Genomic DNA, 111,541 nt, shown 5'->3' with positions numbered 1-111,541 from the left:
AGGCTGCCGGCGCGCGCGTGGTGGCGCTGGTCAACGTCGAGGATTCGCCGCTGGCCCTGCTGGCCGAAACCGTGATTCCGCTGGGCGCCGGTGCCGAGCGCAGCGTTGCCGCGACCAAGAGCTATCTGGCCTCGCTGGCGGCCATCCTGCAGCTGGGGGCCTACTGGAAGAATGATGCGACCCTGATCGCCGCCCTGGACGCATTGCCGGCGGCGATGAGCAAGGCCTGGGAGTGCGACTGGAGCGCAGTCACCAACGGCCTGGTCGATGCCCACAACCTGTTCGTGCTCGGCCGTGGCCCGGGCCTGGCGGCAGCGCAGGAAGCGGCGCTGAAGTTCAAGGAAACCTGCGGCCTGCATGCCGAAGGCTACAGCTCGGCCGAAGTGAAGCATGGCCCGATGGCGCTGGTGGGCAAGGACTTCCCGGTGCTGGCCTTTGCCCAGCCTGATGAAACCGGCGCCGGCACCCGTGCCGTGGCCGAGGAGTTCGCCGCGCGCGGCGCGCAGGTGTGGCTGACCGGCGAGGGTGGCAACCTGCCGACCGCCGAGGCACCGCACCCGCTGTGCGCGCCGCTGCTGACCATCCAGAGCTTCTACCGCGCGATCAACGCGCTGGCGCTGCGCCGTGGCAACAACCCGGACCTGCCGCCGCACCTCAACAAGGTGACGGAAACGGTCTGATGAAAACCGCGCTGCGCAATGGCCGGGTACTTGCCGGCGAGAACTTCCGTGACGATGTCGCGGTATTGATCGAGGACGGCCGCATCACTGCGGTCGTCGCCAGTGATGACCCGGCGGTTGCCGCGGCCGAGGCGCAGGTGGACCTGGGCGGCGGTTGGCTGCTGCCCGGCTTCATCGATGCCCAGGTCAACGGTGGCGGCGGCGCGCTGTTCAACAACCAGACCGATGTCGATGCCCTGCGCACGATGGTGGCCGGGCATCGCCGCTACGGCACCACCGGCATGCTGCCGACCCTGATCAGCGACGATGCCGAGGTGATGGCGCGTGCGGTGCGGGCTACCCGTGAGGCGATCGCCGCCAAGGTGCCGGGCGTGCTCGGCATCCACCTGGAAGGCCCGTATATCGCCCCCGCCCGCAAGGGCACCCACGATGCCGGCAAGTTCCGCGTGCCCGATGCCGACGAAGTACGCATGGCCGCCGCGCTGGACAACGGCGTCACCCTGATCACCCTGGCACCGGAGCGCGTGCCGCAGGAAACCATCCAGCAGATGGTCGCCAATGGCGCGATCGTGGCTGCGGGTCACACCGCGGGTACCTACGACGAGATTCGTGTGGGTCTGGATGCGGGCATCACCGGTTTCACCCATCTGTACAACGCGATGTCGCCGTTGCAGGGACGTGATCCCGGCGCGGTGGGTGCGGCGCTGGAAGATGCCGACAGCTGGTGCGGCGTGATTGTCGATGGCGTGCACGTGCATCCGGCCAGCCTGCGCGTGGCGCTGGCGGCCAAGCCGCGCGGCAAAGTGTTCCTGGTCACCGATGCGATGCCGATGGTCGGTTCGGACAACCCGGCGTTCGAGCTGTATGGCGAAACCATCACCGCCGTTGATGGCGTGGTCCGTAACGCCGCGGGTGCCTTGGCGGGTTCGGCACTGGACATGATCACCGCCGTGCGCAACACGGTTGGCCTGTTGGGTCTCTCGTTGGCCGAAGCCTCGCGCATGGCATCGACGTATCCGGCGCAGTTCCTCGGCCTGGATGATCGTTACGGGCAGATCGCAGTCGGCTACCAGGCTGACTTCGTCCTGCTGGACAGCGACCTGCAGGTGCAGGCCACCTGGATCGCCGGGCAGCGCGACTGAGTTCCAAGGTATGAACAGAACCATCCGTTATGCCTCGGTGGATGCCCTGCGTGGCATCACCGTGGCGGCCATGCTGCTGGTCAACAATCCCGGCAGCTGGAGCCACGTGTACGCACCGCTGTTGCATTCGGAGTGGCATGGCTGCACACCGACCGATCTGGTGTTCCCGTTCTTCCTGGTGATCGTTGGCGTGTCCATCGCGCTGGGCGTGGTGCCGCGGGTGGAGCAGGGCGCTGACCGTCGTGCGTTGACACGCACGGTATTGATCCGCGCCGTACGCATTCTGGGTCTGGGGCTGCTGCTGCACTTCCTGGCCTGGTGGTGGCTGGATCTGCCGCACTATCGGCCCTGGGGCGTGTTGCAACGCATTGGGCTGTGTTTTGCGTTTGCCGGCATGGCTGCCATCTGGTTGAAGCCGAAGGCGCAGACCTTGTGCCTTGGCGTGCTGGTGGTGGGCTATGTGGCACTACTGGCTGCTGGCGGTTCGATCGAGCCCTGGCTCAATGTCGCCAGCCGCGTGGATACCCAACTGTTTGGCGCGCTGCTCTACCAATACGATCCGGCAACCGGCCATGGCCATGATCCGGAAGGCTTGATGTCCACCTTGGGCGCACTGGCCTCGACCTTGCTGGGTCTGCGTGCAGGTTCGCTGTTGCGGCAACGGCCGTGGCGATTGCTGCCGATGGCGGTGCTGTTGCTGCTGGCGGGTGGCATCTGGGCGCAGTGGCTGCCCTTGAACAAGAACCTGTGGACGCCATCCTATGTGCTGTGGACCGGCGGCTGGGCATTTGCCGGGCTTTGGATGGCACACATCCTGATCGATTGCCGGCAGTGGCCGGCGCTGGGCCGTCGCTTTGGTGTCAACGCGATCACTGCCTATGCCGGCTCCTCGGCGATGGTGCTGGCAATGATGGCCACCGGCAGTTGGGGCTGGCTGTGGGAACACCTGTTCAATCGTTGGCTGAGCCCGCTGGCGGGCGCACAGTTCGCCTCGCTGGTGATGGCGCTGAGCTTCGTTGCGCTGTGGTGGTTGCCGATGGCGTGGATGGACCGCCGCAAGATCTACCTCAAGATCTGAGGCGACCAGTCGCAGGCTTGTGGGAGCGGCGTAAGCCGCGAAACCGACAGTGCCGAGATCATCGGCAGATTGTGCAATTGCATGCGGCGGGTGTAGCTGTTGCATTACCAGCTTCGCGGCTTACGCCGCTCCCACAACATTCAACGGCTGCAACAGCGGCAGGCAATCAGCGCGCGGCGCTGATTGCCTTGATGCGAGCCTTCTTCAAGGCCTCGCCAATGGCCGGGCCTTGCAGGCCTTCGGTGGCGATATCGCGGGCATTGATCGCCAGCGCAGCCGCATGCAGGCGCAGCAGGGTGCTCCGCTGCGGGTAGTCACTGTCCTCGAAGCCCAGGCGACCGCGCTTGTCGCATTCGCAGACCAGGGCCAGCTGCGCAATGCGTTCGGGGCGGCGGAAGCCATCGCAGCGCTGGATCAGTTCCAATACGGTGGCATCGCGCAGCTCATCGATGCGGTGCACGTTGAGGTGCTCGCGGCAGACCGCTTCGGCCAGCAGGCGGTGATCGAGCGGAATCTTCAAGCGTTCGCAGAGCGTGGCCAGCGGCTTCAGGCCGCGCTGCTCATGCATGATGTGGCGGGGCAGTTCAGCGGCCGGTGTCAGTGCCTTGCCAAGATCGTGGGTGAGGGCAGCGAAGCCGATCAGGTCATCGCCCGGCGCCAGTTGTGCGGCCATGTCGCTGACCATTTCCTGGTGCACGCCGGTATCCACTTCCGGGTGGAACTCGGCGCGTTGCGGTATGCCATAGAGCGCGTCGACTTCCGGCAGGATCACCGCCAGTGCGCCGGTATCGTGCAGGCAACGCAGGAACGCCGAGGGCTTTTTCATCGTCAGACTGCGCCGCAGTTCCTGCCAGATGCGCTCGGGTACCAGTGCATCCAGTTCGCCGCTGGCGGCCATTTCGTGCATCAGCGCTGCCGTTTCTGGCGCCAGGGTAAAACCCAGGGGTGCGAAGCGCGCCATGAAGCGCGCCGCGCGCAGCACCCGCAACGGGTCTTCGACAAAGGCCGGGCCGACATGGCGCAGAACGCGTTGTTCGATATCGCGAACGCCGCCCCAGGGATCGACCAGCTCACCGGTTTCCTCATCGCGGGCGATGGCATTGATGGTGAAGTCGCGGCGCTGCAGGTCTTCTTCCAGGCTTACCGAAGGGTCGGCATCGACCACGAAGCCGCGGTAGCCACGGCCGGATTTGCGCTCGGTGCGCGCCAGTGCGTGTTCCTCACCGGTATGCGGATGCAGGAACACCGGGAAATCCTTGCCCACGGCCTTGAAGCCGTCCGCTTCCATCTGTGCTTGCGTGGCACCGACTACCACCCAGTCGCGGTCACCGGGTTGCAGGCCAAGCAGGGAATCGCGGACAGCGCCGCCGACGAGATAGGTTTTCATGCAGGCATGATAAGTCGGATGGGGTAGGGCACATGTAGTGCCGAGCCATGCTCGGCAAGGGGCTTTACAGGCAAAGGCTCAAAGCACCCCTCCCCAACCCTCCCCTTCGCTGCGCGAAAGGGCGGGAGCAGAAGCGGTAGTGCTGAGCCATGCTCGGCAAGGGGCTTTACAGGCAACCGCGCAAAGCACCCCTCCCCAGCCCTCCCCTTCGCTGCGCGAAAGGGCGGGAGCAGAAGCGGTAGTGCCGAGCCATGCTCGGCAGGGGCTTTACAGGCAAAGGCTCAAAGCACCCCTCCCCAACCCTCCCCTTCGCTGCGCGAAAGGGAGGGAGCAGAAGCGGTAGTGCCGAGCCATGCTCGGCAGGGGCTTTACAGGCAAAGGCCCAGAACCACCCCTCCCCAACCCTCCCCTTCGCTGCGCGAAAGGGAGGGAGCAGAAGCGGTATGGCTCGGCTCTACGGGTGCTATTGCGTTTGTTGGCAGACGAAGGGCTTGCGGGCGCCTTCGGTCCTGCCAACCATGCGGTCGCTCAGGGTCAGGGCGTTGCCGTTGAGGCGCCAGTCATAGATCACGCTGAAGGCCAGCACACGCGCCACGTACTCGCGGGTCTCCTTGTAGCTGATGGTCTCGATCCAGAAATCCGGATCGTAGTTCGGACGCTGCGTCTGCCAGCGGGCAGTCGGCGTCGGGCCGGCGTTGTAGGCGGCGATGGTGACGTAGGGCAGGCCGTTGTACTTGTCCATCAACTGGCGCAGGTAGGCGGTGCCAATGGCGATATTGGTATCCGAGTCGTACAGGCTGGACGCACCGCCATAACCGCTCAGGCCGATGCTCTTGGCCACGCTGGCGCCGGTGGCGGGCAATACCTGCATCAGGCCCATCGCATTGGCCGGTGAGCGTGCGTCGGGATTGAAGATGCTTTCGGCGCGTATCTCGGCCGCGATCCAGGCCGGGTCCAGCGCGTTGCGTGCGGCTTCACGTCGTATCGTGTCGTCGTGATGCAGCGGGAAACGCAAGGTGTACAGGCGCATCTCCTGTGGGCCCTTCAATGCGAAGACCGCGCGATCAAACCAGCCGTTGTTGCTGGCGACTTCCACGGCAAGGCGGCGTTGGCTGTCGTCGAAACGGGATAACAGCTCCGCCCATTCGCGGGCCGCCCAGCTTGGGCGTTGGATCTTGAACAGTTCGATCGCGCGCACCAGTGCCGGATCTCGTGCCACGCTGGCTTTTGCCGTTGCACTGTCCCCCGGATTCCATGGGCACAAGGTATAGGCCTGCTTGAGCTTGTCGGCGGCCAGGAAGCCATGGAAGGTGGGTTCGGTGGCAGCAGCGCGGTACAGCGCCGTGGCTTCGGCGGGCTTGCCGGTCTTTTCCAGCAAACGCCCCTCGAACCAGCGCCAGCGCGAATCATTGCGCTGGCTGGCCGGCATCTTGCGGATGGCGGCCAGTGCTGCCGGCCAATCGCCGCGTGCCATCGCTTCGCGGGTGCGCCATTCGTGCAGGCGTTCGTCATAGGCAGACTCGGGCACGGCGGCCAGGCGTCGTGCCGAATCCGGCAGGTAGGAGGCCACCGTCCACAGTGCGATTTCGTACAACACCTTGCCTTGCTGCTCGGCGTTGAGGGCGAGTGCCTGGGCGTATTGCGGCAGCTGCAGCTCGGCCGCGCCAGGGTCGGCCTTGGCCAGCTTCTGCAGACCATCAACGGCGATGCGACGGCTGCGTTCGTTCTTGGGCCAGTTCAGGGCGCGTGCGTCGGGCTTGTCGACGAAGGCGGCGTAGTCATTGGCCTGGGCAAGCTCGGCGGCTGGCAGACCACGTGCGGCGGCACGCATCACCGCCGGTTGCTGTGCGTCGGCGGCAGCGTCGATGCGCTCCCAACGCAGCGCCGGGGTCAGGCCGCCGCGGCTGGCGAGGACTGCAAACACCGGGTCACAGCCATCGGGCAATGACTTGCCGGCGCTGCGCCACAGGGCCTGTGCGTCGCTGGTCCATTGCGCATCGGCCTTGCCGGTGGCCTGTCGTGCATTGAGTTCGGCACAGCGCAGGCCCGGATCGCTGCTGGTCTTCCAGTTGGCCAGCAGGGTCGGCCAATCCTGGCGGCGGGCGAGGGCGGGCAACCAGGCCGAACGGAAACTCTCGGCCACGGCCTGGCCCTGATAGCGCTTCAGGAAATCCTGTGCCTGCGCATTCGGCAACGTGTCGATGTTGCGGCGCAGGGCACTGAACTCCAGCCAGCCGTACAGCGGGTGATTGCGTAGCGGCGCGGTCGCGTTGGCATCGAACTGCCCGCGCTCGGCATTGTCGATGGCGGTGCGCAGCGCCGTGCGTTGTGCGTCCAGGTTCTGGGCCTGGACGCAGGCGCTGAGCAGCGCGGCGAGGGTAGCCAGGGGCAGCAGGAGGATTCTATTCATGACGGAAGGATAACGGCCGCAGCGTCAACGGCAGAGCAGCAGCCCGACCCGCACATGAACAAACGTGTCGCTGCTGCGCAAACAGAAGCTGAATGGAATCCGCCACATGGCTGGAAACGCCTGGAAGCAGGCGTAGCTTCGGTGGCGAGGCAGCCGGCCTCGCCCTGGGGGAACTGGAATGGCATTCAGTGCAGCAGGCAATACCGGACGTCCACTGGCTGATATCAACGTGACCCCGCTGGTCGACGTGATGCTGGTGTTGTTGATCATCTTCATCGTGACTGCACCGATGGTGGCGGTGCCGATCCCGGTTGATCTGCCACAACGAACCGAGAAGATAGTGCAACGTGTCGAACCTCCGCCGCCAATCGAACTGCGGGTGGATGCTGCCGATCAGCTGTACTGGAACGGCGAAGTGCTGGCGATCGGCGACTTGCAGGCCCGCCTGCAGGCACAGGCTGATCTGCATGTCGGCAATCTGCCGGAGCTGCGCATCGATGCCTCCCCCGATGCGCAGTACCAGGTGATGGCCAAGGTGCTGGCGGCGGCCAACAACACGCATATGCAGCGTATCGCCTTCATCCAGTAGCGTGCCGCGCGTGGCAGGCATCAACCAGCCAGTGGGATGGTTGATGCCTGTCCAGCGGCGATTGTGACCGCACTGCCACGCAGGTCCGGCGGCATCATCGGATCTGGCACCCACGGCCATTTCGCCCAAGCGTTTGCAGCAGCGGCCGAATACACTAGCGGCATGCAAAGTTCCCGATTCGCATCGCTGTTGCCGGTGCTGGCGGTGCTCGGCTCGGTGACCTCGTTGTCGATCGGCACGTCCTACGCCAAGAACCTGTTCCCCCTCATTGGTGCGCAAGGCACCAGTGCGTTGCGCGTGGGCTTTTCGGCGCTGTTCCTGTTGCTGCTGTGGCGGCCATGGCGCTGGCATACCAGTCGCGCCGATGGTGCCGCAATCCTGCGCTATGGACTGACGCTGGGGTTGATGAACCTGTTGTTCTACATGGCGCTGCGCACGATCCCGTTCGGTATTGCCGTTGCCATCGAGTTCACCGGTCCGCTGGCGGTGGCGATGTTCTCCTCGCGGCGGCCGATCGATTTCGTATGGGTCGGTTGCGCGCTGATGGGGCTGGTGCTGCTGTTGCCGCTCGATGGCGGCCAGGCGCTGGATCCGGTCGGGGTCATGTATGCGCTGGGTGCGGCGTTGTGCTGGGCGCTCTACATCATCTACGGCAAGCGTACCGGGCATCTGCATGCCGGCCACAGCGTGTCCCTGGGCTTGCTGGCAGCGTCGCTGGTGGTGGTGCCGGTCGGGGTGGTACACGCGGGCATGGCGCTGCTGGAGCCGAAGATCCTGTTGGCTGGCTTCGTGGTGGCGGTGGTGTCCAGCGCCATCCCGATGTCGCTGGAAATGATGGCGCTCAAGCGCCTGCCCAAGGAAACCTTCGGCATCCTGATCAGCATGGAGCCGGCGGTAGCGGCACTATGGGCGTTGCTGTTGCTGCACGAACACCTCAGCGGCCTGCAGTGGCTGGCGATCGGCTGCACGGTGCTGGCATCGGCGGGTAGCACCCTGACCGCGCGGCGGCGCCCGCCGCCGGCGGTAGCCGCGGACTGAGGCGAGGCTCAGCGCAGGCTGTTGGCGGGGACGTCGACTTCCATTTCCACTGCCAGATGGTCCGAATACGCGGCGGCAACGGCGCGCGTGTCGAGCATCTTCATGGTGTCGGAAATCAGGATGTGATCGATGGCGCGGTCCGGTCCCCAACTGGGGAAGGTCGGTACCAGGCAGCTCGGCGGCTGCAGCCGGGTCTTGTGGTACAGCACGCGCATTTCCGGGCGGTCAGCCTTGCAGTTGAAGTCGCCCATCAAGACGGCGTTGGGGTAGTCGGCCAACACGTCGGAGATGAAATCCAGCTGTGACAGGCGCGAGCCGGTGCCCAGCGACAGATGTGCCACCGCCACGGTCAGGCCCTCGGGACCATCGCCATAACGGGCGACCAGCAGGCCGCGGCCACCGATGCGGCCGGGCAGGGCGTGGTCCTGCACTTCCACCGGCTCCAGCCGGCTCAGCAGGCCGTTGGCGCTGGAGGCCACGCCGCCCATGCGGCGGTTGGGCTGGTGCGCCCAATAGTTGAAACCGGCCCGTTCGGCCAGGTAGTGGGTCTGGTTGGTGAAGCCAGAGCGCAGGCTGCCCGGATCGGCCTCCTGCAGCCCGACGATGTCGCGGCCGCTGGCCAGTTTGGCGATCGCGTCCAGGCTGGAGCGCTTCTGCCCGGCAGGCAGCGCATGCGACCAGCTACGGGTCACGTAATCACTGTAGCGGCGGGTGCTGGAGCCGGCCTGGATGTTGGCGGTCAGCAATCGCAGTGTCTGGGTGGGGGATTTCACGGCGGGTCGAACTCAAGGGCCTCGTTACCGAGGCCCTTGATACCTCACTTGGCGTTTGCGGCGCGTTCGCGCGCGATCAGGTGGTCGGCAATGCGGAGCATGTCCTCATAGCCCTTGCCCTTGACCAGGTACTTGCCGTTGACGATCAGCGACGGAGTGCCGGCAATCTTGCTGCGCTGGGCGAACTGCTTGCCACGGTTGACCTTGGCGGCAATGCCGAAGCTGCCCATGGTATCGGCGAAGGTCTTGGGATCGACGCCGTACTTGCCGTAGAAGTTGGCGATGTCCTGCACCGAATCGGTGCCGCGCTCGCCCTTCAGGGTCTGCTCGATGTGGATGGCGGTGTACAGCGCGTCGTGGGTCTTTTCCTGCACGCCCAGGGTTTCAGCGGCATAGAAGGCACGTGCGTAGTTGTCCCAGGTACCGCCGAAGGCGGCCGGCACGTAGACGAAGCTCACGTCCGAGGGCAGGCCGGCCTTCCACGAGCTGATCAGGGGCTGGAAGCGGGCGCAGGCCGGGCAGACATAGCCGAAGATCTCCGCCACTTCGATCTTGCCGGTTGCCGGCTGGAACGGCTGGCCACCTTCGATGGCGACATAGTCGGTGCCGGCGACCGGCTCCGGGCCGACCAGGCGTGCCTGTGCCGGGACCGGCGGGGCGACAGCGGTATCGCTGGCAGCCGCAGCGGGGGCGGTGGCTGCAGCATCAGCGGCCGGGGCCGGGGCCGGGTTTGCGGCCGGGGCGGCTTCGGTAGCGGCCGGGGTGCTTGCCGGAGCGGCGGTATCGGCAGTGCCATCCTGGGCTTTGCAGGCAACCATCAGCGGCAGCAGGGCGGTCAGGGCCAGGGCGAAGCGGATCTTCATCGGGTGTGATCTCCAGCAGGGTTTTGTTGGGGTGCCGGGCAATGCAGCCGCGGCCATCGCGCGCAGGGACGCATTATGGGCGTTGTCGGCTGAACCGGTAACCCGGTTCAGCCAGTGGATCAGCGGCGGCCGGCGCCGCGTTCGCGGGCAACCAGCGCGCTGGCGATGCGCAGGGTGTCATCAAAGGTCTTGCCCTTGACCAGATATTTGCCATTGACGATCAGCATCGGGGTGCCAGTGACCTTGACCCGCATGGCAAAGGCGCGGGCGTTCTTGACCTTGTCGTCCACCTGCGGGCTGCGCAGGGCCTCGACAAAGCGCTGCGGCTGCACGCCGTACTGCGAATAGAAGGTAGCCAGCTCATCCGGCGAAACATTCTGTACCGGCAGGCTGCCCTGCACATGCAGGGCCTTGAACACGTCGGCGTGGCTGCGCTGGCGTACGCCGACCTGCTCGGCCGCATAGAAGGCGCGCGCGTAGGAATCCCAGTAACCGCCGAACGCCGCCGGCACCGGGGTGAAGCGCACGTCGGCTGGCTGTTTGGCCACCCAGGCTTCCAGCTGCGGTTCGAAATGGGCGCAATGCGGGCAGGTGTAGCCGAATACCTCGACCACCTCGATCTTGCCGGCCAGCGGCGCAAAGGGGCCCGGTTCGGCGATGAGCTCATAGTCCTGGCCCTCCACCGGTGCGGCGGGGGGGGCGGCCCAGGCCAGGAGCGGGGCGGTTGCCAGCAGCATCAGCAACAGTCGGGGGAACAGCGTCATCGTGGGGAGTCTCCGTTGGAAAAACAGACGCCGACCTTGCGGCCGGCGTGTCTGCGTGGGGCAGTGCCGGGTCGCCGGGGCGACCGGCGGGATCAGGGTTGCGCGGCGGCGGTGGCAACCGTGGCGTCGTTGGCCCGATCATGCAGGCCCTGGATGTAACTGGCCAGCGCCTGGATCTCCTGGCTGGTCAGTGCGTGGCTGATCTGGGCCATGATCTTGAACTGGGTGGCATCCGTCTCGCCGGTCTGGCCTGCCTGGTAGCGCTGCAGACGTTGGGCGACATAGCCGGCATGTTGGCCGCCGATATGCGGATAGGCCGGGCCGGGGTTGCCCGCGCCGGTGGGGCCGTGACAGGCGATGCAGGCCGGAATGTTGCGGCTGGCGTCGCCGCCGCGGTAGAGCTTCTGGCCGACTTCGAAGAACTTCATGCCTTCATAGGGGCCCTCGCTGACCAGCGCGTCATCGGCCACGCCGGCGCCGGACTTCTGGGTAGCGAAGAAGGCGCCGATATCGCGCATGTCCTGCGGGGTAAGCCCCTGCACGAACGGCAGCATCGCCGCGACTGCGCCTTCGTTGCGCTGGCCATTGGCGATCAGGGCCATTTCCTTGGCGATATAGCGTTCGCTCTGGCCCGCCAGGCGCGGGTAGATCTCCACCGCCGAATTGCCGTCGGCACCGTGGCAGGCGGCGCAGGTGGACGCCTTGGCCTCGCCGGCCTTGGCATCACCGGGTTTGGTCTTGCTGAAGTCGATCTCCAGCGAAGCGGTCTGTACTGGCGCATTGTCCGGCACGGGAGTGACCGAGCTCTGCGCAAAGGCGACGGCGGCGATTACGGGGACTACCAGTGCTGCAACGGCAAGAACACGAGCATGGCGCATGCTGAAGCTCCGTGTGGACCGGGCCGGGCGGGGCTTTCCGCCGGCATCGCCCGGATTATCAACGGCGTTTTGCGGCACGGTCAACGAAGCAGTGCAGCAAAATCGATCCGGTCGGTGGTCCCGGGACAGCGGCCAGGCCGACGCGCGGCGCCGCAACATGCGATCCTATGCACATGTCATTGCTCATCGAACGCGCCCGTTACCACCTTTCCGCCCACAATGCCCGGCAGTTGCCGCCGGATCTGGGGGCCGAAGTGGCATTTGCCGGCCGCTCCAACGCCGGCAAGTCCAGCGCGCTCAACGCGCTGACCCGCCAGAACTCCCTGGCCCGTGTCTCCAAGACCCCGGGCCGCACCCAGCAGCTCGTATTCTTCGAGGTGACGCCAGACGCGCACCTGGTCGATCTGCCCGGTTATGGCTACGCCAAGGTGCCGCTGGACCTGCAGGCCCATTGGCAGGCCTTCATCGACCAGTACTTCCGCACCCGCAATGCCCTCAAGGGCCTGGTGGTGGTGATGGATATCCGTCATCCGCTGAAGGACTACGACCGGCAGATGCTTGGCTATGCGGTGCAGCGTGGTCTGCCGGCGCATGCCTTGCTGACCAAGGCCGACAAACTGGGCCGTGGCCAGCAGATGCAGACCCTGCAGAAGGTGCGCAAGGAGCTGCACTCGATCTTTGGCGACACGGTCAGCGTGCAGACCTTCTCAGGCGAATCGCGCCAGGGCGTGGACGAAGCACGCGGCATCATCGGCGGCTGGCTGGGCTTGAATCCGCCGGCAGCGGACGGTGCAGGTGAAGCAGCAGCTGTGTGAGTTGTGGGAGCGGCGTAAGCCGCGAAGCTGGTGGTCTGCCAGACCTGGGTACATGCAAAACGCCGCCTCGATCAAGGCGGCGTTTTTGTTTTTGTGCTTTCCAGGTTGTTGTGCGATTCGAGGCCAAAGCCAAAGCCAAAGCCAAAGCTGCCCTCACCCCTACCCCTCTCCCGTAAACGGGAGAGGGGACAGCAACGGCAGCAGCAACAGCAACAGCTACAGCCAAAGCCAAAGCAACAGCTACAGCCAAAGCCAAAGCAACGGCAGCAACAGCAACAGCATCACTTCAACGGCGAAAACTCGTTCGGCACCCACGCAAACGCTTCGCCTTCGCGACGCACATGCCCCAGCCCCGGGAACGGCAGGTGCGCACCGGCCACCCACCAGCCTTTGTCGGATGCTTCGGCCATCAGCTGGTGGCGGCTGGCAATCGCAGCGCCGCGGTCGCTGTCGGCTTCGAATGCGGCGTCCGGGCGGGCGAACTGCACGGCATGGAAATGCACGATGTCGCCCCATACCAGCAGCTGTTGGCCGCTGCCACCCTCAAGCAGATACGAGACATGGCCGGGGGTATGGCCGTGGCTGTCCAGCGCGGTGATCCCTGCCGGCAGGGGCTCACCCGGACCGAACCGGTGCAACTTGCCGGCGGCCACATAAGGCGCCACCGCCTTGCGGGCCAGGCCAAACGCGAACCGCAGTGGCTGCGGGGCGGTGGTTTCGCTGGTCGGATCGAGCCAATAGGCGGCATCGGCCTGCGACAGCCATACCGTGGCTTTCGGGAAAGCCGGCTTGCCCTGTGCATCCAGCAGGCCGCACATATGGTCCGGATGGGCGTGGGTCAGCAGCACGTCATCGACCTCGGCCGGGTCGTAGCCGGCGGCACGCAGGTTGCCCAGCACCTGGCCCAGGCCGATATCAGCGCCGAAGCATTGCGCGGTGCCGGTATCGATCAAACTCAGGTGATCGCCGCGGCGTACCAGATAGGCGTTGACCGCGGTCTGCAGGCCTTTGCCATCTTCCGGTACATAGCCATGTTCAAGCAGGCGGGTGACCGCGCCGGGATCAATCCCGACCAGCTGCTGGCGTCCCAATGCCACCACGCCGTCAAACAGGGCGGTGACCTGCAGCTCGTCGATCTGCTGGTGATGGACGCCGGCAACCTGCTGTTGCACGGCATGCGTGCTGCGTGCCTGCGCAACGCAACTGACGGCGAGGATCATCAAGGCCGCGAGAGGGAAATGGGGGCGGATATACATCGGGGGTTCCTGCGAGTACGGCAGTGCCGCGGGACCCTCATGCTGCGCCGACGTGCCGCCGCGTTTCGCTCACAATGGCGCGCGAAACGCTCGCTTCGCGCTCAGCTGTTGCCGATTGCCGCCGGCTCCAACCCGTAACGCGCGGCAAACCGTTTGCTGAAGCTGGCCAGTGAACGGTAACCGGCGCGTGCTGCCACGGTCTTCAGTGGCAGGCGGGTGGTATAGAGCAGCTGCATGGCATGGGCCAGTCGTGCATCAACCAACAGTTCACGGATGCTGAGATGTTCGCTCGCCAGCCGTCGCCGCAGGGTGGCGCCGCTGATGCCAAGCTGCGATTCAAAGTCCCGCGATTGCCAGTCGCGTTCCGGCTGCGCGGCAACCAGGTCGCGGATGCGGTCGCCCAGACCGGGTTCGGGCGCAAGCAGCAGGCTGCCATGGCCGCGCCGGCAGAACGCCAGCACCAGCGCGGCCAGGGCCAGCCTTGCTTCCGTGTACTGGCCGTGCTGCAAGGCCTGCCGCCATTGCAGCAGGGCGGCACCATGGGCGGCCAGCGGCAGGCGTGCCAGCGCGGGGCCGGCATCGGGCAGGGCGTCGGTCCACAAGGCACGGGCCGCAGCCAGTACTTCCGGGCAGAGCGGTACGATCGCGCTCAGGTACAGGCCGCTGTGCGGGTCCGGAATATTGACCACATCGATGCGGCTGCGGCGGGTGATCAGGAACAGATCGCCGGGGCCGAATTCAAGTGACTGCTGTGCAGTGCGGGCCTGTTTGCGCCCCTGCAGCAGGATGGCGAGCTGGGGCTGCGGGATGTCCACCGAACTGGCGCCGTGTTCGCGGCGCGCGGTGATGCAGGCATACCCTTCGGCGCGCTGGCAGTCGACCAAGGAAGACAGCTGGGCCAGCAAAGCGGGCGTGGCGTCGCTCTCTGCGTTCATCGCTTACACCGTGATCTGGAACAGGTGGCCGATGGCTGCGGCCGCAGCCATCGCCAATGCGCCCCAGAACACCACCCGCAAGGCGCCACGCACCACGGGTGCTCCGCCAGCCTTCGCCGCCAACGCGCCGGTGATGCAGAGCCCAACCAGGGTCGCCGCGGTGGTTATTTCCGCCACGCGTGCCGGGGCAGCCAGCAATGCAGTCAGTACCGGCAGGGCGGCGCCGACGACGAATGCGCTGGCCGATGCGGCGGCGGCCTGCAGCGGTCGGGCACGCAGTTCCTCGGTGATGCCCAGCTCGTCACGCGCATGGGCGGCGAGGGCATCGTGTGCGGTCAGCTGCTCGGCCACCTGCTGCGCCAGCTCGGGGCTGAGTCCGCGGCGGCGATAGATGCCGGCAAGTTCCTGCAGTTCGCTATGCGGGTCTTCATGCAGTTCGCGGCGTTCCATGGCCAGGTCGGCGTGTTCGGCATCGGCCTGGGACATCACCGAGACATATTCGCCGGCCGCCATCGACATGGCGCCGGCCACCGTGCCGGCCACCCCGGTGGCGAGGATGGCCGAGGGGCTGGCGCCGCTGGCGGCCACGCCGACCACCAGGCCGGCGACCGAGACAATGCCGTCGTTCGCCCCCAGTACGGCGGCACGCAGCCAGCCTACACGCTCCGAACGGTGGGTTTCACGATGGTGGCTGCGGCTCATGCGCACAGTGTAGGGCCAGTGCAACGGCCATCGCGGAATGACTCGCAGGCGCAGTAGCCGGGCCGGTCAAGTCTGCTTTTATAGGATGCTGAAAACCGCTGCCGTGACACGATGGCAATGTGCGCCGCGATATAGTGCGCCCTTGCGATGGCGGGGGTTGGCCCCCACCTTCCCGCCCTGCCCAGAATTCTGTGAGCCTGCCCTTGTCGAGCCCGAGCCACGTCGCTGATACCCCCATCACCCACCGCGACCAGTTGGTCCAGAGCATTGCCTCGGGTGAAAAGCCCAGGTCGCAATGGCGGATCGGCACCGAGCACGAGAAGTTCGGGTTTCGCCTGGATGACCTGCGTCCACCCACCTTTGAAGGCGAGCGCGGCATCAATGCGCTGCTCAACGGCCTGACCCGCTTCGGCTGGGAGCCGGTGCAGGAGAACGGCAATACCATCGCCCTGCTGCGCGACGGCGCCTCTGTGACGCTGGAGCCGGCCGGGCAGCTGGAGTTGTCTGGCGCCGCGCTGGAAACCCTGCACCAGACCTGCGTGGAAACCGGCAGCCACCTCAATGAAGTGGCGCAGGTGGCCGGCGAGCTGCAGCTGGGTTTCCTGGGCATGGGCTTCCAGCCCAAGTGGACCCGTGCCGACATGCCGTGGATGCCCAAGGGCCGCTACCAGATCATGAAGAGTTACATGCCCAAGGTCGGTTCGCTCGGCCTGGACATGATGACCCGCACCTGCACGGTGCAGGTCAACCTGGATTACGCCAGCGAAGCGGACATGGTGAAGAAGTTCCGCGTGTCCTTGGCCCTGCAGCCGATTGCCACCGCGCTGTTCGCCGACTCGCCGTTCACCGAAGGCAAGCCCAACGGCTACCTGAGCTACCGCTCGCATATCTGGACCGACACCGATCCGGACCGCACCGGTATGCTCGATTTCGTGTTCGAGGATGGTTTCGGCTACGAGCGCTACGTCGACTATCTGTTGGACGTGCCGATGTATTTCTCCTACCGCGATGGCATCTACCACGACGCCAGCGGACAGAGCTTCCGCGATTTCCTGCAGGGCAAGTTGCCGGTGTTGCCGGGCGCGTTGCCGACCCTGCGTGACTGGTCGGACCACACCACCACCGCCTTCCCGGAAGTGCGGTTGAAGAAGTATCTGGAAATGCGCGGTGCCGACAGTGGCCCGTGGAGCCGCATCTGCGCGCTGCCGGCATTCTGGGTGGGCCTGCTGTATGACGAAACGGCGTTGAACGCGGCCTGGGATCTGGTCAAGGACTTCAGCCTGGCCGAGCGCAACGTGCTGCGCGACGGCGTGCCGAAGCAGGCGATGAACCTGCCGTTCCGCAACGGCACGGTGCGCGACCTGGCGCGTGAGGCGCTGGCGATTTCGCGTGATGGCCTGCGCCGTCGTGCCGCGCTCAATGCCGATGGCCAGGACGAGACGCGCTTCCTGGATGTGCTGCAGGAGATCGTGGACTCCGGCAAGACCGCGGCCGAGCGCAAGCTTGAACTGTTCCATGGCCGCTGGAATGGCAGCGTGGATCCCCTGTTCGGCGAATTTGCGTATTGATTGAAGCGGGCGATCAAGCCGAGGGTCTATTCTTCGGGGTCGGCCTTGCTCCGCTGTCATTCCCGCCAATGCGGGAATGACAGTGCCGGCGTAATTGCTAGACTGCGGCCTCATCCCCTGGAGTCAGGCGCATGGGCAGCACGACAGAAGAAATCGTCTTCTATACCAACCCGATGTCGCGCGGCCGCATCGTGCGTTGGATGCTTGAGGAATTGGGCCAGCCGTATCGCACCGAGGTGCTGGAGTACGGCCAGAGCATGAAAGGCCCGGAGTTCCTCGCCATCAACCCGATGGGCAAGGTGCCGACCCTCGTCCACCGTGGCGTGGTGGTGACCGAAGCTGCGGCGATCTGTGCCTATCTTGCCGATGCGTTTCCCGCTGCGGGACTGGCGCCCGCCTTGGATGATCCGCTGCGCGGCAGTTACCTGCGCTGGTTGTTCTTCGCCGCCGGACCGGTGGAAGCCGCTGTCAGCGCCAAGGCCCTGGGCCTGCTTGCCCCGCTGGAGAAGGCCGGCACCGTGGGCTACGGCAGCTTCGAGCAGACCATCGATACCCTGGAGCAGCTGGCCGCATCGGCGTCGCCGTGGCTGCTTGGCGAGCGCTTCAGTGCGGCCGATGTCTATGTCGGCAGCCAGATCCTGTGGGGACAGATGTTCAAGAGCATGCCTGCGCGCGACGCATTTGCAGCTTATGGCGAACGCCTGCGCGGCCGCCCGGCCTGGCAGCGGGCAAGCGCACTGGATGATGCGCTGATCCCGCCGCGCGACTGATGCGCAGGTCCTTGCCCTGGCTGGTCCTGCTGGTCGGTGTAGCCAGTACCGTGACCGCCGCTGCGGCGGAACTGGCGTCGCTGGATTGGTTGCTGGGCAACTGGCAACGCACCGGCATGGCAGCAGGTACCAGCGGCGCTGAGCAATGGCGTCGCCAGGCGGATGTCCTGGAAGGCGAGGGCCGCAGCTATCGGCAAGGCGAACTGCGGTTCCAGGAGCGCCTGCGCATCATCGATGAAGGCGGGCAGCTCTACTACGTCGCCGATGTTGCAGGGAATCCCGCGCCGGTCAGGTTCGCGCTGGTGGAGCAGGGCGCGCAGTCGGTGGTGTTCGAGAATCTCCAACATGACTTCCCGCAGCGGATCGCCTACCAACGCAACGGCCGGCAGCTGACGGCTACCGTCTCCGCCGGTGAGCGTGTGCAGGTATTCCGGTTCGAGCAGGCCGCGCAGCCGACTGACTGAGCGGCGGCCGAGGTCACCGCCCCCACGCTAGAATCCGGGTTCCGTGATGAAGGGACGCCCGGTGTCGCCATTCAACCTGTTCCAGCGCCTGTCGCAGGCGCCAACCAACCCGAAGGCCGAGCCGGTGTCGCGGACCTTCGATGTGGCCGAACTGTATGAAGGACCGGTGCAGTTGACCGGCGGCGCCGATGCCGCGCCACTGGCGCTGGACGAGAAGCTGCGGCAGGCCTACTTCTGGATCGTCAACAACGCCATCATCAGCCCGCATTACGACATCGAGTACCACGCCGGTCCATCGGCCAGCTTCAATGTGGGCGATACCCGCCGCCAGCTGACCTTGCCCTCGGCGCAGAGCTATTCCAGTTACGTGCTGCTGCCGCTGCTGACCTTCGCCACCCGCCGCAAATGCCTGTTCGTCGGCGGCCCCGGCCGTGGCAAGACCGCCAGCGCGATCCTGATGGGCGTACTTGCCGGTTACCCGGTGCGCGAGGTGCGCCGTGCCATGCAGCATGGTCACCCGCAGATGACCATCGCCGACCTGCTCGGCAATCCGTTGCCGGCCGACCTGGTCGCCGCACAGGACATGTCGCAGATCCGCATCGCCTGGCGCAGTTGGTTGGGCATGCGGGTCAAGATCATCGACGAGTACAACCGCATCCCCACCCGCACCCAGAGCGCGCTGCTGACGGTGATGGGGGACAACTACGCCGAAGTGCTCAACCAGGTCTACGAATGCCCGGAATCGGCGTGGTACCTCACCGCCAACGACGACCGTGGCGGCGGCACCTACCAGGTGATCGAAGCCCTGCGCGACCGCATCGACGTGGTGGTGCAGGCATTGGCCTTCAATCCGCGTTTCCTGGAAGAGATGCTGCTGCGCATCGAGCAGAACATCCGTCCGGAAGAAGTGGTGCCGCGCGAGATCATCTTCAGCGAGGAGGAAGGCGAGCAGATGCTGCAGCAGATCCGCGCGGTGGAAGTGCCGCAGGATGTGCGCAGGCGCATCGAGTTCTTCAGCAGCCAGTTCGAGTTGATGGAGACCGCGGGTGCGCAGTTCGAATACCTGACCAAGGACACCGTGCGCCTGGCCGGCGTTGACTGGGCCCAGGCCATTGCCGCCGATTCCGGCCGTGATCGCATGAAGGACCTGGGTTGCCAGACCCGCAATGGCTTGTCGGTACGCAACCTGATGACCTTGCTGATGTTCGCCAAGGCACTGGCGTGGTTCCGTGGCAATGCCGCGGTCGCCCTGGATGATGTGCGCCAGGTATTGCCGTTCGTGCTGAACGACAAGCTGCAGCCCGATCTGGATGCGCCGTTCTTCGCCCTGCCGGAGAATGCCGCTTACCGCAGCGACCGGCTCAGCTGGCTGCGCTGGCTGCTGGACAGCTCCAATGCCGAGTACGATCGCCTGGACCTGGACCGCAAGGATCCGGTCGGCGAGCTGTCGGCGCAGTTCGCACGCGGGCTGGATGGCGTCAGCGAACGCGAGACGCGTGCGCGCCTGACCCGCATCGAGCGCCTGGTGGAGGAACGGGTGAAGGGCCGCAAGCTCTACGGTCATCTCTACGACGATCTGCTCAAGCTCAAGTACCTGCACCAGCGCTACACCAATTACCTGCATTGGCAGCAGGCGCGCTGAGGTGCTGTCACCCGCACTGACCAGCCTGCTGGCATCGCGCCGCAGCCTGCTCAACCAGCAGGTTGCCGAAGCAAGGCAACGTTGGCCCACCCTGGATACCGCAGCGTTCTCGGGCTTCGTCGAGCAGACGCTGGACCCGTTGTGCGTGGCGCTTGCTGCAGCGGACGAAGCGGCAATGCCGGCGGCCACCGAAGTCGCGTTCGAGCTGGGCCTGGAATTGGTGGCGCAGGGACTCGCAGGACCGGCAGCTCGCCTGCCGTGGATCGATGCGGCGTGGCAGCAGCTGGCAGTGCCGGCAGCGCCGTTGATTGCGCTTGCCCCTCTGGAAACGCTGGGTGCACTCAGCAATGCGGTCGTGCGCATGCACGAGGTGCCGGGCGTGCGCGTCGACGCATGGTTGCAGCGCATGGTGGCATTGGCACCGCGTTGCGACAGCACGGTGGCCTTGCGCAGCGTCGGCGCGCTGTGTGCATGGCAAGCCGGCATGGCGCATCTGCGCGAGGCGGCGTTGGCGCAGGCCGATGGTCTGCCTGCCGACTTGGCGGCGGACGCATTGGGCGTCGACCAAGCGCAGTGGCCGTCGCTGCGCAGCCAACTCGGCAGCGAGCGCTGGTGGCACCCGCAGGGTGCAGCGGCGAGCGCGCAGGGGCAGACGGTGGGCGGATTCACCGGGCTTGGCGGCCCTTTCGCCGCGCCGCCGGAGCTGCGCGCCAGCGTGGAAGGTTTCATTGCCCGTAGCGGCGACCGCCATTACCTGCTGATCGCCGATGCCTTCGGTGGCGTGGTGTTGCCCGCCAGTGCAGCAGAGTTTGCTGCGGCGCGGACCACGCCTGCCACGCAGCTTTCATTCGACAGCCAGGGCGCGCGCATAGGCACGACTGCCATCGCTTACGCCGCACCCGCTGATGGCCTTGTGGCGGTGACTGGACCGGCCGGCATCGCCCTGTATTCGCCATGGTCGCACCACGTGCGCCTGCTACCGGGCGCGGCATGAGCAGCACCGAACAGGAAAGCCTGCTGGCCAGTTGGCGCGCCGCCTGGCCGCTGGCGCTGGCTGACTGGAGCCGTTTCACCCGGCTGCAGGATCCACGGCTGTGCGCCAGCAGCGTCGAGGCGGCGAAGGAAGGCCTGAGCGGCAGCTTCGCGATGATCCGCCTGGCTGACCAGCGGGTGGTGATCGATCTGCCGCAGGTGCAGCGGCTGGGGTTGCAGGACCACGCCCGCGAAATCCTCGCCCACGAGATCGGCCATCACGTGCTGGCACCTGCGACTGCAACGGATCACGCGCGGCTGCTGGCGCGTATCCGTCGCGCGCTGCCGACGCTGGAAGCGCACGCGCCGATGGTCGCCAACCTCTACACCGACCTGTTGATCAATGACCGCCTGCAACGCCAATGCGGCCTGCGCATGGCCGCGATCTACCAGCGCCTTGCGGCAGGTGCCAACGGCAGTTCACCGTTGTGGCAACTGTACATGGGCATCTATGAGCAGTTGTGGCAGCAGCCGGCCGGCAGCCTCGGTGGACCAGCGCTGGAGGATGCCGGCCTGCGCGGCGATGCCTGGTTGGGCGCGCGGGTGATCCGCACCTATGCCGGCGAGTGGATGGAGGGCGCCAGCCGTTTCAGCGCCTTGCTGTTGCCGCACTTGCTGGAGACGATCAGTGACGCGCGCGTCGACGCGCTGATGGATACCCGCCATGCCGGGCATGGCAGCCAGCCGGTGGGACTGGACCGGCTGGAAGAAGACGAACTCGCACCGGTGCTGCATCCGGCGCTCGATCCGCGGATCACCGGTGAGGAAGATGCTGACGCGGTAGACGTGGTGGCGGAGGACGCATTGCTGACCAGCACGCCCGGCCACGGCCAGACCCGTGAGCCGTTCGAATACGGCGAAATCCTGCGTGCGGCCGGACTGGACATGGACCCGCAGCAATTCGCGGTGCGCTATTACCGCGAGCGCGCCTTGCCGCACCTGATCCGTTTCCCGGTCAGCCCGCAGCCGCAGGCGCAGGAGCTCGAACTTGAAGGGCTGGAGCCCTGGGAGCCCGGCGATCCGCTGGATGCGGTGGATTGGCTGCAGACCGTGATGCAGTCGCCCACCGTGGTGCCGGGCGTGACCACGGTGCAGCGGGTGATGGGGCCGGCGCCGGGCAACGAGCCTGCCAATGAACCGATTGATCTGGACCTGTACGTGGACAGCTCAGGCTCCATGCCCGATCCGCAGCAGGTCACCTCCTGGCTGACCCTGGCCGGGGCGGTGATCGCGTTGTCGGCATTGCGTGCGGGTGCGCGCGTGCAGGCCACCTTGTGGAGCGGCAAACAGCAATGCCTGCACACCGATGGCTTCGTGCGCAGCGAGGACGACATCCTCAAGGTGCTGGTGGGGTATTTCGGCGGGGCGACCGCCTTTCCCATCCATCGCCTGCGCAGCACCTACGCACAGCGGCCGGCGGCTGCGCGAGCCGTGCATATCCTGCATATCTCAGATGACGGCATCACCACCATGTTCGAGCAGGACGAGCGTGGCAACAGCGGTTGGGATGTCGCCGCGCAGGCGCTGCGTGTGGGCCGGGCTGGCGGCACCATGGCGCTGAATCTCTACAGCCCCTTGCCGGCAAGCCTGGCCGATGCCAAAGGCTGGACCGCCGACCTGCTGCGCGCACGCGAGCAGGGCTGGGATATCCACGTCGTGCGCGACATGACCGACCTGCTGGCCTTCGCACGCGAATTCAGCCAACGCCATTACCAGCCACCGGGCGTGGCCGGCCGATGAAGACCACCTTACGGAACCACCCATGAGCAACAGCGCCCCGCTGGACGCCCTGCTGCGTCGCCTGATCGATACACCACCGGACTTCCTCGATCCGCCACGGCGCGGCCGCGAAGGGCAGCTGCACGCCGCCGCCGTGGTCAATGACGTGCTGGCGCTGCACGGCGTCGCCTTGCCTGCTGTGCTGCAGGCAAGCCTGTCCGGCAACCTGGCTGCGGTTACCGCCAACCAGCTGAGTCTGTCCGCGGTGATGGCCTGGCTGCTCGCTGATGAGGGCTGGCAGGCGCTGCGCTTCCCGCGTGAGGCGCTGCTGCCGGTATTTGCCGAGGCAGTGCCCGCGTTGGCAGCGGAGGCCGCAGTGAACCGCTATCTGCACGACCCGGATCGGCGCGAGGAACTGGTGCGTACAGCCATCGCGCGGCTGGGCCTGCTGCCTGCGGGTGAAACCGCTGCCCAGGCAGCTGATCGCCTGGCCAGCGTCAGCAGCGTCGAGCGCCGTCGCCTGCTGGAAGCCAGCCGCGCCGCTGAAGCGCGCGCACGTGCCATCCGCGAGGCGCTGGCACGCAAGGCCGCCGAGGAGTCGGCGGACAAGTGGACGCGCGAGTGAACGCGCTGGTGGACGTGCAAGTGAACCGGGACCCCCACGACGGCGAGCGCTATCCCACCCTGAGCGAAGCGGGCAGGGCGATGCTGCAGCGGATGCGCGAGCATCCGGCGGCACCGCGTTACCGCAACCAGAGTGGCAATCGACTGCTCGCCGCCGAAGTGCAGCAACTGCGCGCGTACGAGCACGACATCCTCGGCGCGGGTTTCCAGTGGCAGCCGGGTTCACCGCCACCGTGGCTGCAGGGCTTTGTCGAGGATGTGGAGGCACAGGTGCCGTATTTCCGCGCGCGCGGGCATGCTGCATGCTTCGAGGACATCGCCACCACCCATCGCGGTGACCTGGCTGCCGACATCGCCCAGTTCGTTCCCGATCCGCTGCCGTTGCAGCGGATGATGAACTTCCGCACCACCGGCACCACAGGGCATCCGCTGGTGCTGCCCTCGCATCCGGTGGTGGCCGCACGCTATCTGGCCTATCACAAGCGCGCACTGGCCCGGTTTGGTGTGCAGCTGCGCAATGGCCAGGGGCAGATGGGGGTGATGCTGCTGGGCATGCAGCAACGTTGTTTCACCTATGTGTCGGTGACGCCTAGCATGGGCGAATCGGGGCTGGCCAAGATCAACCTGCATCCGGATGAGTGGCGTCATCCGGATGACCGCGCGCGCTATATCGATGCGCTGCAGCCGGAGGTGATTGCCGGTGATCCGATCTCCTTCGCCACCTTGTTGGAGTTGGGACTGAGCCATCGGCCCCGCGCGTTGCTGTCGGTGTCGATGGCCTTGTCGCCGGGCCTGCGGCAGGCCTTGCAACAACGATTCGACTGCCCCGTACTGGACATTTACTCGATGAACGAAGCCGGTCCACTCGCGGTGCATGATGCCGCCGCCGGTGGCCACGTGCTGCTGCAGCCGGGCATGTATGTGGAAGTGCTGGACGATGCCGGTCGTGCAGTTGCCGATGGACAGGTCGGTGAGATCACCTTGACCGGTGGTTTCAACTTCTGCCTGCCGCTGCTGCGTTACCGCACCGGCGACCGTGGCGCGCTGGCGATGTGCGGCGATGTGCCGATGATTGTCGACCTGCAGGGCAGGCGACCGGTACGCTACCGCACCCGCAGCGGTCGCTGGATCAACAACATCGACCTGACCCACGCCTTGGCGGCGCTGCCGCTGTCGCGCTTTCGCGTGCATCAAGGCGGCGATGGCAGCGTGAGCCTGCATCTGCCGGTCGCCGAGGCCGGTTACGCACAGCAGGCGCAAGCAGCCCTGCAACACACCCTGGACGACCTGCCGGTGCAGGTCGTGCTGATGCACGCGGAGGACAAAGTGCTGCAATACACCACCGATCTCAACCAAGGCCTGGGCGCATGACCGCACTGGAAATCGCCGCCAACGCCTTCGCCACCGCATCCATCCTGTTTGCGGCACGCAACAGCGTGCACACCTGGTGGACCGGCATCATCGGTTGCTCGCTGTTCGGCCTGCTGTTCTGGCATACCCAGCTGTATGCTGATGTGCTGCTGCAGGTGTTCTTCGTCGTGGCCAGTATGTTCGGCTGGTGGAACTGGCATGCCAGTGTCAGCCATGCGGCACTGCCGATCAAGCGCACGCCGTTGCGCAGTTTTGCGCTGATGGGCGCAGGTGCGCTGCTGGCCGGTGCTGCTTACGGACTGGTGCTGCATCGCTTCACCGACGCCTACGCGCCGTTCGCCGATTCTTCGGTGCTGTGCCTGTCGGTGCTGGCGCAGCTGCTGCTGATGCGCAGGCGCATCGAGACCTGGCCGGTGTGGGTGCTGGTCAACACCATCGCGGTCCCGCTGTACGCCTCGCGCGGGCTCACCCTGACGTCCGTGTTGTATGCGGCGTATTGGATCAACGCCTGGTTGGCCTGGCGGCATTGGCGCCGGCTGTGGCGCGAGCAGGGCGCGGCTGCGTGAGCACGCTGCGGGTCGGTCTGGTAGTGGGCAAGTTCTGCCCGCTGCATCGCGGCCACCAATTCCTGTTGGATCATGCACAGGCCGCTTGCGAGCGCCTGATCGTGGTCAGTTATACCAAGCCCGAGTTCCCTGGCATGGGGCCTGCGCGACGCGAGGCCTGGCTGCGAGCGCTGTATCCGAATGTGGAGCACTGGGTGCTCGATGACAGCCGCCTTGCCGCACATTGCCAAGGTCTGGGGCTGGCTGCGCGGTGCCTGCCGCACAACGATGCGGATGACGAGGTGCATCGTTTGTTCATGGCCTGGCTGCTGCGCGAGGTGATCCAGAGCGAGGTGGATCTGGTGTTCACCAGCGAGGACTACGGGACCGGTTTCGCTGCAGTGCTGTCGCAGCAACAGCAACTGCATGGCGGCCGCGCGGTGGCGCACGTTGAGGTCGATCCGGCACGGCGCGGCGTGCCGGTATCGGGCACTGCAGTGCGCGCGGACCTGCATGCGCAGCGGCAGCAGCTGGCACCGCAGGTGTATCGCGATTTCGTCAGGCGGGTGGTGTTGCTGGGCGGTGAATCCACCGGGAAGTCAACGCTGGCGCGGACGCTGGCCACGCGCTGCGACAGTGTCTACGCGGCCGAATATGGTCGCGAGCTATGGGAGGCGCAGGATGGGCAGTTGCAGGAGTCGGATCTGTTGCATATCGCCCAGACCCAGGTGGCGCGGGAGGAAGATCTGCTGGGTGCCGCCACCGGCTGGCTGGTCTGCGACAGCTCGCCGTTGACCACCTTGTTGTACGCCGAGGCGATGTTTGGTCGCGCCGATCCGTGCTTGCTGGAATTGTCGCAGCGTCGCTATGACCTGGTGTTGCTGTGCGACCCTGATGTTCCATTCGTGCAGGACGGCACCCGCCGCGACGAGGCGTTCCGGCGCTGGCAGCATGCCTGGTATCTGCGTGAGCTTGGCAGCCGGCAGATTCCTTTCCGCCAGTTGGGCGGCGATTGGCAGCAGCGTGAGACGGCGGCGCTGGCGGCGATGGCCGAGCTGCAGCCGGATGGGGATGCAGCCACATCGCGGCCAGCGCTGTTGGTTCAATAACGCGCGGCTACCAGTGGCGCGTCCGCCCATTGCCAGGCTGCTGCTTGTTGGCGTTTGCTTTCGGCCGCTGCATTGGCTTGGCCCAACATCTGTTGTGCCTGTGCCAGTCCGAACAGCGACCAGCCATTGGCCGGATAGGTCTTCAGGTCCTGACTGAAGGCTTCGGCTGCGGATTCCGCATCACCTGCGTCCAGCAGCGCGGCGCCCAGGTAGGGGCGCACCGGCAGCGGCCAGTCGGCGGGCTCGTTGTAGGCCAGGGCATCTTCGGCGGCTGCGGCCTCCCGCAATGCAGTGATGGCAGCGCCGTGCTTGCCTTGTGCGCGTAGCAGCTCGCCACGCAGGAGCGCATCGGCCACACGCAGCACGCCGTCGGCATGATTGATGTCGAAGAAGCTTACCTGCGCCATTGCCGTATCCGCGGCGATGGCATGCAGGGCGTCGGCGTCGCGTGTTGCTTCGGCCAGTGCGCCCTTGCGGGCATGCGCCATGCCGCGGGCGAAGTGGCGGATCGCGGCAGGATAGGGAAGTTCGGCTGCGGTGCTGGTGTCAGCGAGGATGCCATCCCAATCACCGAAGCGGACTTGGGTAAGCAGCGGTGCCACCACGAACTGCTGCATGAACTGCATCGGCGCCTCGCCCATGGCCGCGCGGTCCGCCCGATCGGCCGTCTGTCTGGCGGCCTGCATGGACAGCGTGCGCGAGCCGGTCAGTCCCGTGGTCATCGTCGCGAAATGCCAGTTGTGTGGCACGTAGCCCAGCGGATAGACGCCGTTGCTGCCACGGCAGACTGCAAGGAAATCCTTGTCGGCGGTAGTGGCGGAAAGATTGGTCATCGTCGCATCGTGGTAGCGGCCCACACGGATGTAGATATGCGCAGGCATGTGCACCAGGTGGCCGGATCCCGGTGCCAGCGCAGCCAGCGCATCTGCGTAGGGCTCGGCACGCTTGGGCTCGGGCGAGGATTCCATGGCGTGGATGTAGTAATGCATCGCGCCGATATGGCGCGGGTTGCGCGCCAGCACGCGCTCCAGCTCGCCGACCAATGCCTGGGTGAACTCGGCGGGCTTGCCATCCTGCCAATAAGCCCATGGTGAGAGATCCATCAAGGCCTCCGCGTACATCGTTGCGGCATCATCGTCTTCAGGGAACTTAGCGACCACCCCAGCCATCGCATCGGCGTAGTTGCGATCCAACTGCTTGCGGTCCTCCGGTGCAGGGTCGGCGTAACGCTTCTGTAGCGCCTGGATCAGCGCTTGATCGACGGGTCGCGCGCCAGTGGCAAGGGAGGCAGCACGCGCGGCCAATGCCGTGGCATCTTTGGCGGCTGCCGGGTCCATTGGCAGATTGATGTTTGGCCCAAGCACCAAGGCCTGGCCCCAGATGCATATTGCACATGCCGGGTCCAAGCGCGCGGCTTCGGCGAATGCACGTCCGGCAGCTTCATGGTTGAAGCCATAGGCCAGACGCAGGCCTTGGTCGAAGTAGCGCTGTGCCAGTGGCACCTTGCTGCCTATGTCGCGGTGCAGGTCGCCGAAGGTGTCGAACAACGGGAGTTCATTGGCATCTGCTGCCGGGGCCTTATTGGCAACGGCGGTTGCCTTGTCGGGAGCGTCGCAGCCCGACAGCGCTGCAACCACAAACAGGGATGGAAGCAGCAGGGACAAGGATCGACGGATCATTGTGGCTTCTCGGGGTGGATGGACGCGAAGATACTGCTGGCCGCGGCTGGAGGGTGATACGCCGCGATGAAAACCCCGTAAAAATTGCAGGCCGGAGAATCGCAATTACGGTGCGTTGCGGACGCCGGCCGTTTATTGCCGGATGGCGAGGTGCCGGCACGTATCGTGCCGGCCTGCCCGCAGATAGGCGAAGGCCAAGAAAAACTCATGCGTCGACCCAGTTCTACGCATTTGTCGCAAGTTCCTCCACGACGCACAGTTGCTGCACTTATTGGACAAGGCGCAGAGATGATGCAGAAGAAGGCAATTCGCAGGAGATTGCAGGTGGCGGCGATGGTGCTTGCCGGAGCGGCGTCGGCGGCGGCGTGGGCTGGACCGCCCGCGGACTGGACGACACCGATCAAGCCATTTCATATCGTCGACAACATCTATTACGTAGGCAGCGAGGGACTGGCGGCCTACCTGATCGTGTCGGAGCAGGGGGCGATCCTGCTGGATGCTCCGCTTGCTGCCAATGCGGATCAGATCGAGCGCAACATCGAAAGCCTGGGTGTGCCGCTGCATGATGTGCGGCTGTTGCTCAGCAGCCATGCCCATGCGGATCATGTCGGTGCGATGGCAGCACTCAAGCGCGACACCGGTGCACGTTATGCTGCCAGCGCTGGCGACCGTTGGGCGCTTGAGAACGGCAGGAACCAGGGCGACAACAACTACGGCATCCAGCCCTTCGATCCGATCAAGCTGGATGAGGTCGTCAGCGATGGGCAGAAGCTCCGGCTTGGTGACGTCGAGCTGACGGCGCATCTTACGCCCGGGCACACCGCCGGTTGCACCAGCTGGAGCATGACCGTGAACGACCGCGGCACGCCGCGCGAGGTGTTGTTCCTGTGCAGTATTACCGTCGCCGGCAATACGCTGGTTGGGAATCGCAGCTACCCGACTATCGCCGAGGATTTCCGCGCGACGTTTGCAAAGCTTGGCGCGATGCAGGCGGACATCGTCCTGAGCGGTCATCCCGACACCACCGGCATCCTGGAGCGGCAGGCGCAACGTGCCGATGGCGACGAGGATGCATTTGTGGACCCTGACCTGCTCGCCCGGCTGGTGGACGAGCACAAGGAGAGTTTTGAGGATGCCTTGAGCAAGGCGCGTTCCACTCCCCAGCGCCCTTGAGCAGGCGCCGCAGATTCCATCGGCAGACGAACCGCCTGAGATCTTCAGCGTAACCACGTAGTCCGGGTAAGCGCAGCGCACCCGGGGAATCGTTGAGTCAGATAGGGCGTTGATGTGCTTATTGCAATGCTTGTATGGGCACGCGACTTCGCTCCGCTCTGCGAGTTCCCGGGTGCGCTGCGCTTACCCGGGCTACGGCGTCTGCTCACTTCCATGCGACGGTTGGTTCACTCAAGCGCGAGTGCCTGCCGCAGGCCGGCCACATGGGCACGCCCGACCGGCAGCTCCCCGCCGCCATTGAGCACCAGCCAGTACCGACTGCCGCTACCGGAATGCAAGGTGCTGACATGGCGCAGGTTGACCAGGTAGGAGCGGTGACAACGGACGAAGTCCGGCGGCAATACCGCGCTCAGGCCCGCCAGTGACTTGTCGTGCAGCTCACTGCGGCCGTCGCGCATGCGCAGCTCGCTGTAGTCGCCGTCGGCACGGATCCACTGCACATCGGCCAGTTCGACCAGGGCCGTGCCCTGCGCGCGCCAGATGCCCAGGTAACGTGCGCGGCCTGAGCTGTAGCGGCCTACATCCAGCAGGCGCTCCAGTGCCTGGCCCAGGCGCTCACGCGAGAACGGCTTGGGCACGAAATCCAGCACGCCGTGCTCGAAGGCCTGCAGGGCGCGCTCGCGATGGGCCGATACGACCACGCAGTGATAACGGCCGGCGACGGCGCGGCGCAGCAGGTCAAAGCCATCTTCGCCGCCGAGGTTGAGGTCGAGCAGCAGACCGTCGTAGACGCTGCGCTGCAACCGGTCACCGGCGGTATCCAGATCGGCGACCGCATCGAAGCGCGCACGCGTGCCCGCGATTTCCGCACACAGCCGCAGCAGGCGCTGGCGGACCAGCGGCTCATCCTCGACGATCAATATGCGCATGTGAGCTCGATACGGCTGCACCAGTCGGCGCCGTCGGCGCCTTGGCTGTAGTGCCAGCGGTTGGGATGGGAGGCGGCCAGACTGGCCTCGATATAACGGGTGCCGGTGCCTTGGCCACGATGCGGTGCGGAGCCACGTGCGCTACGCAGTTCCAGAATCCAATGCTGCTTGTCGCGTTGCACGCGCAGGCGGAACGGTCGTTGCGCGCAGGCGACCGCGCCGGCATGGGTCAGCGCGTTCTCCACCTGCGCATGCAGCACGCCGGGCGGCAGCGACAGTTGCAGGTCGTCGGCGTCCACCTCCAGCGTCATCGGTTGGTCCAGGGCCTGGCCAACGATGTCCAGATGGTTGCGGCACAGGGCCAGCTCTTCACTCAATGGAACGCTCTGGCGACTGCTGCTCTCGCGCAAACGGTCGAACTGTTCGGCCAGTGACTCGACCAGGCGGCTGGCCTTGGTCGGGGCTTGTTCGATCAGTTCCTGCAGGCAGGTGAGGGTATTCATCAGCCAATGTGGTTGGATGCCACGCTGCAGCAACTGCAGCGACAGGCTTGCACGCTCTTCGCGCAGGCGGGCGTTGTGCAGGTCCAAGGCCCGCACCTGCTCCGCATGGCAGAGCAGCAGGAAGCCCACCAGCACCGCGAGCAGCAGGAAGTAGGGACCATCGAGGAAGGCCCCGGGGGCAAACAACAAGGCCAGTACGCCGGCGACCAGCAGGGCCAGGATCGGCCAGCGTTCTTCGCGTTCACCTTTGGCCCGCAGCAGCAGCGCAGACGAGGCCAGCAGGCTCAGCAGGAGTGCTACCGCCGAGCGGATATCGAAGCTGGGCAGCAGCACGGCGGCCAACACCAGCGCGGTCGCGTAAGCGATGCCCAGGCCCTTGGGAACGGTAACGCCATAACGTCGGGCAAGATAGGCAGGCAGCAGCATGGCCGCTGCCACGTGCAAGGCCAACAGTGCATAGAGGCGCAGGCCGTGCCATGGATAGACGTAGCCGAGCAACGGCCGCCAGCCTTCGACCACCGGCAATGCAATTCCAACCGCGCACAGCGCGAGCAACAGTCGTCCGCCAGGCATCTGCGGCCGGCCGTGCTGTAGCGCAAGGAAGTACAGACAGGCTGCTGCGAGTGCGCCGGTGGCGAGGGCAGCGATCAACCAAGGCAGGACCATGCGCTGGTACAACACCACGGCCGGTGCCACTGCTACCAGGGCATCGGCGCTGTACAGGCCGAACTGCTGGTGGTGGCTGGACGCGAGCACCAGCAGTTCGTCGCTGCCCGTGGGCGAGGAAGGCGGCAGTACGCGGGTAATGTCGACCAGGCCGGGCTGCTCCTGCTCGGCGCTGATGCCGACGACGCCGTTGCCCAGCATCGGTTGGCCGTTCCAGTACAGCTGGATGGCGCCACGTAGTGACAGGCGCAGGGCGCGGCCAGCATCGTCCGGCTGGGTGGACGCGGGCGATTGCCAGCGCAGCCAGTACGGGCCGCGCCAGCTGGCCAGCGTTTGTTGATCGATGGGCTGCCAATGGATGTCGGCGGGCGGCGAGGTCGGCAAGCTACCCGCGGCGGTCACGCTGGCGGGTGCCATCTCTCCGCTCAGTACTTGCACGCTGTTGACGTCGCGCAGCAGCACAGCCAGCCACGCGGCGACCGCGAAGACCAGCACGGCCAGTACGCTCAGGATTCGTAGGATCGGCATGGGCCTATCGTATCGGCTGCGCGGAGACGCTGGGCGGTGAGTTGGAGCCGTTCGGCGGACGCGCGCCCCGCAGGCACCGTTGGGGGAGGGATGCTGGCTCCGTGGCAAAGGCGACGGGAGCTTTCTCCGGGTTGCAGAGGCCACGGCAACACCTACCTTCCCTCCCGATAGGAGCCCGCCATGTCCATCAACTCTTCATCTGTTTCCACTGCCCGTCATCCTTGCCTGCAGTTCTCGGCGGCTTCTTCCACTGCATCGCTTGTCGCTGCGCATCAACCCGGCGTTGGTGGGGCGGTTGCGACAGGCAAGGGCAAGCCGGGACGTGCCGCTCGCTTGTTGGTGCTCTGCCTGGCCCTGGCCAGCGCTTCGCCGGTGCTGGCCAAGGACTCGGTTGCGCCGCTGGTGTTTGCGCCCTATGCGATGCAGACCAAGAGCAACGGCACCATCGCCACCGAAGAGGCCTTCCTCGAGGTTCCACGTCGCCACAGTGAGCCGAACGGGCCGCGTATCCGCCTGCGCGTCGTGCGCTTGCCGGCGACCGGTGGCGATGGTCGCAGTGCACCGTTGGTCTATCTGGCTGGTGGCCCGGGCGGGTCGGGCTTCGGCACCGCGCTGGGCCCGCGCTGGCCGGTGTTCGACCGGGTCCGCCGTGAGACCGATGTGTTGCTGCTCGATCAGCGTGGCACCGATTTCTCCGAGATGCCCCCAGAGTGCCCACACGAGCACAAGTTCGATGACGCCCAACCGCTGCAGCGCGACGCGGCGCTGGTAGCGGTGAAGGCATCGCTGGTCAGCTGCCTTGCCTTCTGGAAGGACGCAGGAGTTGATCTGGGCGCCTATACCACCGCCGAGAGCGCCGACGATATCGAGTACCTGCGCAAGGCGATGGCGCTGCCCAAGCTGAGCCTGTGGGGCATGAGCTATGGCACGCATCTGGCCCTGGCCACCGTGCGCCGCCACCCGGACAGCCTGGAACGCGTGGTGCTGATGGGCAGCGAAGGCCCGGACGACACGCTCAAGCTGCCGCTGGCCGGTGATGCCTTGCTGGCTGACCTGGCGGTCATCGCCAGGAAGGACGGCTTCGAAAATCTGCAGGGATCGGCGCAGCGGGTGCTGGCCAAGCTGCGGCAGCAGCCGGGGCAGGGCAGCAGCCCGATGCATGATGGCCGGAAGGTGACGATTGGTGAGTTCGACGCACAGATGGCGATAGCGATCGCGCTTGGTCGCCGCTCCACCCAGCGCATGCTGCCATTGGCGCTACGTGAGGCCGAGGCCGGCAACTACGACCTGCTCGGTGCGATCGCCCTGATGGTGCGCGAGGGCCTGGGCGGCTGGCGCGCCATGCCAACGGCAATGGATGTGGCTTCCGGGCAGAGTCCACAGCGGCGCGCACTGGCGGCGGCGCAGGCACGGCAGAGTCTGCTCGGCGACGCCTTGAACTTCCCGTTCCCGGAAGTTGCCGATGGGCTGGGCATGCTGGATCTGGGAGACGCCTTCCGTGCGCCACTGCGCAGTGACGTGCCGGTGTTGTTCATCAGCGGCACGCTCGATGGCCGCACCCCGCATGCCAACGCCCAGGCGCTGCTTCCCGCCTTCAGCCAAGGCAAGGAGCTGCTGGTGCGCGGTGCGAGCCACGACAATGAGATGTGGCTGGGCAATCCCGCCATCGCCGACAACATCGCCGGTTTCCTGGCGGGGCGGGGACTGAGTGCGGACGTGCTGGATGTACCGCTGCCGGTGTTCGTTACTGACCGTTCGGCACTGTAAGCAGGACCTGAGTCGGCGTCAGAGTCGGGCTTTCCTGAAGTCTGGCTCTGGCCGCGGTCATGCAACTACTTGAACGCCGGTGGCGCAACGTTGCGTCCATAGACGATATCCACGATCGTGCGCAGGAATTCGTTGGTAGGAATGCGCTCGCCGTTGGTGGCGTACGCGATCGCCACGCCATCCGCCGGGTTGTAAATGACGCGCGCGTGCGAGCCCAGCACGTCACCACCATGACCAAAAAAATGATTCTCGTCGTACGTGAACTCAGCCAGTCCTCGCCCCCAGCCGCTGCCACCCGGTCGCGGCTGCATCTGGTCTACAGTCTCCGTGCGCAGCAGCTTGTGCTCGAACAGCGCGGTGATCAGTACATTCAGGTCGTGTGTGGTGGCTGCGATGTCACCCACGCCGATCACGTTGGTGTACTCGATCTCCTTGATCTGCCGCCATTGCCCGGCGAATGCATAGGACTTGAAGGTGTTGCCGGGGTGGGAACGCGTGGAAGCGAAGTTGCGCAGGCCAAGAGGCGCTGCGATTTCCTGCGCGACGATATCGTGGTAGTCGCGCCCATCTATCCGCTCGATGATCATCCGCAGCAGGAAGTAGGCGGAGTTGGAGTAGGCAACGCGTTCACCAGGTTCGAATGCAGCACCCTGGGTTCGTATTTCCTGCAGGATGTCATCCTGGCTTAGCGGATCAACTACCCATACCTGGCCATTCCTGATCGCGAAGTTGCCAAGACCGCTGGTGTGCTCCAGCAGGTTGCCGATGCTTATCCGATGTGAGGAAGGCATGTCCGGGAAAAAGCTGGACAGTCTGTCATCCAGCCTCAGACGGCCGTCTTCGATCAGCTTGAAGGCCAGGATCGCTGTGACCATCTTGGTTACGGATGCGATTTGATACTTGCTGCTCTCGTCGTAAGCAACACCAGGCAGGTTCGGTTGCCCGAAGCTTCTGGCATAGACCTCGCGGCCGTCCTTGAAGATGGACAGGCTGCCAATGCCGCCGTTGTTGTCCTCGACATGGTTGATGAAGTCATCGAGCTTCTCTGCATGCACTTCTGTATGCACTGCTTGTGTCGATCGCGGTTGCGCCTGCGCCAATAGCGGAAGCGCCAACGCCGGAAGAAGCATCAACAAGGCAGCCAGTCTCTTCATTTCGCTCGCGTCCGTTCAATCATTCAAGGCGGTGGCGGCACGGCACTACGATCAGTGCCCGCTGCGTGACGGTGATGGTGAGGTGTTGCCAGGGCTTCACGTTGTGCCGGCTGCCGTCCCAAGGAGCAGGCAGTTCAACGCCTGCCTGCAATGTCCCTGATCGCATCGGCAACCGCTGCCGGGTTCTCGCGGTGGATGTTGTGGCCGGTGACGAAGTAGCGCTGGAAGCCACGGTCGAAGGCGCTGAACAATGCGGCGTGCTGCGCCTTCCACAGCGCTTTGCCGGCAGCTGTTTCCTCGAAAACGAAGGGTTCGGCGGCGACCTGCGTGGCGGTGAGCAGCGCGACCGGAAGGTCCGGCATGGCGCTCGGCGTGCGCGCGCCAGGCGCATCCAGCTGGGTGATCAATGCCCGATAGTCGGCGGCCATGGGCGGCGGCAGCATGTCCAGCAGAGCGGCATCATCGGCCAGTACGCGTGCTGCATCGGCCTGCTTGAACGCGTGTCGCTGGCCCAGGGTGGCCGGGTCGACGAGGACCAGCGCCTGCAGTTGTTGCGGATGGCGGCGTGCGAACTCGGTGGCCAGCAGTCCACCATACGAGTGGCCGACCAGCACGACCTTCTGTCCACCGGCGAGGTCACTGATCACGGCACCGAGGTCAACGAGGTGAGCGTCGATGTCCTTGGGCTTGCCATCGCTGCCCGAGTTGCCAAGCCCCGCGCGTGAATAGCTGATGCTGCGGTAGTCGGGGCCGAGCGCAGCGATCACGTCCTTCCATGTGTCCTTGGCCTGGCCGAAGCCCGACTCGAAGACCACCGTGACCGGTCCGGCTCCGGACTGCTCGGCGCTCAGCCTGTAGGCGCCGCGGTCCACCAATATCTCGCCGGCGTGGGCGATGTTGGAGGCAGCCATCAGCAAGGCTGCCATGGCCCACACCTTGATGCTGTTTGTACTCATTTGCTCCCCTTGGACGCTGGTGCAGATGCTTGCAGGAACACGCGGACGGCGCTGCGACGACCTGCGAACCGCTCCGCTCAGTGTGTTGATACTATAGTTGGGTATAACACTATGCATCCCTGCCGGAAGTCATGTGCCCGTGGGCGTCGAAGTTCAGCCGTCTGTTCCTTGTTTCCTCGATCCTTTCGACAGGGTTGGTGGTTCAGGACGGGGGGCTGTCGACCGGCGCGGGTTATCTGCATCAGCGGTGGCGTCCGGGAGCCAATGCAGCGATGCAGCACAGCAGTGCGGCCATCGAAAGCACCGCTGTGGCCCAGAGGTTTCCTGCAGGGCCAAGCTGGTCCAACAATCGGCCGCCTGCCCATGCGCCCACTGCGATGGCGACATTGAATGCGCCCACATACAGGGCGCTGTTTGCTTCTATCGCATTCGGCGCGGCCTGCATCATCCAGGTCATGAGTCCAACCGATACCCCGCCGTAGGCCAGACCCCAGAGCAGGAGCAGGATGCTTCCGTTGAGCGGGGCATGGCCGATGCAAAGAAACAGCAGTGCCGTGGCCAGGAGGCCGGCTGCAATGGCTATCACGGTGGCGGTGACATGGCGGGGGGCGACCAGCCCGACCAGGAAATTGCCGGCTATGCCGGCGGTTCCATAGCCCAGCAGCAGCCCGCCGATCCAGGAAGCCCCCACGCCGGAGACCGACTCCAGCAGTGGCCGGATGAACGTGAATGCCGCGAAATGTCCTGTTACCAGCAGCAGCGTCACGCCGAGCCCGAGCTGTACGCGGCGGCTGCCCAGTTGTTCGGCGAAGTGGCGCAGCTGCACCGATGCCACCGCGGGTAGCGAGGGAATCACCGCAAGGTGGAGCAACAAGACAAGCGCGCTCAGCAATGCCATGCCGGCGAATGCCTGACGCCATCCGAACAGTTCGCCAGTCCATGCAGCCAGCGGCAAGCCCAACACCGAGGCGGCCGCGACGCCGCCGAAGATGATGGCGGTGGCGAGTCCCACGCGCTGTGGGAGGACCAGGCGTGTCGCCAGTCCGCCTGCAATCGCCCAGATCCCGCCCATGCAGACACCAACCAGCAGCCTGGCAGCGAGCATCCAGTGCATGTTCGGCGCCAGCGCCGATGCCGTGTTGGCTGCTACAAGCAGGATCAGCAAGCCGCACAGGATCCTGCGCCGGTTGATGCCGCCAGCGGCGATAACCACCAGCGGCGCAAACACTGCCGCCAGCAGTGCTGGCACGGAAATCAGCAGTCCGGCGCTGCCGCTGGATATGCCAAGGTCGTGGGCGATGGGGGTAAGCAGGCCGACCGGCAGCATTTCGGTGGTTACCACGGAGAAGGTCGCCAGCGCGACGGCCAGCACTGCCAGCCACGAATGATTCGCGGCGGCTGCCGGGGAGGATGGTGTTTGCACGGTCTGTTCCGGTCCGGGAGAGTATTGGGTGTCAGCAGGCGTTGCTGGGTTGCAACAGGCGGGGACGCAGGCGGCGGGCAGCGCAGATCGACAACAGCAGCACCGCGGCCCCGGCAACCGCACTCACGGCGAAGCCCGCACCGGCACCGGCCGCGTCCACCCGCTGTCCGGTGGCTGCGGCGCCGAGTGCCACGCCAACGTTCAATCCGGCCAGCAGCCAGGTGATGCCTTCGGTCAGCTGCCGTGGCGGCACGCTGCGCTCGATCAACGACATGACCACGATCATCGTGGGGGCGAAGAAGGTGCCGGCCAGCAGCACGCTTGCTGCAAGCGCAGGCAGGTTGGTCACCAGCAGCAACGGCAGCGTGCACAGTGCCGTCGCGGTGCCGCACCACAGCAGCAGGCGTTGCAGCGGTGTGGTCAGTTTCAGCACGCCAAACACCAGGCCTGCCGCGCAGGAGCCCACGGCGTAGGCCGACAGCACGATGCTGGCGGCAAAAGGCTGGCCGTGCTGTTCGGCAAAGGCGACGCTGGTGATGTCGATGCTGCCGACGATCACGCCCATTGCCACCATCAGCACTGCAAGCAGTCGCACATCCGCCGCCGCGATCACCGATCGGCCAGCGCTGTTTGTGGCCTGCGGATCGGGCTGTGGTTGGGTTGCCCGCTGCAGCGCAAGCATGCCGGTACCCAAGGCCAGCAGCAGCGCGGCACACAGCAGGCCGGCCTGTGGAAACAAGGCAACGGATAGCCCCACGGCCAAGGGCGGGCCGGCGATGAAACCGAGCTCGTCGAAGACGGTTTCCAGCGAGTAAGCCGTCTGCAGCGGTGCCTGCCCGCGGTAGATGACGGTCCAGCGCGCCCTGAGCATTGCCGACATGCTCGGCATACAGCCGGCCAGCGCGGCACCGGTGAAAAGCAGCCAGTCCGTTGCCTGCCAGTGGCTGGCAAGGAGCAGCAGCAACATGCCCGCGACGCTGGCGGTGGCCGCCAACGGCAAAACCCTTGCCTGGCCATGGCGGTCCACCCAACGCGAGATCCGCGGCGATGCCAGCGCATAGCTCAGGACGAAGGTGGCCGATACCGCGCCCGCCAGGGCATAGCTGCCGCGCAGCTGCGCCAGCAGGGTGATGATGCCAATGCCGGTCATGGGTAGCGGCAATCGCGCCAACAGGCCGGCCAGGGTGAAGGCGGTGGCGCCGGGAACGGAGAAGAGTGTGCGGTAGGCGCTGAGCATGCGGGTTTCCAGGAACTGCGGCTTGCCAGCGAAGGGGCGCACCGCAACAATACATACGAAGTGTATGTAAGAGGCTATATACATACGCTGTGAATGTAAATAAACATACGCATCGTATGAAAGGAGATCACTTTGGTCCGTCGCACCCGCGTTGAAATGGAGGCCACCCGTGCCTCGCTGTTGGCTACTGCCCGTCGCATGTTTGCCGACAGCGGGTATGCGAATACCTCGATGGATGAGCTGACTGCCCAGGCAGGCCTGACCCGCGGCGCGCTGTATCACCACTTTGGTGACAAGCAGGGCTTGCTGGCGGCGGTGGTCGAGCAGATCGATGCAGAGACCGACGCGCGGCTGCAGGCCATCAGTGATGCCGCCAGCGATCCCTGGCAGGGCTTCCAGCAACGCTGCCGGGCCTATCTGGACATGGCGCTGGAACCGGAGGTCCAGCGCATCGTCCTGCGCGACGCACGTGCGGTGCTCGGTGGCGCCACCCTGGATTCGCAGCGGCAATGCGTGGATTCGATGCAGCGCGTGATCGAGGAACTTGCTCGCCAGGGATTGATTGCAGAGGTGGATGCCCAGGCCCTGGCGTCAATGATCTATGGCAGCCTGGCCGAGGCTGCTTTCTGGATAGCCGAAGGCGCTGATGGTGATGCGCGCCTGCGCAAGTCCACCGCTGCCCTGGATCTGCTGCTGCGTGGACTGACGCGGGGCTAGCGGCAAGCGCTGGCCGCAGCCGGTTGCAGGGCTTTTCCCGAGTCTGCAAGTTGGGCGATGGCAATCCGCCGGCTCCGTAAATATACTATCCCCCAGTACAGGATATTGGGGCCGCCATGCCGCACTCGCCGGAAGAAAAAAAGAAGGTCCTGGCCCGGGTCAAGCGGATCCGCGGCCAGTGCGATGCGCTGGAGCGCGCATTGGAGGCCGGTGCGGACTGCAACCCGGTGCTGCAGCAGATCGCGGCCATCCGTGGGGCGGTCAACGGGCTGATGTCCGAGGTGATGGAAGCCCACCTGCGCGAGGAGTTTGGCCAGCCGGCACGCTCGGATGCGCAGCGGGCCGCGCGTGTTGCCGAGATGTCCAGCCTGATCCGTTCCTATCTCAAATAATCCCGGGCGGCGCACTGCGCTGTCCTTCGCCATTCCCGCAGGAGAACAACCATGAAATCACGTGCCGCCGTTGCCTTTGGTCCGGGCCAGCCCTTGCAGATCGTCGAGATCGACGTCGCACCGCCGAAGGCCGGCGAGGTGCTGGTCAAGATCACCCATACCGGTGTCTGCCATACCGATGCCTTCACCCTGTCCGGTGATGACCCGGAAGGCCTGTTCCCCTGCGTGCTCGGCCATGAAGGCGCCGGCATCGTGGTCGAGGTGGGCGAGGGCGTTACCTCGGTGAAGCCGGGCGATCACGTCATTCCGCTATATACCGCCGAGTGCGGCGAGTGCCTGTTCTGCAAGAGCGGCAAGACCAATCTGTGCACCTCGGTGCGCGCCACCCAGGGCAAGGGCGTGATGCCGGACGGCACCAGCCGCTTCTCCTACAACGGCGAGCCGATCTACCACTACATGGGTTGCTCCACGTTCTCCGAGTACACCGTGGTGGCCGAAGTGTCGCTGGCCAAGGTCAACCCGGAAGCCAACCCGGAGCATGTCTGCCTGCTGGGCTGCGGCGTCACCACCGGCATCGGCGCGGTGCACAACACCGCCAAGGTGGCCGAAGGCGACAGCGTGGCCGTGTTCGGACTGGGTGGTATTGGCCTGGCGGTGATCCAGGGCGCGCGCCAAGCCAAGGCCGGCCGCATCATCGCCATCGACACCAACCCGTCCAAGTTCGAACTGGCCAAGCAGTTTGGTGCCACCGACTGCGTCAATCCGAAGGATCACGACAAGCCGATCCAGCAGGTCGTCGTCGAAATGACCGGTTGGGGTGTTGACCACAGCTTCGAGTGCATCGGCAACACCCATGTGATGCGTGCGGCGCTGGAATGCGCACACCGTGGTTGGGGCCAGAGCGTGATCATCGGTGTCGCCGGTGCCGGCCAGGAAATCTCCACCCGTCCGTTCCAGCTGGTGACCGGCCGCAAGTGGATGGGTACCGCATTCGGCGGCGTGAAGGGCCGCAGCCAGCTGCCGGGCATGGTCGAAGACGCGATGAAGGGTGACATCGAACTGGCGCCGTTCGTCACCCACACGATGGAACTGGACAAGATCAACGAAGCCTTCGAGCTGATGCATGAAGGCAAGTCGATCCGCTCGGTCATCCACTACTGAGGCTGGTTTGTGGGAGCGGTGTAAGCCGCGAAGCTCGCACTCCATCAGTCGCACTAGATCCAGCAACCCAGCAACCCAGCAACCAAGGATTCCAAACCATGCAACGACTAGAACACCGCGCCTGCTTCGGCGGCTGGCAGGACGTGTACCGGCACGAATCCAAAGTGTTGGGGTGTGAAATGACGGTAGGCGTATACCTGCCGCCGCAGGCCGCGCACGGTCCGTGCCCGGTGCTGTACTGGCTGAGCGGGCTCACCTGCACCGAGCAGAACTTCATCACCAAGGCCGGGGCGCAGCGTTATGCGGCCGAGCACGGCATCATCCTGGTGGCGCCGGACACCAGCCCGCGCGGTGACAGCGTCGCCGATGCCGAGGGATACGATCTGGGCAAGGGGGCGGGCTTCTATCTCAATGCCACCCGCGCACCGTGGGCTGCGCATTACCGCATGTATGACTACATCGTCGATGAGTTGCCGAGGTGGGTGGAAGCCAACGTGGCCGCCAGCGACGTGCGCGCCATCAGCGGGCATTCGATGGGCGGGCATGGCGCGCTGACCATCGTGCTGAAGAATCCGGGCCGCTATCGCAGTGTGTCGGCGTTCTCGCCGATCGTGGCACCGTCGCAGGTGCCGTGGGGGCAGAAGGCCTTCGCCGCCTATCTGGGCGAAGACCGCGACGCCTGGAAAGCCCATGACGCCAGTGAGCTGGTGGCGCGGGCGCAGGAAAAGCTGCCCTTGCTGGTTGACCAGGGCGGTGCGGATGAATTCCTGGAGAACCAGCTGCGGCCGCAGCTGCTGCAGGCGGCGTGTGACGCCGCAGGGCATCCGTTGCAGCTGCGCATGCAGCCGGGGTATGACCACAGCTACTACTTCATCAGCAGCTTCATCGGCGAACATATCGCCCATCACGCCAAAGCGATGCGCTGAGCCGTTTCTGGTAGAGCCGAGCCATGCTCGGCTGAGGTTCTGCCGGTAACGCCGCTGCCGAGCATGGCTCGGCACTACGGCGTGCTCCCTTCCTTTCGCGCAGCGAAGGGGCTGGTAAGGCCCCTGCCGAGCATGGCTCGGCACTACGGACGGGTTGCGTAGGCTTGGGGCGGTGATGCCGTGGCGGGGTCTGGGTCACGTTGCCGGCGTCGTGGCCGGGTTATCGTGCAGGCAATGACCTGTTCGACGGGGGATGCATGCCGCTGCTGCTGGTCCTGCTGTTCCTGGTCTGTCATGGACTGGTACTCGCTGCAGGGGCAGGTACCGCCGGCACGGGCTCTTTCGGCTTTTTGATCGCGGCGCCGTTGCTGGCCGTCGGCTGCTGCCTGTGGCGTGCCCGGCGGGATGCCGCCGCCTTGGGGTGGTGCGCGATCGCAGTGGCGATGCTGCTGTGGGCGGGTGGCATGGCCTTGAACCTGGTCGATGCGCTGGCAGCGGGCCGTACCGACCTCACGCCGCGTGCCAGCATGTTGTTGTACGTGCTGTATGCCGTGCCATTGGTGTTCGTTCTTGCCCGCGCGCGCTCCGAGCGCCCAAGCATCAGTCTGATCGACGCGATCATGGCGGGATTGCTGGGCGTATTGTTTTTCGTGCATACAGGATTCTTTGCCGACCGTGTCGACATCGACGATGCCGCGCTGGACAACATGCGTTACATGTTCGACATCCAGAACCTGTGCATCGCCGGCTTTGCCATCGTGCGTTGGCTGGCCGCGGACACGACGGAGTGGCGCGGCCTGTTCCGGGCTTTGGCCCTGTATGCCGTGGGCTACCTGCTGGCGGCCGGCTACATCAATCATTTTTCTTCGGAGGATTCGTTCGGCGCATACAACGACCTGCTGATCGATCTGCCCTTTCTGCTATTGGCGTGGCTGGCGGTAAAGCCGGTGCGGGCATCGAGCTTTGCGCCCAGCCCTCGCTTGTCACGCCTTGTGCAGGCGGGCGGGCCGATGATCCTGCCCTTGTTGCTGCTGGTGATTGGCACCCTGGTGGTCGACCATGCCCGCGCGCTGGCAGTGGCCGGCTTCGTGGTGGCCACGCTGGGGTTTGGTCTGCGCAGCATGCTGTTGCAGATCGGTCTGCTGGAGCGCCAGGCGGCCTTGGACCAGTTGGCAAGGCAGGACGGGCTGACCGGCGTGGCCAACCGCCGGCAGTTCGATGCGGTGTTGCAGAGCGAGTGGAGCCGGGCGTGCCGCAGTGGCGGTGGACTGGGTCTGTTGCTGGTGGATATCGACCATTTCAAGGCGTTCAATGATGCCCATGGCCACCCCGCCGGCGACCGCTGCCTGCAGGCCGTGGCGGCCCGCCTGCAGGCGAATGTACGGCGCGCGGGTGATTGCCTGGCGCGCTATGGCGGCGAGGAGTTCGCGGTGATCGTGCCCGAGGCTGCGCTGGGCGATGCAGCGGCCCTTGCCGAAACCCTGCGATTGGCGGTGGCCGGTTTGGCACTGCCGGAGGGGCCGATCAGCATCAGCATCGGAGTGGCCTTCGTGCAGCCGTCCAGCATGCGGGACATGCGACAGCTGCTGGCCGAGGCCGATACTGCGTTGTATGCGGCCAAACATGCTGGCCGTAATCGCGTCTGCATGGGAACCGTGCAGACGCCGCAACCGGCCCATATACCCCCTCCGATAGGTGCGGCGTAAGCAGCGAGGCATCGCGGCAGCGTGGCCTCTGCATACGCAGCACCTGCCTGCGGTTGAGGCTGCGCTGGCCCTGCGGCTTACGCCGCCACTGCCGGGGTGATGAAATCGGTATAGGCGTAGCGATTCTCGCGCAGCACGGTCTGGCCTTGCTGCAGGCACAATGGGGTACGGAACATCGGCCCGGCGCTGACGCAGGTGTGGAATTCGCCGTTCTCGCCGCAAGGGTCGACATCGGCGGGTAGGGCGTCCAGCAGGCCGTGGTCAAAGGCATGGCCGGCGAAACCTGCATCCAGTTGCTGGCTGTCCACGCAGCACAGCTGTGCCTGCAGTCCTGCATCGACCATCTGTCGGGCCAACGTTGCGGTATCGCGGCCGAACAGGGGGAACAGGGTCTGCCAACCAAGCGCGGCGTACTGCTGTTCGCGCCATTGGCGGATATCGGCCAGCAGCAGGTCGCCGAAGGCAATGCTGGCAATGCCGGGCCAGCGTTGTTGGGCCCGCTGCAGGGCATCGCGCATCGCGGCCATGTACAGCGCGTTGTCGCAGTCCTGGGGGATCCAGGCCTCCAGCAACGGCAAGCCGGCCGCCTCGGCCTGGGCCTGCAGCACGGCATGGCGCACGCCCTGCATGGATGAGCGCGCATGGCCTTCGGTCAGGGTGGTAAGCAGTGCCACCACCTGTACGTCATCGCGCTGATGCAGGGCATGCAGTGCCCAGGCGGCATCCTTGCCGCCGCTCCAGGAAAGCAGAACCGGGGTACTCACGGCTCAGCGGACATCGCGCAGTTCCCAGTGGTTGCCGGCCAGCCAGCGCATGCGCTGCTTGAACAGATCACCGGACAAGGTGGTGCTGGCGACCAGGTTGATGCGCAGGTCGGCCTGCTGGCCGGTCACCGTGGCCTGCGGATCGGTGGCGCCCAGGCCCGGGTCGACGTCATCGGGTTCGTCCTGGGTAGCCTTCCAGCGCTCGAACAGCTCTGGCGTGCGCAGGGCTGCCTGCAACTGCTCGGCAAAGGCTTCGGCACCGCTGGCGGTGAACGACAGGCGTGGGTCGGCGCCACGCGCCTTGGCCGGGTCGGGTAGCGAAATGGAGTAGTGCACGGACATGGGGACCTCCTTGATGAAGTGTCAGACTAGCGCGCCTGCCGTGGCGATGGTGTACAGATCGCGTGCAAGTCTCAGTTGCCGAAGGTATGGGGTTCATCGGCGAAGCCGATGGTGACCGCGCCCTTGCCGACATTGACCATGCCGGTCAGGCTCATCACCGCTTCCAGCAGCGTCACGCCGTGCTGGTCGCAGTTGTCGCGCAGCTGCCGGTAGCCGGGCAGCGCACGCAGCTCGTCCAGGGGGCCACCGTAGCTGATGCATACCACCGGGGTCATCAGGCCATGCGCCACACGTTTGCCGACGAAATCGAACAACGCCTGCACCGCGCTGTCGAAGCCCTTGATCTTGGCGACCGGTTCGGTGTTGCCGCGGTAGCCGTGCAGGATCGGCTTGATGTCCAGCGCGCTGCCGAGCGCGACGCTCAGCAGGCCAACACTGCGGTCGCCCTTGTGGCGGGCGCGGGCACGCAGGTAGTACAGGTCGCGGGTGACCATATAGCCGTGCACGTTGCTGGCGACCAGCTCCAGCCGTTCGCGCATCTGCGGCACAGTGGCACCACTGTCGCGCAGGCGCACCGCTTCCACCGCGCTCACGGCCTGGGCGGCGAACAGATTCTGGGTGTCGATGACGCGCAGGCTGAACGGCGAGTTGTAGCCGGCGGCCTGGCGGATCGGCTTGTACTCGTTGAGGATGCTGTAGCCGGCCTGCACCGCGTTGTCATGGAGCGGACTGCGGGTACGGGTGATGGTCATGCAGAACACCTGGTCGAAATCGGTGACCAGGCGGCTCAGGAACAGCTCGCGGATCTGTTCGGCGCTGTAGGGGATGGTCTCGGCTTCGGCGCTGCGCTCACTCAGCGGCCCTTGCAGGAACGCCAAGGTGGATTCCTCATCCCGGTGGTCGGGAAGCAGGGTGTCGCCGATGCGTACGGTGATGGGGAGCAACACGATATTGTTGCGCTGCAAGTAACCTGCGGGCAGGTCACAGGCCGAGTCGACCACGATTCCAATACGCATGTGCTTGTGTCCCCCTGGTCGTAACAGTTTCGAAAGATCAGAACCCTATCGCAATTTCCGGCAGGCAGAGATGGTTTCTGCGGCCATCTTCGCAATAAATGGCATCTTTTTTCACCATTTCCTCATTTCCTCGCGCGGGGCTGGCCATTAAGCTACACCCCAGCAACTGCGGCGAGCTCCCCGGGTGCGACGGCATGGGTGGGGAGTGTCACCGCCTGACGGTAGGTGGTGAGCCAGGGGTCAGTAATGGAAACGGCAAGTTCGGTGGTTGAATTCTGGCGCGCGGCAGGTCCGCAGCGTTGGTTTGAGCGTAACGAGGCGTTTGATGCGCAGTTCCGGGAGCGATTCCTCGACCTGCACTATCAAGCGGCCCGACGCGCCTGCGAGGATTGGCTGGAAAACGCCGAAGGCGCGCTTGCGCTGCAGATCCTGCTGGACCAGTTTCCGCGCAACTGCTTCCGCGGTACCGCACATTCCTACGCTACCGATGGGTTGGCCCGGCATTACGCCATGCGCACCATCGAGGAAGGCCTGGACCGTGAGCTGCCGCTCAAACTGCGTGCCTTCATCTATCTGCCGTTCGAGCATTCCGAGGACCCGCAGGACCAGGAGCGGGCGGTGGCGATGTTCGAGGTGCTCGGTGATCTGGAGTACCTGAAGTATGCGGAAGTGCACCGGGACGTGATCCGCCGCTTCGGCCGTTTCCCGCATCGCAACGCAGTGCTCGGTCGCATCCCGACCGCCGAGGAACTGCATTTCCTCGCCGAGGGCGGGTTTGCCGGTTGAGCGTTTCGACAGCTGGCGGTGTGTTGGCCGCAGACGTGGGGAGCTGCAATGCCGGCCGCGTGACCTGTTACGTTGACTTGCCGTGTGACTGCAAGCGTCACTGACTTTCTCATATGAAAAAGCATCATGCGCTGAGCGCGCATGATGCCGATGTGCAGTCATTTTCCGTGACTAGGATGAACGTCCGATCCGGATGCGCACGCAGCACGCGTGTGGTTTCCGCCGGCTCGGCTGTGTCCTCTCAAGGAAGTGAATCATGTCCATCACGCGAAGCAACGCGGCACATGCACGGCAGCTTGTACCGCATCTCCTGGCCAAGGCCATTGCCGCCACCCTGGTGGTCAGCGCCACCGCGGCCGCGCAGTCGTCAACGGACACGCTGCAGCAGCACCTCTGGCAGCGTGCCGTGCAATCCACCTTTGTGGAGGGGCCTGCGGCTGCACACGAATCCAACGCGCCCGCCCGCGTACCTGCTGCATCTGCTGCGGATGCGAGCGATGTCACCCAGTGGCGCAACGATGAGTTCAATGCCGATTGGGGCTTGCAGGCAATCAACGCCGATGCCGCCTATGCACGTGGCCTGACCGGCAAAGGCGTGCGTCTGGGCGTGTTTGACAGCGGCAGCGGCCTGGACCATGACGAGTTTGCCGGCAAGGACAATCGCAGCCTGCACCTGGCCGACGTGCTGGCCGATGGCAGTCTGTGCAGCAACACGACAGTGTTGTCTGGGCCCTCGGCCTGCTTCAGTAGTGAGGGCGACCAGGTTGCAATCGACTATCTGTTGCTCGATCCGGCATTCACGCCGGCGCAGCTGGAGTTCCTGCATCAGAACGGCTTGTTCGAAGGGCCGCAGTTCGTTACCCACGGTACGCACGTCGCAGGCACCATTGCCGCCAACCGCGATGGCAAGGGAATGCACGGCGTGGCGTTCGCGGCGGACCTGTCGGTGGCACGGCTGTTCTTTGACAGCGTGCCGATGATCACGGTGGATCCGGGCGGCTACTTGACCAGCGTAACGGTAGCGGGCATCGGGCCAGGCCCGGATGTATTCAATCAGCTCTATGCCCAGCTGGATGCGCAGGGTGCACGTGCGCTCAACCACAGTTGGGGGTTCAGCCACGAGGCGGAGAGTCTGCAGGAAGTCGATTCGATCTTCGCCGATCAGGAGTATCGCGATTACCTGGATATGTTCGCGCAGGGTTCGCGCAGCGGCGGCCTGATCCAGGTCTGGGCAGCAGGTAACTCCAGCGCTTACAACCCAAGCCCGGAGCAAGCTCCCTTGCCCGACGTGCATGCAGGCCTGCCGCGTGCGTTCGACGATGTCGAGCCGTACTGGCTGGCGGTGGTGAATGTTGACCAGAACCTGCAACTGAACGATCTATCGCATCGCTGCGGCTACGCCGCCAACTGGTGCCTTGCCGCGCCAGGCAGCAACATCGTGTCCACCGTATACGGGCCGGATTCGGAGTTGCAGGCGGATCTATTGATCGATGCGGCTGGCAACGCAGTGCTGGACGTGTTGGACAGGGTCCCCAGCCATGACTATGCGGCGATGAGCGGCACCTCGATGGCGGCCCCTCACGTTACCGGTGCATTGGGCCTGCTGTTCGAACGCTTTCCCTACCTGGACAGCGCACAGGTGCGCGACGTGCTGTTGACCACGGCCACCGATCTGGGGGCACCGGGCGTGGACGAAGTCTATGGTTGGGGCCTGGTCAATCTGGCCAAGGCGGTTGACGGCTATGGGCAGTTGCGGGTGGATACCAACATCGTGATGGACCAGAAGGCGGGAGGTACCAAGGTCTGGGAGGGCGACGCCTGGGATGACTGGCGCAACGACATTGGTGGGGCTGGCAAGCTGGGCAAATCCGGCCTTGGCTGGCTGCGCCTGAGTGGTGACAACAGCTTCAACGGCGCGGTGGTGCATGCCGGTGTATTGGAGCTGGATGGACTGAACCGCCTCACGGACGCGGTGACGGTGGAGGGTGGCCAGTTCCGTCTGAACGGAATCCTGCAGGAGACCGCACTCCACAACCTGGCCGGCGGCAGCTGGATCAGCAGCAAGGCGCAGCTGCTGGGGGCTGACCTGTCGGTCCTGGGAGGCGTTGTGTCATTCAACGGCGTGCAACGTGGCGGCAGTACGCAGGTGGGCGTCGAGGGTGCACTGTCCGGTACCGGCGAGCTGGGCGATACCCGGGTCGAAGGTGTGATCGCACCGGGCAACTCCATCGGCACGCTGACCATCAACGGCAACTACGAGCAGGCGGCCACGGCGTCGTTGCTGGCCGAGCTCGCGCCCGGTAGCCGCAGCGATCTGCTGCATGTCACCGGCACGGCGCGCCTGGATGGCACCTTGGTTGCGTTGCCCGAACCCGGGACCTACTACCTGGGCGAGGAGTTCAACTTCCTGCATGCCGATGCCGGCGTCATCGGACGTTTCGCGAACACGGACTTCAGTGCGTTTTCGCCTTTCCTGCAGTTTTCACTGGTCTATGCCAGTGATGGCGCCCGTCTCGAGGTGGCACGGGGCGCCAGCCTGGTCAGTGCAGCGGTGACGGCCAACCAGTTGCAGGTGGCCGCGCTCGCTGATGCAGCCGCCATTGAACAGGGGCTGCCAAAGCCACTGACGCAATTGTTTCCCGCCCAGTTGGGGGCCGCGCTGGAGGCACTGGGGGGTGAACTGTACGCAGCCACCCCGATCGCCTTGTTGGAAAGCAGCCGCTATCTGCGCGATGCGGCATTGCGCAGGGGCGCGGCGCAGCCGCTGGTTGACGCCAGCGATGCCGGCAGTGCGGCCTGGGTGCAGGTGTTGGGCGGCAGCAGTGCCCTGCACGGCGGTCTCAACGCCGCACGTACCGATGCCAACAGCAATGGCGTGCTGGTGGGCCTGGAGCACGATCTTGCTGCCTGGAGGGTGGGAGCACTGCTGGGCAGTGGGCGTAGCGACATCAAGCAGGCGCAAGGGCGCGCCAGCAAGGCGAAGATCGATAACCGCCACGCCGGCATCTTTGCCGGCAGAACATGGGGTGGACTGGGCCTGGGTACGGGCCTGACGGTGAGCAGGCATGACGTGGAGAGTACGCGCAGCGTCAGCTTTGCCGGATTCAGTGATCGCCTGGCGGCGCGCCATGACGCACGGACACGGCAGGCATTCATCGAGCTTGGCTACCGCCTGGGCGATACCGGGCGTGCGTTGGAACCCTATCTGCAGGTGGCGCGGGTGGGCGTGGACGTGGCCGGCATTCACGAACACGGTGGTGTCGCCGCGTTGCAGGGGCGGGTGAAGAACACCCGCAGTACGCTGGGCACCGCTGGGCTGCGCTTCGCCTATGGCTTGAAAGCGGCAGGACAGGCGCAGAGTGGTTTGCAGCTGCGTGGTGGCCTGGGTTATCGGCGGGTGAGCGGGGATCGCGTGCAGGTGGCGCAACTGGGTTGGGCGGAGACGGGACGTTTCAGCGTGACGGGCGCGGCGCTGGACGCGAACTCCCTTGCAGCCGAGTTGGGCCTGACGGCCTTGCTGAGTCCGCGGCAGCGGTTGGAGCTGGACTATGGCGGTCAGCACGGCAGTGCCAGTCGTGACCAATCGCTCAGCGCACGTTGGTCGATCCAGTTCTGAACGATTGCGTCCGGCACACCGGGTGGTTCGAAGGCGAGCCTGCCGCGCGACTGCCTGGCCTGCGCCTGCAATGCGCCAGGCAGGCTGCAAGCTGCCGATGCAGGGGATGGTGCAGGCAGGAAAAACGCCGGCTATGCCGGCGTTTTTCCTGTTGCTGCGGCGTGCTCCGATCAGTACTTCGGAACGCTGTTGTCCACGTTCTCCGACCAGGCATCGATGCCGCCGGTGATGTTGAACACATTGGTGAAGCCCAGTGCCAGGAACTGCGCGGCCGCCTGCGCGCTGCGCCCGCCGCGGTGGCACAGGAAGGCCAGGGCGGTGTCCTTGGGCAGGGCCTCGAGCTTGGCGCGGTTGTCACCGTCGAAGGTTTCGAACTTGCCGTTGATCGCGGCGATGGCGCGTTCGTCGGCCGGGCGCACGTCCACCACGGTGATGGCGCCGGCACGCAGCTGGTCGTCTGCGCTGCGCACGTCCAGGTCCTGCACCGGCTTGGGGGCGTTCGGGTTGTTGATCGCCAGGCCCTGGCCGCGGATGTCGTCGACCCAGTCGATGGTGATGCCTTCGGCGCGACGCGCGCTGGCGGAATCGAACTGCACGCGCAGGCCGTTGGATTCGGCGGCGATGGCGTTGGCGTCGAACGGGGCCAGCTGGAAGTTCGGCTGGAAGCTGGCATCGATGCTCAGCTGCAGCGCAGCGCCCGGGGCGTCGGCCAGTGCGCCCTTGAGCATTTCCACCGCCGCCGGGGTGACGGTGATCGACGGCGGGGTGCGGTCCGGGGCGGCCAGGCCGAGCAGGCTGCTCAGTTCACCGCTGCTGGCCATCTGCAGGATGATGTCGCTGCCGCCGATCAGCTCGCCGTCCACGTACAGCTGCGGAATGGTCGGCCAGTCGCCGTAGGCCTTGATGCCTTCACGGATCTCCTGGTCGGCCAGCACGTTGACGTGGTTGAACTGCACGCCCAGGTCCTGCAGCGCGCCAACAGCCTTGGCCGAGAAGCCGCACTGCGGCATGGTCGGCTGGCCCTTCATGAACAGGACGACGCGGTCGGCGCCGAGGATGGATTCAATGCGCGAACGCAGGGCGGGGTCCAGGGACATCGTGAACTCGTATAGGTGGTCGTAGACCAGCTGATTCTACGCTGCATGGCATCATGGGGAATGACTGCCCCGGAAACCCTGCATCGCATTCCCGTCCACCCCTGGCGCTGGCTGCCCTGGCTGCTTGTCTCGCAATTGCTGGTTGCGCTGCTGTGGTGGCAGTTGGGCTGGATCTGGGGCCTGCCCTTGCTGCTGCTCAGCCACGCGCTGTTCATCGTGCCGATCTTCCTGCCCAACAGCCGCTTCTATGCACCGGTCGTCAGCCGTGCGCCCGGCCGGGACGTGTGGCTGACCATCGATGACGGCCCGTCCGATGAGACCCTGGCGGTGCTGGAGCTGCTCGACCGGCATGACGCCAAGGCCACCTTCTTCATGGTGGGCGCGCGTGCGTTGGCCAGGCCGGAGCTGGTGCACGAGGTGCTGCGGCGCGGGCATGACCTCGGCAATCACAGCTATTCGCACCCGCAGGCGCGTTTCTGGGCGCTGGGTCCTGTGCAGATGGCGGCTGAGATCGGCCAATGCCAGCAGGCGCTCACCACGATAGCCGGGGCAGCACCGCGGTGGTACCGCTCGGTGGTAGGCATGACCAACCCGTTTGTGGCGGCCGCGCTCAAGCGCCACGGCCTGGCGCGGATAGGCTGGAGTGCGCGTGGATATGATGGGGTCAACTGCACGCCGGAGGGCGTTGTCGCCCGGATTGCGCCGGACCTCGGGCCTGGGGCCATCGTCCTGCTGCATGAAGGTGCCGCCCATGGCCACAACCTGGCCATCATCGAAGCCGTGCTGCAGCAGTTGCAGGCCCGTGGCCTTGTGGCCCGCCTGCCACAGGTAACAGCGTAGACTCGCCTCCCGCCATCCGGCGGCGTTCTGGAACCGCACCATGCCTTTCTCCCAACTCGGCCTGTCTCCCTATGTGCTGCCAGCGTTGCAGCAGGCCCTGCGGCAGGCCGGCTACCTGGCGCCGACGCCGATCCAGCAGCAGGCCGTGCCCTTGCTGCTGAAGGGCCGCGATGTGGTGGCGCTGGCGCCGACCGGTTCAGGCAAGACCGCCGCCTACGTGCTGCCGGCGTTGCAGCGTTTCTTCATGGCAACGCCGCGCAAGCCGCGCGTGCTGGCCCAGTTGATCCTGGTGCCGACCCGCGAGCTGGCGCTGCAGGTAAGCGACGTGTTTGCCACCTTGGGCCGCGAGTTGCCGCGACGGCCGCACCTGGTCTGTGCGGTGGGCGGCGTGTCGATCAATCCGCAGATGATGTCGCTGCGCGGTGGTGCCGACATCGTCGTGGCCACCCCCGGGCGCCTGTTGGATCTGCTGGCGCATAACGCGCTGTCCTTGAAGCAGGTGCAACTGCTGGTACTGGATGAGGCGGACCGTCTGCTGGAACTGGGCTTCGGCGATGAGCTGCGGCAGATCCTGGCCGAATTGCCGGTAAAGCGGCAGACCGCCTTGTTCTCGGCCACGTTCGCAGCGGATATCGAAAGCCTGGCTGCGGCGGGGCTGCAGGATCCGCAGCGGCTGGAAATCGGGCAGCAGTCAGCGCCGGAGATCGAGCAGCGCGCCATCCACGTCGATAGCGCTCGACGTGCCGAGTTGTTGCTCTCCTTGCTGGAAGATCCGCGCTGGCAACAGGTATTGGTCTTTGTCGGCAGCATCCGCGACGGTGACCGTCTGGCTGCACAGCTGCGCAAGGCCGGCATCAACGCGCAGGCGCTGCATGGTGAGCTTTCGCAGGGGCGGCGCTTCCGCATGCTGCAGGACTTCAAGGATGGTGAGGTGCGGGTGTTGGTGGCTACAGACCTGGCCGCGCGCGGTATCGATATCACGCGTTTGCCGGTGGTGGTGAACTACGACCTGCCGCGTGCACCAGCGGATTACCTGCACCGTATTGGCCGCACCGGACGGGCAGGGGAGAAGGGGCTGGCGCTGAGTTTCGTCGATTCGGCGGCGATGGCGCATTGGCGCCTGATCTGCAAACGCCATGGCCTGCAGAGCAAGACCGAGGTGCTTGAGGGTTTTGAGCCTACGCAGGCAGCGCCGTTGGCCAGCGTGGTCGCCGACGACAACGGCGGTATCAAGGGCCGCCGGCCGAGCAAGAAAGATCGCGCGCGGGCTGCGGCTGCGGAAAAGTCCGGGCCCTGACAGCGCCCGGGAGGGAAAGCGTCAACTGTAGTGCCGAGCCATGCTCGGCAGGGGCCTTCCCGGTAAAGCCTCCGTAGGAGCGGCGTAAACCGCGAAGCCCTGGATTCAACCGGGGTCGCGTCGGCAAGGCCCCTGCCGAGCATGGCTCGGCACTACATTGGGCTTTGCCGGGAAGGCTCCTGCCGAGCATGGCTCGGCACTACATTGGGCCTTGCCGGGAAGGCTTCTGCCGAGCGTGGCTCGGCACTGCGCGGTCAATCTTCGAAATCGGTCTCTGCGGCCGGAGCTGCTTCAGCCGCCGGGCGCGGGCTGCGCTTGACCGGCTTGCTCAGCACTTCCACGTAGAACTGGGTATTGCCAGCGGCCACCAGTGCATCAATGGCACGGAACAGCTCGTCGTAGCCCACCGGCCCGGCAGAGGCTTCGTCCACGCCCAGCTTGCTGTCAAAGCCCCAGCTATCGGCACCGGCTGGCAGCGTCTTGCCGCGCTCACGCTTGGTGTACTTGCGGATGTCGTGCTTGCTGGCTTCCAGCAGGCGGTCGGGGTGCTTGCCTTCGATGGCGAGGCTATAGGTCTTCTTCACGGGAATCTCGTTGCTGCGCCGGCCCGGTTGGGCCGGCAGGGAATGCCGCCATTATCGGTGCAAACGGCTTGACCGTGGCTCAACCGCGTCGGGCGACCAGCAGCCAGTTGTTGAATGGGGTGTTGCCGTACAGCGGGGTGAGGCTGACGGTCAGGCCGCATTGTTTCAGCAATGCGCGCAAAGAGTCGGCATCGGGATAGTGGCGGGGCCTGAACTGCATCCAGCCGATCAGGTTGGCCGCGCGGTCGCCAATGCGCGACATGCGGCCACGGCGGGTGTGGTCGGCCAGCGCCATGCGCATCACCAGCCTTCCGTCATCCTCCAGCATTGCCGCCACATTGCGGAGCAGGGCTTGCTGGGCCTGCTCGGGCAGGTACTGGAGTACATCCAGAATGGCGACACTGCCGCGGTGGACAGGCAGGGTGGTGGCCAGGTCCATGACTTCGAAGGTGCCGGCAGTCAGGCTGGCGCGTTTGGCCACCTTGTCGGCGCGTTGGATCTTGGCGGCGTCGTTGTCCACGCCCCGGTACGGTATGTGCTGGCCGTCGTGGCGCAGCGCGTGGGCAAGCAGGCCCAGGCCGCAGCCCATGTCCAGCAATGGGGCTGCGCTGCCACGTAGTGCTTCGAGCACGCCCGGGTAGAGAGGGTCGCTGCGCAGTTTGCCCAGCGTGTAGTAGTAGTCCCAGCGGTTGCCCCAGGGCTGTATTGGAGCAAATGCGCCGGCGATGGCCTTGGCGGCCTCGGCCGGAAAGGCTTGCTGGCCAGAGTGCCCAGTCACGCGGCGGGGGCTGCCTGCAGCAGTTCCACAGCGACAGGCAAGGCCGCTTCCATCCAGCGCTGGTACATGGCCGCTGAAGGGTGCAGGCCATCATCGGCGAGCATCTCCGGGGTGTCACCACGGTCGCGGCTGGTCGGGGTGATATCGACGAAGGCGACGCCATAATCCCCGCAGCAGGCGTGTGCGGCGGCGTTGAAATCGTCGATCTCGCGGGCGACCTGGGCCGCATCGCGGCCGTTCTGCAGCGCGTACGGGGTAAAGCCCCAGTCCGGCGTGGACAGCACCAGTACCCGGCGCGGGTCTTCGCCAGCCAGGGCGATCGCGCGCTGCAGCAGTTGTTCGAACTGCTGCCGGTACTCGGCCAGCGGCCGTCCGCGGTACTGGTTGTTGACCCCGATCAGCAGGCTCACCAGTGCATACGGCCCTTGCGGGGCTTCGGCGTCGATGGCGGCGGCCAACTCGTCCGTGGTCCAGCCGGTGGTGGCGATGACCTGCGGGTCGTCCAGCACGATGCCCTGCGCGCGCAGCGCGGCGGCGAGCTGGAAGGGCCAGGTGCCGGACTGCGGCACGCCTTCGCCGATGGTGTAGGAGTCGCCCAGCGCCAGGTAAGACGTGGAGGTGGCTGCGTTATCGCTCATCAAGTCCAATCAACCCACCGCGCTGCGTGGTTTCAGCTGTACCACCTTGGTGACAGCTTCGGCACGACGGCTGAGCAGTTTGTCGATGCGGCCGAAGACCTCGCGCATCACGCTGGCCTCGGGCAGCAGGGTGACGCGGAAGTGGTTGCGGTAGGGCACGTTGAAGCTGGAACCTGGTACCACCAGCACGCCTTCTTCTTCCATCAGCTGCAGCGCGAAGTCGTGGTCATCAAAACCTTGCGCCGCGGGGCCGATCACGGCCGGGAAGGCATACAGCGCGCCGGACGGCGCGACCAGCGACAGGTGCTCGCTGGCCTCACAGGCCTCGATCACCGCGCGGCGGGTTTCGTACAGGCGACCGCCGGGGCTGCACAGTTCGGAAATGGTGTCCGGGCCATTGACTGCGGCTTCGATCGCATACTGGCCAGGCACGTTGGCGCACAGCCGCAGCGCGCTGAGCAGGTCGAGTGCGGCGCGGAATTCACCCAGCTGTTCACCAGCACCGGACAGCAGCATCCAGCCCACCCGCCAACCGCAGGCGCGGTGCACCTTGCTCAGACCGCTGAAGGTCAGGCAGGGGTGATCGCCGGCCAGCGGTGCGACCGGCTGGAACTGCGCGCCGTCGTACAGGATCTGGTCGTAGATCTCGTCCACCAGCAGCAGCAGGTTGTGCTTGCGGGCGATGGCGACGATTTTCTCCAGCAGCTCGCGCGGGTAGCTGGCGCCGGCCGGGTTGTTCGGGTTGATCAACACGATGGCGCGGGTGCGCGAGGACACCAGCGCTTCCATCTCCACCGGATCGGGCAGGAAGCCGTTTTCCGGGCGGCAGCGGTAATACACCGGTCGACCATCGTTGAGGATGGTGGCGGCCGACCACAGCGGATAGTCCGGCGAGGGCACCAGCACTTCGTCGCCCGGATTGAGCAGGGCGCGCAGCGACAGATCGATCAGCTCGGATACGCCATTGCCGAGGAACACGCGGTCGGCCACGGCATCGGGCGCACCACGGCGGGCGTAGGCGGCGGCGATGGCTTCACGTGCGACCGGCAGGCCCTGCTGGTGGGTGTAGGGATCGGTACGACCCATGTCATCGGCGATGGCGTGCTGCAGGTGTGCAGGCGCGCGGAAGCCGAAATTGCCGGGATTGCCGATGTTGAGCTTGATCAGCTTGCGGCCCTGGGCCTCCAGCTCCCGCGCTCGTCGGGCCAGCTCACCACGGATTTCGTAGCGGACTTCGGACAGGCGTTCACGGGTGGCTAGCGGTTTGACAGGGCTTGACATTTTCTCAGGGCCATCACGGGCGTGGATTCTGCATGGTAGCCGAATTGTTGCGCTGCGGGGCGAGCCTTTGGTGGCGTGATTGGGGGTTCGGGAATGCGGATTGGTTACAGGCAAAAGCAAGGCAAAGGCACCCCTTCCCAACCTTCCCCGCGCTACGCGCAAGGGGGGGGGCAAGGCTTGGCTCCCTCCCTTTGCCGCAGGCAAGGGGAGGGTTGGGGAGGGGGGGCTCTGGCTCCGGCTTTGGCCCAAGCATGTAGGGCGGCACCCAAATTGCGAACTGCCGTCAGCTGAATTGAGAGGTCCGGATTCTACCCTTCGAATCCCGTTTGAGGCTCAGCCCCGCGAGGGTCAAACCGGGGGGACTTCTTCAAAGGTCCAGCCCTGTTCGAAGTGGTTCCCCCCGAGATGGCCAATTGCCCCCGCCATACCCCGCCCGTAAAGCGCCTGGCGGTGCAGCTCGTCCACGTTGATGGCCCCCTCCTGCCCCCAACGTACCAGCGCCGCAACCCGCCCGTCCCCGGCCGCGTGCATGACCAGACCATCCCAATCCAGCCCGCCGGCCAGGCCCGCACCCCACACCTCGGTTAGGTGTGAGGGGGTCAATGCCACCTTCAAACGCCGGTAGGACCGCCTTTGAACGGTGTTCAAACCGCCGCCCAGCGTGCGCGCAGACTCGCTGGGGTCCACCCGCTCCACGGTCCACGACGGCTCTGCATTCAACTCCACCGCCTGCATGGCTACCAGCTCGCCCACGTCGAAGCCTCCGGTGGCCACCTGCAGCTGCAGGCCCACCAGCGGTGCCGTGTCTGCAGGCAAGACGAACCAAGCAGCACGGCTGCCATCGACCAGTTGGACAGCCGCCTGGCTCGCCGCATTGCCGCCCAGAGTTTGTGCGTAGTCAGCGTCCCCAGCACGCTTGCCGGTCAGCGTCAGGAGTGTCCCAGCCGGGCAAGTGAGGCCCAAAGCCGCTACCACCCGGATCTCCGTCGCAGCAGCCCAATCCAGGCGCAGAGAAGCGGAGCCAGCTCCCCCGCTGATGCGGGCAACGCTGGCCGGCGCACCATCGATCAGGGCCGCCAGGTTGATGCCGGCAGCGCCGGAGACGCTGGGAACAATGCCGGCCGGCTGGCCGAATCCAATAAGCATTTCAGGCTCCCCAGAAGCGGATGTTGTGCCGGCCAGAAACCGGGTTTGTGATGACGCTGGTCACGATGACGTTCCGACCGCCAGCCAGGCCATAGCGGGGGTAAGAGATACGGCCAATCTGTCCCGGCCTGAATGCCAGCTCGGGCTGGCATGCGAGCAGCCCGGAATAGAAGTGGCGAGGAACCGCATACAGCGCAATTACCCGGTCCAGCTCGGCCTGTGCGTCCTCGCGCTTGTCGAAGCGTGACAGCACCGGCGCAGCCGCCTCGGCGCGGTTGTAACGAGGCGCAAGTGGTCCGCCCGCGTACACCTGCCCACGATATGCACCGACCAGCTGCTGGCGCTCTGAAGGCGGAAGCTGCTCCAAGTCGGTAATCATGTCGCCGCTGGCCAGCTGCGTTGCATTCGGCTGGTAAGCCATGCGCCGGCTCAGTCCCGGTGCCAGGTCGGGCTTCACGATCAGGTCGCCGGCCAGCACGCGCCAATCCAGATTGAATGCCAGGTCCACCTCGGGAACGCTGTCCGGGTCAATGAGCCGCGCCAGGCGTAGCACGCCATCACCATCCGGCCACCAATCCACGCAGTAGCTGGGCAGGATCTCCGCGAGCGCCTGGCGTGCTGTTGCTCCTTCGCCTGCGTAATAGCCGATGCCGGCGTAACCTGTGGCGCTGTCGATAGCCGCTGCATCATCCGCCGCCCAAGCGCTCTTGCGCACGCGCCGGAACACGTCGCGCAGAGCCTGCTGCAGGGTTGCTGGCTGCATGGTCGGCCCGATGCTGGAAACGTCCGCAATCACAGGACCAACCGGCTGAGCATCAAACGCCAACTGCTGCCCACCCGCTACGAGGGCGTAACCGTCGCCCGCCATGATCTCGGCACCACGGTCAAGAACACGCGCAACCGACGCCACAGCGGCATCGGAAACCCACCGCACGCTCCCATCGCTATTGACTGGAATGGTAGGCACAGAGCGAACAGCGCCGATGACAACAGGCTGCGGCTGCCATGCAATCTGATCGTTGATGCTTGGCAAGAAAACCGCCTGATGCAGCGCGTTGTCCAGATCGTCATGCGGATCACGCAGCACGATGCTCTTGCGGCCATCCCCTTCAATGTCGATACGCTCTACCACATACCGGCTAATTGGACTGGCACTGGCCAGCCCAGCACCCTGGGTAGCGAGCCGCAGCCTTACCGGGGCATCCCGTATGTCTCCAAGGGCAGCTGCGTCGAGCAGGCCCACTGCATCATCGATGCGCAGCGTTCCACTTCCTGCCCGACTACCGCTGTCCCATGGCCAGAAGCTGACGCTGGCAACTGCGTCCAGGCCATCACCGGCAACACAACCGATAAAAGGCTGATTTGGCGGGGCGTCATCGGTTGAGCTGATGTAGTGCTCAGCGCCCAGCCAAAGAGAATCGACAACCGCTGCGGCGACCTCCCATCCACCATGCAACACCGCATTGCTCGCACCTTGCCACTGCCCTGAATTGACGATGCAACGCAGACCGCGAGCCGTGGTGCCCTCCATGGATACTGCGAAGTGAAGCGCGTCCGAGAGGGATAGTCCTCGGCTGTGAACAAGTTCCGCCCCCCGATAGAACTCAACTGCCCGGCTGCCATCAAGCAGAACCCGCACACCAACAATCTCGCCCTTCTTCACCGATGGCAAACCGCTAGCAACGACATTTCCGCCTGCCACAACCTCGCCCGTGTGCAACCGCCAGCCTACGCCGCCGACACCACCGACCTCGACGTCTAGACTTGCAGAAGAAACGACGACGCCCAGGGTCGCCTTAACTGGGTCATCGCCCCAGAACATGACTTCACAACCGCGACTGCCAGTAGATTGAGCCACGTCACTTCGGGCCGCGTGAAGCAAGCTTGTTGGGCCAGTCGTAGTCAACGAAAGACCCCCATCCTCAACCGTAAGGCCAACGCCAATCGGCGCAGGCGCAAATCGCCCAAACACGGTCATGGCGTAGGCACCACGGTATGAATTGCCTTTGCACGCCATCTACCAGTCACATCGACAACAGCGACGATGTAGTTTGCGGGCGGAAGGCGTTGGAAAAAGTACGCGCCGGCAGAAATGATCGCTTCATCCAGAACGGCAGCATGCTGTTCGGACAGCAGAATGGCCCTGCAGTTTTCCGCACCGCCGCTGCCTATCTTGATGAAGCCCTGCACAACACCCGTGCCGTTCAATGACCATACGGGCAACGTCTGGCGCTTCCTGTGTGTACTGAAATTCTCTCTAAACCTTTGCCCCCAACTGCCCACGCGAAGATCAGGTTTGAACTGAGTATCAGGCTGCAGAGTCACAGAGATCATAGTTACTCCCAGAGCATCGCAAAGGCTGGGCCAGCTGTGCGGCCATTAAAGAAGGTGGGACCGCAGATGTAACGCCTGATGCGAGTCCCAACCATTGCTACATCGATGAAATCAACGCCACTAACCAACGTCTCCGGAAAAGCTGCCAAGCCAAAAACGGGGACCAGCGCCGGCAAAGGCATCCAAACCGGAAATAGCGGGACTTCGCCCCCAATCGTTACCCCGACACCCAGCGGGAACTGCACGACGTTTGCAGAGAAGCCGGAGATTACGCTCCCTCCGTTATTGAGTCGCATCGATTGTGCCTTTGGTACGTCAATGCCACACAAGACATAAACACCATCGCCGGTCGGGTAGCCATTCGGGTCGCAGCTTCTGCAGATAACGAAAGAACCGGAGGCCGGGTAAGACGCGCTAACGCTCCCCCCAACTCTGTTGACTACGCCAAAAAACCCCTCGGTATGACAGGAATACGATGAGACATTCGCTTTATCGTCGAAGTAGGGGGTTATGCTCGTCCTGCTCCCCACAATTCCTGTCAGGCTGCCCGTTGAAGTCACACCTGTGCCGATGGTTATCCAAAGGCCCAATGATGCGGACGAAGAAGGACCACTTCCGTATTCAACCTTCAGGAATATTGGACTGGCTGCTTGCAACTCGTCGTTAAAGCGCCAGATCTCGAACCCCACAACCGTGTTGGCCGATGGGGGCCGCAGCACCGTGGAAAAGTCGATAGCGCCGGTGGTGCTGACCTTCCCCAAACCACTCCCGGCAAGAAGCTCCGAGTAGTCTCTCGCCAAAGTCCTGAAAGTCGCATCGCTGTTATGAGTGCCCACATAGTTGTAGGTCGCTGTGAAGGTTGTCATGAAAGGTTCTCGCAGAGGTGATCATCAGCAGCCAAGTTGCTAAGCCGCTGGAGCTGAGATGAGAGGGTGATATCTGCCGATAGGTGCGATGGCTTTGTGTACGGAAGGCAGTCGCCGACCGCCGGGCCTCCCATGTTTCCAAACAGCAGAACAAAGTAGGCATTGACCGAGTTTCCAATCACGGGACAATCGCCCAGGTAAAGTCATCCAAGTTCGTTGGATAGTTTTGCCCGGTGCGAAGCATGACGCCCGCAAGTCTCGCGTAAGACGCTCCTGGCGGGGTTGTCGCTGTTACTGTCGATGGATGCCAGGCACCGCCTCGGCCATCGTTGACAACGTTACCGTCCCAGTTGTTTCCCACTTGCTGTCCTGCAGCGTTGTAGAACTTCACCCTGACATAGCCGGCGGTTCGGCCAACGTCGCTTGCCCCCTGATGACACATGCAACGCGCCTGAATCTTTGTGCCGGGTCCCACCGTGGCTTTGAACTGGTTGATCAGCTCGCTCGTTCCCCAGAACCCGGTATCGAGCTGCGCGGAGTAGCTGCTGTTATAGGGATGCTCGGTCGAGATGCTGATGCTTTGACCCTTGTCCCAGCCATAGTCGCCCTGCTCAAAGTTCGCATTCAGGAGGCCGTCCGAGAGGTTCAAGAGCGCGACCACCCGTTGAAGTCGAATAGTCACCAGCTGTTGAACGATCCGACCAATATCGTCGGTGACCATTACACGCCATGTTTGAGTTGACGAATATTCGGTGGTTCCTGCCGGCGCCGAAAATACCGGCTCAAACGCCGACGAGTCACTGATGAGAAAGTCATCTCCCCCAAAGCTATCGATGCGAATCCAGTCGCACACCACTGGCGCAACGCCGTTAACCTGCGCGGCGCGGATCTGTAGGGACGGTGCAATCGGGCTGGTGCCGTCATAGATAACCTGGCCATACGCTGGATTGGGCGTGACGGTGAGCGCATACGCCGAGCCACCACCTTCGGGCTGCTGAAACGTCATCCACCAGTTTGCGCCCTTGTCCGAAGTTGCTTGCCCCACAACGTCAGTCGCACCAGCCACCGTTGATGCCTTGTATGGCGCGCCAGTGATCGATTGAACCCAGCCCGGGAAGGTTAGTACATGATCGCCGCCGCTCTGGGTGACCTCGATTATGATGGTTTTCTCTTCGGGAACATGGGTATAGCTGACGTAGAAGACGTCTTGATCTAGCAAGAGAGTGAAACGTTGATACCGACAGTCAATGGTGATCGTGTTGTTACTGATCAGCAGGTCTTGAACTGGCGGATTGGTCGCGTAGGGATACTGAAAAACCGCCGCCGTGTAGCCCGAGTACTTGCCGTTGCGAACAGCTCGCACACGGAACCAGAAGCCAAAGACATCAGTCAGCGTCGCGGTGTAGTGGCGCTCTTCAGCGGTGCCGATCTGCTGCCACTCGCCGGCAGCGCCGGCAACGTCGGGCGCACGCTCGATGCGGTAGGTGATGCCACGGCCGCCTGGGTGATCCCACGTCAGCAGCACGCCATCGGCCACTGACTCAGCCTTCAGCGCCGAAGGCGAGGCCGGCGGCGGCGCGACATAGACAGCAGGAACCCAGCTGGCGGGAACCCGTTCGACGGGCGTTACCTCGGGCAGGCCTTCAACTCCTATATCGACCAGCAGCACCTTGCGGCTCACTTCTTGTTCTCCAACTGCTTCAGTTCATCCAGTACCTGCTGGCGTGCCAGGACCTTGTTCAGCTGGCCCAAGGTGTCCAGCAGCCTGTCATCGCCGGTCGTAGTCCGGGACGGGCCCGAGGTCGCGGGACCTTGGCCACCGGACTGGGTGCCCAAGGTCTTGTCTGCCAGGGCGTTGACCATTTCGGTGGCGATCAGCTTGGGCAGCTCATACATCACGTCCACCAGGTCGCCGATATCGGTTTGTTGCTGGGCCAGGTAGTCGTCCAGCTGGCCTTCGCTCAACCCAAGATCTGCCGCCAGGTCCTTGCCCGTCATGCCGGTGACGCTGCGCAGAATGTCCAGCGGGTTGGCACCGTTGACGCCGGCAAGGTCACTGACGCCCTGGGCGATACGCTGCGCCCGTTCCAAGCGCGCGGCAGCCTCCTGCTGCGCCTGCAGGGCCGAACGCTGGGCATACAGCTGCTCCAGGCTCGCGGCGTTGCCTTCCGCCCCGAACTGCTTGGCCATCTGCATAACGCGGTCATAGTCGGCCTGGTAGCCGGCAGCGCTGGCATTGAGCGAGCGACTGACCTCCAGGAACTGCTGCGCGTACTGGGTGAAGGCGTCAACGTCACCGGCCAAGGCGGCGGCGCTCATCAGATCATTGGCGGTAACGCGGCGCTGGGCGTCGGTGTCCGGGGACAGGGTGTCACTCATGCGCAGCGAGTTGATGAACGCCTCAATCTTGCTGGCAGTTCCCTCGGTTGCGCCGCCCAGCTGCTGGATTTGGTCATTCAGGCGGTTCAATGCCAGGTCGACCAACTCGCCCTGCAGAGCAGTCACCAGGGCATCGGTCTTCAGCTGCGCGGACTCGCGCACCTTGGCCAGGTCTTCCTCACGGGCTGACAGGCCGCCCAGCGCCTTGGCCTGCGCCTGCAGGGTACGGATACGCTCTGTCTCTTCCTGCCGGACCTGCATCAGGCTCTTGGCAAAGGAGCTGAAGCCGGCAGTGGCCACCTCCTGATATGCGGCTGCGGCGGTTTCGCCATAGCTGGACGCATTGGACATGACCCGTTGATATGCCTGGGTCAGCGTCTCGTCGGCCGTCTGCAGCTTCTCGATGAGGTCCGTTAGGCGCGTGAGGCCACCAACCGTCAGCAGGCCCGCACCATCGTTGAAGTCCGCAGCAGCCGCCAGCAGGAACTGAGCACCGTCATTAAGTTTGGCGGCGCTACTGCGCCACCGCTCGGCAATGGTGCTGGCGGTTTCATCGAGCTGGCCAACCTGGGCGATGATGTTCTCGGCCTGCAGGCGCTGCTGGAAGTCCTCGAAGGATTCGTTGAACGTGCGGCCAAGCACCGTGGACAGCTCGCTTTTTAGATTTCCCTTCGCGTCATAGACAGCTTTGAAGCTGCCCTGGATGATCTCGACGGATGCTAGGCCCAGCGCATCGGATGCATTGCGCGCGGTCTGCGCGATCATCTTGTAGAGCGCCTGGGCAGCTTCCTTGGACCCTTCGCTGGCCTCTATATCGACGGTTCTGCGCTTCTTACCGCGAAACAGGCTCTTCTGGCCTTCCTGGTAGGCATACGCAGACACGCTGCCACCATCCGCGCCGATGTCGATGGTCTGGCCTGTTTCCTTCGTCTTGTACTTGCTGCCGAACAGCTTGCCGCCGCTGATCTTGTCCACGGCGATGGCCGCCAGGGCAACCCAGCCGGCCACCGGAATCGCAGCCAGCGCGCTGCCACCGGCCAGTGCTGCGCTACCTGCCGCTGCAGCTGCGTAGCCGGCCGTGCCATAGGCAGCTGCGCCCAGCCCCTTGCCCACGGTGTCGCCGCCTTGCTGCCAGCCGTATAGCGCACCGAGCGCGGCGCTTCCCCACATGCCACCGGCACTGCCGAGCATTTTGGACGCGCCAGCCTTCGCACCGGTCATCAGGCCGGACAGCTTCCCGCCGCTGATCCAGTTGGCCACCTTGTAGAGCATGCCGGCATTGCCCCCGAGGCCACCCAGCAACGAACCGCCAGTGCCGCCGCCCAGGCCAGATCCAGCTCCCGCCATCTGCATCAAGGAATCGATGTTGTTGCCAAAGCCCATGGAAGCGCCTGCGCCGGCAGCGATGCCCGCGCCCCAGCTGCTCTGTGCCGCCATCGCGCCCGTACCTGTGAGGCCGCGTCCGCCTGTGACCAGGCCAGCGAGCTGCTGCAGCCAGTTGCCACCACTGGCGGCGCTGGTGATCTGGGTCTGGATCGGAATGACAATCTTCTGCTGCAGGAAGGTCCGCACCAGGTCGCCAACCAACTGCTTGGAAATGCTCTTCAGATCGCGCGCCAGGCCGCTGAAGTCCTTCAGACCGGACATGACGAAGTCGGTAAAGGCATCGGCAACACTGCTGACAGCATCACCCCAGACGCCAGCCCACTCTTCGGCATCGCGCGCGGACTGCTCCATGGCCACCGACATGGCAGCGCTGGCATCCGCAGCCGAAAGCATGGCCGCCTCATACTCGCGGTAACTCTTGGCCCCCATCTTGGTGGCCAACTGTTCTTTGCTGCCTGCCGCTTCAATCGCGGTGGCCAGCTCGCGGCGCATGTCCTGCTCGGCCTGCAGCTGGCGTCGGCTGATCTCACGCTGGATGCCCGTCTGCCGGAGAATGGTCAGCTCTCCGGTCATCGCATCGAGCAGCGCCTGCGGTGCGCCAATATCGCGGTCCAGCTCGGCCTGGCGCTTGGTCAACGCAACCTTGGACGCTTCAACCAGCGTCGTATACGACGCCTGGGTGATGTTGTGAGCCTTCAGCGCCTTGTCCAGCTCAGCAATGCGCTGCCGATTCTGCTCCTGGGCGAGCGCCAAGGGTCCCTGCTGCTCAGCCGTGGCCAGTGCAGCTTCGGCCGTGTAACGGGCTTGGGATTCTTTGGCGTGGTCAACGGCCTTGGTGTGCTGCGCCTGCGCACGGGTGGCGGCCGTGGCCGACTTCGCCAGCTTGTCATTTGCAAGCGTGGCCGCGATCTTCTGCTCGTTTAGCGCGCGCAGGGCCTGCGCGTCGGCGCTGGTAGGGTCAATGCCCGCATCGGCAAGCTGCTTGATGAAGCCGGCGCGCAAGGCTGCAGCCTTACCCTGGGTTGCTTCAATCATCTGCAGCTGCAGCTGGTTAACCTGCTGATTCAGACCGGCGGCCACCTTTTGCGAAGCCGTGGCCACCTCGTTGCCGGCACTAGCGGCGGCAGCAGCCACGTCCTTGAAGCTGGCGGCGTTCAGGGTGTTCGCAGCCGTTACATCACGGATGCTCGCGATGAAGCTGACAAACTGCGGCTTCGCCACCTCCAGAGAAGTGCGCTGCTTCACCTGTTCGTTAACCAGTGCCTCCAGCTTCTGGCGCTCTTCGTCGGTGGCGTCGGAGATGCCGGCCTTCTTCAGGATCAGGTCGGTACTGATATCGATGGCACGTTCATAACCAGTAGTGAGCGCATCCAGCTTGATTCGTGCCTGGTCGATCTCTCGGCTCTTCTCCTCTAGCTGCCGGTCATAGCCATCGGTCGGGAAGTCCTGCGCGACGGCGCGCATGCGGGCATCCCGCAGTTGCTGGTACTTGTCCGAAAGGGCCTCGACCTGGTCGGCGGTCTTCTGCATCTGATCGCGCTGTTCGTCCAGGCCGGCGAAGTCGGCGTTGGCAGTGGCCTCGCTGAACTTCTCCAGCTGATCGATAGCCGGCTGGAAGCCGATGCGGACAGATTCGGCCAGCTCCTTGGCCTTGGCTGAGCTGTTCATCGCCCAAGCAACAAACAACGAAAGGGCGGTAACGGCCAGCCCCACCGGGCCACCGAAAGCGGCCATTGCGCCGTTCAGAACCCGCATCGATGCTGCCTTAGCCGTCGCTGCGACGGAGGCCGCTTGCATCGCAGCGGAGCTGCGGGCGGTGGCTGCGGCCAGCTGCTGTTCGGCGATCACCAGGGAGCCAGCGGCACCCAACCCAGCACGAGCGGCCGAAAGGCGGGCTGCTGCGGCGGCTTCGGCCTGCCGTGCGGCCTCGACCTCGGCCAGCGCTGCCTGGCGCGTTGCGACGGCGCTGGCGATCTTCGCTGCCGTGGCACTGACTAGGCCGGCGACCAGCCGGCTGCCGAACGCGATGGCGACCACGCCCACGGCCTTGTCCAGGGCGGCCAGGTTGTCGGCCAAGAAGGAGATACCCTGCGCCAGCGCACCGGTTGCGCCGAACTCGGTCGATGCTTCGCCGACAAAGAGCGTGACGCTGTTGCGCAACTGCACCAGCGCCCGTTCTACGGTCAGCGGCATCTGTTCGAACTCGCGCTGGATGGCAGACGCTTGACCCTCCAAGGCCTGCACCATCCGTTCTACGCTCACCTGGCCATCATTCACATGCTGGCGCAGCTGCCCCATGCTGATGCCCATGCCGTCGGCCAGTGCTTGGGCCAGGCGCGGCGAATTTTCGATGATGGAGTTGAACTCTTCGGCGCGCAGGACACCGCCCGCAAGGGCTTGGGTCAGCTGTGTGATGGCGTTCTTCTGCGCATCGGCCGATGCGCCGGAGATGGCGAAGGTCTTGTTGATGGTTTCGGTGATGGCCAGGTTGCGGGCCTGGCTTACGCCGTATTCCTGCGTAGCCTTCGAAAGGCGTGTGTAGAGCGCCACGGTCGATTCCAGCGCAGTCGATGTGCGCTGGGAGATTGCGAACGTTTCGGCTTGGGACTTTGTGAACTCGGCCTGGCTGTTGGCTGCCAGTTTCAGCCGGCCAGTGATGTTCGTGTACTCATCGGCCAATGCGGTCGCGCTGCGCAGCGCCTGGGCACCTGCGGCGGCAGCGAAGAGTCGGGACACCATGCCGGCAGCGACGCCGGAGGACTTGCCGACGCGCTGCACCTGGTCATCTGCTTTACGCATGCCGTCGGCGATGGACTGGCTGGCGCGCTTGCCGCCCGCGCCCAGGGAGTCCATTTGGGCGTTGGCTTCTTTGACGCCAGGAGCCACGCCCTTAGCGTCGGTGGCTAACCGTAGAGTGACAGTCTTGTCGGTCATTGGGAGCGCTCTTTCAACTCTCTGGCTACCGCGTCGGTCATCACCCGGACGCCTTCGCTGACCTCGGGCCAGCACTCTGGGGGAATTGCCAGGAGGCGGCAGGTAGCCTCCATTTCAGTTGCCGAAATGCCGGCATAGACCGGCTTCAGTGCGCCCATCCAACTCGGTTGGCAACGTTGGAAGACTTTCACTGTTAGCCAGTTCTCTTCCAGCACCTCGGCAACGTGATCTGAATCGGACTCTTCGCCTGGTGGCGCGCCGCCGTCGCGCAAAAAACTCGCCGTGGTGGCGGTGGGGTCTGGGCGACGTTCCAGGTCATCCAGTTCCCCACCGCCAACACGGGAGCCCTTCCCAGTCGTTAGCGACCGCGCGACGGCCTGGAGTTTTTTACGCGCGAATCGCCCATGGCTTCGAAGTACGCCTGCAGGATGGCCGGCTGCAGGAAGCCGGACCACTGACCCTTCTTCACTTCGCCGATGGCAGCCTCGTTATCGAAGGCCTTGCCGTCTTCGTCGCCCAGGCCTTCGACCTTCTTCAACAGCTCTTCGATGTAGTCGGCATCCACCCAGCCACGGTCGGAGAACTCGGACAGCTCTTCCTTGCTCTTGACGAGCATCTGGGCGGTGATGGTCCCTTCATTGAAGCTGTTCGGGTTGTCGGTCGGCAGCTTCAACTTGACCGACAGGGTGATGAGGTTGGTTTTGTGCAGCTTGAGCATGGATGGTTCCTTTTCTGGGAAGGGATTGAGTGGTGCATGGCCATGTTCGTCGCGCGCGCGCGATCCTTGGGACTGACGCGCGTCAGTACTGCAACGAAAAAGCCCCGCGCTTGGCGGGGCTCTTCGATCACAACACGGTGGACGCCTTTACGGGTTGGCGTCGCCGAACTCGATATACAGCTCGTCACCACCTGCGGAGCTTGGTACACATGGGCCGGAAATCTCCCAGCCGTAGTCGCCATCAATGTCCACCTCATTGATGGTTTCGATCTGACCACGGATGCCCAGTTCGCTGTAGCGACCATCGGCCTCCTTCAAGCGCAGGCTGGCTTCGAAGGTGGCCGCATTCCGGCGGGCGGTCCACGGATCGAAGTCGCCCAGCGCCGTCTTGGCCATGCGCAGGCTGAAGGTGGGGGAGCGGTCGGTGATGCCCGTCTCCTTGTGACTGGTGTACTCCTTCGTCGCCTGCTGGTTGCCGATATCCACCGACAGCGACTTTGCCCAGACCAGCAGCTTCGCTCCGCCGTTGACGACCACGTTGGTTTCCGTGTTCTCAGCACGGGCCGGCGTCGGTACGGTGTCCGGCAGCGTGATCGTCGGCAGCGCGGCTTCCGACACGTCCTTGCAGTCACCCTGCACACGCACGTTGCCCTTGAAGCGATCACCGATGGTGATGGACAGGCCGGTCAGGTTGTGGCGTGCGCCCAGGATCTTCTTCTGCGTGCCGGCATGGAAGAAGTACGCCGTACTGGACTTGATGCCGTCGGAGATCGGGTTATAGCGGGTGGTCTTGGCCACCTCATCTTTCACCGAAGTCATGCCCGCCGGGAGCAGCAGGACTTCGCAGTCCGCGCTGCTGGTTGCCAGCGCGCCAGGGGTGGCTGGCGGATACAGTTCGAACTCGCCTTCGATGAAGCCGCGCTCATTGCTCACAGCAAAGGGCGTGCCGCCGAAGAACGGGCGGTCAATGGGGCGTTCCACTTTGTCCACCTCGGTGCCCGAGGTGCCGTTGAGCAACATGACGCCATTTGCCAGGGCGGTCGGGCCTGCATCGGTGCCAACGATGGCTTCGATCTTGGCGACCACGCCGCGCTTCTTGAATTGTTCCAGGTTGGGCTGGGCCATAGCAGGTTCCTTTAGTCAGCCGAGGGAGTGGGTGCCTTGCGGCTCTTGGGTGCTGCCTTGCCGTCAGCAGCATCGGCGGCAGGGGTGTCGGGCAGCACAGGTGCCGGAGACGGCACCGTTGCTGCGATGGATTCATCAACCAGGCGGCCGTCGATCACGCGCCAAGTGCCGTGGGTAGTCGGTGTGTGTGGCTTGTTCATTCGGGAGCCTTGTGGGACATGGTGTATTCACAGACAAAGATCATCTGGACTGCGTACCAGCCAGCCTTGTAGGACTCGGTACGTTCGCCCTGGAAAGTCAGTTCACTGAAAGCCGGGCCAGCAACCCAACCCAGCAGCGCATGGCGCACGTCTTTCTTGACCGTTCGCATCACCGATTCCGCGCCTGCGCCTGCCTTTTCGTTTGCAGAGCTTTGGACGAACAGCACAACTTGCAGGCTGACGCTCACGGGCTGCTGAATCGGTGGGCCGCTGTACTTGACCTTGCCGCCACGCTCTTCACTCAGAACGTAGGCCGCTGGGTTGTTGTTGGGCTGGCTATCCAGGGCGGCACGCAAACCCGCAGCACCTGAGACAATTTTCAGGCTCTTGGCGTGCTTCTGCAGGCGCGCGATTGCATCATCAACGGGAAACGGGCCGAGAAAGCTCATAGGCCCCTCAACGTGCGCCGGTCGAACATGCGCCGCCGGCTACTGACGCGGGTCGGGCCGCCTTGTTCATCGGTGACCGGAGCCGGCGCAAGCGGGTCATTGGCCCCCAGCGTGAGCTTGCCGATGGCGACCAGTTCCAGGGCATTGAGCGCGCTGCGGTAGTCCCGTTCGATGCGCCCGGAGTCTTGCGTGGTGTTGTCGCGCTGCGGATGCAGGTGGTAGCGCGCGATGGCCCGCGCCCAGACGGTCAGAATGCCGAACTGGGCCGGGTCCATCGGCACGGTGTAGCCACGCTGCACCAGACGTGCGTCCACCTCGGCGGTGGCCTGCACTGCGAAGCGCTCAATGCTGGCCACCGCTTCGACTGCCTCAGATACCTGGGAAGGTTCCCAGGTATCCGTGGAGCCTTGGGCGATCACCACGCCCAGGAGCGCTTCGTCTACCGTGTACAGCTCGGCCAGTTCCCGCAGCTTGCCGGAGCCTTCAGCAAGTTGTTTGGCCGTGACGTACACGTTACTTGCCGCCCTTCTTGCCGCCCTTGGCAGCATCGGCCTTGGCATCGGCAACGGCCTGATCCTTGGCCTTTGCGGCTTCAGCCGCAGCAGCGTCGGCGGCCTTCTCAGCTTCGGCATAAACAGCTGCGACAGCATCGGCCAGCTCGTCCTGTGCCTTCTTGGCAGCGACCGCTTCGGCGTCAGCAACGATGGCGCGCGCGTTGGCAACAGCATCGTCCAGCGCGAGCTGGGCAGCTGCAGCGGCCGCATCGGCGGCAACCTTCGCTTCCGCGTAGATGGCAGCGACAGCGTCGGCTCTGGTCTTCTCGGCATTCTCAGCCGCAGCGGCGTTGGCCGCATTGACCTGGTCGCGTGCTTCCTCCAATGCCTGGGAGTGAGCGGCTTCAGCCTTGGCTACCTGGGAATTAGCCAGTTGGGCTTCATCAAAGGTCACTTCGGAAACGGTGAGGTTGGGGTCGGACTTGAAGCGGCCGACCTGGTCATCTGTCAGTGCCGCCAGAGCGATGCCCAGGCCGGTCTTCTTCATCGCAAAGCCACAGCGGAAATAGGGCTCACGCTTGGCGACGATCCACAGAGCGTTCTGCTCCGACATACATGCTCCTTTGATATGGCCCGCCAGTGCGGGCCATACCGAGTGGGTCAGGTTGAGGTGGCTATCAGGCCAGCCAGGGCGTCTTCAGCAGCTCGACGCTGCCAGCCCATTCGTTGCCGCCGTTTTCATCCTTGATGACGAGCTTGCGGCCGGCGCTTTCCAGCAGCGGCGGCACCACCAGCAGGGTGGCTTCGATGCCCAAGGGGTTGCCGCCATCTGCGGTGAACGATTCCAGTGCGGCCTTGGCAGCTGCGAAGTTTTCTTTGGTCAGTGGCTGATTGCTGGCATAGGCCATCTGCCAGAAGCCGTAGCCGACGTTGTTGCGACTGTCCACGCCGAAGCGGAACAGGTTGCTGGTGAACACGACCTCGTCGGTGAGCGCCGTCATCGCCGTCAGTGCCGGGTTCTTGCGGTTCTGGAAGATAATCGGCTTGATCGCACGGTTGGTGCAGAGCAAGTACCAGGTCGGGTTGTTCGGGCGCGCAACCGTATCCACGTCGGAATTGGAAACCGTTGTGGCGACACCAGTGCCGTCACTGTTCGGGTAGACAGGGTGGTCAGTGTCGAAGAAGTTCTGGCCGTCGTAGCACAGCTGATTGGTGCCGTTCTTCAGTGCCTTGAATACCAGAATGTCCGGCTGGATCTTCGCGGCGCGGCCGGCTTCCTTGAACAGCGGCGTGTAGATGCCGAGTTCGTCGTCTTCAATGTCAGTCTTCTTGACGCTGACACTGGTTTCCCAGTCCTTGTTGACGATGGAATAGCCAAATTCCTTAATGGCCTTGAGGACGCGGTCGCCGATCCATTCGCGGAACTGCGGGAAGTCGCCCAGCCAGCCGTAGGTATTGCTCTTGGTGCTGCTGGGCACCTCGGTGGCAATCTTCTGCCAGTGGGTGGGCGCTTCATCCTTGGCGTCCTGGAAGAGCTTTTTGAAGCCCGTGAACAACGCCTGGATCAGCGGAGAGGTAACGAGTGTCATTGGATAGACCCTTTATATGGTGATGGGGCGGTGCGCTGGGTTTAGGCCGAGGCCTGAGCCTGCAGCGTCTTCAGGAAGTCGGCTTCGGAAATGCCCAACAGGCTGCAGGCCTTGCGCTGTTCGGCGTTCAGGGCGGTTGCGGTGGCACCGGCCGGCAGCGGCTTGCCATCCAGGCCGGTTTCCCCGCCCACGGCCGGCGCGGTGCCCACGAAGGCCTTGAAGCGCTCCAGGCCTGCAGCATCGCTGCACGCAGCGCGGTGATAGTCCTCGGTAGCGGGTGTGATCTTGCCGGCCGCCAGCGCGCCCTTGATTGCGGTGTCCACGGCACCGGCGTGGTCGGCCTTGTCGCGGGTCTTCAATGCGTTTTCGGCATTGGTGGCACGGTTGACGGCGGAGTCGTAATCACCGCGCGGCACAAAGCGATCCAGGCTGGGGGTTTGCTGTGTGTTGAGCGCCGTGGCTGTGTCGTCCTTGTCCTTCTTCAGAGCATTCAGGGCGGTGGCCACGGCGTCATCGGTGGCGTCTTCTTTCAGGCCCAGGGCCGCCACGATGGCGGCCGCGAGCAATGCAGAACGCGGCATGGGTGTTTCCTCTTGGTTGAGTGCGGTCAGGAACAGGTTCGGCTTGTTGACCAGGCCGGCCGAAACGAGCTGGACGATGCGGCCGGTGTCCGGCTCGTAGTCGAAGACAGGGGACAGGTAGCGATAGGCGCGGCTGGTGACCTGCTCAGCGCCACGTTCGGTCCAGTTCACACGCCCCCACAACGTGCCGCCTTCGCGGATCTCAACGGCCTCGATCCATGCGGCGGCCGGAGCCGGCTCACCCTTGGGGGCACGGTGCTGCGTGGAGTGCTCCCAATCGATGGGCAGCTCGACGGCACCAGCCCGGAAGTTGTCCTGGACGGCAGTCTGGCCAGCAGCGTCGAACAACCAGGTGCGGCCATCGCGGCCGACGATGCGCTGGCTGGCTGGGTCAGGTGCGGCGATCAGTTCCACGAACTCGGGGGCCGAGTCGTAGCCGGAAAGGTCGATATTGAGAGCAAGGCGGTTTCGCATGCCGCCCAGAGTGGGTGCAGGTCCGCGTTGCGTGGGACTGACGTGCGTCAGTAAGTGAGGGGCCTGATTTCGCTGTGCCGGCAGTCCCGGCGACGGTGGCCCGCACCATGGTCGCCGGAGATGGCGACGGCAGGCAAAGTGCCCGTTTTGGGGTTGGTTGTCCAGATGCGGGGCAGCGAGACGGTCAGGACACCGTTCGAAGACCGTTTAAATCGCCGCAGGCCGCCAGCGGCCCCTGTCGGTGGCACCGTGGGTGCGCTCTGGGGGGCTCCACGGCCCTCAGAGGCCGTTTCTGGGGGGTCACCTGACGGAACCGGATTCCCCAAGTTCCAGCCAGGCAATGGCGAGGTCGGAAATCACCTGGTCGTCTTCGCTGCTGATGCCCATGAACGGCCGAGCCGGTAGCCCAGGATGGTTGACCTTCTGCACGAACGCCGGCACCTGCGCCCCATCTTTCCCTGGGCGGGTGCGCATGCCCGGCCAGAACAGCGCCTTGCCCGGTTTTGCGTGGATCTCGTAGGGCGGCGTGCCTTCCTGGTGCCAGCGGGCCTGCCGGGCGTCGGAGTAGATTTCAACCCAGTCCGGGCCCGACTCGCCATTGATGCCGTCGCGCGTGCGGCCCGACTTCAGGAGCGGCGTGCGGCCACTACCATCGGCCAGTGGTGCCCAGGCAATGCCATCGGGGCCAATGCCAGTGACGAAGCGCCCTTGGGTTGATTCGATCAGGTATTCCCGCACGTCGGCCATGAGGCCGCTCTGGTCCTGGGCGCGCTGCAGCAGCTCGCCAAACCACCGCTGCACCTGGGAGTCATCGATGGTGATTGTGAAAGGGCCGGTCTTGTCGGTCATGGTATGGTTCGCCCGTGGACGGTGGGACCACAGCTGGCAGTGGGAAGGTGGCCTGGTCGGCACCTGGTGATGCGGGTTCGAATCCCGTCGCCGTCCTTGATATCCGAAGGGGTGGGCATATTGCCCACCCCTTTCTCATTTCAGCCGTGCGTAGTCGCGCAGCTGCTCAGCGGTTCGAATCTCGGCAGTGACCAACCAGTTGGCCAAAACCTTCTCTGGGGTGCGACTGGGGAAGCTCTCCATGCGCACATAGGCCACAAAGAACCGCCCATCTTCCAACTCATAGCCCACGGCCAGATTGCTCGGGGAGAGCTGCCGCCAGGCGGCAGGTGGATTGCTGACCCAGCTCGGCAGCGTGCGCAGGCCTTCGGCCAGCAGCGAACGGTCAGCGTCGGCCGCGTCCCGTAGGGCGTGGGATAGCTGCCGATCGGTAACCGCGATCAGCGCCGACTGCGGGGTGATGCCTGCATGCGTGGTGATGCGTCGCTCGACCGGCTTGGCCAGCTCCTGCAGCACGTCATCGGCGATCCAGCCTGCAGGCGAAGCGCGCCCCGAAGACCGGACCTGCAGGGCGGCGTCCAGGACAGTGTTCCAATCCGGTTGGAACCACGACACGTTACGCGCGGCCGCGTCCTGCAGGACCGCCTTGCGCCAGTCGGCCGGCAGGTCCATTACCTTGCGGCCAAGCCCTTCTGCGCCCCCCAGCGAACGCGCGGACTCGCCGACGTTGTAGCTCCATTCCGGTGCAGGATCGCCATGACTTGGCGCGGGTGGCGCATCAGGGCCGGCCTTGCCCATCACCTTCATCCGGGCAGCAGAAATGCCGGTGACGCTGCAGCGGCATCCCCAACCGTTCGGCGGGTAGTGGGTTTCCCACCATGGATCATTGGTGGCCACAACCTTGCCGTCCCATGCCAGGTGATCGTGGCGAGGATTGGTAACGGTGTTGTGCTGATACTTCAGGTACGGGAACGCCTTCAGTGATTCCCACCGGCCCGCCATGTACGCCGTGCGCAGGTTGGTGTGATAGATGACCGAGGTGCGCCAGTTGAAACCGGCTTGGTGATCGCCCCCCTTGCCACCGGGCCAGCCGAAACGCCGGATGGTGTCGCGGAACCGCGCGCGGAAGTCTTCCAACGTCTCGCCATTGGCGATGGCGGCATCAACCGCCTGGCGAATGTCGTCCAGGACCGCCGCCTTGGTGACCCCGGCAACCACGAAGCCATTGGCATGGTCCGTCTGCTGCAGGTCATCCCAACGTGCGGTGGGAATGTTCACCTTGCGCCGGAAGTAATCGACCGCCGCCGGGAACGATTTGAAGTTGCCGCGCACTTCAGGCATCAGAGTCGTCCAGTGCATCGGACATGCCGGCAACACCGGCCGCCGTCAGTGCCTGGGCCATCAGCTGGCCCAGCTGATGGCCGTCCAGATCGGGGAACAGCCCCAGCAGCCCGTCCCGCACGTCCTCCAGCGATACGGCCCCATCGACCAGCGCCTGCACCTGGTCAATCCAACCAGCAATCACGCGGTCTGCCCTCGGTGCGAGCAATGCAACCAGCTGATCCTCCCTGCTCGGCGCGGGCTGCTGCCGGTTCTCTGCCTGGGCGCGGGGCTTCGGGTCTGCAGGCGTCTCCACCGGCACGCTCTGCATCGGCGGACGCAGCAGCTTCACATCCTTGCCCTTGTCCGGGTCGGGAATGCGGAACTTGTCGCGGATCACTGATTGCTCAACCTCCAAGCCCATCGGCACCAACTTCTCCAGTGCCTCCAGCAACAGCTTCAGGTCTTCAGGATCTGGCACCGGATAGGTGACCTTCGGATACCGACCATGGCCATAGTTCAGGTCCACGAACGGCACGACCAGGCTCGACTGCACCTCAATTGCCAGTGCCTTGGCGAATGCACGCAGACGCAGGGTATGCACTCCTTCGTGGACCTCGGCCTGCGACAGGCTGGCACCATCGTCGGTGGTCATCGTCTGACCCAGCACAGCCTTGCTGACCTGCTTGTCCCAGAAGGTGGCCAGCTTCTCGAAGAAGTCGGCAGCGCCGGCAGTGTTGGCCGCTTCCTCAAAGACAATCTTGGTGCTTTCGTGGATCACCGCCGCTGCGTCGCTGCCCAGATTGGCCACAGCCCGCATCAACTGATCAATGTCTTCTTCCTTGGCACCGGGGCCGTAGGTGCCCACGCGCATTGGCAGCCCGAACACGTCGGCAAAGGCCATCCAATCCTTCCAGGTCCAGGCCTTGCACATATAGGCCACAGCAACCAGGCGCGCCAGGCCGCTGCGGACGCCCAGGCCGCTGCGCAGCTTGGGGCGGAACACGATGAACTTGTACGGCGGCAGGGGGATACCGTTGACCGGGTCGGCCTCATCGAGCAAGCGCAGCTCTTCGCCTGTTTCCCGGTCCCAGCGGAAGAACCGAGGGTCACGGTACTTGAAGTCCTTCGGAACCCAGGGTGTCTTGCTGCGATCCCAAATGATCTCCACCACGGAATAGCCCTTGCTCAGCCCATCTGCAAGGTCAAAAACCGTATTGCTGAAGCGCGCACCGCCAACGAAGGCGCGAACAGCGTCAGCAATCTCCACATCCTTGGCATCGTCGCTGAAGGCTTCGATGGTGGGCTCAAGGCCCGACAAAGCAAGCTTCACCGTACCCAGCACACTGCCGTAGTGCGCATCGCGCTCTTCCATTTCTTCAGCCAGCGTCAGGTAGGCGTGGTTATCGCCCTCGGCTGCTGCCTGCAAGATCGACGCCAGACGTTCCGGACCCAGCCCAGCGGCGACGCCGGCATGCCACGGTTGGCGGACGCCGGTCACGCCACCTGCGCTGATCTCGCGGTCGAGAATCTCGACCTGGATAGGATCGCCGTTTTCGTCAACGATCTTCGATTGCCTAACGGCCATTACCAAATCCCCTTTGTGCTGCGCCAGCCAGCGCCGCGCTTGATATCCCGCTTCATGTCTTTTGCGTGCGCCAGCACACGCCTGTAGTCGATGACTTCCACGTCCTGGCGGGACGCGTAGTGCATCAGCGCGATAGCGATGCCGACGTCGCCATGGCGTTTGGTGCCATCACCGCCCGTGGTCTTCTTGTCGGGGATACGCGCAACACCCTTGATGACCTTGATGGATCGCAGATCCTGCAGAACATCCTTGTCACGCGGCACGGCCATGGTGTCGTCTTCAAATGCCGTCTTCATTGGCGGCATCTGCTCGCGATACCAGCCCTCGGTCAGCATCACCAAGTCCACGCGGTTGTACCCGTATTCTTGGGCAAGGAACTCAGATACCGCGTGGCCGTTGCCTCGGGCATCCACCGCCGCCTTCATGAAGCGAGGAAGCCCGTCAATGATGTACTTGGCAATCTGGAACTGCTGCTTGTGCGGCATGTTCCGCAGCTCAAGCAGGAACGGGATGCGTCTGCGCAGGTTCTGCTCCACCTGGGCAGGAACCATCACGGTAAGGTCGCCGGTTCGCGCAAAGTCCTGGCCGAAGTAACAGTTGAAGCCAGGTGCCAGTGCCTTCAGCAGCGGCTCCACCTTCTCATCCAACCATTCCTTGATGATGCGCTCGCGTTCCTCGTCAGGCAGCTGTTCAAAGCCCTGCTCTGCGGTGTAACGCAACACCGGGGCATCGAACATGCGCGCTTCGATCAGACTGGTGGAAAGCCACGCACCGGAACCCTGCGACGGGACAACGTCCAATTCTTCTTCGGCGGCGTCGCCGTAGAAGGCGTACACATCCGCGACCCACTTGGCTTGGGCTTCTTCGTTCCAGGGCACGCCCTTGCGCATACACACGCGGCCGAACAGACCTTGTTCCACCGCGTCCTTGAAGGTGATTCGGTGAATGGTGCCTTTGCGCTTTCCCGCGCGAACCATGTTGATCAGCTCGTTGAACGGGTTTTGGTCGCCATCGTGGGTGCTGATGATGCGCACTTTGCCTCCCCAGATAAGCAGAGCCAGCGCAGCCTTTAACAGTTCGTCCAGTGCGCCGTGGAAGGCGGCCTCATCGATGACAACCACGCCTTGCTTGCCGCGTAGGTTGGCCGGGCGCGAAGACAGCGCAACGATACGATGGCCTGATGCGAAGCGGATGGTATAGGTCTTGATAGACCGTTCATCGTTACCATCGTTGAAGACCTCTTCGCCTTCCTCGATGGCCTCGGCCGCTTGGTTGAACACACGCGCCCACATGGCACAGGCTTCGATGTACTCGATAGCCATATCCATGTTGTAGCCGATGTAATAGACGTTCATGCCGCCCGCCTGGCGGGACATGGCGGCGGTCAGAACGTTGTCTGAAGCCTCGGCCCAGGTCAGGCCGACGCGGCGGCTCTTCTCGGCGATCTTCAGCTCGCTGGTGTCGGCGCACCAATCCCGCTGGTACTTCAGCAGGACCGCATCCAGTTCCGAGTTGACCTGTGCAGCAAAGGAGGCTGGAAGCTCCTGCTCCAGGTCGAAGGATTCGCCCTTCGCCATGGCCTTGGCCAGCGCGGTACGCTTCGGCACCGTGCTGGAAGGACGCCTGTCATTTGTGGGGGCAAGGACCATCAGCCAATTCCCAGAATCTTCTTGCGCATGTCTGCGGCGGTTTCTTCGGAGAGCCCCTTCGTCTTGACCAGTTTGTCCAGCTTCGCTGCCTGCTCCTGCAGAAGCTTCTCGCGGGCAGCGGCTTCGATCTTCTTTCGTACGTCCAGGCTCACGCGCTTGGACTCCAGCGCGTTCTTCGTGATCTGGGCGGCCGTCTTCACGTCGCCGAGCTTCACCTCGGGATTGGCGTTGAGCTTCAGCACCGTGTCTGTGGTGAGAAGCACCATCGCATTTGCCAGCATTGAACTGGTGTCGTCGCCGGCATTGGGTCCGTAGCGCTCCGCGATCACCTTGGCCGAGGTTTCCAGCTCCTGCATCTTTTCCGTGAAGTCCCGGATGGAAGACTCATAGCGGTGCAGGCCACTACGACTCACGTCGGCTTCGGGAAACTCGGCGCGAATAATCGCCACCATCTCATCCAGGGTGAAGCGATCCTCCCGCAACAGTTCCTCGAAGCGCTCCCTGTAGGGGGCGCGGTGAACCTTGCCTTTCCGGCGGCGCTTGGCGTCCGACATGGCGTTACCTGGTCGGCTCTTGGATGCCGTCGATCACCAGGTTGCCCTGGATCACGTCCAGGCCTCGGCTACGCAGCTTGGCCTTGTAGAGTTGGCCGCTCATGCCCGGAATCTGTTCCAGGTCTACGAGCTGGTGAGTCTGCAGGAAGCGCAGCTCTTCGATAACTTCATGCCGCTCAACGATGATGGCGACGTACTGAAGGCCGAGGTGCAGCACCGAGCTATTGGCAGTGCGGCCCGGCTGCTCGGACAGGAGTCGCAGCAGTACCAGACGCACGCCTTCGCGGCGGTAGTCGTCAAAGGTCTTTTTCATGCTCATTTCTCCATCAGATATTGTTCGATGGCCTTCAGCGAAGACGCCTGCGCCTCAAGGCGAGCGTCTACGCTTGAAAGGCGCTCGTAGACCCCGCGCATCTCGGCGTGCGTAATGCTGTTGGCGCTACGTGCTTCCAGTGCGTTGACTCGACTGGCTACGTTGTTGTGCATCACCCAAGAAATGATCTGTAGGAAGATCAGCACACACAGCCCGCCCAGGCAGACCACCAGCAATGGGACAACCAGGTCTTCCATTGAGCCGCCCTCAGTTACCCGTGCAGCGCACTGCGGACAGGTTGGCCTTCGCCACCGTCTCGCAGTACCAGCGCCACGCCGTTTCGTGCCATTGCGTTGCAGCTTGAATCAAGCGGCCGTTGGCGCTGCGGCAGTCCTGGTACATCAGTGCTTCCATGTCGTGCTGCGCCAGCAGCGCCAGCGGGTTGGCGCTGGTTGCTGGCGGGACGGCTGGGCACTGCTGTTTCAGGTTCGCCGGCAGGTCCGGGGGCGGCGGTGCTGGCGGCGGGCTCGGTAATGGCTTTGTTCCAGTGGCGCAGGAAGTCATCGCCAAGATCGATATCACGCAGATCAGGGCGCGCCGCCGCCAGCTTGGCAAGGTCGGCCCGTAACGTTTGCCCGAGTGTTTGGATTGCCTTCTTGTCATCTTCCCGCCCCTGTGAGATTTCATTGAGTTTCTTCACCGCTGTGTCGAAGGCGATAGCCTGGTCAACGCTTGCTTGGCGTTGCTGTTTGGCGATGTCCGCCCATGCCTGGGCATCCACACGCAGAGAGCGGTTCTCCTGGGCGGCATGGCTGTTGGAAGTGACCTTCCAAGCAACGAATCCGCCCAGCGCGGAACCCACGATCAGCGCTACGGCCACGGCAATCAGAACCGGTTTGAGTGCAACGGCAAGGAAGTCACGGCTGCTCAGTTGCATACGGCAGTCCCCGGCCAGCCCGCCGCGATGTAGGCAGGTTCCAGCGTCTGTAGGATGCGGCGCGGATAGTTGATGTTTTCGTGGTGCGCGGCAGGTCCACGACTGCGAAAGCGCTCGACGCTGCGCCAGTCATTTGCGTCACCTCGGCCCGCTACGGTCAGGCCACGCTCCCGCATCAGCCACGTCTCGCCACCGTTGTAACCGCGTAGAGCGAAGTTCCAGCGGCTGCATTCGCTTAGCCGGGTCCAGCCAATGGGCTGCACCCGGTCAAGCAACCACTTGTCGTAAAGCGCTGCAGCGTGGATGGACTGCATTGGGTCCCACGGATCGAACTTCCCGAGCTGCGCCGGGAACACCTGGGCGATCCAGCGCGCCGTGTCCGGCATGAACTGCGCCAAGCCCTGGGCACCAACGCCGGGTGAAACTGCACGCGGCTTCCACGCGCTCTCCTGGTGAAGCTGGGCTGCCAGCCTGGCTGCAGAGCCATTGACCCCCCAAACGTCTGCGGCGACTTGCTCCACACGGTGGCGATACAGCGCGCTGGCCTCGGGGATAGCGACACGTTGCTGGGGCTTCGCGGGCTCAGCTGCTAGCGCGGGGTTATTGAACAAGCCCCACACCAATGCCGTGAACAGAATCACCAGGGTGGTGATAGCCAGAGTTGCTTCGACTGGATCGCGGCCGAACTGCTTCCAGAACCCAGTCCACATGCGGCGCATGCTGCGTACAGGGGTGGGCGCGCTCATCCGATCAGCCCCGCACCGATGATGCAAGCCGCGATGATCGTGGCGCGGCGGGTCTGGGACATGCCCTTTTCGATGCCGTCCAAGTAACGGGGATCGGCACCTCGGAAAGCGCCAAGGTCCACAAAGTAGCCAACGGCCGCGCCGCCCAGCAACTTCGACATGAACCACACGTACGGGCCGAGCTTGACCGGATTGATGGCAACCACGATTGCCAGCAGCACCAGAGAAAGCAGCAACCACACCCATGCATGACCGATACGGTCGAGCAGGCTGGTCACCGGTTGAAACAGGCGGGATGCCTTGTTGAGCAGCGGTTTGTTCATAAGTCCCTCGTTAGAGGCCGGCAGCAACATGGGGATTCTGTTGCTGCCGGCAAAGCAGGCCGCCGTGCCTGCGTATGGGACTTTGCGCGCGCGCGCGAATCAGTTGGGACTGACGGGCGTCAGTAACGAAAAAGCCCCGCTCTTGGCGGGGCTAGGAGGATGTCTTTAGATTCGAACCGAAGCGATAGCTTCTAATCGTCATCCTACTCGATGCTGCCGAATGAAAGGCCCGTGACCACGCCCTTCGTGACGACACAAACAGCTTCCGAGTCGATCATGGCACCGAAGTCATTCTGAAGGCGAAGTCCTTTGCCGCGTCCCCAGTTGACTGAAAAACCCTCACCGGCAGGGAGATAGCTTGCCGCAACAACGTTGCCAGGCGGAATCTTCGCACTAGTGGGGTTCTTTACAGCATTCAGAAGCGCAGCTCGGCAAAGCGCCTGGGCTTTCTGTTCGGGCGACTGTGTGCAGCCAACCAAAGCCAACGTGACGCAAAGAATCAAAATCCGGTTCATCCTTGTTCCCCCTCGAATAGCTGTAGTTGGACCTTATTGCGATGCAGATGGTACTGCTGCCGGAGAATCCGCCAGACGTGGCGTTCCGTAAGCCGGAACTCTGCCGCCAGCGCCGGGATGTTACCCCGGCGAGAGCGACGATAGATATTCGCATCGCGCAATGCCGTTTGCAGCGCGTCACCTCGAGGCAGATACCACTGACGGCCACCGCCAAAATTTGCCAGGGCAACCATGCCGGCCCGTGCCAACTCAAACGCCACGTCCTCGGCATACCCTGCCTCTATGTAGGCACTTTCCACCACCTCGATAGCCCGTACCAGATCGCGCGGCCAGCGTTCCTTGGGCAGATCATCCAAATCGGCCGACATCAGCCCCCGCGCATCGATGGGCAGGTCGGGGATTAGGTCCGGTTGGTCAACCATTGGAACCTCCAAACTTGCTAAACGCCTCCTGGCGCTGTGCCGTGGCTTCCTCGGCCGTGATCTGATCCATACGTTCCAAGTGATCGATGTAGGCCAGTTGGGTATCCAGCTTCGATTCCTGGTGCGGCGATGACGAAACGCCCGTGGGCTGGCTCAGATGGCGACCGGTCCGGGCTTCGGTTTCGCGCTGCCGTTCCCGCTGTGCATCAACCTTGTCCGCTAGGCCATAGACCACGGCCCGAAGATACCCGTGGGACTCCAGCGGCAGGACCAAGCTGGAGCGCTGGGTAAGCATCGTGTCCATACCCGCCGCCCAGTGCGCCGGTGTCGTGGGCCTGCGAAGGGAGCTGCGTTCGTCCTTGCAGACGGTGCCGATGGTGACCAGGTCAGCGACCTCCTGGGCGAGCTTCACCGCGCGAGCCAGCCGCAGCCCTTGCTTGGCCGGCTTGAACAACCCGAGATAAGACAACAAGGCCTTACCTAACTCGGGGCCCAGGCCAGCAGTGATCATGGCAAGGCGCTTGCCATCCTCCTCTACGAACATGGCGCTGATGTGCGCTTGGGCGCCGCACTCTGGGCAGGTTGCACGCATTACAATCTGTTCTCCATGGACAGGGGGGTGTTATGAACTGTGAGATTGATTGGGCGTCGTGGTTCAGGCCACTGCTGCCGTTGTGCAGGCGGTCGGCTCGATATGGGCAATTCGCACGGCGACTCGCATTGCGAGTAAGCAGGCCGAAGACACGGCGGAACGGGCTCGCGTTCAAGCCGAAGACGCCGCACAACTTGCGCGGCAGCAGTTTGAGAATGCCGCCAAAATATCGCGTGAAGAGATTTCTGCGTCGGATAGACGTCTGCGTCGGGAACAGACCGAGCGTGTCGCGCAAGCCAGAAACCGACGCATGTATGTCAAAGCATTCTTTCGGGAGTATGTCGATCCTCTGCGAAGTGCCCTGGTTCAGGACTTGGAACAGGCCAAGAAATCTATTAGTGGCGAGCCTGTGGATCTGCATCCTTACGATACCTATAAGGGAATCGTGGACTCTGCACGAGCACTTAAAGATTTCCTGGAAGAAATGGGCCAAACGTTCTCGCAAGATCCGGCTACCGCGTTGGCACTCTACAAGCTCAGTAAAGTTGCTGACGCTCTGAGCAAGGGCCTGGGGGTTAGTCAGAGCCTGCCCAGTGCAAGTAAGCGCGTAGCAACAGCAGAGGCGAGAATCCCTCAGCTCGATAACGCGCTTAGCCACCTTTAGTCCTCCTATTCGCGTCGATCTGGAGTGCTGCTACCAGTTTGTGTAGTTGACTGGCGTTTAGCCATTCCAGACGCTGCACTTTGAACATGTGCTGGGCAGTAGCACGGGCGTACTCCCACTCCCGACCAGCGTCGGCCAGGAGCGCTTCCAGCTTGCGCATCAGCGGAGTCTTGTCTGTATCCACCGGGCGGCCGGGATAGGCCGCCTTGCCGTTGCCATTTTTCTTGTCCACAAAGCCCTTGGCGATCAGTTCAGCAATGACCTTGTCGCGCTCACTCTCGGTCATCTTGGCGGCCGAATCCTTGCCGGTAGTGTTGCGATACAGGGCACGGCGGGTTTCCTCATCCATGCCGAGCTGGGCGGCGGCAATGTGGATCTTGGCCAACTGTGGGCTGCGGGGGTCCTTGCGTGTCCTCATGGCTTCACCGCAGCACTAGTGGCCTGCGTCCGGCGCATGGGAACAAAAAATGCTGGGTTGTAAGGTAAGCCGACTTCCCAACCTGCTATTTCGGTCCAAGTTACGCAGTCGGATAACAGCCCCTGGTCGCCGCTCTGGATCCTTTCGCCCTGTACCAGCAACCTCCAAGACTGCGTATCGCTATCACCATTAGGACTGGCGTCGATCATGCACTGCTGCATGATGGTGGTCAGGTCGCTCGCGCTGATGCAGATCGTGTCAGGGTGATCCGGGTCGGCCTTTTCGGCTTCGCAGCAGTTGCGGATAGCCGTGGCAAGGTCGACTCCCGGCGCAGCGGCTGGCGGTTGCTCCTGGCCTTGACGGAACGCCTTGGCCTGTCCGTCCGCATAGTCCAGCACCGACACCGTGGCATCACCGTGCGGCGGGTTGTTGATAGCGTCTCGTGCGCCATATCCGTTCATGCGATCACCTCGGTTGACTTGTCTTCGAACCAGACCAACGCCGGACAGCCGATGTGCCGCTTCATTGCGAAGGGCAAGGCGTCGCCGCGCTTGTCGATGTAGCGAACGGCTCGGCGCAGCGCGTCGGACTGCGTCTTGCTGTCCTCATCGGCAGTGGCGCTGGTGTCGTAGTAGCGGACGCCTTCGGAGTAGACCTCCCGCGCGTACATCTCGATATCAGCGCGGACAGTGGCGTCTGCAATTTCCGTAGCCATGCTGACCACGGTGTTGGCCATCAGCAGCGCGATGGCTTCGGCGGCATTTGCCGCGTGGATCATCAGTGCGGTCTTCATGGTCACACCGCCGCGAAGTCGAGGGTGATGGTCTGAAACTCGCCCTTGTCGTTGCGCTCATAGACGCGCACGTAGGACTTTGACCCGATCACCTGGACGGCTTCGCCGATGGCCTGCATAGCCCGTTGCCAGCGCTCATCCTCGATCACCAGGCGGCGCAAGCCAAGCACTTGGCCGGTGCGGATATTGCCCGCATGGTCCACGTTGAAGGCGTCTGCGATCAGGGTCCGAAGCTCGGCGCGGGCATTCTCAGTCCACTCGGTGAGACATGCGTCAATCAGCTCCTTCGCGGCCTGCAGGCGTTCATCGAAGCGGATGGCCTCCTGCACCTGCAAGACGACCTTCTGCGTGCCGTCGAACGACATCAGGGTAATGTTCCCCTTCGCGCCGCCGATGTTGACGCCAAACTCCTGGGCGCTCAGGTCAACGAAGGCTTGGATATCGTTGAAGGTCTTGACCTTACGCTCCTTCAGGCGGGCGTTGTCTTCCTTGAAGCCAGCGATGATTTCCTGCACCAGGCTATCCCTGGTGAGGTCAATCGGCTTGATCATCGACTCGGGGACGAAGCGCCCCTTTGCATCGATGCGGCAGCCGGGCGGCAGGGTGTCATTCTTCATTGTTGTTTCCCTTTCGTGGTGTTGGCTCGGGCTGGCGCAGGTAGCCGGGGCCAAAGAATTCTTCGAAGTGATGCTGGAGCGACTGGGCGAGACGGCCACCCAGGTAGGGCGGCAGCTCGTCGTCAAATGGGTCTTGGTTGTCAGGCATCGCTATCGCTCGCAACCTCCCATTCCAAGAGGCAGCCGTGGAATGAGGCGGTGAAAACGGTGCGCGTGATGCCGTCCTTCGTCTGGCGGCGGCGCATCGCACCTTTGATGAAGCTGCCGGCGTCCGGGCGCTCAATGACGATGGTCGCCCTGCGCTCGTCGATCACGACTTGGCGCGGCGTGTAAGCACTCAGACCGAGGTGATACATGGCCACGGCCACTTCACCCAAGTGGCTCTTGATCTGGTCGATTGCGGGGGCTGATGCCTGGTTCATACCGATTCCCTCTTGTTGTCTTCGATGGCGATACGGATGGTCCTGAGCAAACGCGCGGCACCTGCGTGGCTAATGCCCTGCAGTGCCATGTCCAGCGGCAAGTCCCTGGGCATCAGGACGCGGGCCTGCTCCAGCAGCCGGTCCAAGCCCTGATGCACGGTTCTGGTGTCGATACCTGCCCCCTGCAGGAGCCGGAAGATCTCGCGGCGCTGGGGGGCCGTGCTGGTGGCAACCATGGTTGAGGTTCCAACACGCAAGGGGGCAGCCTTCAGCGCGATATCCATCAGCTGCCTGACGGTCAGCTGATCGACGGCGATGCCGCTTGCGGCAATCTCGGTCACCGCCGCGCACTTGTGCTGCAGGGGCGCGCTGGCCAGCCGGCCAATGACATTGACGGCGGTCAGTAGATCGGCCGTCACCATGGTGACGCTCATTCAACGCCCCCGAGTTCGCGCCAAGCGGCCCGCACATCGTCGTAGCTCAGCGGGCGCTGTTCGGCCGCTGCGAACATGCTGGCAAGGCGCAGGACCTTCGTAACGCCGCGCAAGGCTCCCGGCTTGCTTGCGATGTCCAGGAGCAGGGCGCGGGTCTTCGTATCTCGGACTGCCCAACCGTCGATCAGTGCGGCAACGTCTTCCTGCGTCGATTTCGTCAGGCGGACTTTCTTGCCGATCCGCGAGAACAGGCGGTCAAGGTAGGCAGCCCGGTTGCCGCCGGTCATGCGCGCGTAGACCTGTTCGTTACCCACGAACGCCACGCCGATCCCGGTTTCATCGTGGATGCCGCGCACCTGATCCAGCGCGGCTTCGGTCAGGTGCTGGGCCTCATCGATAACCAGCAAGCCGCCGGTTCCGGTCAGCTTCTTGCAGATCGCCTTGTGCAGCTTGTTGGCACCGCCGGAGACGGTCAGGCCCAGGGCATCGGCGATGACTTCCAGCGCCGTCACGACGTTTGCGCTAGCGCGCGTCATCGTTGCGTGGAAGACGTTCGGTGCAGTCAGCTTGTAGCGCTTGATGGACTCGGACTTGCCCACCCCGGCGCTGCCGTAGATGACTGCCATATCGCCGGCCACCTGGGCGTAGCGCAGCGCACCGATGACACGGGCACTGGTGGGCGTTTCGACAAAGCCGGGGGCAGTGGGCATGGCAGCGGCCTGCGCGCGCGCGGCCTGCATCGTCTCAGCCCAACGCAGCATCTTTGCTTCGATAGCGGCATTGTCGCCGCCATAGCTAGCACTGAGATACTGGCTCAGTGTTGTGCTGCTGATGCCCGCCTCAGTCGCAACTTTGGCCTGGGAGAGACGCTTGTCACTCTCGATCAGCGAGCGGACCAGGGCGCGCACATCAATGGCGGCTTCGGCCTCAGCGGCGGTGGGCAGGGTTGCGGCGTTGGCGGCGGTGTTGTCGAGCATGGTGGTGTTTCCCCTTTGAATCGGCGTGTTTGCGGCGGTGGTTTGGTTCATGGGTCGATTTCTGGCGGCTCCCAGCCGCTTTCTTTCAGCTGTCGGGCCTGCTGTGCTTCAAGGAAGCTGGACAGGCTGGTTTCGCGTCGGTGGTCGTCCGTACCAGTGCGCTTCAATGCGTCGCGTTGTGGGTCCGGTGTCCGCTGGAAGTGGCCCCGGACGACAGTCGAGTCGGCAGCAGCTGTTGGCGGCTCGGGCTTCTGGTCTTCCTTGCTTGCTTGGTAGAGCGCTTCGCGCTCCAGGGCATCCATGCGCACGGCGTTGGCCGCGATTTCCTTGTTGGCCTTTGCGTTCCTGCGACGGAACTTGCTCCACTCCCGGCCGCTGTTCGTGTCGCCGAACGCCGCGCGCGGAATGTGGTCGGCAGCGAAGAGATAGCGACCGTCCAGGCTGTAGACGTGGACGCCGGCATGCAGGTTGTCGGGGTCGTAATGCACAGCGACCTTGCGGCCTGCGTACTGGGGCAGGTGTTCGCACCAGTAAGCGTTCTTGCCCCACGGCCCGCGCCCGGCTTCGATGCGCAGCTCTCCGTTGTTGTGATCTGCCCGGATGACTTCGCGGGCCATCAGCAGCAGACGGCGCTGGGCATCGGCAAGCACGCGCGGCGGTCGTTGTTGCAGGCCGGCTTCCCAAGCCTGGTCGAAACTCAACACGTTGCGGCAGGCCTGCGTCCTGCGCATGGTCTTGGCATTGAAGCGTGCAACTTCCTCGGCGATTACTTCGCGCAGCAGCTGCACGTCGATAGCCGTGGCCTTGCTGAAGCCCTTGGCTGCGATGATGCGGGGGTTTGTCGCAACCATTTCATGCAAGCCACCCACACCGAAGGCGCGTTCGATGGGCTTTGCACCGGGATTGCCGCTTTGCTTGTCCGGGTTCGTGAAGTGCGGATCCATGCCAAGCATCAGCAACAGGCCCACGCCGTCTTCGGGATCGCTTTTGAAGCGATGGCGACCCTTGGCCCCCGCAGTCATCAGCTTGTTGGCGGCGACGCGCGTGTTGTCCATCCAGACGTGGCTGGGCGCAGTGACGCCGGTCAGGTCATAGGTGGCCAGGCGGAAAACGTCGGTGTTCTCGGTCTTTGCCAGACGCCAAGACAGCAGCTTGCGGCTGTGAATGTCCTGCCAGACCCAAGCGGTGGCGGTGTTGATGACTTCGCCGTCCTCAAACTTCACCCAAAGCCGGTCGAACTTCAGGCCGTCACCATTGACCGCTTCGCCCACTGCGAACGCCAGGGCATCGCGCGGCTGCGTGGGCAGCACGCGCGCGGCGGCTTCTGGGCCTTCACGCAGCACGATCTGCGTCACGCGGCTCACTTCAGCATTCAGGCGGCGCTCCATCGTGCGAGCGCTGGGCAGTGCCCAGCCCTGGGCCGTGGCCATGTTCCTCGTGCGCTGGTAGGTGTCCGCGTGCGTGGGCTTGGCACGCGTCAGGTAGTGGCCCTTGTACCAATCCCAGCACTGGGGATCGCACTCGGCGACGTTGTTGCTGCCGGCATAGCCGGGCAGGAGCAATGCCGCCCAGTCGGAACGGGACGCACCAGCAGTGGCGGCGGCCCAGCGGGAGAGACTGGCGACGCTGCTACCCGGCACGTTGTCGCGCTGCAGGGATGCGGCCACGTCGTGCCGGGCCACCATCAACGGCTGGCCTTGGGCTACGAGCTTGGCGACGGCATCCAGCGCCGCAGCCATTCGGTTGGCACGGGCCTGCAGCAGCTCGGTGGCAGCTTCCCAACGCTTCCAGGCGCTGGCGATCTGGTCAACGCCTTGAACCTTGCCGGCTTTCTTTATCGGGGCTACCGGGGCAGCTGGAGCGGTTCGCACCAGGATGGCGGCTTGAACCTCTGTCGGCAGGCTGGCAAGGGGGTAATAACGCTTCTCGCCACCTCGACCGGTGCGTGTGGAGAAGGCCCAGTTTTCCTTGGACGCTCGCCGTTCAACCGAACGCTTGGCCACGTTTAGGGCCGTGGCAATCAGCGTCAGGTCGAAGGCTTCAGGGATGCGGCATCCATCGGCCATTAGCGCGGGCTCCGGTGCAGGCGCTTGATACGCTCCAGCTGTTTGATTTCAGCTTGGGCATCGGCCATTTCGCGTTTGCGGCGGCCGATCTCGGCATCGATGGCTTCAACGCCGGGCAGGAAGCGCCCGCCGCGCACCCCAGCCAGCCAATCCGTCAGCAAAGTTCCGCTGCAGACGCTTTCCAGCGGTGCAACCAGATAGAACGGCAGATTGAAGGTGTCGCGGGACTCAGCTGTGTAACCGTCCAGCATGCTTTTCGACACTTCCTTGCCCACCAAGCGCGACACTTGGCCAGCCACCCAGAAACGGTCCTTATCCTTGTCGTGCCCTTGGGCCTCGGCCAGCAGCTGGCCGACCAAGGTGGCCACCTGGGTGCGGAAGTCCATCCCGCCCGCATCGGTGCGCCAGGGTTGCGGGATCTGGGCGAACAGATCCCCGGTGAGGGCGTCGGGGCGCGCACGGCGGCTCATCCGACACCCCCACCGGCTACCGCGCGCAGCCCGCTGGCGGAGGTTCCACCGACAGGTGTCCGTCGGGACCCATCGGTGGCCGCAAGGCGGTGGACCAACTGCTGCGTTGCTGGGGTTTTCGCGCGCATGGACGCGGGGCACTGGCCCGTCACTGGGGCACTGCCGGCTGATCCCCGCCCATTGACCTGGGCCAGGCTGTAGATATCGGCGGTGTTCATCGAGCCACCGCCGTTTGTGGATTGCGAGCTGCGCGCAGCCTGCTAGGCTTTAACCCAGCAGGAATAAGGGCAGGTTGGCCAGGCTTACCCCGGTTGGGTTTGCCGTCGGAGTCGTATCGGCTGGGCCAGATTTCCATAGCGCTGATGCCCAGCGCTTCGGCAATGATGGCTTCGGCCGTGGGATACGGCTTATGCAGGGCTTTGGCCAGGCTGTTTGAATTTCTGTAGCCGTTGAGCAGGCTCAGCTGGCGCAAGGAGATGCCCTTCATGCGCAGTTGAGCTCCTACCTCGGCAGGGTGCCAGTCGTCTTGACTGGTTTTTTTTGTGGGCTGTTTTGCCGTCACGTTGGATGGGTTCCGTTGGCGGTGTCTACAGCGCAGATATTACGCAGGATCGTGTCTGCGTCAAGCAGTTTTGTGTGTCGCACTTTCGATTGGCGGGACACGAATATGCGGAGGGTTGAAAAGTGTTTTCCATTCAACAACTTGCTGGAAGTGCGACACACGGGCCGCATGTCGCACTTCGCGTCGCACTTTCGAGCATGGAAGTGCGACACGTATGAGCACATCTGTCGGCAAGCGAATTGCACACATTCGTGACTCGTCATCCCAGCGTCAGTTCGCGGATGAGCTGGGGGTGCCACTACGGACGTTTCAGACGTACGAGAGGGACGAACGCGACCCAGACCAACGGACCTTGGTAGCTCTCTATCAGCGGGGCTGGAACTTAAACTGGCTGCTCATGGGCGAAGGGCCGGAACGGCTGGAAGCCTTGCAGGAGAAGGGTTCCGGGGGCGATTCGCCCCAGTCTCACAATCTGAACCAGGAGCGCCTTACCCTCGCGCTGCAGCTTGTGGAAGACGCCTTGGCGGCTAAAAACGCGTTCCTGCCAACGGCCAAGAGGGCCGAGGCGGCGATGCTTGTCTACGAGTTGCTGGGAAGCGGCCTGCCGGAAGCCGATGTAATCCCATTTGCCCGGCGTGCCGTGGGTTTAGCAGAAGGAGGGGCTATAGATGCCAACAGGGGGACAGCGGCAGTTGGTCGCTAAATTGGCGCTGCTTATGAGCGAGGCGGTGCCCGATGCACCGCCCGAAGCGAGCAGCGGTGGTGGCGAAGTGCTGTGCAGGCCTTTGAATCAAGGTACTAGGGCGCGCGCCCTGCGAGAGATCAGCCGGATTTCGATGCGATACGGTTGGTGGGCGGCGGTAGAAGTGGCCCTGGATCGGGCTAAGGTACCGTCCCTGCGCCATTTGGACACGGCGCAGTTGGAGATCTTGGCCGAGCACCTGCAGAGCCTGGTCGAGAACGCGATGGTGGCCTGCGACCTTCCGGACGATTTACCCGCCAGGTAAAGGGGCTTAAAACGGCCATTGAACGGCCATCCGCTTGGGTGGCCGTTTTGCATTTTGGCTGTCGCTAAATGCGGGAATGGCGGTCATTTCTCAAACCACCGATGATGACCAGGGCGGAGCGCGAGAACAGTCGAACCCTTGGAACCACGGGCCTTTTCATCCCATTTCGTCCCGTTTTTCCCGCTTTGTCTCTCTTATCAATCTAGATGACTGCCCACACCCAAGCACCAGGCGCAACTGAACCGCCATTCCCGGCGCCAAGCGCCACCCCGGTAGAATCTCCCAATGACTGATTCCATCGACTTCGATTCGCTGCGCCATATCGGCTGGCCCTGGCCCGGTGCTCCCGAGGACCCGCAATGGCAGGAAGCTTTTGCCGCCCACCCGCAGGCCCGCCCGGGGCGCGTGATCGAACAGCACCGTTCCGGTTACGTGGTCGCCGATGCACCCGATAACAGCCTCAAGACCGAGTCACCGCCGGAATGGCAGCGGCCGCGTTTTCCCAGCCATGAGCGCGCGGCGGTAGGTGACTGGGTGCTGCTGGACGGCAAGCGCATCGTCGCGCTGCTGCCGCGGCATACCTCGATCAAGCGCGGTGCGGCCGGTGAGCATTATCACCAGCAGGTGATCGCGGCCAACATCGATACGGTGTTCATCGTCTGTGGCCTGGACGCCGATTTCAATCCGCGCCGCATCGAGCGCTACCTGCTGTTGGTGGGCGGCGGTGGCGCCTCACCGGTGGTGGTGCTGACCAAGGCCGACCAGACCGAGTACAGCGAAGACGCGTTGGCGGTGCTGGAAGACCTGGCCGCGCAGCAGATTCCGTTGCTGGCGATCAATGGCAAGGATCCGGAAAGCGTTTCGGCCCTGCTGCCGTGGCTGGGCCCGGGCAATACCGTGGTGCTGGTGGGTTCCTCCGGCGCCGGCAAGTCCACCTTGACCAACACGCTGTTGGGCGAGGACCGGATGAAGACCAATGAAGTGCGCAGCAACGATTCGCGTGGCCGCCATACCACCACCCATCGAGCGCTGATGCCGCTGCCCTACGGTGCCTGCCTGATCGATACGCCCGGCATGCGCGAGCTCAAGCCGACCGGCGAGGAGACCTTGGCTGAAGGCGGCTTTGCCGATATCGAAGAGCTGACCACGCAATGCAAGTTCCGCGATTGCTCGCACCACAGCGAACCGGGTTGCGCGGTGCAGGAAGCCATCGAGCGCGGCGACATCGACGAGAGCCGGCTGGAGAGTTACCTCAAGCTGCGCGAGGAAGTGGCGCAGGCCGCAGCCAAGCTGGCCCAGCGTCAGGCAGAGCAGGCGACCGAACGCAAACACAGTGGGCGCGGTGCGCAATGGCGGCCGATCAACAAGGGCAAACGGCGCTGAAGCTTGCCTTTGCTGCTTGGGCTGCCACCCTTTTGCATGGTGAAGGGGGGGCGCGCTGATGCGGTCGTGGCTTCGCGGCCTACGCCGCTGCCTAGGCTCCCTCCCTTTTGCGTAGCAAAGGGGGTGAAGAAGGCCCGCTTGTGCGCCACTGGCGCGCGGCCTGATGAACCACCGAAGGCTATGCCTTCGGGCCGGGCGGGTTGGGGAGGGGTAGGCTGTTCGCGTGCTAATGCGGTCGTGGCTTCGCGACTTGCGCCGCTGCTTGGGCTCCCGCCGCTCCTGCAAGAGCGATGGCTGCGCGTTATTACCTGATTTGATCGAGGCAGGCATGACCACAGTTGATACCCACAACGATCCAGCCATCAGCCATCACGCCGCGCTTGACGCGCGCATGGTGGCGGCGGTGAAAGGCATCCGCCTGCTGAGCCTGACCAGCTGGCCGGCGGATACGCAGGCACCGTTTCTGGAGAGCGTGGCGCGCGGTAACCCGATGCTGCCGCAGGTGGACTACCCCAAGCTCGACTTCAGCGAAACCCGGCGCGAACTGGCGGCGGTAATGGATGCGGTGGACGCGAGCCATCCGCTGGGCAGTTACATCCAGGATTCTGCGCGCAGCTGGGATCTGGCCGCCAGTCTGTTGGAAGGCCTGGGCACGCGCGCGGTGGACGATTATTCCACCCAGTTGTTCGGCGTGCCCGAGCAGCCGATGCCGGGCAATGGCCCGACTACCCGCGATGCGGCAGGGCACTTCATCCAGATCGCGCAGGAACTGGACCACGAGTTGCTGGCACCGGAAGAGCAGGTGCCGGTATCGGCCACGGCCTTGCAACTGATGCTGCAGAGCGACCTGGATGAGTTCTTCGCCGGGCGCATGATCACCGTGGAGCTGGATCCGGAGTTGATTGCCAAGGCTGCCGCCGGGGCAACCCGCATCCGCCTGCGCACCCGCGCCACCTTCAGCGCCTATGACCGTGCGCAGCTCTATCACCACGAAGCGCTGGTACATTCGCTGACCGCGCTCAACGGCCGCGACCAGGTGGTCTTGCCCAGCCTTGCGCTGTCCTCGCCGCGTATCACCGCTACCCAGGAAGGCCTGGCAACGTTCGCCGAGCAGATCACCGGCAGCATCGACATCCAGCGGCTCAAGCGCATCAGCCTGCGCATCGAGGCGATTGCGATGGCGCGCGATGGGGCCGATTTCATCGAGGTGTTCAACTACTTCCGCGCAGCAGGGCAGACTGCCGAGGAGAGTTTTTCTTCCGCACAGCGCGTGTTCCGTGGCGTTCCCACCAGCGGCGGCGCCGCCTTCACCAAGGACACCGTCTACCTGCGCGGCCTGGTCTCGGTGCACACCTTCTTCCGGCAGATGCTGCGTGATGAAAAGCTGCAGACCTGCCGCTGGTTGTTCGCCGGCAAGATGACGCTGGAAGACGCACAGGCGCTGACGCCGTTGTTCGAGGCCGGCGTTCTGGCACCGCCGCGTTGGTTGCCGCAGTGGATCAACCGCGCCAATGGCCTGGCCGGCGCACTGGCGTTCTCGCTGTTCGCCAACCGCATCCGCATGGACCAGATCAGCGAAACCTGAGTTGGTTCAGGGCGTACCCAGCAACTGCTGCACCGCCCGTTCGCCACTGCCCATCGCCAATGTCCAACCGAGCATGCCGTGGCCGATATTGCAGGCCAGGCCGTCGTCGAGGTTTTTGATGATCGGCGAAGTCCACGGCGTGACCGGACGCAGCCCGGCCCAACTGCTTTCGATGTGCTCATAATCCGCGGCTTCGGGCAACGAGGCGCGTGCCTGCGCGATCAGCGTTGCCAGCCGAGCCGGTTCGGGCGCGGGATTCCAATCGTTGAGGTCGGCCAGGCCGGCAACGCGGATGCGCTCGCCCAGGCGGCAGAACACCAGTTTGCGCTTGGTGTCGGTGATGCTGACCCTGGGTGCATTGGCGCCCAAGGGGGCGGTGAAGGAATAGCCCTTGATCGCCATCACTGGCATGCGCAGGCGCAAGGGTTTGAGCAGGGCAGGGCTGTCGATGCCAGCACAGACCAGTACGCGTGCTGCCTGCAGCGTACGGCCATCGCGGGCCTGCAGCTGCCACTGCCCATCCGCACGACGCAGCGACTGCGTATCGAAACCGAACAGTGCCTGCATGCCGTATTGCTGCTGCAACACCTGCAGCAGGCCCTGGCTGAAGCGGAAGGGGTCGCCGGCTTCTTCATCCGGCGAGTAGACACCGCCGGCCAGCCATTGCGCGCCAGTCAGTGCAGGTTCGATGGCGGTGGCTTCGGCTGCATTGACCAGCCGTTGCTGCACACCATGGCCACGTTTGAGCGCGATCATCGCCGCTGCGCCTTGTACGCCCTCGGTGGACGGGTACAGGTGCAGCTTGCCGGAGACCTCATGGTCGAAATCGATGGGGTGTTGCTGCAGCAGGGCCTGCATGGCCTGGCGTGATTCCAGTGCCAGTTCCAGCGTGGCCAGGGTATTGCGCTGCAGGCCTGCCGTATTGGCCTGGCGCAGGAAAGCCAGGCCCCAGCGCAGGAAGTCCGGGTCGGCTGACCAGCGTGTGCGAAAAGGTCCGTTGCGGCCAAATGCCATTTCCGGCAGCTGCGCCCAGGTTGCCGGGCCGGCCATCGCGTCGGTATAGGCGTAGCTGAGCTGGGCACCATTGGCGAACGAGGTGCCCAGTGCCGGACCGGCGTTGCGATCCAGCAGCAGTACCGAGCAACCGCGTCTTGCTGCGGCATAGGCGGTGGCCAGACCCACCACACCAGCGCCGATGACGACGAGGTCATGGCGGGAAGAAAGCGCGGGCGCGGCGTTGGATGTCATCAGCAGAGCGGCGTTACGGGGCGGGGATGGGCCCATTGTCGCGCCAACCCGTGCACAAGGCACGCGTATGGCGCACGGAACCGACGGCTTAGTGCGGCCAGAAGTTCAGGAAGCCGGTGATGATCAGCGCATTGATGAAGTCGATGAAGAACGCGCCGACCAGCGGTGCCACCAGGAAGGCACGCGGTGCCGGCCCGTAGCGCTGTGCCAGCCGTCGCATCACCGCCATCGCGTTGGCCGTGGTGCCGAGCATGAAGCCGATGAAGCCGCCGCCCATCACCGCCGCGTCGTAATCGCGGCCCATCAGCCAATAGATCGGCACGGCGAACAGCGCCACCACCGAGACCTGGATGATCAGGTTGACCAACAGCGGCAAGCCCATGCCGGCCAGTTCCCAAAGCTTCAGATCCATCAGCGCGATGGCCAGGAACAAGGCCAGGCTGATGTTGCCGATCAGGTCGGTGGTCGGCACCGACAGCTTGATCCAGCCGGTGTAGTCGTCGATGTTGCGGATCACCGCGCCAACCAGCATCGCGCCGATATAGGTTGGCAGGGTCAGGCCGATGCCTTCGAAACCCTTGCCTACCCAGACGCCCAGCCACATCGCCATCAGCAGCACGACGATGCTCTTCAATGCATCGAACTCGCGCGCCGATTCGCTGGGATAGCGCACGACCACCGCTTCGTCCTCGCCGAGCTGCGCACCTGTGGCCTTCTGGCTGGGGTGCTGCACCTTGAAGCGCTGCATCAGCACGGTGATCACCGGGCCGCCGACCAGGCCGCCGCAGATGATGCCGGCCATGGCGGCGGTCACCGCCAGGCTTTCCGCGCCGACCAGGCCGGCCTGCTCGAAGTGCCCGGCAAAGGCCAGGCCGGTGGCCGGGCCGCCGGTCAGCGTGGCCGAACCAGCCAATACGCCGAACATCGGATTCAGGCCGAACAGCTTGGCGACACTGATGCCGATCAGGTTCTGCAGCACCGCGAAGATGCTGCCGATCAGCAGGAACAGCATCACCTGCTTGCCGCTGACCCGCAGCAGGCGCAGGCTGGCGTTGATGCCCAGGGTGGTGAAGAACGCCACCATCAGCGGGGTCTTGAGCGTGGTATCAAGCGTGAACAGGGTGGTCTGCTGGCCATGTGCCCACCACACGGCCAGTGCCACCAGCAGGCCGCCGACCACCGGTTCGGGCAGGTTGTAGCGGCGGAAGAACGGGATGGCACGGCACAATGCGTAGCCGGCGAACAGGGTCAGGCCGGCAAAGGCGACCGTCTGTACGGCGTCAAGTTGAATCATCAGGGCGGGGACCTTACACCAGCGAAAGGCGAACTTTGTCGTTCCCCCGGCACAATAGCAACCGGGCCTATTGGCACTGGACCGGGTTTTGGGTGCTTTCTGGTAGCGGTAATCGCGTGGTGCGGGGCCATGCCCGGTAGATGCATGGCCAGAAATCCACCGTAGTGCCGAGCCATGCTCGGCAGGGGCCTTGCCAGGAAATCCAGATGTACTGCCGAGCCATGCTCGGCAGAGGCATTACCAGGAAATCCAGATGTAGTGCCGAGCCATGCTCGGCAGAGGCATTACCAGGAAAACCAGGTGTAGTGCCGAGCCATGCTCGGCAGGGGCATTACCAGGAAATCCAGATGTAGTGCCGAGCCATGCTCGGCAGAGGCATTACCAGGAAAACCAGGTGTAGTGCCGAGCCATGCTCGGCAGGGGCATTACCAGGAAAACCAGGTGTAGTGCCGAGCCATGCTCGGCAGAGGCATTACCGGTACAGCTCCTGCCGAGCATGGCTCGGCACTACAGTGAAGCCTTGCTGGTACAGCTTCAGCCGAGCATGGCTCGGCACTACGGTTGGATCAGTCGCGCTGCGGGCGCTTGTAGGCCACGCAATCCACTTCCACCTTGCAATCCACCACCATGCGGCTTTCGACGCAGGCACGGGCCGGCGGGTGTTCGCCGAAGTAATGCTTGAACACGCCGTTGAAGGCGTAGAAGTCACGGGCATCGTCCAGCCATACGCCACAGCGCACGACATGCTCGGGGCCGTAGCCGGCTTCGGCCAGGATCGCCAGTACGTTGCCGATGACCACATGCGACTGCTCGGTCACGGTGCCGGCCACCAGTTCGCCATCACGCATCGGTACCTGCCCGGAGACGTACAGCCAGCCGTCGGCTTCGACCGCGCGCGAGAACGGCATGTGCTGCTTGCCTTGGCCTACGCCGCCTTCGGCGCCATAGCGTTTGATGTCACTCATCGGTAGTCCTTTGTTTTGGGTACAGCGGTTGCATTCAGGCTGCTGGTGCAGCCTCGGGGCAGACAAAACGGCCTGCGCGGGCCACGACCTGCCGGCCGTCGTAGCTCAGGCAGCCATTGACCCAGACCGCGCTGATGCCTTCGGCGGCACGGATCGGATCGTGGAAGCTGGCGGTATCGCGTACCCGTGCCGGGTCGAACAGCACCAGGTCGGCACACCAGCCGGCGCGGATGAAGCCGCGCGCGCCCATCGCGAAGCGCGACGCGGGCAGGCCGGTCATCTTGTGCACGGCGGTATGCAGCGGGAACAACTGCTCATCGCGGGAATAGTGGCCAAGTACGCGCGGGAAGGTGCCCCACAGCCGCGGATGCGGGCGCGGGTCGCGCGGCAGGCCATCCGAACCGATCATGGTCAGTGGATGGGCAAGGATCTGGCGGACGTCGGCCTCGTCCATGCCGTGGTAGACGGCGCCAGCAGGCTGCAGGCGGATGGCGGCGTCCAGCAGCGACACATTCCAGTCGGCGGCGATCGCCGCCAGCAGGCGGCCGCCCTGGTCGGGCTCGGGCTCGGACCAGGTGATCAGGATGTCGAAGGCGTCGGTGACCTGCTTCAGGTCCAACGTCGAGGCGCTGGCGGCATAGGGGTAGCAGTCGCAGGCAACGTCCTGAGTGGCGGAGGCGGCGTGCAGGCTGGCCAGCACTTCGCCGCTGCGTCCCCAGTTGTCGATGCCGGCGCACTTCAGGTGCGAGACGCGGACGGCGGCCTGCGGTGCACGTGCGGCGCTGAAGGCCTCCTCCATCGCATCGAGGATGCCGCCGAATTCGTCGCGTAGGTGGGTGGCGTACAAGCCGTTGCGCGGCAGCTCCATGGCCAGTGCGTCGACTTCCGACGATGGCGCGCTGAAGGCCGAGGCATAGGCAAGGCCACTGCTCAGTCCCAGCGCGCCCTGGGCCAGGCTCTCACGCAGCTGTGTCCGCATCGCGTCGATCTCATCGGCGCTGGCGGCACGGTCGAGCCGGTCCATATGGTTCTGGCGCAGGGCCGTGTGGCCGACCAGCGCGGCTACGTTCACCGCCGGACCGGCCTGCTCCACCGCCCTGCGGTAGCTGGCGAAATCCGCGTAGCGGAAATCCTCGGCATCGCCGAGCAGGTTCATCGGGTCCGGCACCTGGTCGCGGATATGCACCGGGCTGGCGCTGATGCCGCAGTTGCCGACCACCACCGTGGTCACGCCCTGCGACAACTTGCTGCGCATGTCCGGATTGCGGATCACTTCCAGGTCGTCATGGGTATGCACATCGATGAAGCCCGGCGCCAGGGCCAGGCCCTGGGCGTCGATCACATTTGCCGCCGCGGCATCGCCAAGCTGGCCAACGGCGACGATGCGGCCGGCATGGATGGCCACATCACCCTGCACGCCGGCCTGGTCGCTGCCATCGAAGATCAGCGCGTTGCGTATCAAGAAGTCATGCATGGATCAGTCACCCAGCGGCAGGCGTGAATCACCGCCACGGTGGCGGTCCAGTGCCAGCTTGATGCGGCGCAGGTGCTCGTGGTTGGCGTTGGCGTCGCTGAGTGCGGTGGTGGTGGCGAGTACGTCGATCGCCAGCATCATCGCGTAGCGCGACGCGGAAGGTTTGAACACGAAATCCGTTTCCTCGATCTGGATCGGCAGCAGCCAGTCGCTGCGCTCGGCAAGGGCGGTGCCGGCCTGGGTGATGGCACCGATGCGCGCACCGTAGGTGCGGGCGATATCGGCGGCGGATACGATCTCCGGGGTGATGCCGCTGACCGACAACACCAGCACCAGGTCGTCCGGTCCCAGCGTGGCGCCGATGATCTTCATCATCAGCGCGTCGCTGCAGGCCGATACCGGGCGGCCAAAGCGCACCAGGCGGCTTTGCAGTTCCTGCGCGAAGACGGTGGAGCAGCCACCCAGGCCAAAGATGTGGATCATCCGCGCCTTGCACAACGCCTCGGCCAGGCCCTGCACCACGTCTTCCTTCAGGTTGGCGATGTTGTGGCGCAGGCTTTCCTGGATGTCATCGCAGATCTGCGCGTACAGCGCCGATACCGGCGGCGCGTTCTGCTGCTCCAGGAAGCGCTTGCCGACCGCGCTGGCGGAGGCCAGGCGTGCGCGCAGTTCGCGCACGTGCTCGCAGCCCAGGGCCTTGGCGAAACGCGAGATGGCGGCGGCGCTGACCTCGGCACGCTCGGCCAGTTCGCTGACCCCGTACTGTGCAGCGGCGTCCACGTCGGCAAGGATGGCCGCGGCGATGCGTGCTTCCACCGGGCTGAACTCATGCTGGCGCTGGCGCAGCTCATAGACGATATCGAACGTATTCTGCGACATGTTCAAAGCACCATGGAGAGGGCCATCACCAGCAGCAGGGCGACGACGGAGATAAGGGTTTCGAGCACCGTCCAGGTCTTGAAGGTCTGGGCGACGGTCATGTTGAAGTATTCCTTCACCAGCCAGAAGCCACCGTCATTGACATGTGACAGCACCACCGAGCCGGCACCGGTGGCCAGCACCAGCAACTCGGGGTGGGCGTAGCCCATCGCCGCGGCGATCGGTGCGACGATGCCGGAGGCCGTGGTCATCGCCACGGTCGCCGAGCCGGTGGCGATCCGCATCAGCGCGGCCATGGTCCAGCCCATCAACAGCGGCGACAGTTCAAAGCGCTGCGACAGGCCGATGATCTCCGCCGCAACGCCGGTGTGCACGAGGATGCCGTTGAGGCCGCCACCGGCGCCCACCAGCAAGGTGATGGCAGCGGTGGGGGCCAAACACTCCTGGGTGAACTTGAGGATCTGCTCACGGCTGAAGCCACGCAGCAGGCCCAGGGTGATGAAGCTCATCAAGGTCGCCAGCAGCAGCGCCACCACCGAATGGCCGATGAAACGCAGGCCGTGGTTGAGGGACGAGCCGGGTGTTGCGATCTGGTCGGCCCAACCACCGAGCAGCATCAACCCGACCGGCAGCAACAAGGTCGCCAGGGTGATGCCGAAGCCGGGCAGTTGCTCATCGGGAATGCGGCTATGGCCTTCATCGAGCAATGCCGCTTCCATCGGGTTGTGCGCGGGCAACTGCACCCTGGGGGCAACGAATTTGGCGAACACCGGACCGGCCAGGGCGGCCGTCGGCAAGCCGACCAGCAGCGAATAGAACACGGTGCGGCCGACATCGGCGCCATAGGCATTCACCGCCAGCATCGCCGCCGGATGCGGTGGCACCAGGCCGTGCACGACCGACAGGCCGGCCACCATCGGCAGGCCGACCAGCAGCAGCGGCACGCCAGTGCGGCGGGCCACGTTGAGCACGATCGGGATAAGCAGCACGAAGCCGACTTCGAAGAAGATCGGCAAGCCCACGCAGAAGGCGATCAGCATCATCGCCCAGTGCACGTTCTTCGTGCCGAAGCGGGCGATCAACGTGCGCGCGATGCGCTCGGCGCCGCCGGACTCGGCCATCATCTTGCCGAGCATGGTGCCCAGCGCGACGATCAGGGCGATATGTCCCAGGGTCTTGCCCACGCCTTGTTCATAGGCCGGCAGGATTTCCGGTGCCGGCATGCCGGCAAACAGTGCCAGGCCCACTGAAACCAGGGTGACACTGATGAAGGGGTTAAGCCGAAAGCGGGCGATCAGCACAATCAGTGCGAGGATCGACAAGGCGGCGTAGATCAACAGCAGATTACCGTCGGTCATGCGTACAGGCCCGGAGGAAGCGGTTAGAACTGCGTGGAAACGGCGCCGACGACGCGGTGTGCGTCATCGACCACCAGCAGGTGGCGCCATTTGTCGAAGGTCAGGCAGGGATGGGAGATATCGAAACAGAGCATGTCGCCCACCTGCAGCGCATCGTCGGCCTGCACTTCGAGGAAGGCGTGCTGGTCCATCATCGCGGTGACCTTCCAATGCGCGGCGGCGTTGCTCGGCGCCGCCTCGCCGGGGCGATAGTGCAGGGCGGGGACCGGGAAGCCGGCATCGAAGGCGGCATCGCGCTTGCCCAGGCCGATGATCGCCTTGCCCGGTTCCGGCCGTGACTGCACATAGGCCCAGAGGCGCAGCGCTGGCTGCAGGCTGCTGCCCATTTCGCGGGCGACCGGGTTGCTGGCGTGGATGCGTTCGGCGGCCTGCCGGTAGATACCGACGTCGTGACTGAGGTAGCAGCCCGGGCGCAGCACGATCTGTGCATCCGCATCGTTGGCCAGCACCGAGAATTCCTCGGCAACCACGTCGAACCAGGCCGAGCCAGCGCCGCTGAGGATGGCCGGCAACTGGCGGAAGCCGCCATTGGCGTGGATCGCCTGCCACTGTGCCAGGCTGCGCTGCAGCATGGCGCGGACGCCGGCCTCGTCGCCGGCGACACCTTCGTAGACTTCCACGCCCACCAATGCCACGGCATCGGGCCAGCGTGCAATTTCCTCCAGCACCGCCTGCGCCTGCGCCTCATCGCGTACGCCGGTACGTCCCCCGGCCAGGCCGATCTCCAGCAGCACCTTGATCTGCTGCCCGCGCGCGCTGAAATAGCTGCCCAGCGCGGCGACATTGGCGGCCGAGTCCACCACGCAGGCGAACCAGAAGCTAGGATCGCGCTGCTGCAAGGAGGCGATCAGCGCGAAGTTGCCCTTGCCGACCAGTTGGTTGGCCAGCAGCACTCGCTGCACGCCTTCGACATGGGCAGCGACGGTCTGTGCCGCAGTGGCCAGGGTGATGCCCCAGGCACCGGCATCGAGCTGCATGCGGAACAGGGCCGGGCTCATGGTGGTCTTGCCGTGCGGCGCCAACTGGCAGCCATAGGCCTGCGCGAACTGACGCATCCACTGCAGGTTGTGCTGCAGCGCCGGGGCACTGAGCACCGCGGCTGGCAGGCTCAGTTGCTCCTCCAGGATCGAAGGTGCGGCGGCTGCGATCGACGCAGGCGTCCACGGGCCGCCGCTGGGGAGGCCCTTGCCGACTAGAACTGCTTCGGAATGAAAGTAATTTTCCTGCACGAATCCTGCCTCTTGCCGTGGTCACCCGGGATTATGGATGGCGATTGGGGCGAAAGGTGGAGAATACGTGAAAATTATTTTCTTGTGTGCACGGAGCCCGCCCGGGCGGGCCTGACAAGCGGGCTCAGAAGTGCAGTTGGGCGCGTCCGGCAAGCACGCCGGTATGGTCCAGCGTCTGCCCGCGCAGTTCATCACGGCGCCGGCTGTCGGTCCAGTCCAGCATCAGCCGGACCTTGCTGGAGGCGTACCAATTCACCCCAAGGGTCCAGGCTTCAGCGGTGACATCGCGCTGCTGCGCTGGCCATTGGCGGCCGTTGATGCGGTCGTAGCGGGCGACAAGTTCCCAGGTGCCGATGTCCCCCTCCGGTTCCAGCTGGATGAAGCGGCCACCTTTGGGGTCATAGGGACGGGTTTCGCCGGTGAGCAGCCAGCTGCCTTGCAGGTAGCCGGCCTGGACTTCGCCACGTTGCTGGCCGTCGTCGTAGCGGGCGCCGCCGTACTCGGCCTGCCACGACCAGGGGCCGGACACGCCTGCGGTTTCGACGCTGTAGCGGTTCACCGAGACTGCGCGGCCGCTGCGGAAGTCCACCAGTGGCAAACGGCCGTTGTCACCGTAGTGGCCGGTGGTGCGAGCCTGCGCACGCAGCGGCAGGGCGCCATCGGCACCTGGATGGCTGTGGTGCTCGTGGGCACCGGAGACACCAAAGTGCAGGACATGGCCCGGTTGCTGCCAGGGCGCGTGGCCGACGCGGCCGCCGATGACGTGCCCCTTGGCCTGCCAGACGTCGATGCTCTCCAGGCTGAAAACGCTGCCGCTCCAGAAAATGCCTGCATGGTTGCCCTGCGCACCGATGCCCAACCGGTAAGCCGTCCCCAGCGACTGCACCAGGAAACTGCGCTCGATGGTGGGGGTGTGGTTGGCGCTGCTGCGATCATCCAGCGTGTAGAACTGCTTGAACTGGCCGGCAGTCAGCAGGGCAGTGCCGATCTTGTGGGTGAGATATACGTCGCGTGCGACCGGGCGATGGCCAGCGAAGTCGGCCTCGAGCTTGTAGCCCACGCTGTGCACCTTGCCTGCCGCGCCCAACCACGCAGCGCGCAGATCGTCGCCGCTGCGTTCTGCGGGGCCGCGCGTGTCATTGTCGAAGTGGGCGAACTCGTAGTAGAGGCGGCCGCTGAACTTGGCGGTGATGTCGTCGTTGGCAAGTGCGGTGGGCGCGGTGGCCAGCATCAGCAGGCCAGTGAATGCAGTGCACAGGGGGAAATCGGCCATCCGTTGCCTCGACACAGGGGAAGTGTGCGGACGATAGACAGCGGGAATGCAGCCACCAATAACGATTTGGGACTAGGGCTAGGGTAGCTGGGCGGTGGCCGTGCCAAACTGCTGCGATGAGTCTGATCAAGGTACTTGTTGCCGACGACCACCCCTTGTTTCGCGCCGCAGTGCTGCATGCATTGCGCGACGGCGGGGCCGTGGGCGAGATGCTGGAAGTGGCCAGTGTCTCGGCGCTGACCGAGGCAGTGGCCGGGCACGCCGATGTGGATCTGGTCCTGCTGGACCTGACCATGCCGGGGGCGCATGGATTTTCCTCGCTGGTGTGGCTGCGGGGGGAGCGGTCCGAGCTGCCGGTGATCATCATTTCCTCCAACGACAATCCGCGGGTGATCCGCCGTGCCCAGCAGTTCGGTGCGGTTGGCTTCATTCCCAAATCCGCACCGGTGGAATCGATAGGGGCTGCAGTGGCTGCGGTGATGGACGGTGATACCTGCTTCCCCCCGTTGGCAGCGGTGCGCTCCGAGCACGACGCGCTGCTTGCCTCACGGCTGGCGCGGCTGACCCCGCAGCAGATCCGCGTGTTGCTGTGCATGGCCGATGGCTTGCTCAACAAGCAGATCGCCCATGTGCTGGGGCTGGCCGAGAACACGGTGAAGGTACATGTCACCGCCGTGCTGAAGAAGCTGGAGTGCAATAGCCGCACCCAGGCGGCGGTGTTGTTGAAGACGCTGGAGGCGGAGTGGGAGCCGGAGTAGCCCAGGACGTTGGGGTAGTGCCGAGCCATGCTCGGCAGAGGCTTTCCCGGTAATGCCCCAGCCGAGCATGGCTCGGCTCTACAGGTGGGGCATTCCGGGTAATGCCCCGCGCACGGCTCGGCGCTACCGTGCAGCGCATACCAGTGCTGGCTCAGCTCGCGCGCTGGTATAGATGCGTCATCAGCGAACGCAACGCCGCGGTTCGTGCCTGCTTGGAAACAAAGCCCCAGTTGCGCTCGCGTGCGAGCTCGCGCAGGTCCGGGTCCTGTTCGGCGGTGAACAGGATCACGCCGGGCTCGTTGCCCCAGCGTTCCACCAGCAAGGGCAACAGCGCAGGGCCGCTGATATCGCCCATGCGCACATCCAGCAACAGCAGGTCGGGATCGTTGCCTGGCTGTGCTGTGGCCTGTGCCGCATCCACGCCGCCGGCGAACTCCACCTGGCAGCCCCAGCGTTCCAGCAGCAGGCGGGTGGCCAGGCTGATGCGCGGATCGTCGTCGATGCACCAGGTCCGGCACCCGGCCAACAGCGATTCCATCTGCGGTTCCTCCGGCAACATCACCGGCAGGGTGCAGCAGCCAACATCACCGCGTGGCAGGCTGACCGAGAACACGCTGCCACGCCCAGGCGTCGAGCGCAGGCCGATGCGGTGATCGAGCAGATGGGCAATGCGATCAACGATGGCCAGACCCAGGCCGGCGCCCGGCTCCTCGCTGCCTGCATTGTCGAGCCGACGAAATTCCTCGAAGATCTCCTGCTGGCGTGCCTCCGGGATGCCGGTGCCGGTGTCGTGGACTTCGATGCGCAGCTGCTCGCCATCGCGGCGACAACCGACGACGATGCGCCCGTTGCGGGTATAGCGCACGGCATTGGACAGCAGGTTCTGCAGGATACGCCGCAGCAGTGCCTCGTCGCTGCGCACCACCGCGCGGGTGGCGACATGGCTGACCCGCAGGCCACGCGCATTGGCGAGGATGCCGAACTCGATGCTCAATGCTTCGAGCATGGGCTCCAGCGCGAAGTCACGGACCCGTTTCTCAAGCGCGCCGGATTCGAGCCGGGAAATATCGAGCAGGCTGGTCAGGATGCCATCCTGTGCGGTCAGCGCATTGTCGACGTTGTCGGCGATGTCGCGGCTGGTTGCATCGGGCAGGCGGCTGCGCAGCGCCGACAGGAACATGCGTGCGGCATTCAGCGGCTGCAGCAGGTCGTGCACGGCTGCGGCCACCAGACGCGTCTTGGCCTGGTTGGCCTCCTCGGCATCACGCTTGGCGCCGGCCAGGTCGTGGGTGCGCTCGCTGATCCGCAGGCTCAGTGTATCGGCCAGCGAACGCAGATCGCGGGCGGCATTGCGGTAGGCGGTGATATCGGTATAGCTGGTGACAAAGCCGCCATCCGGCAGCGGGTTGCCGCGGATCTCGATCACATTGCCGTCGCCACTCTCGCGTTCGTGCATGTGCGGGGTGGCCGATCGCAGGTGGTTGAGCCTGCGTTCGATGGCTTGCTCGATCGGGCCAGGGCCGAGCAGGCCGCGCCTAGCGTTGTAACGGAAGACGTCGGCGATCGGCCGGCCTACCTGGATCAACCCCGGCGGGAACCGGAACAGTTCGACATAGCGCCGGTTCCAGGCCACCAGGTTGAGCTGGGCATCGACCACGCAGACGCCCTGCGGCAGGTGCTGCAGGCTGGCGCTCTCGCCATAGTCGGCGGCACGGGCGGCATGCACCACGCCGTCCTGGGCGGTACGCAGCTCCTGTGCGTGCAGTTCCACCAGTTGCTCCAGCTCGCGACGGCTGCGCTCGCGCAACCGCGCCAGGCGTTGCCGTTGCCATAGGCCATAACCGAGCAGCAGCACCGCGATCAGGCTGGCCATCACCGCGGCGGCAAAGCTGCGCGCGCTGTTGCTGCTGCTGGCGGTACTGCGCAGCAGATGCAGGGTCCATTGCTGTTGCGGCAGTGGCTGCGAGACCCAGATCACGTCGCCGGCATCGGCCAGTTCCGCCCGCTGTTGGTTTGGGCCCAGTCGTGTGCCGGGCGAACGCTGCAGCAGCTGCCGGGGCAGCTGCGTGTACTGGCGGGTGCGCTGGAGTTCCTCGCGGACCTTGTCATCCAGTGCCTGCAGGGTCAGATAACGCCATGGTCGATGACTGGAGAGAAAGATCACACCGTTGCTGTCGCTGACGAAAACCATATCGGCGGTATCGGCCCAGGTCTGCTCCAGCGGCCGCAGGATGACCTTGACCACCACCACGCCGACCGGCTGGCCGCGCTCGTCGCGTACCGCTTCAGACAGGAAATAGCCGGGCATGGCGGTGGTCACGCCTTCGGCATAGAAGGTGCCGCTGCCGTCCTGCATTGCCTGCTGGAAGTACGGGCGGAACTGGTAGTCATTGCCGACATTGTTGCTGCGTGGCATGCGCCAGTTGCTGGCGGCCAGGGCCAGTCCGTTGCGGTCGAGCAGGGTCAGGGTCGAGGTGGCGGCCACGCCATTGACGCGCTCGAGTTTGCGATTCAGGCGCTTCAGCTCCGCTTGGACGAGCGTGGTCCGGGTCAGCGCGCTGCGCACATCCGGATCCAGCGCCAGCACCGCTGGCAGCACACGGTGGCGTTCGATCAGGGCCTGCAGGGCCTCGCCATGCAGGTGCAGTTGGGTGGTCGCGCGCTCGGCGTCGCCGGCAAGGCTGCTGCGCTCGAAATGGCGCAGGGCCACCAGCCCGGTCGCGGTGATGGCTACGCTGGCTGTGAGTGGCAGCAGCCAGCGCATGCGGCGCCGATGGGTGGGAAAGAACGGCATGCCCCCGATGGTCTGGCAGTGCTGTCGCAGCCGGCCATAGGTCTTGTCCGGTTATTGGCGAGGCCGGCTTGGAAGTGCTTCCCGGATCGCGCGGCGTGTTGGCAGTAACACCAATGCGTTATCGGCGGCGCGCGCTTTGGCGGGTAAAAAACAACCGGTAGTGAACTCGAGGTGTTCCCCGTCATGCTTGCCCCTTCCGCTTCTGTTGCCGGCCCTTGCGGGCGTCGGTTGCCGCTTTATCGCCAGTTGTATGTACAGGTGTTGGTGGCGATCGCGCTGGGCGTGCTGCTGGGTCACTTCGAGCCGCTGTTCGCCGAGCAGCTCAAACCGCTGGGTGACGCTTTCATCAAGCTGGTGAAGATGATCATCGCGCCGGTGATTTTCCTGACCATCGTCACCGGCATCGCCGGGATGACCCACCTGCGCAGCGTTGGCCGGGTGTTTGCCAAGGCGATGGCCTATTTCATGTTCTTCTCCACCCTGGCACTGGTGGTCGGCATGGTGGTGGCGCATGTGGTGCAGCCCGGCGCCGGCATGAACATCAATCCTGCTGATCTGGACCAGAGTGCGGTGGATGGCTACGTGCAGCGCTCGCATGAGCTGAACCTGGTCGGCTTTGCGCTGGACATCATTCCCAGGACCCTGCTCAGCCCCTTCGTTGGCGACAACATCCTGCAGGTGCTGTTCGTGGCCGTGCTGTTCGGCATCGCCCTGGCCTCGGTTGGCGAGAAAGGACGACCGGTGCTGGCCCTGCTGGAAGCGCTGACGAGCCCGGTGTTCAAACTGGTGCACCTGCTGATGAAGGCTGCGCCGATCGGTGCGTTCGGCGCCATCGCCTTCACCATTGGCAAGTACGGCATCGCCTCGCTGGTCAACCTGGCCTGGCTGGTGGGCGCGTTCTACCTGACCTCGCTGCTGTTCGTGGTGGTGGTGCTGGGCGCGGTGGCCCGCGTCTGCGGGTTCTCGGTATTCCAGCTGGCCCGCTACCTGAAGGCCGAACTGCTGCTGGTACTGGGCACCTCCTCATCCGAATCGGCGCTGCCCTCGCTGATGGAGAAGATGGAGCGGGCCGGCTGCAGCAAGTCCGTCGTCGGCCTGGTGGTGCCTACCGGCTACTCGTTCAACCTGGATGGCACCAACATCTATATGACCCTGGCGGCATTGTTCATCGCCCAGGCCACCAACACCGAACTGAGCCTTGGCCACCAGATCGCGCTGTTGCTGGTGGCCATGCTCAGCTCCAAGGGCGCGGCCGGGGTTACCGGTGCGGGATTCATCACCCTGGCCGCGACCTTGGCGGTGGTGCCGGAGGTGCCGGTGGCGGGCATGGCGTTGATCCTGGGCGTGGACCGCTTCATGAGTGAATGCCGTTCGTTGACCAATTTCATCGGCAACGCCGTGGCGACGGTGGTGGTTTCGCGCTGGGAGGGGGCGCTGGATCGGCAGCGCCTGGCACTGGTGCTCGCCGGCATGGAGCCGTCGGAACTGCCGCCTTCGCAGACGACGAGGGCCTGAGCTTTACCTGTGTGTGTGTGCGTTTTTGCGCGGGGCTCGCAACCGAGCAGGCGGCCCCGCGACTTTTTTACCGTCCCGAGCCTGTCATCCCCAGGGCGGAGACTTGCACACATGCGGTTGCGTGGAAGGATCGGAATTGTGCGGTTGCAGCATGACTGCGACAGCATAGCGACAGGTCCAGCCGCCTTAACGGCGTTATCATCTCCCGTCCTTCTTGCCCATTAGCGCTCACAACTCGATGTCCAACGAAGATTTCAAGCAGGCCGCCCTCGAATATCACCGGATGTCGCCGCCCGGCAAGATCAAGGTGGTGGCTACCAAGCCCATGTTGACCCAGCGTGACCTGTCGCTGGCGTATTCGCCGGGTGTGGCACATGCCTGCGAAGCGATCATGGAAGACCCGGCCATGGCCAGCGAGATGACCGCGCGCGGCAATCTGGTTGGCGTGATCACCAACGGCACCGCCGTGCTGGGCCTGGGCAATATCGGCCCGCTGGCCGGCAAGCCGGTGATGGAAGGCAAGGGTGTGCTGTTCCAGAAGTTCGCCGGCATCGATGTGTTCGATATCGAAGTCAATGAGAACGACCCGGACAAGCTGGTCGAGATCATCGCCTCGCTGGAGCCGACCTTCGGCGGCATCAACCTGGAAGACATCAAGGCACCGGAGTGCTTCGTCGTCGAGCGCAAGCTGCGCGAGCGGATGAACATCCCGGTGTTCCATGACGACCAGCACGGCACCGCGATCATCGTCGGTGCTGCCGTGCTCAACGCCATGGTGATCACCGGCAAGAAGATCGAAGAGGTCAAGCTGGCCACCACCGGCATGGGCGCGGCGGGTATTTCCTGCGTCAATATGCTGGTTTCGTTGGGTTTGAAGCCGGAAAACATCCTGGCCTACGACCGCGACGGCGTGATCCACACCGGCCGTACCGACCTGGACCCGGAAAAGGCCCGCTACGCCCGCGATACCGACAAGCGCACGCTGGCCGAGATCGTTGATGGTGCGGACATCTTCCTGGGCCTGTCGGCCGGCGGCATCCTCAGCAAGGACATGGTCGCCAGCATGGCGCGTGATCCGGTGATCTTCGCCCTGGCCAATCCCTACCCGGAAATCCTGCCGGAAGATGCCAACGCGGTGCGCCCGGACATCATCATGGGCACCGGCCGTTCGGATTACCCGAACCAGGTCAACAACGCGCTGTGCTTCCCCTACCTGTTCCGCGGTGCGCTGGACGTGGGCGCGACCACCATCAACGAAGAAATGAAGGTCGCCTGCGTGCGCGCGATTGCCGCGCTGGCGCGCAAGGAAGCGTCCGACCTGGGCTCGGCCTACGGCGGCGAGGTCCCCAGCTTCGGCCGTGACTATGTGATTCCGCGTCCGTTCGACCGGCGCCTGCTGGTCGAGCTGTCCTCGGCCGTGGCGCAGGCGGCGATGGACTCGGGCGTGGCGACCCGCCCGATCGCCGATATGGCGGCCTATCGCGACAAGCTGGCCCAGTTCGTCTACCGCACCAGTCTGTTCATGAAGCCGGTCTATGACCGCGCGCGCTCGGACAAGCAGCGCGTGGTCTACGCCGAGGGTGAGGAAGAGGTGGTGCTGCAGGCGGTGCAGAACGTGATCGACGAAGGCGTGGCCTTCCCGATCCTGATCGGCCGTCCGGACGTGATCGAGGCCCGCATCGAGCGGCTGGCCTTGCGCATGCGCGCCGGTGTCGATTTTGAAATCACCAATATCAACGACGATCCGCGCTTCAACGAGTACTGGCAGTACTACCACGAGATGACCGGCCGCAAGGGCGTCACCGTGGCCGCGGCCAAGAACCTGATGCGCTCGCGTCCTACCCTGATCGCGGCGGTGATGGTGGCCCGCGGTGAGGCCGATGCGATGCTGTCGGGCCTGGTTGGCCGCTTCCACAAGAAGCTCGGCTATGTGCGCAGCGTGATCCCGCTGGAATCCAAGGTCAGCTCGACCTCGGCCATGACCGGCGTGATCAACAACCAGGGCGTGTTCTTCTTCGTCGACACCCATGTGCAGGAAGACCCGAGCGTCGAGCAGATCGTCGAATCCACGCTGCAGGCGGCCTACCGCATGAAGCTGTTCGGCATCGAGCCGAAGATCGCGCTGCTGTCGCATTCCAACTTTGGCAGCCACGATTCCAAGGACGCGCTGAAGATGCGCCAGGTGCGTGAGGCCTTGCTCAAGCGCAACCCGCGCCTGAACGTGGACGGCGAAATGCAGGGTGACACCGCATGGGATGAGGCATTGCGCGAGAAGTTGCTACCCAACAGCACGCTCAAGGGCCGTGCCAACCTGTTCGTGCTGCCCAATCTGGAAGCGGCCAACATCGCCTACAACCTGGTGCGCGTGTTCACCAACGGCGTTGCGATCGGACCGATCCTGATGGGCATGACCAAGCCGGTGCACATCCTCACCAGCAGTGCCAGTTCGCGCCGCGTGCTGAACATGACCGCGATTGCCGCGGTGGATGCGCAGATCCGCAAGCAGATGGAAGCCGAACGCGCAGGTTGATTGCCAACCCGCATGCGTCAAAGCAGAGCCGGCCTTGCGCCGGCTTTTCTTTTGCCGGTGATGCGAGAACTGCCGATCTTTTGTAGGAGCGGGGGGGGGCGCGGAGCGCGGCCGCCGGGCGGTGGGAGGATTTGCGGGGTACAAGGGTGTTGACGCGTGGCCGGGGGGGCGCC

At 64.5% G+C, this 111,541-nt stretch carries 107 protein-coding genes and 1 tRNA gene (1 of these 108 cut by a window edge); 36 read left to right on the top strand and 72 right to left on the bottom strand.

Translation table 11 applies throughout. The features are described from left to right. The 3 genes in view from ACVOLQ_RS00540 to ACVOLQ_RS00530 are tightly spaced (at most 10 nt apart) and all read left to right on the top strand, a layout consistent with a single transcriptional unit that may run on beyond the window. Positions 1–680: the 3' portion of an SIS domain-containing protein gene (locus ACVOLQ_RS00540; protein WP_481526698.1), read on the top strand. 349 nt of this gene lie to the left of the window's left edge; the window shows 680 of its 1,029 coding nt (coding positions 350–1,029); the start codon falls outside the window, past its left edge; its stop codon occupies positions 678–680. After that, on the top strand, positions 680–1,822 hold the full coding sequence (gene nagA, locus ACVOLQ_RS00535) for an N-acetylglucosamine-6-phosphate deacetylase (protein WP_481526697.1): 1,143 nt from the start codon (positions 680–682) through the stop codon (positions 1,820–1,822). The genes ACVOLQ_RS00540 and nagA overlap by 1 nt, the downstream gene beginning before the upstream one ends. 10 nt (positions 1,823–1,832) lie before the next feature. Next, positions 1,833–2,900 (top strand): acyltransferase family protein, encoded by a 1,068-nt coding sequence (locus tag ACVOLQ_RS00530; protein ID WP_481526696.1) that lies wholly within the window; start codon positions 1,833–1,835, stop codon positions 2,898–2,900. 166 nt (positions 2,901–3,066) lie between these two features. Here ACVOLQ_RS00530 and ACVOLQ_RS00525 read toward each other — a convergent pair whose 3' ends face one another. Together ACVOLQ_RS00525 and ACVOLQ_RS00520 are read right to left on the bottom strand one after the other, a co-directional pair. After that, on the bottom strand, positions 3,067–4,287 hold the full coding sequence (locus ACVOLQ_RS00525; protein WP_481526695.1) for a multifunctional CCA addition/repair protein: 1,221 nt from the start codon (positions 4,285–4,287) through the stop codon (positions 3,067–3,069). Positions 4,288–4,750: 463 nt separating this feature from the next. Further along, entirely contained in the window at positions 4,751–6,697 is a 1,947-nt protein-coding gene (locus tag ACVOLQ_RS00520; RefSeq protein WP_481526694.1) for a transglycosylase SLT domain-containing protein, read from the bottom strand. 178 nt (positions 6,698–6,875) lie between these two features. Between ACVOLQ_RS00520 and ACVOLQ_RS00515 the strand changes: the two genes are divergently transcribed. After that, complete coding sequence (locus ACVOLQ_RS00515) at positions 6,876–7,286, top strand: ExbD/TolR family protein (protein ID WP_481526693.1); 411 nt, start codon at positions 6,876–6,878, stop codon at positions 7,284–7,286. Positions 7,287–7,448: 162 nt separating this feature from the next. Next, positions 7,449–8,324 carry an EamA family transporter gene (locus ACVOLQ_RS00510; RefSeq protein ID WP_481526692.1) on the top strand — a complete coding sequence of 292 codons (876 nt, stop codon included), beginning with the start codon at positions 7,449–7,451 and terminating at the stop codon, positions 8,322–8,324. Between the two features lie 8 nt (positions 8,325–8,332). Here the strand turns inward: ACVOLQ_RS00510 and ACVOLQ_RS00505 are convergent, their stop codons facing one another. From ACVOLQ_RS00505 to ACVOLQ_RS00490, 4 genes are all read right to left on the bottom strand, one after another. Next, the gene (locus ACVOLQ_RS00505) at positions 8,333–9,070 is read right to left on the bottom strand and encodes an endonuclease/exonuclease/phosphatase family protein (RefSeq protein ID WP_313173137.1); all 738 of its coding nucleotides are present in this window, start codon (positions 9,068–9,070) and stop codon (positions 8,333–8,335) included. Between the two features lie 71 nt (positions 9,071–9,141). Beyond that, positions 9,142–9,960 (bottom strand): thiol:disulfide interchange protein DsbA/DsbL, encoded by an 819-nt coding sequence (locus ACVOLQ_RS00500; RefSeq protein ID WP_313492926.1) that lies wholly within the window; start codon positions 9,958–9,960, stop codon positions 9,142–9,144. Between the two features lie 119 nt (positions 9,961–10,079). Continuing rightward, complete coding sequence (locus ACVOLQ_RS00495; RefSeq protein ID WP_481526691.1) at positions 10,080–10,724, bottom strand: thiol:disulfide interchange protein DsbA/DsbL; 645 nt, start codon at positions 10,722–10,724, stop codon at positions 10,080–10,082. Positions 10,725–10,816: 92 nt separating this feature from the next. Continuing rightward, positions 10,817–11,602, bottom strand: coding sequence for a c-type cytochrome (locus tag ACVOLQ_RS00490; protein WP_481526690.1), 786 nt, complete (start codon positions 11,600–11,602; stop codon positions 10,817–10,819). Between the two features lie 173 nt (positions 11,603–11,775). Here ACVOLQ_RS00490 and yihA point away from each other — a divergent pair, with 173 nt between their 5' ends. Further along, a complete protein-coding gene (gene yihA, locus ACVOLQ_RS00485; RefSeq protein WP_481526689.1) occupies positions 11,776–12,417 on the top strand; it encodes a ribosome biogenesis GTP-binding protein YihA/YsxC in 642 nt (213 codons plus the stop codon). 281 nt (positions 12,418–12,698) lie between these two features. On the opposite strand, the gene ACVOLQ_RS00480 is transcribed toward yihA, so the two are convergent. The 3 genes from ACVOLQ_RS00480 to ACVOLQ_RS00470 all read right to left on the bottom strand — a co-directional run bounded on the left by ACVOLQ_RS00480 (position 12,699) and on the right by ACVOLQ_RS00470 (position 15,310). Beyond that, positions 12,699–13,673, bottom strand: a complete 975-nt coding sequence (locus ACVOLQ_RS00480) for an MBL fold metallo-hydrolase (protein ID WP_481526688.1) — start codon at positions 13,671–13,673, stop codon at positions 12,699–12,701. A 101-nt stretch (positions 13,674–13,774) separates the two neighbouring features. Beyond that, positions 13,775–14,608, bottom strand: a complete 834-nt coding sequence (locus ACVOLQ_RS00475) for a helix-turn-helix transcriptional regulator (protein WP_481526687.1) — start codon at positions 14,606–14,608, stop codon at positions 13,775–13,777. A gap of 3 nt (positions 14,609–14,611) precedes the next feature. Then, on the bottom strand, positions 14,612–15,310 hold the full coding sequence (locus tag ACVOLQ_RS00470) for a VIT1/CCC1 transporter family protein (RefSeq protein WP_481526686.1): 699 nt from the start codon (positions 15,308–15,310) through the stop codon (positions 14,612–14,614). A 203-nt stretch (positions 15,311–15,513) separates the two neighbouring features. Between ACVOLQ_RS00470 and ACVOLQ_RS00465 the strand changes: the two genes are divergently transcribed. The 10 genes from ACVOLQ_RS00465 to ACVOLQ_RS00420 all read left to right on the top strand — a co-directional run bounded on the left by ACVOLQ_RS00465 (position 15,514) and on the right by ACVOLQ_RS00420 (position 26,154). Next, positions 15,514–16,878, top strand: coding sequence for a glutamate--cysteine ligase (locus ACVOLQ_RS00465; RefSeq protein WP_481526685.1), 1,365 nt, complete (start codon positions 15,514–15,516; stop codon positions 16,876–16,878). Between the two features lie 131 nt (positions 16,879–17,009). Beyond that, positions 17,010–17,648 carry a glutathione S-transferase family protein gene (locus tag ACVOLQ_RS00460; RefSeq protein ID WP_481526684.1) on the top strand — a complete coding sequence of 213 codons (639 nt, stop codon included), beginning with the start codon at positions 17,010–17,012 and terminating at the stop codon, positions 17,646–17,648. Next, positions 17,648–18,112, top strand: coding sequence for a DUF6265 family protein (locus tag ACVOLQ_RS00455; protein WP_481526683.1), 465 nt, complete (start codon positions 17,648–17,650; stop codon positions 18,110–18,112). Before ACVOLQ_RS00460 ends, ACVOLQ_RS00455 begins: the two co-directional genes overlap by 1 nt. A 46-nt stretch (positions 18,113–18,158) precedes the next feature. Next, positions 18,159–19,754, top strand: coding sequence for an AAA family ATPase (locus tag ACVOLQ_RS00450; protein ID WP_481526682.1), 1,596 nt, complete (start codon positions 18,159–18,161; stop codon positions 19,752–19,754). Position 19,755: 1 nt separating this feature from the next. Further along, a complete protein-coding gene (locus ACVOLQ_RS00445; protein ID WP_481526681.1) occupies positions 19,756–20,748 on the top strand; it encodes a hypothetical protein in 993 nt (330 codons plus the stop codon). Further along, positions 20,745–22,526 (top strand): hypothetical protein, encoded by a 1,782-nt coding sequence (locus tag ACVOLQ_RS00440; RefSeq protein WP_481526680.1) that lies wholly within the window; start codon positions 20,745–20,747, stop codon positions 22,524–22,526. The genes ACVOLQ_RS00445 and ACVOLQ_RS00440 overlap by 4 nt, the downstream gene beginning before the upstream one ends. Before the next feature lie 22 nt (positions 22,527–22,548). Then, positions 22,549–23,130 (top strand): hypothetical protein, encoded by a 582-nt coding sequence (locus tag ACVOLQ_RS00435; RefSeq protein ID WP_481526679.1) that lies wholly within the window; start codon positions 22,549–22,551, stop codon positions 23,128–23,130. Beyond that, positions 23,115–24,500, top strand: a complete 1,386-nt coding sequence (locus ACVOLQ_RS00430; protein WP_481526678.1) for an AMP-binding protein — start codon at positions 23,115–23,117, stop codon at positions 24,498–24,500. Before ACVOLQ_RS00435 ends, ACVOLQ_RS00430 begins: the two co-directional genes overlap by 16 nt. Further along, a complete protein-coding gene (pnuC, locus tag ACVOLQ_RS00425) occupies positions 24,497–25,066 on the top strand; it encodes a nicotinamide riboside transporter PnuC (protein WP_481526677.1) in 570 nt (189 codons plus the stop codon). The genes ACVOLQ_RS00430 and pnuC overlap by 4 nt, the downstream gene beginning before the upstream one ends. Beyond that, the gene (locus ACVOLQ_RS00420; RefSeq protein ID WP_481526676.1) at positions 25,063–26,154 is read left to right on the top strand and encodes an AAA family ATPase; all 1,092 of its coding nucleotides are present in this window, start codon (positions 25,063–25,065) and stop codon (positions 26,152–26,154) included. Before pnuC ends, ACVOLQ_RS00420 begins: the two co-directional genes overlap by 4 nt. On the opposite strand, the gene ACVOLQ_RS00415 is transcribed toward ACVOLQ_RS00420, so the two are convergent. Further along, on the bottom strand, positions 26,148–27,833 hold the full coding sequence (locus ACVOLQ_RS00415; protein ID WP_481526675.1) for a hypothetical protein: 1,686 nt from the start codon (positions 27,831–27,833) through the stop codon (positions 26,148–26,150). The two genes, ACVOLQ_RS00420 and ACVOLQ_RS00415, sit on opposite strands and share 7 nt — an antisense overlap. A gap of 288 nt (positions 27,834–28,121) precedes the next feature. Between ACVOLQ_RS00415 and bla the strand changes: the two genes are divergently transcribed. Then, positions 28,122–29,006, top strand: a complete 885-nt coding sequence (bla, locus tag ACVOLQ_RS00410; RefSeq protein WP_481526674.1) for a subclass B3 metallo-beta-lactamase — start codon at positions 28,122–28,124, stop codon at positions 29,004–29,006. Between the two features lie 227 nt (positions 29,007–29,233). On the opposite strand, the gene ACVOLQ_RS00405 is transcribed toward bla, so the two are convergent. Then, on the bottom strand, positions 29,234–29,935 hold the full coding sequence (locus ACVOLQ_RS00405; protein ID WP_481526673.1) for a LytR/AlgR family response regulator transcription factor: 702 nt from the start codon (positions 29,933–29,935) through the stop codon (positions 29,234–29,236). Next, positions 29,923–31,632 (bottom strand): histidine kinase, encoded by a 1,710-nt coding sequence (locus ACVOLQ_RS00400; RefSeq protein ID WP_481526672.1) that lies wholly within the window; start codon positions 31,630–31,632, stop codon positions 29,923–29,925. The genes ACVOLQ_RS00405 and ACVOLQ_RS00400 overlap by 13 nt, the downstream gene beginning before the upstream one ends. Before the next feature lie 180 nt (positions 31,633–31,812). Between ACVOLQ_RS00400 and ACVOLQ_RS00395 the strand changes: the two genes are divergently transcribed. Then, positions 31,813–33,399 carry an alpha/beta fold hydrolase gene (locus ACVOLQ_RS00395; RefSeq protein ID WP_481526671.1) on the top strand — a complete coding sequence of 529 codons (1,587 nt, stop codon included), beginning with the start codon at positions 31,813–31,815 and terminating at the stop codon, positions 33,397–33,399. A 65-nt stretch (positions 33,400–33,464) separates the two neighbouring features. On the opposite strand, the gene ACVOLQ_RS00390 is transcribed toward ACVOLQ_RS00395, so the two are convergent. From ACVOLQ_RS00390 to ACVOLQ_RS00375, 4 genes are all read right to left on the bottom strand, one after another. Beyond that, positions 33,465–34,454 carry a serine hydrolase domain-containing protein gene (locus tag ACVOLQ_RS00390; RefSeq protein ID WP_481526670.1) on the bottom strand — a complete coding sequence of 330 codons (990 nt, stop codon included), beginning with the start codon at positions 34,452–34,454 and terminating at the stop codon, positions 33,465–33,467. 233 nt (positions 34,455–34,687) lie between these two features. Next, positions 34,688–35,509, bottom strand: a complete 822-nt coding sequence (locus ACVOLQ_RS00385; RefSeq protein ID WP_481526669.1) for an alpha/beta fold hydrolase — start codon at positions 35,507–35,509, stop codon at positions 34,688–34,690. A 241-nt stretch (positions 35,510–35,750) separates the two neighbouring features. Next, entirely contained in the window at positions 35,751–36,932 is a 1,182-nt protein-coding gene (locus ACVOLQ_RS00380) for an MFS transporter (protein WP_481526668.1), read from the bottom strand. 31 nt (positions 36,933–36,963) lie between these two features. Beyond that, on the bottom strand, positions 36,964–38,211 hold the full coding sequence (locus ACVOLQ_RS00375) for an MFS transporter (RefSeq protein ID WP_481526667.1): 1,248 nt from the start codon (positions 38,209–38,211) through the stop codon (positions 36,964–36,966). A gap of 90 nt (positions 38,212–38,301) precedes the next feature. Between ACVOLQ_RS00375 and ACVOLQ_RS00370 the strand changes: the two genes are divergently transcribed. The 5 genes from ACVOLQ_RS00370 (at position 38,302) to ACVOLQ_RS00350 (ending at position 43,071) form a co-directional block, all read left to right on the top strand. Next, the gene (locus ACVOLQ_RS00370; RefSeq protein WP_481526666.1) at positions 38,302–38,886 is read left to right on the top strand and encodes a TetR/AcrR family transcriptional regulator; all 585 of its coding nucleotides are present in this window, start codon (positions 38,302–38,304) and stop codon (positions 38,884–38,886) included. Positions 38,887–39,002: 116 nt separating this feature from the next. Further along, positions 39,003–39,278, top strand: a complete 276-nt coding sequence (locus ACVOLQ_RS00365) for a metal/formaldehyde-sensitive transcriptional repressor (RefSeq protein WP_282268719.1) — start codon at positions 39,003–39,005, stop codon at positions 39,276–39,278. A gap of 51 nt (positions 39,279–39,329) precedes the next feature. Then, on the top strand, positions 39,330–40,439 hold the full coding sequence (locus ACVOLQ_RS00360) for an S-(hydroxymethyl)glutathione dehydrogenase/class III alcohol dehydrogenase (protein WP_313173086.1): 1,110 nt from the start codon (positions 39,330–39,332) through the stop codon (positions 40,437–40,439). Positions 40,440–40,537: 98 nt separating this feature from the next. After that, positions 40,538–41,365 (top strand): S-formylglutathione hydrolase, encoded by an 828-nt coding sequence (fghA, locus tag ACVOLQ_RS00355; RefSeq protein ID WP_481526665.1) that lies wholly within the window; start codon positions 40,538–40,540, stop codon positions 41,363–41,365. A gap of 257 nt (positions 41,366–41,622) precedes the next feature. Continuing rightward, positions 41,623–43,071 carry a GGDEF domain-containing protein gene (locus tag ACVOLQ_RS00350; RefSeq protein ID WP_481526664.1) on the top strand — a complete coding sequence of 483 codons (1,449 nt, stop codon included), beginning with the start codon at positions 41,623–41,625 and terminating at the stop codon, positions 43,069–43,071. Between the two features lie 77 nt (positions 43,072–43,148). On the opposite strand, the gene ACVOLQ_RS00345 is transcribed toward ACVOLQ_RS00350, so the two are convergent. From ACVOLQ_RS00345 to ACVOLQ_RS00335, 3 genes are all read right to left on the bottom strand, one after another. Then, a complete protein-coding gene (locus tag ACVOLQ_RS00345) occupies positions 43,149–43,835 on the bottom strand; it encodes a Dph6-related ATP pyrophosphatase (protein WP_481526663.1) in 687 nt (228 codons plus the stop codon). Positions 43,836–43,838: 3 nt separating this feature from the next. Then, positions 43,839–44,177 carry a hypothetical protein gene (locus ACVOLQ_RS00340; RefSeq protein ID WP_313173090.1) on the bottom strand — a complete coding sequence of 113 codons (339 nt, stop codon included), beginning with the start codon at positions 44,175–44,177 and terminating at the stop codon, positions 43,839–43,841. Between the two features lie 71 nt (positions 44,178–44,248). Further along, positions 44,249–45,193 carry a DegV family protein gene (locus ACVOLQ_RS00335; RefSeq protein WP_313173091.1) on the bottom strand — a complete coding sequence of 315 codons (945 nt, stop codon included), beginning with the start codon at positions 45,191–45,193 and terminating at the stop codon, positions 44,249–44,251. A gap of 246 nt (positions 45,194–45,439) precedes the next feature. Here ACVOLQ_RS00335 and ACVOLQ_RS00330 point away from each other — a divergent pair, with 246 nt between their 5' ends. Both ACVOLQ_RS00330 and ACVOLQ_RS00325 read left to right on the top strand, forming a co-directional pair. Beyond that, complete coding sequence (locus tag ACVOLQ_RS00330) at positions 45,440–45,979, top strand: DUF924 family protein (protein ID WP_313173092.1); 540 nt, start codon at positions 45,440–45,442, stop codon at positions 45,977–45,979. 256 nt (positions 45,980–46,235) lie between these two features. Then, positions 46,236–49,595, top strand: a complete 3,360-nt coding sequence (locus ACVOLQ_RS00325; RefSeq protein WP_481526662.1) for an autotransporter domain-containing protein — start codon at positions 46,236–46,238, stop codon at positions 49,593–49,595. A 170-nt stretch (positions 49,596–49,765) separates the two neighbouring features. Here the strand turns inward: ACVOLQ_RS00325 and grxD are convergent, their stop codons facing one another. Continuing rightward, positions 49,766–50,692, bottom strand: a complete 927-nt coding sequence (grxD, locus tag ACVOLQ_RS00320) for a Grx4 family monothiol glutaredoxin (RefSeq protein WP_313173094.1) — start codon at positions 50,690–50,692, stop codon at positions 49,766–49,768. A gap of 60 nt (positions 50,693–50,752) precedes the next feature. On the opposite strand from grxD, the gene ACVOLQ_RS00315 reads away from it, so the two are divergent. Next, complete coding sequence (locus tag ACVOLQ_RS00315; RefSeq protein WP_313173095.1) at positions 50,753–51,532, top strand: polysaccharide deacetylase family protein; 780 nt, start codon at positions 50,753–50,755, stop codon at positions 51,530–51,532. 40 nt (positions 51,533–51,572) lie between these two features. Continuing rightward, positions 51,573–52,829, top strand: coding sequence for a DEAD/DEAH box helicase (locus ACVOLQ_RS00310; RefSeq protein ID WP_481526661.1), 1,257 nt, complete (start codon positions 51,573–51,575; stop codon positions 52,827–52,829). 254 nt (positions 52,830–53,083) lie between these two features. Here ACVOLQ_RS00310 and ACVOLQ_RS00305 read toward each other — a convergent pair whose 3' ends face one another. From ACVOLQ_RS00305 to ACVOLQ_RS00210, 20 genes are all read right to left on the bottom strand, one after another. Next, positions 53,084–53,413: a DUF6172 family protein gene (locus tag ACVOLQ_RS00305; protein WP_313173097.1), complete on the bottom strand. Its 330-nt coding sequence runs from the start codon at positions 53,411–53,413 to the stop codon at positions 53,084–53,086. A 79-nt stretch (positions 53,414–53,492) separates the two neighbouring features. Then, positions 53,493–54,191 carry a class I SAM-dependent methyltransferase gene (locus tag ACVOLQ_RS00300; protein WP_481526660.1) on the bottom strand — a complete coding sequence of 233 codons (699 nt, stop codon included), beginning with the start codon at positions 54,189–54,191 and terminating at the stop codon, positions 53,493–53,495. After that, the gene (locus tag ACVOLQ_RS00295; RefSeq protein WP_313173099.1) at positions 54,188–54,829 is read right to left on the bottom strand and encodes an SGNH/GDSL hydrolase family protein; all 642 of its coding nucleotides are present in this window, start codon (positions 54,827–54,829) and stop codon (positions 54,188–54,190) included. The genes ACVOLQ_RS00300 and ACVOLQ_RS00295 overlap by 4 nt, the downstream gene beginning before the upstream one ends. A gap of 9 nt (positions 54,830–54,838) precedes the next feature. Further along, positions 54,839–56,110 carry a pyridoxal phosphate-dependent aminotransferase gene (locus ACVOLQ_RS00290; protein WP_313173100.1) on the bottom strand — a complete coding sequence of 424 codons (1,272 nt, stop codon included), beginning with the start codon at positions 56,108–56,110 and terminating at the stop codon, positions 54,839–54,841. Positions 56,111–56,458: 348 nt separating this feature from the next. After that, positions 56,459–57,256 carry a hypothetical protein gene (locus ACVOLQ_RS00285; RefSeq protein WP_481526659.1) on the bottom strand — a complete coding sequence of 266 codons (798 nt, stop codon included), beginning with the start codon at positions 57,254–57,256 and terminating at the stop codon, positions 56,459–56,461. A gap of 1 nt (position 57,257) precedes the next feature. After that, positions 57,258–59,078 (bottom strand): hypothetical protein, encoded by a 1,821-nt coding sequence (locus tag ACVOLQ_RS00280; RefSeq protein WP_481526658.1) that lies wholly within the window; start codon positions 59,076–59,078, stop codon positions 57,258–57,260. A gap of 152 nt (positions 59,079–59,230) precedes the next feature. After that, positions 59,231–59,590: a hypothetical protein gene (locus ACVOLQ_RS00275; RefSeq protein ID WP_481526657.1), complete on the bottom strand. Its 360-nt coding sequence runs from the start codon at positions 59,588–59,590 to the stop codon at positions 59,231–59,233. A gap of 2 nt (positions 59,591–59,592) precedes the next feature. After that, positions 59,593–60,456 carry a hypothetical protein gene (locus ACVOLQ_RS00270; protein ID WP_481526656.1) on the bottom strand — a complete coding sequence of 288 codons (864 nt, stop codon included), beginning with the start codon at positions 60,454–60,456 and terminating at the stop codon, positions 59,593–59,595. A gap of 178 nt (positions 60,457–60,634) precedes the next feature. Further along, entirely contained in the window at positions 60,635–62,137 is a 1,503-nt protein-coding gene (locus ACVOLQ_RS00265) for a hypothetical protein (protein WP_481526655.1), read from the bottom strand. Then, complete coding sequence (locus ACVOLQ_RS00260; protein WP_481526654.1) at positions 62,134–67,155, bottom strand: tape measure protein; 5,022 nt, start codon at positions 67,153–67,155, stop codon at positions 62,134–62,136. The genes ACVOLQ_RS00265 and ACVOLQ_RS00260 overlap by 4 nt, the downstream gene beginning before the upstream one ends. Then, the gene (locus tag ACVOLQ_RS00255; RefSeq protein ID WP_481526653.1) at positions 67,152–67,427 is read right to left on the bottom strand and encodes a DUF1799 domain-containing protein; all 276 of its coding nucleotides are present in this window, start codon (positions 67,425–67,427) and stop codon (positions 67,152–67,154) included. The genes ACVOLQ_RS00260 and ACVOLQ_RS00255 overlap by 4 nt, the downstream gene beginning before the upstream one ends. A gap of 86 nt (positions 67,428–67,513) precedes the next feature. Continuing rightward, positions 67,514–67,873: a hypothetical protein gene (locus tag ACVOLQ_RS00250; protein ID WP_481526652.1), complete on the bottom strand. Its 360-nt coding sequence runs from the start codon at positions 67,871–67,873 to the stop codon at positions 67,514–67,516. Positions 67,874–68,020: 147 nt separating this feature from the next. After that, complete coding sequence (locus ACVOLQ_RS00245; RefSeq protein ID WP_481526651.1) at positions 68,021–68,998, bottom strand: phage tail tube protein; 978 nt, start codon at positions 68,996–68,998, stop codon at positions 68,021–68,023. A gap of 11 nt (positions 68,999–69,009) precedes the next feature. Next, positions 69,010–69,198: a hypothetical protein gene (locus ACVOLQ_RS00240; RefSeq protein WP_481526650.1), complete on the bottom strand. Its 189-nt coding sequence runs from the start codon at positions 69,196–69,198 to the stop codon at positions 69,010–69,012. Beyond that, positions 69,195–69,647, bottom strand: a complete 453-nt coding sequence (locus ACVOLQ_RS00235) for a phage tail terminator protein (protein WP_481526649.1) — start codon at positions 69,645–69,647, stop codon at positions 69,195–69,197. The genes ACVOLQ_RS00240 and ACVOLQ_RS00235 overlap by 4 nt, the downstream gene beginning before the upstream one ends. Beyond that, positions 69,644–70,159, bottom strand: coding sequence for a phage protein Gp36 family protein (locus ACVOLQ_RS00230; protein WP_481526648.1), 516 nt, complete (start codon positions 70,157–70,159; stop codon positions 69,644–69,646). The genes ACVOLQ_RS00235 and ACVOLQ_RS00230 overlap by 4 nt, the downstream gene beginning before the upstream one ends. 1 nt (position 70,160) lies before the next feature. After that, positions 70,161–70,754: a hypothetical protein gene (locus ACVOLQ_RS00225; protein ID WP_481526647.1), complete on the bottom strand. Its 594-nt coding sequence runs from the start codon at positions 70,752–70,754 to the stop codon at positions 70,161–70,163. 64 nt (positions 70,755–70,818) lie between these two features. Then, positions 70,819–71,730: a Mu-like prophage major head subunit gpT family protein gene (locus ACVOLQ_RS00220; protein ID WP_481526646.1), complete on the bottom strand. Its 912-nt coding sequence runs from the start codon at positions 71,728–71,730 to the stop codon at positions 70,819–70,821. 41 nt (positions 71,731–71,771) lie between these two features. Further along, on the bottom strand, positions 71,772–72,785 hold the full coding sequence (locus ACVOLQ_RS00215; RefSeq protein ID WP_481526645.1) for a phage protease: 1,014 nt from the start codon (positions 72,783–72,785) through the stop codon (positions 71,772–71,774). 300 nt (positions 72,786–73,085) lie between these two features. Continuing rightward, positions 73,086–73,634 carry a phage virion morphogenesis protein gene (locus ACVOLQ_RS00210; protein WP_481526644.1) on the bottom strand — a complete coding sequence of 183 codons (549 nt, stop codon included), beginning with the start codon at positions 73,632–73,634 and terminating at the stop codon, positions 73,086–73,088. A 16-nt stretch (positions 73,635–73,650) separates the two neighbouring features. On the opposite strand from ACVOLQ_RS00210, the gene ACVOLQ_RS00205 reads away from it, so the two are divergent. Beyond that, a tRNA-Thr gene (locus ACVOLQ_RS00205) sits at positions 73,651–73,731 on the top strand. A 38-nt stretch (positions 73,732–73,769) separates the two neighbouring features. Here ACVOLQ_RS00205 and ACVOLQ_RS00200 read toward each other — a convergent pair. From ACVOLQ_RS00200 to ACVOLQ_RS00145, 12 genes are all read right to left on the bottom strand, one after another. Further along, positions 73,770–74,993, bottom strand: coding sequence for a phage head morphogenesis protein (locus tag ACVOLQ_RS00200; protein WP_481526643.1), 1,224 nt, complete (start codon positions 74,991–74,993; stop codon positions 73,770–73,772). Next, entirely contained in the window at positions 74,968–76,542 is a 1,575-nt protein-coding gene (locus tag ACVOLQ_RS00195) for a DUF935 domain-containing protein (protein WP_481526642.1), read from the bottom strand. The genes ACVOLQ_RS00200 and ACVOLQ_RS00195 overlap by 26 nt, the downstream gene beginning before the upstream one ends. Then, positions 76,542–78,191: a hypothetical protein gene (locus tag ACVOLQ_RS00190; protein ID WP_481526641.1), complete on the bottom strand. Its 1,650-nt coding sequence runs from the start codon at positions 78,189–78,191 to the stop codon at positions 76,542–76,544. The genes ACVOLQ_RS00195 and ACVOLQ_RS00190 overlap by 1 nt, the downstream gene beginning before the upstream one ends. Next, positions 78,191–78,745, bottom strand: coding sequence for a phage protein Gp27 family protein (locus ACVOLQ_RS00185; protein ID WP_481526640.1), 555 nt, complete (start codon positions 78,743–78,745; stop codon positions 78,191–78,193). The genes ACVOLQ_RS00190 and ACVOLQ_RS00185 overlap by 1 nt, the downstream gene beginning before the upstream one ends. 4 nt (positions 78,746–78,749) lie before the next feature. Further along, entirely contained in the window at positions 78,750–79,058 is a 309-nt protein-coding gene (locus ACVOLQ_RS00180; protein WP_481526639.1) for a VpaChn25_0724 family phage protein, read from the bottom strand. 2 nt (positions 79,059–79,060) lie between these two features. After that, the gene (locus ACVOLQ_RS00175) at positions 79,061–79,315 is read right to left on the bottom strand and encodes a hypothetical protein (RefSeq protein ID WP_481526638.1); all 255 of its coding nucleotides are present in this window, start codon (positions 79,313–79,315) and stop codon (positions 79,061–79,063) included. A gap of 14 nt (positions 79,316–79,329) precedes the next feature. Beyond that, complete coding sequence (locus tag ACVOLQ_RS00170) at positions 79,330–79,995, bottom strand: hypothetical protein (protein ID WP_481526637.1); 666 nt, start codon at positions 79,993–79,995, stop codon at positions 79,330–79,332. Continuing rightward, positions 79,986–80,741, bottom strand: coding sequence for a transglycosylase SLT domain-containing protein (locus tag ACVOLQ_RS00165; protein WP_481526636.1), 756 nt, complete (start codon positions 80,739–80,741; stop codon positions 79,986–79,988). The genes ACVOLQ_RS00170 and ACVOLQ_RS00165 overlap by 10 nt, the downstream gene beginning before the upstream one ends. After that, the gene (locus ACVOLQ_RS00160; protein WP_481526635.1) at positions 80,738–81,064 is read right to left on the bottom strand and encodes a hypothetical protein; all 327 of its coding nucleotides are present in this window, start codon (positions 81,062–81,064) and stop codon (positions 80,738–80,740) included. The genes ACVOLQ_RS00165 and ACVOLQ_RS00160 overlap by 4 nt, the downstream gene beginning before the upstream one ends. A 203-nt stretch (positions 81,065–81,267) precedes the next feature. Continuing rightward, positions 81,268–81,579 (bottom strand): hypothetical protein, encoded by a 312-nt coding sequence (locus ACVOLQ_RS00155; protein WP_481526634.1) that lies wholly within the window; start codon positions 81,577–81,579, stop codon positions 81,268–81,270. Continuing rightward, positions 81,576–82,001 (bottom strand): Mor transcription activator family protein, encoded by a 426-nt coding sequence (locus tag ACVOLQ_RS00150; RefSeq protein ID WP_481526633.1) that lies wholly within the window; start codon positions 81,999–82,001, stop codon positions 81,576–81,578. Before ACVOLQ_RS00150 ends, ACVOLQ_RS00155 begins: the two co-directional genes overlap by 4 nt. Then, positions 81,994–82,593, bottom strand: coding sequence for a hypothetical protein (locus ACVOLQ_RS00145; RefSeq protein WP_481526632.1), 600 nt, complete (start codon positions 82,591–82,593; stop codon positions 81,994–81,996). Before ACVOLQ_RS00145 ends, ACVOLQ_RS00150 begins: the two co-directional genes overlap by 8 nt. A 58-nt stretch (positions 82,594–82,651) precedes the next feature. On the opposite strand from ACVOLQ_RS00145, the gene ACVOLQ_RS00140 reads away from it, so the two are divergent. Then, positions 82,652–83,257, top strand: a complete 606-nt coding sequence (locus ACVOLQ_RS00140; protein WP_481526631.1) for a hypothetical protein — start codon at positions 82,652–82,654, stop codon at positions 83,255–83,257. On the opposite strand, the gene ACVOLQ_RS00135 is transcribed toward ACVOLQ_RS00140, so the two are convergent. From ACVOLQ_RS00135 to ACVOLQ_RS00085, 11 genes are all read right to left on the bottom strand, one after another. Continuing rightward, the gene (locus ACVOLQ_RS00135; protein WP_481526630.1) at positions 83,244–83,642 is read right to left on the bottom strand and encodes a gp16 family protein; all 399 of its coding nucleotides are present in this window, start codon (positions 83,640–83,642) and stop codon (positions 83,244–83,246) included. The two genes, ACVOLQ_RS00140 and ACVOLQ_RS00135, sit on opposite strands and share 14 nt — an antisense overlap. A 29-nt stretch (positions 83,643–83,671) precedes the next feature. Then, entirely contained in the window at positions 83,672–84,136 is a 465-nt protein-coding gene (locus ACVOLQ_RS00130) for a hypothetical protein (protein WP_481526629.1), read from the bottom strand. Next, positions 84,133–84,468: a hypothetical protein gene (locus ACVOLQ_RS00125; RefSeq protein ID WP_481526628.1), complete on the bottom strand. Its 336-nt coding sequence runs from the start codon at positions 84,466–84,468 to the stop codon at positions 84,133–84,135. Before ACVOLQ_RS00125 ends, ACVOLQ_RS00130 begins: the two co-directional genes overlap by 4 nt. A 2-nt stretch (positions 84,469–84,470) precedes the next feature. Beyond that, positions 84,471–85,085, bottom strand: coding sequence for a DUF3164 family protein (locus ACVOLQ_RS00120; RefSeq protein WP_481526627.1), 615 nt, complete (start codon positions 85,083–85,085; stop codon positions 84,471–84,473). Next, on the bottom strand, positions 85,075–85,233 hold the full coding sequence (locus ACVOLQ_RS00115; protein WP_481526626.1) for a hypothetical protein: 159 nt from the start codon (positions 85,231–85,233) through the stop codon (positions 85,075–85,077). Before ACVOLQ_RS00115 ends, ACVOLQ_RS00120 begins: the two co-directional genes overlap by 11 nt. Continuing rightward, positions 85,226–85,507 carry a hypothetical protein gene (locus ACVOLQ_RS00110; protein ID WP_481526625.1) on the bottom strand — a complete coding sequence of 94 codons (282 nt, stop codon included), beginning with the start codon at positions 85,505–85,507 and terminating at the stop codon, positions 85,226–85,228. The genes ACVOLQ_RS00115 and ACVOLQ_RS00110 overlap by 8 nt, the downstream gene beginning before the upstream one ends. Then, a complete protein-coding gene (locus ACVOLQ_RS00105) occupies positions 85,504–85,941 on the bottom strand; it encodes a hypothetical protein (protein WP_481526624.1) in 438 nt (145 codons plus the stop codon). The genes ACVOLQ_RS00110 and ACVOLQ_RS00105 overlap by 4 nt, the downstream gene beginning before the upstream one ends. Next, entirely contained in the window at positions 85,938–86,969 is a 1,032-nt protein-coding gene (locus ACVOLQ_RS00100; protein WP_481526623.1) for an AAA family ATPase, read from the bottom strand. Before ACVOLQ_RS00100 ends, ACVOLQ_RS00105 begins: the two co-directional genes overlap by 4 nt. Then, positions 86,966–88,984, bottom strand: a complete 2,019-nt coding sequence (locus ACVOLQ_RS00095) for a transposase domain-containing protein (protein ID WP_481526622.1) — start codon at positions 88,982–88,984, stop codon at positions 86,966–86,968. The genes ACVOLQ_RS00100 and ACVOLQ_RS00095 overlap by 4 nt, the downstream gene beginning before the upstream one ends. Beyond that, complete coding sequence (locus tag ACVOLQ_RS00090; RefSeq protein WP_481526621.1) at positions 88,984–89,454, bottom strand: hypothetical protein; 471 nt, start codon at positions 89,452–89,454, stop codon at positions 88,984–88,986. The genes ACVOLQ_RS00095 and ACVOLQ_RS00090 overlap by 1 nt, the downstream gene beginning before the upstream one ends. Positions 89,455–89,668: 214 nt before the next feature. Next, positions 89,669–90,016 (bottom strand): helix-turn-helix domain-containing protein, encoded by a 348-nt coding sequence (locus ACVOLQ_RS00085; RefSeq protein ID WP_481514642.1) that lies wholly within the window; start codon positions 90,014–90,016, stop codon positions 89,669–89,671. Between the two features lie 214 nt (positions 90,017–90,230). Here ACVOLQ_RS00085 and ACVOLQ_RS00080 point away from each other — a divergent pair, with 214 nt between their 5' ends. The 4 genes from ACVOLQ_RS00080 to ACVOLQ_RS00065 all read left to right on the top strand — a co-directional run bounded on the left by ACVOLQ_RS00080 (position 90,231) and on the right by ACVOLQ_RS00065 (position 93,991). Then, complete coding sequence (locus ACVOLQ_RS00080) at positions 90,231–90,719, top strand: helix-turn-helix domain-containing protein (RefSeq protein ID WP_481526620.1); 489 nt, start codon at positions 90,231–90,233, stop codon at positions 90,717–90,719. Between the two features lie 13 nt (positions 90,720–90,732). Next, positions 90,733–91,023: a hypothetical protein gene (locus ACVOLQ_RS00075; protein WP_481526619.1), complete on the top strand. Its 291-nt coding sequence runs from the start codon at positions 90,733–90,735 to the stop codon at positions 91,021–91,023. Positions 91,024–91,308: 285 nt separating this feature from the next. After that, on the top strand, positions 91,309–92,406 hold the full coding sequence (rsgA, locus tag ACVOLQ_RS00070) for a ribosome small subunit-dependent GTPase A (RefSeq protein WP_282273104.1): 1,098 nt from the start codon (positions 91,309–91,311) through the stop codon (positions 92,404–92,406). Positions 92,407–92,734: 328 nt separating this feature from the next. Continuing rightward, positions 92,735–93,991: a flavohemoglobin expression-modulating QEGLA motif protein gene (locus tag ACVOLQ_RS00065; RefSeq protein ID WP_313173102.1), complete on the top strand. Its 1,257-nt coding sequence runs from the start codon at positions 92,735–92,737 to the stop codon at positions 93,989–93,991. Positions 93,992–93,997: 6 nt separating this feature from the next. Here the strand turns inward: ACVOLQ_RS00065 and ACVOLQ_RS00060 are convergent, their stop codons facing one another. The 8 genes from ACVOLQ_RS00060 to ACVOLQ_RS00025 all read right to left on the bottom strand — a co-directional run bounded on the left by ACVOLQ_RS00060 (position 93,998) and on the right by ACVOLQ_RS00025 (position 103,771). Beyond that, on the bottom strand, positions 93,998–95,239 hold the full coding sequence (locus ACVOLQ_RS00060; RefSeq protein WP_481526618.1) for an FAD-dependent oxidoreductase: 1,242 nt from the start codon (positions 95,237–95,239) through the stop codon (positions 93,998–94,000). 88 nt (positions 95,240–95,327) lie between these two features. Further along, the gene (gltS, locus tag ACVOLQ_RS00055) at positions 95,328–96,533 is read right to left on the bottom strand and encodes a sodium/glutamate symporter (protein WP_313173104.1); all 1,206 of its coding nucleotides are present in this window, start codon (positions 96,531–96,533) and stop codon (positions 95,328–95,330) included. A 566-nt stretch (positions 96,534–97,099) separates the two neighbouring features. Then, complete coding sequence (locus ACVOLQ_RS00050; protein ID WP_313492888.1) at positions 97,100–97,498, bottom strand: RidA family protein; 399 nt, start codon at positions 97,496–97,498, stop codon at positions 97,100–97,102. Between the two features lie 34 nt (positions 97,499–97,532). Further along, positions 97,533–98,972 (bottom strand): N-acyl-D-amino-acid deacylase family protein, encoded by a 1,440-nt coding sequence (locus ACVOLQ_RS00045; protein ID WP_313173106.1) that lies wholly within the window; start codon positions 98,970–98,972, stop codon positions 97,533–97,535. A 3-nt stretch (positions 98,973–98,975) separates the two neighbouring features. Next, on the bottom strand, positions 98,976–99,851 hold the full coding sequence (locus tag ACVOLQ_RS00040; protein ID WP_313173107.1) for a MurR/RpiR family transcriptional regulator: 876 nt from the start codon (positions 99,849–99,851) through the stop codon (positions 98,976–98,978). A gap of 2 nt (positions 99,852–99,853) precedes the next feature. Beyond that, the gene (locus tag ACVOLQ_RS00035) at positions 99,854–101,209 is read right to left on the bottom strand and encodes a GntT/GntP/DsdX family permease (protein WP_313173108.1); all 1,356 of its coding nucleotides are present in this window, start codon (positions 101,207–101,209) and stop codon (positions 99,854–99,856) included. Positions 101,210–101,232: 23 nt separating this feature from the next. Continuing rightward, positions 101,233–102,498: an amino acid deaminase gene (locus tag ACVOLQ_RS00030; RefSeq protein WP_481526617.1), complete on the bottom strand. Its 1,266-nt coding sequence runs from the start codon at positions 102,496–102,498 to the stop codon at positions 101,233–101,235. 124 nt (positions 102,499–102,622) lie between these two features. Then, positions 102,623–103,771 (bottom strand): OprO/OprP family phosphate-selective porin, encoded by a 1,149-nt coding sequence (locus ACVOLQ_RS00025; protein ID WP_481526616.1) that lies wholly within the window; start codon positions 103,769–103,771, stop codon positions 102,623–102,625. A 116-nt stretch (positions 103,772–103,887) separates the two neighbouring features. Here ACVOLQ_RS00025 and ACVOLQ_RS00020 point away from each other — a divergent pair, with 116 nt between their 5' ends. Beyond that, positions 103,888–104,529: a response regulator gene (locus ACVOLQ_RS00020; RefSeq protein ID WP_481526615.1), complete on the top strand. Its 642-nt coding sequence runs from the start codon at positions 103,888–103,890 to the stop codon at positions 104,527–104,529. A gap of 151 nt (positions 104,530–104,680) precedes the next feature. On the opposite strand, the gene ACVOLQ_RS00015 is transcribed toward ACVOLQ_RS00020, so the two are convergent. Next, positions 104,681–107,323, bottom strand: coding sequence for a PAS-domain containing protein (locus ACVOLQ_RS00015; protein WP_481526614.1), 2,643 nt, complete (start codon positions 107,321–107,323; stop codon positions 104,681–104,683). A gap of 183 nt (positions 107,324–107,506) precedes the next feature. Between ACVOLQ_RS00015 and ACVOLQ_RS00010 the strand changes: the two genes are divergently transcribed. Together ACVOLQ_RS00010 and ACVOLQ_RS00005 are read left to right on the top strand one after the other, a co-directional pair. Continuing rightward, positions 107,507–108,838, top strand: a complete 1,332-nt coding sequence (locus tag ACVOLQ_RS00010; RefSeq protein WP_481526613.1) for a dicarboxylate/amino acid:cation symporter — start codon at positions 107,507–107,509, stop codon at positions 108,836–108,838. Positions 108,839–109,076: 238 nt separating this feature from the next. Beyond that, positions 109,077–111,368, top strand: a complete 2,292-nt coding sequence (locus tag ACVOLQ_RS00005; RefSeq protein ID WP_313173114.1) for an NADP-dependent malic enzyme — start codon at positions 109,077–109,079, stop codon at positions 111,366–111,368. Positions 111,369–111,541: the final 173 nt, after the last annotated feature.

This window comes from Stenotrophomonas sp. STEN031 (genome assembly GCF_056759975.1).
This window is presented reverse-complemented; position numbering and strand designations above follow the sequence as displayed.

Excerpts from the sequence above, each read along its gene's own strand:
- nagA (WP_481526697.1), top strand. The coding sequence starts at position 680 with ATGAAAACCGCGCTGCGCAATGGCCGGGTACTTGCCGGCGAGAACTTC.
- ACVOLQ_RS00530 (WP_481526696.1), top strand. The coding sequence starts at position 1,833 with ATGAACAGAACCATCCGTTATGCCTCGGTGGATGCCCTGCGTGGCATC.
- ACVOLQ_RS00525 (WP_481526695.1), bottom strand. The coding sequence starts at position 4,287 with ATGAAAACCTATCTCGTCGGCGGCGCTGTCCGCGATTCCCTGCTTGGC.
- ACVOLQ_RS00520 (WP_481526694.1), bottom strand. The coding sequence starts at position 6,697 with ATGAATAGAATCCTCCTGCTGCCCCTGGCTACCCTCGCCGCGCTGCTC.
- ACVOLQ_RS00515 (WP_481526693.1), top strand. The coding sequence starts at position 6,876 with ATGGCATTCAGTGCAGCAGGCAATACCGGACGTCCACTGGCTGATATC.
- ACVOLQ_RS00510 (WP_481526692.1), top strand. The coding sequence starts at position 7,449 with ATGCAAAGTTCCCGATTCGCATCGCTGTTGCCGGTGCTGGCGGTGCTC.
- ACVOLQ_RS00500 (WP_313492926.1), bottom strand. The coding sequence starts at position 9,960 with ATGAAGATCCGCTTCGCCCTGGCCCTGACCGCCCTGCTGCCGCTGATG.
- ACVOLQ_RS00495 (WP_481526691.1), bottom strand. The coding sequence starts at position 10,724 with ATGACGCTGTTCCCCCGACTGTTGCTGATGCTGCTGGCAACCGCCCCG.
- ACVOLQ_RS00490 (WP_481526690.1), bottom strand. The coding sequence starts at position 11,602 with ATGCGCCATGCTCGTGTTCTTGCCGTTGCAGCACTGGTAGTCCCCGTA.
- yihA (WP_481526689.1), top strand. The coding sequence starts at position 11,776 with ATGTCATTGCTCATCGAACGCGCCCGTTACCACCTTTCCGCCCACAAT.
- ACVOLQ_RS00480 (WP_481526688.1), bottom strand. The coding sequence starts at position 13,673 with ATGTATATCCGCCCCCATTTCCCTCTCGCGGCCTTGATGATCCTCGCC.
- ACVOLQ_RS00475 (WP_481526687.1), bottom strand. The coding sequence starts at position 14,608 with ATGAACGCAGAGAGCGACGCCACGCCCGCTTTGCTGGCCCAGCTGTCT.
- ACVOLQ_RS00470 (WP_481526686.1), bottom strand. The coding sequence starts at position 15,310 with ATGAGCCGCAGCCACCATCGTGAAACCCACCGTTCGGAGCGTGTAGGC.
- ACVOLQ_RS00460 (WP_481526684.1), top strand. The coding sequence starts at position 17,010 with ATGGGCAGCACGACAGAAGAAATCGTCTTCTATACCAACCCGATGTCG.
- ACVOLQ_RS00455 (WP_481526683.1), top strand. The coding sequence starts at position 17,648 with ATGCGCAGGTCCTTGCCCTGGCTGGTCCTGCTGGTCGGTGTAGCCAGT.
- ACVOLQ_RS00450 (WP_481526682.1), top strand. The coding sequence starts at position 18,159 with ATGAAGGGACGCCCGGTGTCGCCATTCAACCTGTTCCAGCGCCTGTCG.
- ACVOLQ_RS00440 (WP_481526680.1), top strand. The coding sequence starts at position 20,745 with ATGAGCAGCACCGAACAGGAAAGCCTGCTGGCCAGTTGGCGCGCCGCC.
- ACVOLQ_RS00435 (WP_481526679.1), top strand. The coding sequence starts at position 22,549 with ATGAGCAACAGCGCCCCGCTGGACGCCCTGCTGCGTCGCCTGATCGAT.
- pnuC (WP_481526677.1), top strand. The coding sequence starts at position 24,497 with ATGACCGCACTGGAAATCGCCGCCAACGCCTTCGCCACCGCATCCATC.
- ACVOLQ_RS00415 (WP_481526675.1), bottom strand. The coding sequence starts at position 27,833 with ATGATCCGTCGATCCTTGTCCCTGCTGCTTCCATCCCTGTTTGTGGTT.
- bla (WP_481526674.1), top strand. The coding sequence starts at position 28,122 with ATGATGCAGAAGAAGGCAATTCGCAGGAGATTGCAGGTGGCGGCGATG.
- ACVOLQ_RS00405 (WP_481526673.1), bottom strand. The coding sequence starts at position 29,935 with ATGCGCATATTGATCGTCGAGGATGAGCCGCTGGTCCGCCAGCGCCTG.
- ACVOLQ_RS00400 (WP_481526672.1), bottom strand. The coding sequence starts at position 31,632 with ATGCCGATCCTACGAATCCTGAGCGTACTGGCCGTGCTGGTCTTCGCG.
- ACVOLQ_RS00395 (WP_481526671.1), top strand. The coding sequence starts at position 31,813 with ATGTCCATCAACTCTTCATCTGTTTCCACTGCCCGTCATCCTTGCCTG.
- ACVOLQ_RS00385 (WP_481526669.1), bottom strand. The coding sequence starts at position 35,509 with ATGAGTACAAACAGCATCAAGGTGTGGGCCATGGCAGCCTTGCTGATG.
- ACVOLQ_RS00365 (WP_282268719.1), top strand. The coding sequence starts at position 39,003 with ATGCCGCACTCGCCGGAAGAAAAAAAGAAGGTCCTGGCCCGGGTCAAG.
- ACVOLQ_RS00360 (WP_313173086.1), top strand. The coding sequence starts at position 39,330 with ATGAAATCACGTGCCGCCGTTGCCTTTGGTCCGGGCCAGCCCTTGCAG.
- fghA (WP_481526665.1), top strand. The coding sequence starts at position 40,538 with ATGCAACGACTAGAACACCGCGCCTGCTTCGGCGGCTGGCAGGACGTG.
- ACVOLQ_RS00350 (WP_481526664.1), top strand. The coding sequence starts at position 41,623 with ATGCCGCTGCTGCTGGTCCTGCTGTTCCTGGTCTGTCATGGACTGGTA.
- ACVOLQ_RS00340 (WP_313173090.1), bottom strand. The coding sequence starts at position 44,177 with ATGTCCGTGCACTACTCCATTTCGCTACCCGACCCGGCCAAGGCGCGT.
- ACVOLQ_RS00335 (WP_313173091.1), bottom strand. The coding sequence starts at position 45,193 with ATGCGTATTGGAATCGTGGTCGACTCGGCCTGTGACCTGCCCGCAGGT.
- ACVOLQ_RS00330 (WP_313173092.1), top strand. The coding sequence starts at position 45,440 with ATGGAAACGGCAAGTTCGGTGGTTGAATTCTGGCGCGCGGCAGGTCCG.
- ACVOLQ_RS00325 (WP_481526662.1), top strand. The coding sequence starts at position 46,236 with ATGTCCATCACGCGAAGCAACGCGGCACATGCACGGCAGCTTGTACCG.
- grxD (WP_313173094.1), bottom strand. The coding sequence starts at position 50,692 with ATGTCCCTGGACCCCGCCCTGCGTTCGCGCATTGAATCCATCCTCGGC.
- ACVOLQ_RS00315 (WP_313173095.1), top strand. The coding sequence starts at position 50,753 with ATGACTGCCCCGGAAACCCTGCATCGCATTCCCGTCCACCCCTGGCGC.
- ACVOLQ_RS00310 (WP_481526661.1), top strand. The coding sequence starts at position 51,573 with ATGCCTTTCTCCCAACTCGGCCTGTCTCCCTATGTGCTGCCAGCGTTG.
- ACVOLQ_RS00295 (WP_313173099.1), bottom strand. The coding sequence starts at position 54,829 with ATGAGCGATAACGCAGCCACCTCCACGTCTTACCTGGCGCTGGGCGAC.
- ACVOLQ_RS00290 (WP_313173100.1), bottom strand. The coding sequence starts at position 56,110 with ATGTCAAGCCCTGTCAAACCGCTAGCCACCCGTGAACGCCTGTCCGAA.
- ACVOLQ_RS00285 (WP_481526659.1), bottom strand. The coding sequence starts at position 57,256 with ATGCTTATTGGATTCGGCCAGCCGGCCGGCATTGTTCCCAGCGTCTCC.
- ACVOLQ_RS00280 (WP_481526658.1), bottom strand. The coding sequence starts at position 59,078 with ATGTTCTGGGGCGATGACCCAGTTAAGGCGACCCTGGGCGTCGTCGTT.
- ACVOLQ_RS00275 (WP_481526657.1), bottom strand. The coding sequence starts at position 59,590 with ATGATCTCTGTGACTCTGCAGCCTGATACTCAGTTCAAACCTGATCTT.
- ACVOLQ_RS00270 (WP_481526656.1), bottom strand. The coding sequence starts at position 60,456 with ATGACAACCTTCACAGCGACCTACAACTATGTGGGCACTCATAACAGC.
- ACVOLQ_RS00260 (WP_481526654.1), bottom strand. The coding sequence starts at position 67,155 with ATGACCGACAAGACTGTCACTCTACGGTTAGCCACCGACGCTAAGGGC.
- ACVOLQ_RS00250 (WP_481526652.1), bottom strand. The coding sequence starts at position 67,873 with ATGCTCAAGCTGCACAAAACCAACCTCATCACCCTGTCGGTCAAGTTG.
- ACVOLQ_RS00245 (WP_481526651.1), bottom strand. The coding sequence starts at position 68,998 with ATGGCCCAGCCCAACCTGGAACAATTCAAGAAGCGCGGCGTGGTCGCC.
- ACVOLQ_RS00240 (WP_481526650.1), bottom strand. The coding sequence starts at position 69,198 with ATGAACAAGCCACACACACCGACTACCCACGGCACTTGGCGCGTGATC.
- ACVOLQ_RS00235 (WP_481526649.1), bottom strand. The coding sequence starts at position 69,647 with ATGAGCTTTCTCGGCCCGTTTCCCGTTGATGATGCAATCGCGCGCCTG.
- ACVOLQ_RS00225 (WP_481526647.1), bottom strand. The coding sequence starts at position 70,754 with ATGTCGGAGCAGAACGCTCTGTGGATCGTCGCCAAGCGTGAGCCCTAT.
- ACVOLQ_RS00220 (WP_481526646.1), bottom strand. The coding sequence starts at position 71,730 with ATGACACTCGTTACCTCTCCGCTGATCCAGGCGTTGTTCACGGGCTTC.
- ACVOLQ_RS00215 (WP_481526645.1), bottom strand. The coding sequence starts at position 72,785 with ATGCGAAACCGCCTTGCTCTCAATATCGACCTTTCCGGCTACGACTCG.
- ACVOLQ_RS00210 (WP_481526644.1), bottom strand. The coding sequence starts at position 73,634 with ATGACCGACAAGACCGGCCCTTTCACAATCACCATCGATGACTCCCAG.
- ACVOLQ_RS00200 (WP_481526643.1), bottom strand. The coding sequence starts at position 74,993 with ATGCACTGGACGACTCTGATGCCTGAAGTGCGCGGCAACTTCAAATCG.
- ACVOLQ_RS00195 (WP_481526642.1), bottom strand. The coding sequence starts at position 76,542 with ATGGCCGTTAGGCAATCGAAGATCGTTGACGAAAACGGCGATCCTATC.
- ACVOLQ_RS00190 (WP_481526641.1), bottom strand. The coding sequence starts at position 78,191 with ATGGTCCTTGCCCCCACAAATGACAGGCGTCCTTCCAGCACGGTGCCG.
- ACVOLQ_RS00185 (WP_481526640.1), bottom strand. The coding sequence starts at position 78,745 with ATGTCGGACGCCAAGCGCCGCCGGAAAGGCAAGGTTCACCGCGCCCCC.
- ACVOLQ_RS00180 (WP_481526639.1), bottom strand. The coding sequence starts at position 79,058 with ATGAAAAAGACCTTTGACGACTACCGCCGCGAAGGCGTGCGTCTGGTA.
- ACVOLQ_RS00175 (WP_481526638.1), bottom strand. The coding sequence starts at position 79,315 with ATGGAAGACCTGGTTGTCCCATTGCTGGTGGTCTGCCTGGGCGGGCTG.
- ACVOLQ_RS00170 (WP_481526637.1), bottom strand. The coding sequence starts at position 79,995 with ATGCAACTGAGCAGCCGTGACTTCCTTGCCGTTGCACTCAAACCGGTT.
- ACVOLQ_RS00165 (WP_481526636.1), bottom strand. The coding sequence starts at position 80,741 with ATGAGCGCGCCCACCCCTGTACGCAGCATGCGCCGCATGTGGACTGGG.
- ACVOLQ_RS00160 (WP_481526635.1), bottom strand. The coding sequence starts at position 81,064 with ATGAACAAACCGCTGCTCAACAAGGCATCCCGCCTGTTTCAACCGGTG.
- ACVOLQ_RS00155 (WP_481526634.1), bottom strand. The coding sequence starts at position 81,579 with ATGAACCGGATTTTGATTCTTTGCGTCACGTTGGCTTTGGTTGGCTGC.
- ACVOLQ_RS00150 (WP_481526633.1), bottom strand. The coding sequence starts at position 82,001 with ATGGTTGACCAACCGGACCTAATCCCCGACCTGCCCATCGATGCGCGG.
- ACVOLQ_RS00145 (WP_481526632.1), bottom strand. The coding sequence starts at position 82,593 with ATGCGTGCAACCTGCCCAGAGTGCGGCGCCCAAGCGCACATCAGCGCC.
- ACVOLQ_RS00130 (WP_481526629.1), bottom strand. The coding sequence starts at position 84,136 with ATGAACGGATATGGCGCACGAGACGCTATCAACAACCCGCCGCACGGT.
- ACVOLQ_RS00125 (WP_481526628.1), bottom strand. The coding sequence starts at position 84,468 with ATGAAGACCGCACTGATGATCCACGCGGCAAATGCCGCCGAAGCCATC.
- ACVOLQ_RS00120 (WP_481526627.1), bottom strand. The coding sequence starts at position 85,085 with ATGAAGAATGACACCCTGCCGCCCGGCTGCCGCATCGATGCAAAGGGG.
- ACVOLQ_RS00115 (WP_481526626.1), bottom strand. The coding sequence starts at position 85,233 with ATGCCTGACAACCAAGACCCATTTGACGACGAGCTGCCGCCCTACCTG.
- ACVOLQ_RS00110 (WP_481526625.1), bottom strand. The coding sequence starts at position 85,507 with ATGAACCAGGCATCAGCCCCCGCAATCGACCAGATCAAGAGCCACTTG.
- ACVOLQ_RS00105 (WP_481526624.1), bottom strand. The coding sequence starts at position 85,941 with ATGAGCGTCACCATGGTGACGGCCGATCTACTGACCGCCGTCAATGTC.
- ACVOLQ_RS00100 (WP_481526623.1), bottom strand. The coding sequence starts at position 86,969 with ATGAACCAAACCACCGCCGCAAACACGCCGATTCAAAGGGGAAACACC.
- ACVOLQ_RS00095 (WP_481526622.1), bottom strand. The coding sequence starts at position 88,984 with ATGGCCGATGGATGCCGCATCCCTGAAGCCTTCGACCTGACGCTGATT.
- ACVOLQ_RS00090 (WP_481526621.1), bottom strand. The coding sequence starts at position 89,454 with ATGAGCCGCCGTGCGCGCCCCGACGCCCTCACCGGGGATCTGTTCGCC.
- ACVOLQ_RS00080 (WP_481526620.1), top strand. The coding sequence starts at position 90,231 with ATGAGCACATCTGTCGGCAAGCGAATTGCACACATTCGTGACTCGTCA.
- ACVOLQ_RS00075 (WP_481526619.1), top strand. The coding sequence starts at position 90,733 with ATGAGCGAGGCGGTGCCCGATGCACCGCCCGAAGCGAGCAGCGGTGGT.
- rsgA (WP_282273104.1), top strand. The coding sequence starts at position 91,309 with ATGACTGATTCCATCGACTTCGATTCGCTGCGCCATATCGGCTGGCCC.
- ACVOLQ_RS00065 (WP_313173102.1), top strand. The coding sequence starts at position 92,735 with ATGACCACAGTTGATACCCACAACGATCCAGCCATCAGCCATCACGCC.
- ACVOLQ_RS00060 (WP_481526618.1), bottom strand. The coding sequence starts at position 95,239 with ATGACATCCAACGCCGCGCCCGCGCTTTCTTCCCGCCATGACCTCGTC.
- gltS (WP_313173104.1), bottom strand. The coding sequence starts at position 96,533 with ATGATTCAACTTGACGCCGTACAGACGGTCGCCTTTGCCGGCCTGACC.
- ACVOLQ_RS00050 (WP_313492888.1), bottom strand. The coding sequence starts at position 97,498 with ATGAGTGACATCAAACGCTATGGCGCCGAAGGCGGCGTAGGCCAAGGC.
- ACVOLQ_RS00045 (WP_313173106.1), bottom strand. The coding sequence starts at position 98,972 with ATGCATGACTTCTTGATACGCAACGCGCTGATCTTCGATGGCAGCGAC.
- ACVOLQ_RS00040 (WP_313173107.1), bottom strand. The coding sequence starts at position 99,851 with ATGTCGCAGAATACGTTCGATATCGTCTATGAGCTGCGCCAGCGCCAG.
- ACVOLQ_RS00035 (WP_313173108.1), bottom strand. The coding sequence starts at position 101,209 with ATGACCGACGGTAATCTGCTGTTGATCTACGCCGCCTTGTCGATCCTC.
- ACVOLQ_RS00025 (WP_481526616.1), bottom strand. The coding sequence starts at position 103,771 with ATGGCCGATTTCCCCCTGTGCACTGCATTCACTGGCCTGCTGATGCTG.
- ACVOLQ_RS00020 (WP_481526615.1), top strand. The coding sequence starts at position 103,888 with ATGAGTCTGATCAAGGTACTTGTTGCCGACGACCACCCCTTGTTTCGC.
- ACVOLQ_RS00015 (WP_481526614.1), bottom strand. The coding sequence starts at position 107,323 with ATGCCGTTCTTTCCCACCCATCGGCGCCGCATGCGCTGGCTGCTGCCA.
- ACVOLQ_RS00010 (WP_481526613.1), top strand. The coding sequence starts at position 107,507 with ATGCTTGCCCCTTCCGCTTCTGTTGCCGGCCCTTGCGGGCGTCGGTTG.
- ACVOLQ_RS00005 (WP_313173114.1), top strand. The coding sequence starts at position 109,077 with ATGTCCAACGAAGATTTCAAGCAGGCCGCCCTCGAATATCACCGGATG.